General features: G+C 67.7%; 114 protein-coding genes, 2 tRNA genes and 1 other RNA gene (2 of these 117 running past the window's edge). 56 read left to right on the plus strand and 61 right to left on the minus strand.

The genetic code is table 11. The features are described 5' to 3' along the window. Both era and AC2D10_RS01455 read left to right on the plus strand, forming a co-directional pair. Nucleotides 1-376, plus strand: the 3' end of a protein-coding gene (era, locus tag AC2D10_RS01450) for a GTPase Era (RefSeq protein ID WP_484710008.1). The gene continues 521 nt to the left of window position 1, outside the view; 376 of the gene's 897 nt are visible here — the last part of the coding sequence; the start codon falls outside the window, past its left edge; the stop codon is at nt 374-376. A gap of 25 nt (nt 377-401) precedes the next feature. Further along, the gene (locus AC2D10_RS01455) at nt 402-1,343 is read left to right on the plus strand and encodes an NADP-dependent oxidoreductase (protein ID WP_484710009.1); all 942 of its coding nucleotides are present in this window, start codon (nt 402-404) and stop codon (nt 1,341-1,343) included. Between the two features lie 10 nt (nt 1,344-1,353). Here AC2D10_RS01455 and AC2D10_RS01460 read toward each other — a convergent pair whose 3' ends face one another. Further along, the gene (locus AC2D10_RS01460; RefSeq protein ID WP_484710010.1) at nt 1,354-2,001 is read right to left on the minus strand and encodes a hypothetical protein; all 648 of its coding nucleotides are present in this window, start codon (nt 1,999-2,001) and stop codon (nt 1,354-1,356) included. Between the two features lie 196 nt (nt 2,002-2,197). Between AC2D10_RS01460 and leuA the strand changes: the two genes are divergently transcribed. Beyond that, nucleotides 2,198-3,952: a 2-isopropylmalate synthase gene (gene leuA / locus AC2D10_RS01465; RefSeq protein WP_484710011.1), complete on the plus strand. Its 1,755-nt coding sequence runs from the start codon at nt 2,198-2,200 to the stop codon at nt 3,950-3,952. A gap of 65 nt (nt 3,953-4,017) precedes the next feature. On the opposite strand, the gene AC2D10_RS01470 is transcribed toward leuA, so the two are convergent. Continuing rightward, complete coding sequence (locus AC2D10_RS01470; RefSeq protein ID WP_484710012.1) at nt 4,018-4,716, minus strand: trimeric intracellular cation channel family protein; 699 nt, start codon at nt 4,714-4,716, stop codon at nt 4,018-4,020. A gap of 34 nt (nt 4,717-4,750) precedes the next feature. Here AC2D10_RS01470 and recO point away from each other — a divergent pair, with 34 nt between their 5' ends. Together recO and AC2D10_RS01480 are read left to right on the plus strand one after the other, a co-directional pair. Next, nucleotides 4,751-5,494, plus strand: coding sequence for a DNA repair protein RecO (gene recO, locus AC2D10_RS01475; protein WP_484710013.1), 744 nt, complete (start codon nt 4,751-4,753; stop codon nt 5,492-5,494). Beyond that, entirely contained in the window at nt 5,491-6,291 is an 801-nt protein-coding gene (locus AC2D10_RS01480) for an isoprenyl transferase (protein ID WP_484710014.1), read from the plus strand. The genes recO and AC2D10_RS01480 overlap by 4 nt, the downstream gene beginning before the upstream one ends. Here the strand turns inward: AC2D10_RS01480 and AC2D10_RS01485 are convergent. Continuing rightward, a complete protein-coding gene (locus AC2D10_RS01485) occupies nt 6,234-6,872 on the minus strand; it encodes a P-loop NTPase family protein (protein ID WP_484710015.1) in 639 nt (212 codons plus the stop codon). The two genes, AC2D10_RS01480 and AC2D10_RS01485, sit on opposite strands and share 58 nt — an antisense overlap. A gap of 320 nt (nt 6,873-7,192) precedes the next feature. Beyond that, on the minus strand, nt 7,193-7,489 hold the full coding sequence (locus AC2D10_RS01490) for a GIY-YIG nuclease family protein (protein WP_484710016.1): 297 nt from the start codon (nt 7,487-7,489) through the stop codon (nt 7,193-7,195). A gap of 132 nt (nt 7,490-7,621) precedes the next feature. On the opposite strand from AC2D10_RS01490, the gene AC2D10_RS01495 reads away from it, so the two are divergent. After that, nucleotides 7,622-8,308, plus strand: coding sequence for a DsbA family oxidoreductase (locus AC2D10_RS01495; protein WP_484710017.1), 687 nt, complete (start codon nt 7,622-7,624; stop codon nt 8,306-8,308). Between the two features lie 82 nt (nt 8,309-8,390). Here the strand turns inward: AC2D10_RS01495 and AC2D10_RS01500 are convergent, their stop codons facing one another. Then, nucleotides 8,391-8,885: a glutathione peroxidase gene (locus AC2D10_RS01500; RefSeq protein ID WP_484710018.1), complete on the minus strand. Its 495-nt coding sequence runs from the start codon at nt 8,883-8,885 to the stop codon at nt 8,391-8,393. Between the two features lie 59 nt (nt 8,886-8,944). On the opposite strand from AC2D10_RS01500, the gene dusB reads away from it, so the two are divergent. The 5 genes from dusB to AC2D10_RS01525 all read left to right on the plus strand — a co-directional run bounded on the left by dusB (nt 8,945) and on the right by AC2D10_RS01525 (nt 14,334). Further along, nucleotides 8,945-10,099 carry a tRNA dihydrouridine synthase DusB gene (gene dusB, locus AC2D10_RS01505; protein ID WP_484710019.1) on the plus strand — a complete coding sequence of 385 codons (1,155 nt, stop codon included), beginning with the start codon at nt 8,945-8,947 and terminating at the stop codon, nt 10,097-10,099. Next, on the plus strand, nt 10,089-11,492 hold the full coding sequence (locus AC2D10_RS01510; RefSeq protein ID WP_484710020.1) for a deoxyguanosinetriphosphate triphosphohydrolase: 1,404 nt from the start codon (nt 10,089-10,091) through the stop codon (nt 11,490-11,492). The genes dusB and AC2D10_RS01510 overlap by 11 nt, the downstream gene beginning before the upstream one ends. Continuing rightward, nucleotides 11,492-13,351, plus strand: coding sequence for a DNA primase (gene dnaG / locus AC2D10_RS01515; RefSeq protein ID WP_484710021.1), 1,860 nt, complete (start codon nt 11,492-11,494; stop codon nt 13,349-13,351). The genes AC2D10_RS01510 and dnaG overlap by 1 nt, the downstream gene beginning before the upstream one ends. A gap of 36 nt (nt 13,352-13,387) precedes the next feature. Beyond that, nucleotides 13,388-14,161, plus strand: coding sequence for an ATP-binding cassette domain-containing protein (locus AC2D10_RS01520; RefSeq protein WP_484710022.1), 774 nt, complete (start codon nt 13,388-13,390; stop codon nt 14,159-14,161). 97 nt (nt 14,162-14,258) lie between these two features. Further along, nucleotides 14,259-14,334: transfer RNA gene (locus tag AC2D10_RS01525), tRNA-Asn, on the plus strand. 97 nt (nt 14,335-14,431) lie between these two features. Here AC2D10_RS01525 and AC2D10_RS01530 read toward each other — a convergent pair. From AC2D10_RS01530 to AC2D10_RS01580, 11 genes are all read right to left on the minus strand, one after another. Next, nucleotides 14,432-15,349, minus strand: a complete 918-nt coding sequence (locus AC2D10_RS01530) for a DUF4238 domain-containing protein (protein WP_484710023.1) — start codon at nt 15,347-15,349, stop codon at nt 14,432-14,434. Nucleotides 15,350-15,426: 77 nt separating this feature from the next. Next, entirely contained in the window at nt 15,427-16,656 is a 1,230-nt protein-coding gene (locus tag AC2D10_RS01535; RefSeq protein WP_484710024.1) for a tyrosine-type recombinase/integrase, read from the minus strand. Between the two features lie 25 nt (nt 16,657-16,681). Further along, entirely contained in the window at nt 16,682-16,987 is a 306-nt protein-coding gene (locus tag AC2D10_RS01540) for a hypothetical protein (protein ID WP_484710025.1), read from the minus strand. Further along, complete coding sequence (locus AC2D10_RS01545) at nt 16,984-17,250, minus strand: hypothetical protein (protein WP_484710026.1); 267 nt, start codon at nt 17,248-17,250, stop codon at nt 16,984-16,986. Before AC2D10_RS01545 ends, AC2D10_RS01540 begins: the two co-directional genes overlap by 4 nt. A 14-nt stretch (nt 17,251-17,264) precedes the next feature. Beyond that, nucleotides 17,265-18,014, minus strand: coding sequence for a recombinase family protein (locus tag AC2D10_RS01550; RefSeq protein ID WP_484710027.1), 750 nt, complete (start codon nt 18,012-18,014; stop codon nt 17,265-17,267). Nucleotides 18,015-18,395: 381 nt separating this feature from the next. Continuing rightward, nucleotides 18,396-19,268 (minus strand): hypothetical protein, encoded by an 873-nt coding sequence (locus tag AC2D10_RS01555; RefSeq protein WP_484710028.1) that lies wholly within the window; start codon nt 19,266-19,268, stop codon nt 18,396-18,398. A 145-nt stretch (nt 19,269-19,413) separates the two neighbouring features. After that, the gene (locus tag AC2D10_RS01560) at nt 19,414-21,306 is read right to left on the minus strand and encodes an AAA family ATPase (RefSeq protein ID WP_484710029.1); all 1,893 of its coding nucleotides are present in this window, start codon (nt 21,304-21,306) and stop codon (nt 19,414-19,416) included. A 58-nt stretch (nt 21,307-21,364) separates the two neighbouring features. Continuing rightward, complete coding sequence (locus AC2D10_RS01565) at nt 21,365-21,604, minus strand: hypothetical protein (protein ID WP_484710030.1); 240 nt, start codon at nt 21,602-21,604, stop codon at nt 21,365-21,367. Nucleotides 21,605-22,344: 740 nt separating this feature from the next. Further along, entirely contained in the window at nt 22,345-22,917 is a 573-nt protein-coding gene (locus tag AC2D10_RS01570; protein ID WP_484710031.1) for a hypothetical protein, read from the minus strand. Nucleotides 22,918-22,927: 10 nt separating this feature from the next. Further along, the gene (locus AC2D10_RS01575) at nt 22,928-23,332 is read right to left on the minus strand and encodes a hypothetical protein (protein ID WP_484710032.1); all 405 of its coding nucleotides are present in this window, start codon (nt 23,330-23,332) and stop codon (nt 22,928-22,930) included. Then, nucleotides 23,329-23,556, minus strand: a complete 228-nt coding sequence (locus tag AC2D10_RS01580) for a hypothetical protein (protein ID WP_484710033.1) — start codon at nt 23,554-23,556, stop codon at nt 23,329-23,331. Before AC2D10_RS01580 ends, AC2D10_RS01575 begins: the two co-directional genes overlap by 4 nt. Before the next feature lie 170 nt (nt 23,557-23,726). Between AC2D10_RS01580 and AC2D10_RS01585 the strand changes: the two genes are divergently transcribed. From AC2D10_RS01585 to AC2D10_RS01595, 3 genes are all read left to right on the plus strand, one after another. Beyond that, nucleotides 23,727-23,924: a hypothetical protein gene (locus AC2D10_RS01585; protein ID WP_484710034.1), complete on the plus strand. Its 198-nt coding sequence runs from the start codon at nt 23,727-23,729 to the stop codon at nt 23,922-23,924. A gap of 154 nt (nt 23,925-24,078) precedes the next feature. After that, nucleotides 24,079-25,626, plus strand: coding sequence for an SIR2 family protein (locus tag AC2D10_RS01590; protein WP_484710035.1), 1,548 nt, complete (start codon nt 24,079-24,081; stop codon nt 25,624-25,626). Nucleotides 25,627-25,718: 92 nt separating this feature from the next. Continuing rightward, on the plus strand, nt 25,719-26,000 hold the full coding sequence (locus AC2D10_RS01595) for a DUF3892 domain-containing protein (RefSeq protein WP_484710036.1): 282 nt from the start codon (nt 25,719-25,721) through the stop codon (nt 25,998-26,000). Between the two features lie 100 nt (nt 26,001-26,100). On the opposite strand, the gene AC2D10_RS01600 is transcribed toward AC2D10_RS01595, so the two are convergent. Continuing rightward, nucleotides 26,101-26,358, minus strand: coding sequence for a hypothetical protein (locus tag AC2D10_RS01600; RefSeq protein ID WP_484710037.1), 258 nt, complete (start codon nt 26,356-26,358; stop codon nt 26,101-26,103). Nucleotides 26,359-26,764: 406 nt separating this feature from the next. Between AC2D10_RS01600 and AC2D10_RS01605 the strand changes: the two genes are divergently transcribed. The 3 genes from AC2D10_RS01605 to AC2D10_RS01615 are packed head-to-tail and all read left to right on the plus strand — an operon-like array spanning nt 26,765 to nt 27,923. Then, nucleotides 26,765-27,340 carry a helix-turn-helix domain-containing protein gene (locus AC2D10_RS01605; protein ID WP_484710038.1) on the plus strand — a complete coding sequence of 192 codons (576 nt, stop codon included), beginning with the start codon at nt 26,765-26,767 and terminating at the stop codon, nt 27,338-27,340. Beyond that, complete coding sequence (locus AC2D10_RS01610; protein WP_484710039.1) at nt 27,340-27,711, plus strand: hypothetical protein; 372 nt, start codon at nt 27,340-27,342, stop codon at nt 27,709-27,711. Before AC2D10_RS01605 ends, AC2D10_RS01610 begins: the two co-directional genes overlap by 1 nt. Next, on the plus strand, nt 27,708-27,923 hold the full coding sequence (locus tag AC2D10_RS01615; protein WP_484710042.1) for a hypothetical protein: 216 nt from the start codon (nt 27,708-27,710) through the stop codon (nt 27,921-27,923). Before AC2D10_RS01610 ends, AC2D10_RS01615 begins: the two co-directional genes overlap by 4 nt. A 99-nt stretch (nt 27,924-28,022) precedes the next feature. On the opposite strand, the gene AC2D10_RS01620 is transcribed toward AC2D10_RS01615, so the two are convergent. Both AC2D10_RS01620 and def read right to left on the minus strand, forming a co-directional pair. Then, a complete protein-coding gene (locus tag AC2D10_RS01620) occupies nt 28,023-28,538 on the minus strand; it encodes a septum formation family protein (RefSeq protein ID WP_484710043.1) in 516 nt (171 codons plus the stop codon). 139 nt (nt 28,539-28,677) lie between these two features. After that, entirely contained in the window at nt 28,678-29,244 is a 567-nt protein-coding gene (gene def / locus AC2D10_RS01625; RefSeq protein ID WP_484710045.1) for a peptide deformylase, read from the minus strand. A 61-nt stretch (nt 29,245-29,305) separates the two neighbouring features. Between def and AC2D10_RS01630 the strand changes: the two genes are divergently transcribed. After that, complete coding sequence (locus AC2D10_RS01630) at nt 29,306-30,283, plus strand: DMT family transporter (RefSeq protein WP_484710047.1); 978 nt, start codon at nt 29,306-29,308, stop codon at nt 30,281-30,283. 36 nt (nt 30,284-30,319) lie between these two features. Here the strand turns inward: AC2D10_RS01630 and pgl are convergent, their stop codons facing one another. From pgl to tkt, 6 genes are read right to left on the minus strand one after another with little or no spacing between them, the layout of a single operon-like run. Continuing rightward, nucleotides 30,320-31,099, minus strand: coding sequence for a 6-phosphogluconolactonase (pgl, locus tag AC2D10_RS01635; RefSeq protein ID WP_484711782.1), 780 nt, complete (start codon nt 31,097-31,099; stop codon nt 30,320-30,322). Between the two features lie 5 nt (nt 31,100-31,104). Next, on the minus strand, nt 31,105-32,040 hold the full coding sequence (locus tag AC2D10_RS01640; protein WP_484710048.1) for a glucose-6-phosphate dehydrogenase assembly protein OpcA: 936 nt from the start codon (nt 32,038-32,040) through the stop codon (nt 31,105-31,107). Further along, nucleotides 32,037-33,587 (minus strand): glucose-6-phosphate dehydrogenase, encoded by a 1,551-nt coding sequence (gene zwf / locus AC2D10_RS01645; protein WP_484710049.1) that lies wholly within the window; start codon nt 33,585-33,587, stop codon nt 32,037-32,039. The genes AC2D10_RS01640 and zwf overlap by 4 nt, the downstream gene beginning before the upstream one ends. Before the next feature lie 21 nt (nt 33,588-33,608). Beyond that, on the minus strand, nt 33,609-35,216 hold the full coding sequence (locus tag AC2D10_RS01650) for a glucose-6-phosphate isomerase (RefSeq protein WP_484710050.1): 1,608 nt from the start codon (nt 35,214-35,216) through the stop codon (nt 33,609-33,611). Beyond that, nucleotides 35,213-36,325: a transaldolase gene (gene tal / locus AC2D10_RS01655; protein ID WP_484710051.1), complete on the minus strand. Its 1,113-nt coding sequence runs from the start codon at nt 36,323-36,325 to the stop codon at nt 35,213-35,215. Before tal ends, AC2D10_RS01650 begins: the two co-directional genes overlap by 4 nt. Further along, on the minus strand, nt 36,322-38,433 hold the full coding sequence (tkt, locus tag AC2D10_RS01660; RefSeq protein WP_484711783.1) for a transketolase: 2,112 nt from the start codon (nt 38,431-38,433) through the stop codon (nt 36,322-36,324). The genes tal and tkt overlap by 4 nt, the downstream gene beginning before the upstream one ends. A gap of 221 nt (nt 38,434-38,654) precedes the next feature. Here tkt and AC2D10_RS01665 point away from each other — a divergent pair, with 221 nt between their 5' ends. After that, a complete protein-coding gene (locus AC2D10_RS01665; RefSeq protein ID WP_484710052.1) occupies nt 38,655-39,560 on the plus strand; it encodes a heme o synthase in 906 nt (301 codons plus the stop codon). Here the strand turns inward: AC2D10_RS01665 and AC2D10_RS01670 are convergent. Both AC2D10_RS01670 and AC2D10_RS01675 read right to left on the minus strand, forming a co-directional pair. After that, nucleotides 39,506-39,958 (minus strand): hypothetical protein, encoded by a 453-nt coding sequence (locus tag AC2D10_RS01670; RefSeq protein WP_484710054.1) that lies wholly within the window; start codon nt 39,956-39,958, stop codon nt 39,506-39,508. The two genes, AC2D10_RS01665 and AC2D10_RS01670, sit on opposite strands and share 55 nt — an antisense overlap. Nucleotides 39,959-40,038: 80 nt before the next feature. Further along, nucleotides 40,039-41,160, minus strand: a complete 1,122-nt coding sequence (locus AC2D10_RS01675; RefSeq protein ID WP_484710055.1) for a COX15/CtaA family protein — start codon at nt 41,158-41,160, stop codon at nt 40,039-40,041. A 233-nt stretch (nt 41,161-41,393) separates the two neighbouring features. On the opposite strand from AC2D10_RS01675, the gene sufB reads away from it, so the two are divergent. From sufB to AC2D10_RS01710, 7 genes are read left to right on the plus strand one after another with little or no spacing between them, the layout of a single operon-like run. Then, nucleotides 41,394-42,812 (plus strand): Fe-S cluster assembly protein SufB, encoded by a 1,419-nt coding sequence (gene sufB, locus AC2D10_RS01680; RefSeq protein WP_484710057.1) that lies wholly within the window; start codon nt 41,394-41,396, stop codon nt 42,810-42,812. Next, a complete protein-coding gene (gene sufD / locus AC2D10_RS01685; RefSeq protein ID WP_484710058.1) occupies nt 42,813-44,018 on the plus strand; it encodes a Fe-S cluster assembly protein SufD in 1,206 nt (401 codons plus the stop codon). Next, a complete protein-coding gene (locus AC2D10_RS01690; RefSeq protein ID WP_484710059.1) occupies nt 44,015-44,341 on the plus strand; it encodes a non-heme iron oxygenase ferredoxin subunit in 327 nt (108 codons plus the stop codon). Before sufD ends, AC2D10_RS01690 begins: the two co-directional genes overlap by 4 nt. Then, nucleotides 44,342-45,112 (plus strand): Fe-S cluster assembly ATPase SufC, encoded by a 771-nt coding sequence (gene sufC / locus AC2D10_RS01695; RefSeq protein WP_484710061.1) that lies wholly within the window; start codon nt 44,342-44,344, stop codon nt 45,110-45,112. Nucleotides 45,113-45,121: 9 nt separating this feature from the next. Further along, a complete protein-coding gene (locus AC2D10_RS01700) occupies nt 45,122-45,451 on the plus strand; it encodes a metal-sulfur cluster assembly factor (RefSeq protein WP_045280093.1) in 330 nt (109 codons plus the stop codon). Nucleotides 45,452-45,453: 2 nt separating this feature from the next. After that, nucleotides 45,454-46,608 carry a MalY/PatB family protein gene (locus AC2D10_RS01705; RefSeq protein WP_484710064.1) on the plus strand — a complete coding sequence of 385 codons (1,155 nt, stop codon included), beginning with the start codon at nt 45,454-45,456 and terminating at the stop codon, nt 46,606-46,608. Beyond that, on the plus strand, nt 46,605-47,975 hold the full coding sequence (locus AC2D10_RS01710) for an MFS transporter (protein ID WP_484710066.1): 1,371 nt from the start codon (nt 46,605-46,607) through the stop codon (nt 47,973-47,975). The genes AC2D10_RS01705 and AC2D10_RS01710 overlap by 4 nt, the downstream gene beginning before the upstream one ends. Here the strand turns inward: AC2D10_RS01710 and AC2D10_RS01715 are convergent. Beyond that, a complete protein-coding gene (locus AC2D10_RS01715) occupies nt 47,938-48,558 on the minus strand; it encodes a TetR family transcriptional regulator (RefSeq protein WP_484710067.1) in 621 nt (206 codons plus the stop codon). The two genes, AC2D10_RS01710 and AC2D10_RS01715, sit on opposite strands and share 38 nt — an antisense overlap. 63 nt (nt 48,559-48,621) lie before the next feature. On the opposite strand from AC2D10_RS01715, the gene AC2D10_RS01720 reads away from it, so the two are divergent. From AC2D10_RS01720 to AC2D10_RS01730, 3 genes are read left to right on the plus strand one after another with little or no spacing between them, the layout of a single operon-like run. After that, nucleotides 48,622-49,209, plus strand: coding sequence for a biotin transporter BioY (locus AC2D10_RS01720; protein ID WP_484710068.1), 588 nt, complete (start codon nt 48,622-48,624; stop codon nt 49,207-49,209). Continuing rightward, a complete protein-coding gene (locus AC2D10_RS01725) occupies nt 49,199-49,891 on the plus strand; it encodes an energy-coupling factor ABC transporter ATP-binding protein (protein WP_484710070.1) in 693 nt (230 codons plus the stop codon). Before AC2D10_RS01720 ends, AC2D10_RS01725 begins: the two co-directional genes overlap by 11 nt. Beyond that, nucleotides 49,888-50,481 (plus strand): energy-coupling factor transporter transmembrane component T family protein, encoded by a 594-nt coding sequence (locus AC2D10_RS01730; RefSeq protein ID WP_484710073.1) that lies wholly within the window; start codon nt 49,888-49,890, stop codon nt 50,479-50,481. The genes AC2D10_RS01725 and AC2D10_RS01730 overlap by 4 nt, the downstream gene beginning before the upstream one ends. Before the next feature lie 3 nt (nt 50,482-50,484). Here the strand turns inward: AC2D10_RS01730 and AC2D10_RS01735 are convergent, their stop codons facing one another. From AC2D10_RS01735 to AC2D10_RS01750, 4 genes are all read right to left on the minus strand, one after another. Beyond that, nucleotides 50,485-51,798: an acyltransferase family protein gene (locus tag AC2D10_RS01735; RefSeq protein ID WP_484710075.1), complete on the minus strand. Its 1,314-nt coding sequence runs from the start codon at nt 51,796-51,798 to the stop codon at nt 50,485-50,487. Between the two features lie 97 nt (nt 51,799-51,895). Further along, a complete protein-coding gene (locus AC2D10_RS01740; RefSeq protein ID WP_484710076.1) occupies nt 51,896-52,567 on the minus strand; it encodes a response regulator in 672 nt (223 codons plus the stop codon). A 10-nt stretch (nt 52,568-52,577) separates the two neighbouring features. Next, nucleotides 52,578-53,846 (minus strand): sensor histidine kinase, encoded by a 1,269-nt coding sequence (locus tag AC2D10_RS01745; RefSeq protein WP_484710078.1) that lies wholly within the window; start codon nt 53,844-53,846, stop codon nt 52,578-52,580. 4 nt (nt 53,847-53,850) lie between these two features. Continuing rightward, nucleotides 53,851-54,468: a DedA family protein gene (locus AC2D10_RS01750; RefSeq protein ID WP_484710080.1), complete on the minus strand. Its 618-nt coding sequence runs from the start codon at nt 54,466-54,468 to the stop codon at nt 53,851-53,853. Nucleotides 54,469-54,662: 194 nt separating this feature from the next. Between AC2D10_RS01750 and AC2D10_RS01755 the strand changes: the two genes are divergently transcribed. Together AC2D10_RS01755 and AC2D10_RS01760 are read left to right on the plus strand one after the other, a co-directional pair. Then, nucleotides 54,663-56,261, plus strand: a complete 1,599-nt coding sequence (locus AC2D10_RS01755; protein WP_484710083.1) for an ABC-F family ATP-binding cassette domain-containing protein — start codon at nt 54,663-54,665, stop codon at nt 56,259-56,261. Between the two features lie 30 nt (nt 56,262-56,291). Then, nucleotides 56,292-56,876 carry a pyridoxamine 5'-phosphate oxidase family protein gene (locus AC2D10_RS01760; RefSeq protein WP_484710085.1) on the plus strand — a complete coding sequence of 195 codons (585 nt, stop codon included), beginning with the start codon at nt 56,292-56,294 and terminating at the stop codon, nt 56,874-56,876. A gap of 22 nt (nt 56,877-56,898) precedes the next feature. On the opposite strand, the gene AC2D10_RS01765 is transcribed toward AC2D10_RS01760, so the two are convergent. The 4 genes from AC2D10_RS01765 to AC2D10_RS01780 are packed head-to-tail and all read right to left on the minus strand — an operon-like array spanning nt 56,899 to nt 58,903. Next, nucleotides 56,899-57,723, minus strand: a complete 825-nt coding sequence (locus AC2D10_RS01765) for an SURF1 family cytochrome oxidase biogenesis protein (protein WP_484710086.1) — start codon at nt 57,721-57,723, stop codon at nt 56,899-56,901. After that, nucleotides 57,720-57,914, minus strand: coding sequence for a hypothetical protein (locus AC2D10_RS01770; protein ID WP_484710089.1), 195 nt, complete (start codon nt 57,912-57,914; stop codon nt 57,720-57,722). The genes AC2D10_RS01765 and AC2D10_RS01770 overlap by 4 nt, the downstream gene beginning before the upstream one ends. Beyond that, complete coding sequence (locus AC2D10_RS01775; protein ID WP_484710091.1) at nt 57,911-58,261, minus strand: DUF3099 domain-containing protein; 351 nt, start codon at nt 58,259-58,261, stop codon at nt 57,911-57,913. Before AC2D10_RS01775 ends, AC2D10_RS01770 begins: the two co-directional genes overlap by 4 nt. A gap of 51 nt (nt 58,262-58,312) precedes the next feature. Next, nucleotides 58,313-58,903, minus strand: a complete 591-nt coding sequence (locus AC2D10_RS01780) for a DUF4190 domain-containing protein (protein ID WP_484710093.1) — start codon at nt 58,901-58,903, stop codon at nt 58,313-58,315. Between the two features lie 139 nt (nt 58,904-59,042). On the opposite strand from AC2D10_RS01780, the gene AC2D10_RS01785 reads away from it, so the two are divergent. Continuing rightward, entirely contained in the window at nt 59,043-59,753 is a 711-nt protein-coding gene (locus AC2D10_RS01785; protein WP_484710094.1) for a beta-ketoacyl-ACP reductase, read from the plus strand. Nucleotides 59,754-59,806: 53 nt separating this feature from the next. Here AC2D10_RS01785 and AC2D10_RS01790 read toward each other — a convergent pair whose 3' ends face one another. From AC2D10_RS01790 to AC2D10_RS01800, 3 genes are read right to left on the minus strand one after another with little or no spacing between them, the layout of a single operon-like run. Continuing rightward, entirely contained in the window at nt 59,807-60,505 is a 699-nt protein-coding gene (locus tag AC2D10_RS01790; protein ID WP_484710095.1) for an alpha/beta fold hydrolase, read from the minus strand. Nucleotides 60,506-60,558: 53 nt separating this feature from the next. Beyond that, nucleotides 60,559-61,194: a phosphoserine phosphatase SerB gene (serB, locus tag AC2D10_RS01795; protein ID WP_484710097.1), complete on the minus strand. Its 636-nt coding sequence runs from the start codon at nt 61,192-61,194 to the stop codon at nt 60,559-60,561. Between the two features lie 49 nt (nt 61,195-61,243). Beyond that, on the minus strand, nt 61,244-62,485 hold the full coding sequence (locus tag AC2D10_RS01800) for a glucose-1-phosphate adenylyltransferase (RefSeq protein ID WP_484710098.1): 1,242 nt from the start codon (nt 62,483-62,485) through the stop codon (nt 61,244-61,246). Between the two features lie 46 nt (nt 62,486-62,531). Here AC2D10_RS01800 and glgA point away from each other — a divergent pair, with 46 nt between their 5' ends. The 3 genes from glgA to AC2D10_RS01815 all read left to right on the plus strand — a co-directional run bounded on the left by glgA (nt 62,532) and on the right by AC2D10_RS01815 (nt 64,869). Further along, nucleotides 62,532-63,716, plus strand: a complete 1,185-nt coding sequence (gene glgA / locus AC2D10_RS01805; protein WP_484710099.1) for a glycogen synthase — start codon at nt 62,532-62,534, stop codon at nt 63,714-63,716. A 17-nt stretch (nt 63,717-63,733) separates the two neighbouring features. Then, on the plus strand, nt 63,734-64,519 hold the full coding sequence (locus tag AC2D10_RS01810; RefSeq protein ID WP_484710100.1) for an ABC transporter ATP-binding protein: 786 nt from the start codon (nt 63,734-63,736) through the stop codon (nt 64,517-64,519). 92 nt (nt 64,520-64,611) lie between these two features. After that, nucleotides 64,612-64,869 carry a type B 50S ribosomal protein L31 gene (locus AC2D10_RS01815; RefSeq protein WP_141871829.1) on the plus strand — a complete coding sequence of 86 codons (258 nt, stop codon included), beginning with the start codon at nt 64,612-64,614 and terminating at the stop codon, nt 64,867-64,869. Nucleotides 64,870-65,075: 206 nt separating this feature from the next. On the opposite strand, the gene AC2D10_RS01820 is transcribed toward AC2D10_RS01815, so the two are convergent. Together AC2D10_RS01820 and AC2D10_RS01825 are read right to left on the minus strand one after the other, a co-directional pair. Next, nucleotides 65,076-66,323 carry an alpha/beta fold hydrolase gene (locus AC2D10_RS01820; RefSeq protein WP_484710101.1) on the minus strand — a complete coding sequence of 416 codons (1,248 nt, stop codon included), beginning with the start codon at nt 66,321-66,323 and terminating at the stop codon, nt 65,076-65,078. A gap of 44 nt (nt 66,324-66,367) precedes the next feature. Beyond that, entirely contained in the window at nt 66,368-68,383 is a 2,016-nt protein-coding gene (locus tag AC2D10_RS01825) for a DUF262 domain-containing protein (protein WP_484710103.1), read from the minus strand. Nucleotides 68,384-68,559: 176 nt separating this feature from the next. On the opposite strand from AC2D10_RS01825, the gene AC2D10_RS01830 reads away from it, so the two are divergent. After that, nucleotides 68,560-69,333: a hypothetical protein gene (locus AC2D10_RS01830; RefSeq protein WP_484710104.1), complete on the plus strand. Its 774-nt coding sequence runs from the start codon at nt 68,560-68,562 to the stop codon at nt 69,331-69,333. 206 nt (nt 69,334-69,539) lie between these two features. Beyond that, complete coding sequence (locus tag AC2D10_RS01835) at nt 69,540-70,043, plus strand: DUF3145 domain-containing protein (protein WP_484710105.1); 504 nt, start codon at nt 69,540-69,542, stop codon at nt 70,041-70,043. A gap of 147 nt (nt 70,044-70,190) precedes the next feature. Here the strand turns inward: AC2D10_RS01835 and yczR are convergent, their stop codons facing one another. After that, on the minus strand, nt 70,191-71,594 hold the full coding sequence (gene yczR / locus AC2D10_RS01840) for a MocR-like transcription factor YczR (RefSeq protein ID WP_484710106.1): 1,404 nt from the start codon (nt 71,592-71,594) through the stop codon (nt 70,191-70,193). 95 nt (nt 71,595-71,689) lie between these two features. Here yczR and yczE point away from each other — a divergent pair, with 95 nt between their 5' ends. Beyond that, nucleotides 71,690-72,358 carry a membrane protein YczE gene (yczE, locus tag AC2D10_RS01845; protein WP_484710107.1) on the plus strand — a complete coding sequence of 223 codons (669 nt, stop codon included), beginning with the start codon at nt 71,690-71,692 and terminating at the stop codon, nt 72,356-72,358. 80 nt (nt 72,359-72,438) lie between these two features. Here yczE and AC2D10_RS01850 read toward each other — a convergent pair whose 3' ends face one another. The 6 genes from AC2D10_RS01850 to aceE form a co-directional block, all read right to left on the minus strand. Further along, complete coding sequence (locus AC2D10_RS01850) at nt 72,439-73,677, minus strand: beta-ketoacyl-[acyl-carrier-protein] synthase family protein (RefSeq protein WP_484710109.1); 1,239 nt, start codon at nt 73,675-73,677, stop codon at nt 72,439-72,441. Nucleotides 73,678-73,768: 91 nt separating this feature from the next. Beyond that, nucleotides 73,769-74,017, minus strand: coding sequence for an acyl carrier protein (locus AC2D10_RS01855; RefSeq protein ID WP_017202249.1), 249 nt, complete (start codon nt 74,015-74,017; stop codon nt 73,769-73,771). 68 nt (nt 74,018-74,085) lie between these two features. Further along, nucleotides 74,086-75,087, minus strand: coding sequence for a beta-ketoacyl-ACP synthase III (locus AC2D10_RS01860; protein ID WP_484710112.1), 1,002 nt, complete (start codon nt 75,085-75,087; stop codon nt 74,086-74,088). After that, on the minus strand, nt 75,084-76,004 hold the full coding sequence (locus AC2D10_RS01865; RefSeq protein WP_484710113.1) for an ACP S-malonyltransferase: 921 nt from the start codon (nt 76,002-76,004) through the stop codon (nt 75,084-75,086). Before AC2D10_RS01865 ends, AC2D10_RS01860 begins: the two co-directional genes overlap by 4 nt. A 95-nt stretch (nt 76,005-76,099) precedes the next feature. Further along, nucleotides 76,100-77,326, minus strand: a complete 1,227-nt coding sequence (locus AC2D10_RS01870; protein WP_484710115.1) for a PucR family transcriptional regulator — start codon at nt 77,324-77,326, stop codon at nt 76,100-76,102. Nucleotides 77,327-77,333: 7 nt separating this feature from the next. Further along, complete coding sequence (aceE, locus tag AC2D10_RS01875) at nt 77,334-80,060, minus strand: pyruvate dehydrogenase (acetyl-transferring), homodimeric type (protein ID WP_484710116.1); 2,727 nt, start codon at nt 80,058-80,060, stop codon at nt 77,334-77,336. 154 nt (nt 80,061-80,214) lie between these two features. Between aceE and AC2D10_RS01880 the strand changes: the two genes are divergently transcribed. The 3 genes from AC2D10_RS01880 to AC2D10_RS01890 all read left to right on the plus strand — a co-directional run bounded on the left by AC2D10_RS01880 (nt 80,215) and on the right by AC2D10_RS01890 (nt 81,880). Then, a tRNA-Val gene (locus AC2D10_RS01880) sits at nt 80,215-80,287 on the plus strand. A 442-nt stretch (nt 80,288-80,729) separates the two neighbouring features. Further along, on the plus strand, nt 80,730-80,879 hold the full coding sequence (locus AC2D10_RS01885) for a hypothetical protein (RefSeq protein WP_484710118.1): 150 nt from the start codon (nt 80,730-80,732) through the stop codon (nt 80,877-80,879). Nucleotides 80,880-80,929: 50 nt separating this feature from the next. Further along, nucleotides 80,930-81,880: an L-lactate dehydrogenase gene (locus tag AC2D10_RS01890; protein WP_484710120.1), complete on the plus strand. Its 951-nt coding sequence runs from the start codon at nt 80,930-80,932 to the stop codon at nt 81,878-81,880. 18 nt (nt 81,881-81,898) lie between these two features. Here the strand turns inward: AC2D10_RS01890 and AC2D10_RS01895 are convergent, their stop codons facing one another. Next, on the minus strand, nt 81,899-82,663 hold the full coding sequence (locus tag AC2D10_RS01895; RefSeq protein WP_484710121.1) for an SDR family oxidoreductase: 765 nt from the start codon (nt 82,661-82,663) through the stop codon (nt 81,899-81,901). 100 nt (nt 82,664-82,763) lie between these two features. On the opposite strand from AC2D10_RS01895, the gene AC2D10_RS01900 reads away from it, so the two are divergent. After that, nucleotides 82,764-83,600 carry a helix-turn-helix transcriptional regulator gene (locus AC2D10_RS01900; protein ID WP_484710123.1) on the plus strand — a complete coding sequence of 279 codons (837 nt, stop codon included), beginning with the start codon at nt 82,764-82,766 and terminating at the stop codon, nt 83,598-83,600. Nucleotides 83,601-83,608: 8 nt separating this feature from the next. On the opposite strand, the gene AC2D10_RS01905 is transcribed toward AC2D10_RS01900, so the two are convergent. Then, nucleotides 83,609-84,457: an aldo/keto reductase gene (locus AC2D10_RS01905; protein ID WP_484710124.1), complete on the minus strand. Its 849-nt coding sequence runs from the start codon at nt 84,455-84,457 to the stop codon at nt 83,609-83,611. Nucleotides 84,458-84,538: 81 nt separating this feature from the next. On the opposite strand from AC2D10_RS01905, the gene AC2D10_RS01910 reads away from it, so the two are divergent. From AC2D10_RS01910 to rnpB, 4 genes are all read left to right on the plus strand, one after another. Then, the gene (locus AC2D10_RS01910) at nt 84,539-84,922 is read left to right on the plus strand and encodes a YchJ family protein (RefSeq protein ID WP_484711784.1); all 384 of its coding nucleotides are present in this window, start codon (nt 84,539-84,541) and stop codon (nt 84,920-84,922) included. 35 nt (nt 84,923-84,957) lie between these two features. Continuing rightward, nucleotides 84,958-85,692 carry a zinc ribbon domain-containing protein gene (locus AC2D10_RS01915; protein ID WP_484710126.1) on the plus strand — a complete coding sequence of 245 codons (735 nt, stop codon included), beginning with the start codon at nt 84,958-84,960 and terminating at the stop codon, nt 85,690-85,692. Between the two features lie 22 nt (nt 85,693-85,714). Then, the gene (locus AC2D10_RS01920) at nt 85,715-87,409 is read left to right on the plus strand and encodes a bifunctional 3'-5' exonuclease/DNA polymerase (protein ID WP_484710127.1); all 1,695 of its coding nucleotides are present in this window, start codon (nt 85,715-85,717) and stop codon (nt 87,407-87,409) included. Between the two features lie 24 nt (nt 87,410-87,433). Continuing rightward, an RNA gene (gene rnpB, locus AC2D10_RS01925) (RNase P RNA component class A) lies at nt 87,434-87,790 on the plus strand. Between the two features lie 85 nt (nt 87,791-87,875). Here rnpB and ppgK read toward each other — a convergent pair. Further along, nucleotides 87,876-88,622: a polyphosphate--glucose phosphotransferase gene (gene ppgK, locus AC2D10_RS01930; protein WP_484710128.1), complete on the minus strand. Its 747-nt coding sequence runs from the start codon at nt 88,620-88,622 to the stop codon at nt 87,876-87,878. Between the two features lie 69 nt (nt 88,623-88,691). Here ppgK and AC2D10_RS01935 point away from each other — a divergent pair, with 69 nt between their 5' ends. From AC2D10_RS01935 to AC2D10_RS01950, 4 genes are read left to right on the plus strand one after another with little or no spacing between them, the layout of a single operon-like run. Beyond that, nucleotides 88,692-88,907 (plus strand): SPOR domain-containing protein, encoded by a 216-nt coding sequence (locus AC2D10_RS01935; protein WP_484710129.1) that lies wholly within the window; start codon nt 88,692-88,694, stop codon nt 88,905-88,907. Between the two features lie 2 nt (nt 88,908-88,909). Then, nucleotides 88,910-90,247: a glutamine synthetase family protein gene (locus AC2D10_RS01940; RefSeq protein WP_484710130.1), complete on the plus strand. Its 1,338-nt coding sequence runs from the start codon at nt 88,910-88,912 to the stop codon at nt 90,245-90,247. A gap of 9 nt (nt 90,248-90,256) precedes the next feature. Further along, nucleotides 90,257-93,232, plus strand: coding sequence for a bifunctional [glutamine synthetase] adenylyltransferase/[glutamine synthetase]-adenylyl-L-tyrosine phosphorylase (locus AC2D10_RS01945; protein ID WP_484710131.1), 2,976 nt, complete (start codon nt 90,257-90,259; stop codon nt 93,230-93,232). Between the two features lie 49 nt (nt 93,233-93,281). Beyond that, nucleotides 93,282-94,202 carry a diacylglycerol/lipid kinase family protein gene (locus AC2D10_RS01950; RefSeq protein ID WP_484710132.1) on the plus strand — a complete coding sequence of 307 codons (921 nt, stop codon included), beginning with the start codon at nt 93,282-93,284 and terminating at the stop codon, nt 94,200-94,202. 25 nt (nt 94,203-94,227) lie between these two features. On the opposite strand, the gene AC2D10_RS01955 is transcribed toward AC2D10_RS01950, so the two are convergent. Next, complete coding sequence (locus AC2D10_RS01955) at nt 94,228-95,370, minus strand: AI-2E family transporter (protein WP_484710133.1); 1,143 nt, start codon at nt 95,368-95,370, stop codon at nt 94,228-94,230. Between the two features lie 132 nt (nt 95,371-95,502). Here AC2D10_RS01955 and glsA point away from each other — a divergent pair, with 132 nt between their 5' ends. After that, the gene (glsA, locus tag AC2D10_RS01960; protein WP_484710134.1) at nt 95,503-96,441 is read left to right on the plus strand and encodes a glutaminase A; all 939 of its coding nucleotides are present in this window, start codon (nt 95,503-95,505) and stop codon (nt 96,439-96,441) included. A gap of 36 nt (nt 96,442-96,477) precedes the next feature. Here the strand turns inward: glsA and AC2D10_RS01965 are convergent, their stop codons facing one another. From AC2D10_RS01965 to glnA, 4 genes are all read right to left on the minus strand, one after another. Next, nucleotides 96,478-96,966, minus strand: coding sequence for a pyridoxamine 5'-phosphate oxidase family protein (locus AC2D10_RS01965; protein WP_484710135.1), 489 nt, complete (start codon nt 96,964-96,966; stop codon nt 96,478-96,480). A 106-nt stretch (nt 96,967-97,072) separates the two neighbouring features. Then, entirely contained in the window at nt 97,073-98,194 is a 1,122-nt protein-coding gene (locus AC2D10_RS01970; RefSeq protein WP_484710136.1) for an AI-2E family transporter, read from the minus strand. Nucleotides 98,195-98,263: 69 nt separating this feature from the next. Further along, nucleotides 98,264-98,521, minus strand: a complete 258-nt coding sequence (locus AC2D10_RS01975; protein WP_484710138.1) for a hypothetical protein — start codon at nt 98,519-98,521, stop codon at nt 98,264-98,266. A gap of 134 nt (nt 98,522-98,655) precedes the next feature. Beyond that, nucleotides 98,656-100,080: a type I glutamate--ammonia ligase gene (glnA, locus tag AC2D10_RS01980; protein ID WP_484710139.1), complete on the minus strand. Its 1,425-nt coding sequence runs from the start codon at nt 100,078-100,080 to the stop codon at nt 98,656-98,658. A 136-nt stretch (nt 100,081-100,216) separates the two neighbouring features. On the opposite strand from glnA, the gene AC2D10_RS01985 reads away from it, so the two are divergent. Further along, nucleotides 100,217-100,645, plus strand: coding sequence for an RDD family protein (locus AC2D10_RS01985; RefSeq protein WP_484710141.1), 429 nt, complete (start codon nt 100,217-100,219; stop codon nt 100,643-100,645). A 13-nt stretch (nt 100,646-100,658) separates the two neighbouring features. Here AC2D10_RS01985 and AC2D10_RS01990 read toward each other — a convergent pair whose 3' ends face one another. Further along, a complete protein-coding gene (locus tag AC2D10_RS01990) occupies nt 100,659-101,147 on the minus strand; it encodes an ATP-dependent zinc protease family protein (protein ID WP_484710142.1) in 489 nt (162 codons plus the stop codon). A gap of 17 nt (nt 101,148-101,164) precedes the next feature. On the opposite strand from AC2D10_RS01990, the gene AC2D10_RS01995 reads away from it, so the two are divergent. After that, nucleotides 101,165-102,352 carry a RimK family alpha-L-glutamate ligase gene (locus AC2D10_RS01995; protein WP_484710143.1) on the plus strand — a complete coding sequence of 396 codons (1,188 nt, stop codon included), beginning with the start codon at nt 101,165-101,167 and terminating at the stop codon, nt 102,350-102,352. 61 nt (nt 102,353-102,413) lie between these two features. Here the strand turns inward: AC2D10_RS01995 and AC2D10_RS02000 are convergent, their stop codons facing one another. Next, a complete protein-coding gene (locus tag AC2D10_RS02000; RefSeq protein ID WP_484710144.1) occupies nt 102,414-103,124 on the minus strand; it encodes a DUF4191 domain-containing protein in 711 nt (236 codons plus the stop codon). 162 nt (nt 103,125-103,286) lie between these two features. Between AC2D10_RS02000 and AC2D10_RS02005 the strand changes: the two genes are divergently transcribed. After that, a complete protein-coding gene (locus tag AC2D10_RS02005; RefSeq protein WP_484710146.1) occupies nt 103,287-104,792 on the plus strand; it encodes a hypothetical protein in 1,506 nt (501 codons plus the stop codon). 9 nt (nt 104,793-104,801) lie between these two features. Here the strand turns inward: AC2D10_RS02005 and sucB are convergent, their stop codons facing one another. From sucB to AC2D10_RS02020, 3 genes are all read right to left on the minus strand, one after another. Beyond that, on the minus strand, nt 104,802-106,583 hold the full coding sequence (gene sucB, locus AC2D10_RS02010; RefSeq protein WP_484710147.1) for a 2-oxoglutarate dehydrogenase, E2 component, dihydrolipoamide succinyltransferase: 1,782 nt from the start codon (nt 106,581-106,583) through the stop codon (nt 104,802-104,804). 67 nt (nt 106,584-106,650) lie between these two features. Then, nucleotides 106,651-108,024 (minus strand): dihydrolipoyl dehydrogenase, encoded by a 1,374-nt coding sequence (gene lpdA, locus AC2D10_RS02015; RefSeq protein ID WP_484710148.1) that lies wholly within the window; start codon nt 108,022-108,024, stop codon nt 106,651-106,653. 2 nt (nt 108,025-108,026) lie between these two features. Continuing rightward, nucleotides 108,027-109,502, minus strand: coding sequence for a leucyl aminopeptidase (locus tag AC2D10_RS02020; RefSeq protein ID WP_484710149.1), 1,476 nt, complete (start codon nt 109,500-109,502; stop codon nt 108,027-108,029). A gap of 113 nt (nt 109,503-109,615) precedes the next feature. Between AC2D10_RS02020 and AC2D10_RS02025 the strand changes: the two genes are divergently transcribed. Both AC2D10_RS02025 and AC2D10_RS02030 read left to right on the plus strand, forming a co-directional pair. After that, nucleotides 109,616-110,554, plus strand: a complete 939-nt coding sequence (locus AC2D10_RS02025; protein WP_484710152.1) for a proteasome assembly chaperone family protein — start codon at nt 109,616-109,618, stop codon at nt 110,552-110,554. A gap of 167 nt (nt 110,555-110,721) precedes the next feature. Further along, nucleotides 110,722-110,758, plus strand: partial view of an RNA polymerase sigma factor gene (locus tag AC2D10_RS02030; RefSeq protein WP_484710153.1) — the 5' portion only. Its footprint extends 1,214 nt past the window's final position; only the first 37 of its 1,251 coding nucleotides appear in the window; its start codon is at nt 110,722-110,724; the stop codon falls past the right edge of the window.

Consider the following 110,758-nt stretch of genomic DNA (forward strand, 5'->3'; position numbering starts at 1 on the left):
GGAGGGCCCCTCGCTCTACGCCGAGGGCATCACGACGGATGAGTCGCAGGAAGACCGGATCGCGGAGATGATCCGCGAGGCGGCGCTCGAGGGTGTGCGCGACGAGCTGCCCCACTCGATCGCCGTGATGATCGACGAGATCTCGGCGCGCGAGGGCACCGACCTGACCGACGTGCACGCGCAGATCGTCGTGGAACGCGACAGCCAGAAGGCCATCATCATCGGACACAAAGGCAAGCGTCTGCGCGATGTGGGCGCCCGAGCACGAGTCGGCATCGAAGAGCTCCTCGGGACCCGGGTGTTCCTCGCGCTGCACGTGAAGGTCGCCAAGGAGTGGCAGCGCGACCCCAAGCAGCTGGGCAAGCTCGGCTTCTGAGGCCGCGGACCGGAACGGGATCACCATGACGACGGCACGGCACTGGATCGCCCCGAACTGGGGGACACCGGATGGGTGGGAGTTCGCGGAGTACCAGGTCGCGCATCCCGGACCGGGCGAGGTGACGATCCGCGTGCGCGCCGCGGGGGTCAATCCTGCCGACGCCAAGCACGTGGCCGCACCACGTGAAGGGTTCGGGCTTCCGGTGGCGATCGGCTACGAGGTCTCGGGCGAGCTCGTCGCGATCGGCCCGGACACGCTGATCGGGTCCGGGCGTGCCGATGTCGGCGACGAGGTCATCGCCTTCCGCGTGTCAGGCGGCTACGCGACCGAGGTGACGGTGCCCGCCGAGAAGGTCTTCGCGAAGCCGACGACACTCACACACCCGGAGGCCGCCAATCTGCTGCTCGCGGGAACGACGGCGGCCGAGATGCTCGCTGTCACCGCGGCCGGGTCGGGAGAGACGATCCTGCTCCACGGAGCTTCGGGCGCGGTCGGGGTCAGCGTGCTGCAGCAGGCGCGGCTGCGGGGCATCCGCGTGATCGGCACAGCGAGCGAGGAGCGTTTCGACGAGGTGCGTCGGTTCGGGGGAGTCCCCGTCGGGTACGGCGCCGGACTGGCCGACCGGGTGCGCGATGCGGCAGATGCTCCGATCGCAGCCGCTCTCGACGCCGTGGGCACGGATGAAGCCGTCGACGTCTCGCTCGAGATGGTCGCCGATCCCGCACGGATCGTCACGATCGCCGCTTTCGCGCGGGCGAAGGGCGCCGGTATCCGAGCGATCGCCGGGGCGATGCCCGACAGCGCGCGGTTCCGTGACGCAGTGCGCGGTGAGCTCGTCGCGCTCGCCCAGGACGGCGTCCTGATCGTGCCGGTCGCGCGGACCTTCGCGCTCGACCAGGCCCCCGAAGCTCTCCGCTTCCTCGCGCAGGGCCACCCCGGCGGCAAGCTCGCGCTGATCCCCTGAGTCGGCGACCTCAGTCGACCTCGCGCACCGCCGAGTTCACCAGAACCACGTCGTCGCCGTACTCCGCGTCGACTGCGGCCTGGATGCTCCCGTCGTCCCACACGACCTGCAGCCAGACGTATCCGCTGTCGCTCCACACGCTCAGCGCGTCGGCACCGAATCGGGTGGCGAGGTCGTCCTGCACGCGGGTGAGCTCGGCCTCGGAGCTTGTGCCTTCCACGCCGCCGGTCGGATCCTCGGGCCTGACGGGATCGAACAGTGCCAGCAGCATCGGCGGGTCGGTCCGTGTGAACCGCTCGCCGTCGAACGTCGCGTACACCGCGTAGGCGCCCCAGGTGGTGTCGCCGCTCGTCTCGCTGCCGTCGACGCCGTCCCACGTCCACTCATCGACGGGAACGCCGCTGCACTGGGGAGGGTACGACTCCGCCACCGCGCCGACGCAGAGCTGCACGTCTCCGCCCACGTCGAGCACTGTGCCCGTGACGAGCACGCGTCCTTCCGGGGGTGCAGGGCGGACGTCTTCGACCCCGTCACCCGAGGACGCTCCGGTGCTCGTCGGTGCGGGGGATGCGCCGGGGCCCATCGTGCACGCGCTCAGCGCGAGGAGGCCGACGAGGGATGCCGCGGCGAAGATCAGGCGGCGCTGCGTTGTGCTCATGCTGAAGAGTGTCGAGCCCCGCGGGATCGTCTCACACCGCGCGCGGATCGGTCGCGGCATCCCTGCTAGCATGACGACATGCCTTTCGGCGGTCTGCTTCTTCTTAGCTGCCGCGACGAGTCCTAAGAGCTAGGGCCTTCCTCGTCGCGGCGCTTGTGTTGGCCCGTACATCTTGACGAAGAGAAGAAGCCCCATCATGCAGAACACCCAGCGCCCGTCCGCAATGCCGATTCACAAGTACCGGCCATTCCACGAGCATATCAACGTCCACCTGCCCGACCGCACGTGGCCCGACGCCCGCATCACCCAGGCTCCGCGCTGGTGCGCAGTCGACCTCCGCGACGGCAACCAGGCTCTCATCGACCCGATGTCGCCCGAGCGCAAGCGCGTGATGTTCGAGCTGCTCGTGAGCATGGGGTACAAGGAGATCGAGGTCGGCTTCCCGTCGGCGAGCCAGACGGACTTCGACTTCGTGCGTCAGCTGATCGAAGAGAACCTGATCCCTGACGACGTCACGATCCAGGTGCTGACGCAGGCGCGCGAGCACCTGATCAAGCGCACGTACGAGTCGATCGCGGGCGCCAAGCAGGCGATCGTGCATCTGTACAACTCCACGAGCGTGCTGCAGCGCGAGGTCGTGTTCCGCACCGACAAGCAGGGCATCATCGACATCGCGCTCGAGGGCGCGCGCCTGTGCCGCCAGTTCGAGAAGACCATCCCCGACACCAAGGTCTACTACGAGTACTCGCCCGAGAGTTACACGGGCACCGAGCTCGAGTTCGCCGTTGACATCTGCAACCAGGTGATCGAGGTCTTCGAGCCGACCCCCGACCGCAAGGTGATCATCAACCTGCCGGCGACTGTCGAGATGGCATCGCCCAACGTCTACGCCGACTCGATCGAATGGATGAGCCGTCATCTCGCGCACCGCGAGAACGTCATCCTGTCGCTGCATCCGCACAACGACCGCGGCACCGCGATCGCTGCCGCCGAGCTCGGCTACATGGCCGGTGCCGATCGCATCGAGGGCTGCCTGTTCGGCAACGGCGAGCGCACCGGCAACGTCGACATCGTCGCGCTGGGAATCAACCTGTTCACGCAGGGCATCGACCCGCAGATCGACTTCAGCGACATCGACCAGGTCAAGCGCACGGTCGAGTACTGCAACCAGCTGCCGGTCCCCGAGCGCAGCCCCTGGGCGGGAGACCTGGTCTTCACCGCCTTCAGCGGGTCGCACCAGGACGCCATCAAGAAGGGCTTCGAGGCCATGGCGGTCCGGGCCGAGGCCGACGGCGTCACGGTCGACGACATCGAATGGGCCGTTCCGTACCTGCCGATCGATCCGAAGGACCTCGGCCGTTCGTACGAAGCTGTGATCCGCGTGAACTCGCAGTCCGGCAAGGGCGGCGTCGCGTACCTGCTCAAGGCTGATCACGCGATCGACCTGCCCCGCAAGCTGCAGATCGAGTTCTCGGGCGTCGTGCAGGCCAAGACCGACGCCGAGGGCGGCGAGGTCACCAGTGAGCAGATCTGGTCGATCTTCAACGACGAGTACCTGCCCGCCGCCGACACCGCTGCCAAGTGGGGCCGCTTCGAGCTGCTCGCCACGCAGACCCGCAGCGACATGTCGGGCGACGTGGTGCTCGACGTGGTGCTGCGCGACGACGACCAGCAGGTGTCCGTGACCGGCAACGGCAACGGACCGGTGGCGGCGTTCGTCGAGGTGCTGCGCACACAGGGCTTCGACATCACGGTCTATGACTACGTCGAGCATGCACTCAGCGCCGGCGGCGACGCACAGGCGGCCGCCTACGTCGAGCTGCAGGTCGGCGACCAGCGCCTGTGGGGCGTCGGCATCGACGGAGACATCTCGACGGCGTCGCTCAAGGCGATCGTCTCGGGCGTCAACCGCTCCATCCGCACGCGTCAGCCCGAGCTCGCAGCCGTCTGACGTCCCGGCTCGCTGAGCCTGTCGATGCGGCGTCCGCCCGTCGACAGGCTCAGCGCCCGCGGTGATCAGATGTCGGCATTCGGCTTCACGATCGCAATCGCTCCGGTCTCGGCGGCGACCTTTCGGCGGTAGAGCCGACGCTGCTCCGGGAGCGACACGTCGAAGCTGACGGCCAGCACGCGGATGACGGCGGTGACGACGATGCCGATCACGGCCGCGAGCGGGATGGGCATGCCCAGCACGTTCGAGACGGCGATGAACGCACACCCGGCTCCGGCCGCGACGGCGTACAGCGATCCCACGTGCATGATCGAGGTGGGCAGGCCCATCAGCATGTCGCGGAGCACGCCACCGCCGACCGCCGCGCAGACACCGATGAAGACGGCCGGAACGGGCGGGATGCCGAAGGCGATCGCCTTGCTGGTGCCAAAGGCGCCGAACATGCCGATCACGACCGCGTCGAGCACGACGATCACCGTGTTGAGTCGGTTGAAGAGTCCGGCCAGCAGCATCCCGAGCAGCGCCGCTCCCGTCGCCGTCACCAGGTACCAGTTGCTCTGCAGCGTGGCGGGCGTCTGACCCAGCAGGATGTCGCGGATCAGACCGCCGCCCATGCCGATCATGATCCCGATGATGGCGACGCCCAACCAGTCCAGTCGCCGCTGCCCCTGGAACCCGGACGCGAACATCGCCCCCTGCACGCCGCCGAGGCCGACGCCGAGCAGGTCCGCCCAGAGCGGAATGGTGAAGAGCGGTTCGGTCACGCCTCTATTCTCGCGCACGGAGGATAATCGAACGGTGCCCACCTACCGAGACGAAGCAGTGATCCTGCGCACCCACAAGCTGGGTGAGGCAGATCGCATCGTCATCATGCTCTCGCGCCGCCACGGCAAGCTGCGCGCGGTGGCCAAGGGCGTGCGGCGCACGTCGTCGAAGTTCGGATCCCGCCTCGAGCCCTTCATGGTCGCCGACGTACAGCTCTACCAGGGGCGCTCGCTCGACATCGTGCAGCAGGCCGAGTCGCTCGGGGCGTACGGCTCCGAGATCGCGGCGCACTACGACCGCTTCACGGCGGCGAACGCCATGGTCGAGACGGCTGATCGGCTCAGCGACTCCGAGGCGACGTCAGATCAGTACCTGCTGCTCGTGGGCGGGCTTCGTGCGCTGTCGCGCGGAGAGCACGCGTCGCGCAGCATCCTCGATTCGTACCTTCTGCGGGTGATGGCGCTCTCGGGCTGGGCCCCGTCTCTCGAGGACTGCGCCCGCTGCGGTGCCCCCGGACCGCACACGGCTTTCGTCGCGCAGCTCGGCGGCGTCGTGTGTCACGCCGACGCCCCCGCCGGGAGCCCCCGTGTCGCCGAGAAGACCCTCGAACTGCTGCGATCGCTGCTGCGCGGGGACTGGGATGCGGTGGACGCGGCGTCGATCGCCGACGTCTCGGCGGCATCCGGTCTCGTCGGCGCCTATGCCCAATGGCACCTGGAGCGCGGCATCCGCTCGCTCGCCCATGTGACGGATGCGTCCGGAGAAGGAGCACGGTGAGCCCGAAGCCCTATACGCACAAAGACGCGGTGGCGTACCGCCCGCTCGACTGGACCGGCGTTCACCCGCCGGCGTTCCCGGCGGTGCCCGAGCACATCGCGATCGTCATGGACGGCAACGGCCGCTGGGCGAACCGCCGTGGCCTCAGCCGCGTCGAGGGTCACAAAGCGGGGGAGGAGGTCCTCCTCGACGTCGTCGCCGGCGCCATCCAGGCCGGGGTGAAGCACCTGTCGGTCTACGCGTTCTCGACCGAGAACTGGGCACGGTCGCCCGAAGAGGTGCGCTTCCTGATGGGCTACAACCGCGATGTGCTGCACCGTCGGCGCGACCAGCTCAACGAATGGGGCGTGCGCGTCCGCTGGGCGGGGCGCAAGCCACGCCTCTGGGGCAGCGTCATCAAAGAGCTCCAGTACGCCGAGCAGCTCACCCGCGACAACGACGTGCTCACGCTCACGATGTGCGTGAACTACGGCGGTCGCGTCGAGATCGTCGACGCCATGCGCGCGATCGCCGCCGAGGTCGCCGCCGGCCGGGTCAAGCCGCAGGCGATCAGCGAGAAGATGATCCGCCGTCACCTGTACGTTCCGGACATGCCCGACGTCGACCTGTTCCTGCGCAGCTCGGGCGAGCAGCGCACGTCGAACTTCCTGCTGTGGGAGTCGGCTTACGCCGAGATGGTCTTCCTCGACACGCTCTGGCCGGACTTCTCGCGTGAGGAGCTGTGGCGTGCGATCGCGATCTACCTGTCGCGCGACCGGCGCTTCGGCGGGGCGATCGACGTGCCGTCCGGCTCCTGAGCGAGCGAAGCGCGACGAAAGGCGGCCTGTGTCCGCAGCCACCGCTCGGTCTCGCGCGGATGACGGAGCCGCACGATCGTCAGGTGCGGGAAGCGGTGGAGGACCTCGGGCATCCGCTCGTCCCATTTGTGCAGGGTGAGCGTCTGCCAGGCGAGGATGTTCTCCTCGGGATCGCCGCGGAACATGCGCCAGATCGGCTTCTCGACGTTGCCGTTCCACATGCGTGTGCGCAGGATGCTGCGGCCGAGCGTCCGCCGCAGCAGGCGCGTGCGCACCACGCGGTACGGGTAGTCGAGCCAGATCGCCAGGTGCGCGCGCGCAGCGAGAATATCGTCGGTGCCCTTGCTGGTGTACTGCCACTCGGTGACCCAGCGGTCTTCGGCCGCGAACGCGCGCACATCGTCGAGGAACTCGGTGCGCGGCGTCCAGTCGGGACCGTGGAAGAGCCCGTCGATCTCGACGTGACGCAGGCTCCACATCGCGGCGACCCGGCGGGAGAGTGTCGTCTTGCCCGAACCGGTGACGCCGGCGACGAGAACGCGTTCCGGCTCGATCGGCAGCGGGTCGTCAGCGGTGAGCATCCGGAAATCCTATCTTCGGACACGCCCTTCGTCTCGTCGCTTCGCTCCTCGCTCAGGATGCGCCCTTCGTCTCGTCGCTTCGCTCCTCGCTCAGGATGCGCCGCGAGACGCGACGCCGAACTCGCACCCTGAGCGAGCGCAGCGAGACGAAGGGCGTGGCCGCGACGCCGAACTCGCACCCTGAGCGAGCGAAGCGAGACGAAGGGCGTGGCCGCGACGCCGAACTCGCACCCTGAGCGAGCGCAGCGAGACGAAGGGCGTGGCCGCGACGCCGAACTCGCACCCTGAGCGAGCGCAGCGAGACGAAGGGCGCTTCTCAGTCACTCGGCTTCCGGAGCTTCGCGCTGACGCTTGCTCCAGCCGGGCAGCTCCTCATACCGCTCCTCGATCAGAAGCATCTTCTTCGCGCGCGACCATCCGTGAATGCGTCGCTCCCACCCGTATGCCTCATCCATCCGAGTGAATTCCGAACTCCACACCAGCTCGACCGGCCTGCGTCGGCGCGTGTAGTCGCAGCCCTCCCCGAACTGGTGCTGTGCCAGGCGCCGTTCCAGGTCGCGTGTGCTCCCGGTGTAGAAGCTTCCATCTCGGCAGCGGAGAATGTACACGAACGGCATCCGGTGACCGTACCGCGGCCGACGGACGGAGCGGAGAGTTCTCCACAGGGCACTTCGACTCCGCAGGCAGCGGCCAGCATCCGAGAATCCTCTGACGGAATAGCGCAAAGGTGCATGCGGTTGGATGATGGTGTGAGCCAACCCATCTCGATCGACATCTGGTCCGACATCGCCTGCCCATGGTGCTACATCGGCAAGCGCAATCTGGAGAAGGGCCTCGAAGCCGTCTCCTCTGACGACGACGCCCCCGAGGTGACCGTCACGTTCCACTCCTTCGAGCTCTCGCCCGACACACCCGTCGACTTCGACGGCGACGAGATCGACTTCCTCGCCGGTCACAAGGGCATGCCCCGCGATCAGGTCGAGCAGATGCTCTCGAACGTCACCGGCGTCGCGAAGGACGCCGGCCTCGAGTACCGGTTCGACATGCTGCAGCACACCAACACGGTGAAGGCGCACGAGCTTCTGCACTACGCCAAGGCGGAGGGTCTGCAGCACGCCATGGAGGAGCGCCTGATGTCGGCGTACTTCACCGAGGGCAAGCACGTCGGCCGCATCGACGACCTCGTCGCCCTCGCCGCGGAGGTCGGGCTCGACCCCGACAAGACGCGCGACGCGCTCGTGACCGCGCGCTACCTGCCCGCCGTCCGTCAGGATCAGGACCAGGCGCGCTCCTACGGCATTCAGGGCGTGCCGTTCTTCGTGATCGACGGACAGTACGGCATCAGCGGCGCTCAGCCGCCCGCCGCATTCGAGAACGTGCTGCGCGACCTGTGGTCCAAGCGCGGCGAGGCTGCGGACGAGGCCGCCGCGGTCTGACGCACCTCGCACAGAACGCGTCCCCCCCTGCATCATGTGCGGGAGGGGACGCGTTCTGTCGTTCTGTCAGCGAGCAGGCTGCTCAGCGAGTCAGCGCCGACTCGATCGCATCGACGATCTCGGGGTCGTTCGGCTTCTGCTTCGGGCGGAAGCGCCGCACCTCACCGTCCGGGAGCACGAGGAACTTCTCGAAGTTCCACTCGACGCGTCCGGCCTTGCCCCCGGCATCCGGAGCCTCCTTCAGGGCCTTGTACAGGTCGGAGGCGTTCTTGCCGTTGACCTTGACCTTGTCGTTGACAGGGAAGCTGACGCCATAGGTCGTCGAACAGAACTCGAGGATCTCGTCGACCGAGCCGGGCTCCTGCCCGAAGAACTGGTTGCACGGGAAGCCGACGACCGAGAACCCGCGGTCGCTGTACAGGCGCTGCAACTCCTCGAGCTGCTCGTACTGCGGAGTGAGGCCGCACTTCGAGGCGACGTTGACGACCAGCACGACGTCGGCACCGAGGTCGTCGAGCGTCTGCTCGTGGCCCTGGGCATCGGTGAACGGAATCGAACGCAGCGAAGAGTCGGTCATATTCACAGCTTAGGTCGGTGCGGCGCCAGGGGCTCTGCGTCTGGGAGAATGGGGAAGACATGACTCTCGCCACCACCTCCGCTCGCCCCCTCCGCATCGGTCCGATCGATCTCGATGTGCCGGTCGTCCTCGCACCCATGGCCGGGATCACGAACACGGCTTTCCGGCGTCTGTGCCGCGAGTACGGCGCTGGCCTCTATGTGAGCGAGATGATCACCTCGCGCGCCCTCGTCGAGCGCAACGAGTCGACCATGCGCCTGATCCGTCACCACGAGTCCGAGACCCCGCGCTCCATTCAGCTCTACGGCGTCGATCCGAAGACGATCGCCGACGCGGTGCGTATCATCGTGGCCGAAGACCACGCCGACCACATCGACCTGAATTTCGGGTGCCCGGTGCCCAAGGTCACTCGCAAGGGTGGGGGAGCGGCGCTTCCGTGGAAGACGTCGCTGTTCTCCGAGATCGTGACCCAGGCGGTGAAGGCCGCAGGTCCCTTGCCGCTCACCATCAAGATGCGCAAGGGCATCGATCGCGACCACCTCACCTTCCTCGACGCCGGGCGCGCGGCCGAAGACGCCGGTGTGGCGGCCATCGCCCTGCACGCCCGTACGGCGAGCGAGTTCTACTCCGGTCACGCCGACTGGAACGCGATCGGCGAACTCAAGCAGGCGGTCACCAGCGTTCCGGTGCTCGGAAACGGCGACATCTGGTCGGCCGACGACGCGGTGCGGATGATGGATGAGACGGGCTGCGACGGCGTTGTCGTCGGTCGCGGCTGTCTCGGACGCCCGTGGCTGTTCGGCGAGCTCGCGACGGCGTTCGGCGCCGAAGCGCGTCCTGTCGACGCGACTCTCGGATTCGTCGCGAACGCCTTCCGTCGGCACGCGGAGCTGCTCGTCGACTTCTACGACAGTGAGGAGCGCGGCTGCCGCGACGTCCGCAAGCACGTCGCCTGGTACTTCAAGGGCTACCCGGTCGGCGGCGATATCCGCACCGGCCTCGCCACGTCGTCGAGCCTGGCCGAGATCGACGACCTCCTCGGTCGCCTCGATCACGATGCTCCGTACCCCGGGGCGGATGCCGAGGGCCAGCGCGGACGCTCGGGTCACCCCAAGCGCACGGCACTGCCCGAGAAGTGGCTCGAATCGCGCGACATCGCCGCGTCGGCCTCGGAGATGATGCGTGGAGCGGAGATCGAGAACAGTGGCGGCTGATCCTTCGACCGGCTCGGCGCGCACACGCGACGACGGCTACGACCCGCGGGACGCCGAGCGCTTCGTCGCCGAGAGCCACCGTTCGGAACGCAACGACTTCGCGCGCGACCGTGCGCGGGTGCTGCACTCGGCTGCGCTGCGCCGTCTGGCCGCGAAGACCCAGGTGCTCAGCCCCGCCAGCACCGCCGATTTCGCCCGCAACCGTCTGACGCATTCGCTCGAGGTGGCGCAGGTCGGTCGCGAGCTCGCCACGGCGCTCGGCGTCTCGGAAGACGTTGTCGACACGGCGTGCCTCAGCCACGACCTCGGGCACCCGCCGTTCGGCCACAACGGCGAGCGCGCTCTGAACGAGTGGGCATCGACGATCGGGGGCTTCGAGGGCAACGCGCAGTCCCTGCGCATCCTCACCCGGCTCGAGGCGAAGGTCCTCGACGCCGAGGAGCGCTCGGTCGGTCTCAACCTCACACGCGCCAGTCTCGACGCCACCTGCAAGTACCCGTGGACCGTCGACAGCCCGGTGCCGGATCCCGGCGGACGCCTGAAGTTCGGCGTGTACCCCGAAGACGAAGCGGTGTTCCGCTGGATGCGCGAAGGCGCTCCCGGGCGCCTCCGGTGCATCGAGGCGGAGGTCATGGACCTGTCGGATGACATCGCCTACTCCGTGCACGACTTCGAGGACGCGATCGTGAACGGCTACGTCGATGTCGCCCAACTCTCGGACCCGCGTCAGCACGAGGCCCTCCTCGGCCGCATCCAGCAGTGGGTCGGCTACGACTTCACGCGCGATGAACTGGCCGATGCCCTGTACCGGCTGGCCACCCAGTCGATGTGGCTCGCCTCGTTCGACCGCTCCCGTCGTGATCTCGCGCGACTCAAGAACCTCACCAGCGATCTGATCGGACGCTTCGCGCGGGCCGCCGTCTCGGCCACCCGAGAGGCCTACGCGGGTCCCGCACTGGTGCGCTACAACGCGCATGTGGTCGTCCCCCGCGTGATCGAGGTCGAGATCGCGGTGCTCAAGGGCATCATGGGACAGGCCATCGTCACGATCGACGCGCGCAAGGGCGTCTACAAGGAGCAGCGGCGCGTCCTCACCCGGCTCGCCGACGTGCTGTGGTCGACCGACGCGCTCTGGTCGGCCGGAGCCGACGTGCTCGAGCCCGCGTTCGCGGCCGACTTCCTCGACGCCGAGTCCGATGAGCAGCGTGCGCGCGTCATCGTCGACCAGATCGCGAGCCTGACGGACCAGAGTGCGATCGACTGGCATAACCGGCTGGTCGGCGAGATCGATCCGGCCGAGGTCGGCATCTGGACGCCGCGGCACGGGCGGCACCCTCGTCCGGCGGTTCGGAGCGGCGCCGAGAGGCAGGCCGTCGCCGAAGGGGTGGGCTGATGCCGCGCATCCGCCAGGCCGACGTCGATGAGGTCAAGGCGCGCACGAACATCGCCGACATCGTGGGGGAGCGCGTCGCGCTGAAGTCCGCCGGCGTGGGATCGCTGAAGGGGCTCTGCCCGTTCCACGACGAGAAGAGCCCGAGCTTCCACGTGCGGCAGCAGGTCGGCTACTACCACTGCTTCGGGTGCGGCGAGTCCGGCGACGTCTACTCGTTCCTGCGCGAGATGGACCACGTCAGCTTCACCGAAGCCGTCGAGCGGCTGGCCGGACGCATCGGGTTCACCCTGCACTACGAAGACGGGGGAGCAGCCCCCGAGACCAGCGGACGCAGCCGTCTGTACGCGGCCAACACGGCCGCCGCCGAGTTCTTCCGCGCGCAGCTGCTGTCGCCCGATGCCGAGGCCGGCCGCCGGTTCCTCGGAGAGCGCGGATTCGACGCGGGCGCCGCCGCCCACTTCGGCGTAGGCTTCGCGCCGCGCGGTTGGGACGGCATGCTCAAGGCCCTCACGGCGCAGGGCTTCACCCGCGATGAGCTCAGCACCGCCGGGCTCGTCTCGACCGGGCAGCGCGGGGTGTACGACCGGTTCCGCGGCCGCCTGGTGTGGCCGATCCGCGATGTGTCGGGGCAGACGATCGGCTTCGGGGCGCGCAAGCTCTTCGACGACGACCAGGGCCCGAAGTATCTGAACACCCCCGAGACGCCGATCTACAAGAAGTCCCAGGTGCTCTACGGACTCGACCTCGCCAAGCGCGACATCGCCCGCGGCGACCCGCGTCGCGTCGTCGTGGTCGAGGGATACACCGACGTGATGGCCTGTCACCTCGCCGGACTGACGACGGCGATCGCGACCTGCGGTACGGCGTTCGGGTCCGACCACATCACCGTGCTGCGTCGCGTGATGGGCGACGACAATGCCTCGGGCGAGGTCGTGTTCACGTTCGACGGCGATGAGGCAGGACAGAAGGCCGCGCTCCGCGCTTTCACCGAAGACGACCGGTTCAACGCACAGACGTTCGTGGCCGTCGCGCCCGAGGGTATGGACCCGTGCGACCTCCGGCTGCGGCGTGGCGACGCGGCCGTGCGAGGTCTGATGGACGCCAAGGTGCCGATGTTCGAATTCGCGATCGATCGCAAGCTCGCCGGCTTCGATCTCTCGACAGTCGAGGGGCGGGTCGGTGCGCTGCGTGCGGCCTCGCCGATCGTCGCCGAGATCCGCGACCGACTGCTGCGGCCCGGCTACGAGCGCGTGCTCGCCCGGCGCCTGGGCATGGACCCGACCGAGGTGCACACCGAGGTCGAGCGCTCCGCACGCGGCGGCGCATCCTCCGCACCGGCTCGTCGCGAGAACGCGCCGATCGATCCGGTGACCGGCGCTCCGGGCATCGCGCCCGTGACGATGGCGAGCCTGCCGCGGTCTGCGGACGTCGCGGTCGAGCGCGATGCGCTGATGGGGGCACTGCAGTACGGGCACCAGGCCGACCAGGAGCTGCTGAACCGCGCTCTCAGCTCGCCGTTCCGCACGCCCGGTCTCGACGCCGTCCGTGAGGCTGTGGCAGCGGCGCCGGACCGCACCCGAGCCGGCTGGGTCACCGAAGCGGTGAACAGTGTGCGCGAGCCGTACCGCTCGCTCGCGGGCGAACTGCTGATGACGCCGTTCCCCGCCCGCGATGAAGAGGGTGCCGTCGCGTCGACCACCGACCTCGCGCGTCGCCTGATCATGCGTCAGCTCGAGCGCGAGAAGCAGGAGCTTCTCGGAGCCGTGCAGCGCGTGCCCGCCGACTCGGACGGCGGCCGCGCCCTTCGCATGCGACTGCGCGACATCGACGTCGAGCGTCAGCGGTTCACCGAGTCGTAACACGCCTCGCCTGTCGCCGCACGGCAGGATGGACTCATGTCTCGACGGCCGGATTCCCTCAACGCGATCGAGTGCTCGGATCTGGTGATCGACCGCATCGGGCACGGCCTGCCGACGCGTGCCGTCGACGGCGTGACGTTCTCTCTCGCGCCGGGCAACCTGATCTGCGTGGCAGGGCCCACGGGTTCCGGCAAGTCCACGCTGGTCGCCGCTCTCGCCGGCTCCACCGATCCGTCCGTGAAGGTTACGGGCGGCAGCGCGTACGTCTGCGGGGTCGATGTGCGTCGGCCCGGGCGCAAGCACCGCATCCTGACCTACCGCACCGGCTTCGTGCCGCAGGGAGCCGGCGCCGACCTCCCGCCGCGTCTGACCGTGAACGAGGTCATCGCAGAGCCGATCCTCATGCGCGAGAAGCGGGTCAACTCGCAGGCGCTGTCGATCCGCGTGGCCACGCTCCTCGATGAGCTGCATCTGCCGCTCGGCACGGCCGCGAAGTTCCCGTACGAGCTGAGCGCCGGCATGCGGCAGCGCGTGGCGATCGCCCGGTCGTTCATCCTCGAGCCGCAGGTGCTGATCGCCGACGAGCCACTGGCAAACCTCGACCTCGAGGCGCGCCCCGTGGTCTTCGATGCGATCACGCGTCGGCGCAAGGAGCAGGGGATGGCCGCACTCCTGGTCACGAACGACGCGGCGTTCATCCGCGAGCTCAACGCCGAGACGCTCATGCTGCGCGGGGGCCATGTGGTCGCACGCGGGGTGGGCAAGGATCTGCTGTGGGCTCCCAACGCCGAGGCCGATTCCCAGCACTGATGGCGACACGCCCGGCACGCGGCAAACCGCGCCCGGTGTCACGAGCAGCGTGTGGAGTTTGCTAAGCTTGTCGAGTTGCCCGCACAGCGGTGCACATTCCTCGGTAGCTCAATTGGCAGAGCAGCCGGCTGTTAACCGGCAGGTTCTTGGTTCGAGTCCAAGCCGGGGAGCCAAGCAGAAGGCCCGGAATCACTGAGAAAGATCAGTGTCCGGGCCTTCTCCCTTTCAAATAGGATTCCGGCCGATCAGCGCGAATTCAGCGCGCTTGTTTCAGGCCAAGGGGTCGTCGAGTCCAAGCTCCTCGGTCATCTTCTCCAGGTGCATGTCGTCAGGATGGCTATACACGTGGCGATCCGCGTTGCCGAGCAAAACTCCAAACGCTACCGAAGCGCGGGCTTCGTGGAAGTCGACCACTTGGTCGCCAAAGTCCTTTAGGCGTAGCAGCGTCTCCATCGGATGCCAGTCGATCGCGAGGAGCAGATCGCGGTCAAGGGCGACAAACGATGCACGCGAGGTGAGGAAGTCCAAACCGCAGTACCGGGGGAGATCACCCGCCGGGAACGCGTCGATGAGTGCCACCGGATTGTCGCTCAGCAGGAAGTACGGTCTCGGCGTTTTCATCAGAATCCATCGCTGGTCAAAGAGATGTTTGCTGAGAGGGTTGAGGTGGTCTCGGAAGACCTGCGCATGGAAATTGGCTGGCGCTTGTTCGCCCTCTAACCACGCGCCGTAATACTTTCTGATGCTGTCCATGGGCAGCGAATCCGACGTAATGACGCCGTTTCGGAAGAGGTCGATCCCGAGCGGTAGTCGGTTGGGATCTAAAAGAGCTTGCTCGGCCACCTCCTGTGAGTGACGGCGGAAGCGCGGAGTGCGCAGAACGAGCGACGCCAGAAAATGCGCGAGATGAACCCTGTCCGGACCGGTGAGGGGCCAGACGGACTCCAGGTCGGTCGCGTTCCAAAGGCGCCCTAGCACCTTCGCTGCGCGATCATCCAACTCACCCATCACCACTCGCTCGTCGTAGTCGTACGACTTGTACAGGCCGTCGAGAACGTAGAAGTCCTTCTCGCGCGTGGCGGACTTCACGTGGATTCTCGACCGAGTCCACTTCTCCTGCGTCACATCGAATCGCTTCATGATGGAGCGCTCTGCCGCGAAACGGCGCAAGAAGAATTGCGGGATCACGTGGTGCCCCCTACTGGCTTGTCCTGTCACACCCTCGATCACATAGTGAGTCTCGCAGAGCCCTCCGACACCCGGAGCTAGACGGCCCGACGTGCATGCAGGGGAGTGATGTTGGCGTCGTCGGCATCCATGAAGGCGTCGAAAGCGCTCATGTCATAGTCGGGTTCTAGCAGGTGGCCGTACCGGTCCACTGTCGTTGCGTAGGATGCATGCCCCATCCACGCGCTAATCTCCTCCATCGAGTGGCGCTTCGTGGCGATGAGCACGCTGGCGTAGAAGTGCCGCAGATCGTGCCATGAGAACGCCTCCAGCCCCAGCGGCACCAATGCCTTCCGCTTGAAGTAGTAGCGCTTGAGCGACTCGATGTCGAAGGGCCGGTCGTAGTCGAGACCGCTCGGGTGCCCCTTCGTCCCAGGGTGGCGCCCCGGCCAAAGTTGGGCGCCCTGGTCGTGGGCGTAGGGATGCTGCGCGAGGTAGTTGGTTAGCTCGCCCCGGAGCGCCATCCCGATGGGCACGCGTCGTGCGCCCGCGTCGGTCTTGGTGCTCATAGTGCCCCACCCGTTCTCATCCCTTCGCGAGCGGTCGACCTGTCGTGCCACGGTGATGAACGGGGCAACCTGGCCCGCGTAGGTGACGTCTCCGATCGTCAGTGCCGCTAGTTCGCTGCCGCGCAGACCCGTGTGCGCGGCAGTTCGGAATATCAGTCCATAAGGAGCGAATTCGTCCAGCAGCCGGCCGATTGCCCGCACCTGGGCACGGTTGAGGTAGGCGCGCTTCTTGCGGCTCGACTTCGCGCGCACGATCGCCCTGCAGGGGTTGGTCGAGATGAGATCGAGTCGCAGCGCAAAATCGAACGTCTTCGACAACGTGACGAATGTGTTGTGGATCATGGACGCCGACAGCGGGCGTCCCGTCCGCGTACCTTTCTTCGCACGCATCGCGTTGTACCAAGCCTGCACTTCCATCGTTTTGATCGCGTTGATGGGTCGGCTGCCAAGGTCGGGGAAAATGTGCAGGCGATATGCGATGTCATCGTTACGCCGGGTGCTCGGCTTCAGATCAAGGGCGGTCGTCTCGACAAGCTGGTCGGCAACCTCGCGGAGCGTCTGTGCGCGCCGCGAGAACACATCCGTGCTGTTACCGCGGGCCTTCGCAGAGGACACATCAGCATCGAACGCCTTTGCCTCAGCCGCTGAACCCGGACCCTTGAACAGCGCGCGCTGCTGCACGTCGTTGTGGTCGCGGTAACGGACGGTATACGAGATCACTCTGCCGGTGACGCTCGACTTGTTCTTGTGGATGCTCATATCGTGCTCCTTGGTGAGGGCGTATTCAGAGGCTGGGGTGGGCGGCGGTGCGGTACTCGCCGGGCAGAGCACGCTCGACCCGTTCGGCTGCGCCGAGAGGGTCCAGCGGCCACGACTGGTCGCGGTCGGCTTGCCAGATGTAGCGACCCCAGGTGCGGATGCCGCCGCGGTGGCGCATGACCCGCGTGAGGAGGACCGGGCACTCGACCTCCAGCACGACGACATCGCCGGGCTGGAGGTGCCGAGCCTCAACGGGAAGCGTGGCCGGGCGCAGGTTGAATCCCGTACCGAGCGTCTTCCGTGTGGGGAACAGGCGGTGCACCGAGATCACTCCTCTGGAGCCTCGGGCACGGCGCGGGTGAAGGTCTTGTCGGTGCGAACAGGGCCGATGACCCAGGGGGAGCGCACCTGGTACGGCGACTGCACGACGAACCGGACGAGGTCGGGTGCCTTCGGAAAGACGGACGCCTTCTCGATGAATACCGGCGTGGAAGGCTCCTTCGTGAGGTGGTCGCGGCGGGCGTAGATCATGTCGCCCTCCGCGATGTCGCCTGCGGTGACGGTGTCGCCGGGTGTGAACTTCTGCTTCGGCATGCTTTTCTCCTCATTCATGCGGCGCGGGTGCGCTCGCGGTTGTCCTTGGTGGGGTCGATGATCTGGTTGGCCGGCACGGGCGGGCGTGACAGGATGCGGCTGACGACGGGGCTGGTCCATCGACCGCCGCGCTTGGTCGGATAGCCCTCTGTGGCGAGGACACCAGCGATGGTCGACATGGTGGTTCCGGCGGCGCGTAGCTCGTTCATCCGGGCGAGGGCGTCTTGCTCCTCGGGGACGGGATAGAGGCCACCATCGCGGGCGATGTAGCCGTAGGGTGCAGGACCGACCGAGCGACCGCCAGCAGCAGCCTTCGCCTTCCGCCCGTCGCGCATGCGCTTCACCACCATGCCGCGGTCGAGTTGCGCGAACACCCCAGCCATCTGTCGCATGGCCGTGCGCATCGGGTCGTCCGGATCGTCCTGCACGACCTCGCCCATGTCGACGGAATGCACCGCGCGGTTGTGCTTCCACACCTGAGCGAGGACCGCTTCCTGCACCGTGAGGGTGCGGGCGAGCCGGTCGAGCCGAGCTACAAGCAGCGCGTCCGCGTCACCGTCGTGGAGTCGGGCAAGCGCAGACATCAATCCGTCACGCTGGGCGGCATCAAGAGTGCCGGACACGCCTTCATCGCGGAACGTAGCGACGATGCAGAGGCCGTGCGCCTTGGCATAGGCGCGGCAGGCCTTCTCCTGCACGTCGAGTCCGAAGCCGTCCATCTGACCGACACTGGATACCCGCAGATAGAGGATGGCGTTCGTCATCTGGTTCTCCTTGATTTCGCGTGGTTGCCGCTGATTCCGTAGAACTGGCGGCGAGACGAAGACTGCTCCAGCGGTGGTGGTCCGGCAAACCGGACGGCGAGTCTCGTCCGCGGTACAAGATCGGCCTCGTGGCCTGCTTGGCGTAGGCGTGGTCGGAGGGGTCATCGCGCACCCGGAGGGCCTAGGGCGGGATATCACCACCAGGCGGTGCGCTCCTGTGTGGCTCCGTACCACCGCCCTGTTCCCTCGTGACGTGAGCGAACAGGCGTCGGGCGAAAAGCTCGGCTTCTAGCCAGAGGTCCGGGTCGTCCGCGACGATCAGGAGCCGTTCGATGCTGAGCCCCAAGGCCCGGCGACGGCGAACCTGGTCGAGCTTGTCGGTCATCGCTTCCGCCGCCGCGGGGCTTCGTTCATCGTGGCCTCGCTGCTCCGTGCCCGCCGAGCGCCTGCCCGCTGCTGGTTGAGTGCTCGCTCGGCTTCGCGCACACGTCGCACCTCGGCGTCGTCCCGGTCTTGCTGAGCGTTCATCGCGGCGATGTCGTCGCTCCGAGCAGGCGACACCGGCGCAACCTCACCGAGCGCGACGAGTTCGGCGGCGAGCATCTCTGCTCGGGTACGTTCGTCCGCAAGGCCCGCAACGCGTGGCTGCGCTCGGCGGACGTTGGCGCTGAGCGCCCGGTCGAAACGGTTCCCGTCATCCAGCCCGTGATCGCGGGGCACCAGCGGCGCATCATCGTCCTCGATGACCTGCGCATCCACGATGTTCGGGTCGTGGTCTATCGACACATCAACCAGGGCTTCGCCGACGAAGTCCATGAACGACTTCGGCTGCTCGACGCCGATCTGCAAGACGGTCTTCGCGTTGATCCCGGACCGGTCCAGAAGGTCTTGTGCAATCTGTGTGCGGGTCTTCACGTCGATGTCGGGGTTCGCCATCATCTCGACAAGCAGGTCCGCGGCGTACCCGGACGCCTGTTGGATGCGTTCGGCAGCCTTCGCCTTGGCCTGGCGCGTGGCCCCTCCGTGCATCACGCAGACCCGGAGTCCGCGCATCGCGTATCGCCCGCACTGCTGCCCGGTGTGCTTGCTCATCGCCGTGCACTGGCGCTTGGGCGACAGGTACATGTCCTGAATCGAACTCACCTTCGGGTCTACTTCACCTAGGGGTGCTCGACCTTTCGTCGATGCCCTATTCGTGGCGGGCTTCTTCGAGCTTTCGTCCTCGGGCATGTTGTCCTCGTTTTTCTTCCTCATGCTCTGCAACCTTTCTGTTCTGTCTTCTTCTCAGTGGTTTCGTGCGAACCGATACCGCGCCCGCCTATAAGAGGCGCGGGCGCGGTCGATCGGTAACAGCGCCCAGGCGTGGTGTGGGCGCGGTCAGGCGTGGTGGGCGCGCTACTCATTCGTCGCCCTCTTTCATGAGGCGCAGGACAGGCTTCGGGGCGTAGTGATGGCACGACTTCTGCCCCTGCTTCTCGACGCGGATGGTGCCGTTGGCGATACCCAACTTGATCGCGGCGTCGATCTGAGAGTTGCCGCCGTCGACCTCCTTGCGGATGTCGTTGGTGCCTGCGCCGGGGTGCTGGACGAGGTAGTCCTCGACCTGAGGAAGGAGCCGCTCGCCTCTGCTCTGCGCGCGGGTGATGGTGCCGGTAGAGAGGCGATTGGAGGCGGCATCGAACTCCAGTGAGACCTCCTCAGCGCCGACGCCGTTCCGACCCTCAGCGCGGAAGTAGCGCCGCCCGGTGTTGTCGCGGGTCAGTAGCCACCGGGCGTCAGCATCGTCATCCACCACGGTGGCGCCACGGCCATGCTCTGCGCCGACCTCGTGCTGCATGCGACCTGTGTGGACGGGCATGAGCGTGCCGAGTATGCCCGCACGCTCGATAATCTCGTCGATGGTGTCGAGAAACACCCGCACATCGTCGTTCGCGTTCTCGGAGCCGAAGCCACGCAGCGCTCGTCCGAACGGGTCGAGCACCCAGTAGACGATCTCGTGCTCGGTGAGCCACCGCACCGCCTGTTCGCGGTGGAACTCGTTCGCCAGAGAGAAGCCCTCACCGCGCAAGGACTCTAAGAACACTTGCTTGGTGCTGCGCAGACCGAGAGCGCCGTACATGTCGAGGGCGTCGTCTTCGGTGAGTTCGTAGTCGAAGATGCCGATGTTGCCGGGGAGTTCGAACACCTCGAACCGATCAAGGAAAGGCTCGCCATCCGCGAGCGAGCGCACGAGGTTGCCGGCCAGGGTTGTCTTGCCCGCCTTGAACTGGGCGGTCAACGTCGCCTTGTGCCCCTGCATCTGCAAGCCATGGACGATGGCCGGCTTGACCTCGCGCGGCTTCGAGAGCGCCTCACGCAATGACACGGACGCGAAGCCGGAGAAAGTCGCCTTGGCGACCTCGGCCGCGAGCAGCGCACGAGCCTCACGCTGCACGCGCATGCTCTCAGCGGCTTCCGCAATCCGGCTGTCCCGTTCTGCCTCGGCGTCTGGCTCCGCGACGCCTGCCTCTGCGATCTCGGCGCGCAGCATCTCGGGTGTGACGAGCACGAAGCCGTCGTCCGGTCCATAGCTTGCGACGACATCGGCAGCGTCCTTCCCCTCGACGGGATAGACGAGCTCGGGTTCGAGTCCCGTTACTCGGACGATCGACTCATAGACCTCCAGGCCGTGCTTCTGGCCGGGCTTCGAAGGCTTGTCGTCGTTGTCTGCGACGACGACGAGACTGCCCTTGAAGCCCCGCAGGTGCTCGGAGTGCGCGTCAGTCCACTTACCGGCCCCACCGCTGTTGCACGTGGCCACGGCCTCATAGGCGAGCTCCAGCGCTTGGACGTCTTTCTCGCCCTCGACGATCCAGATGTCGTCGCCCTCGGTACCGTGAGCGACCAGCTCGGCAACCGCAGGCAGGCGGTAGGGGATCGGCTCGGCGTCGCCGAGACCCATGACCCAACGCGCACCATCCCAGTGCTCTTGGAAGAAGCCCTTCGGGTCGGTTCGCTTGACCCGATACCGCTTGTGCCCGTCCTCATCTTCGTAGGTATACGTGGCGATGACGGAGCGCTTCGGGTCGAGGTCTCGCTTGTTGAAGCCCAGAGCGGCCACGATCTCGGCAAAGGTGCAGTTGGCGTGACAGGTTGCGACGACCTTGCCCTTATCGCCCCAAGCCACAGAAAGTGAGGCGTGGTCATCATCGTGGCTCGGGCACCGGGCCTTGTATTGCAGGTCGCCTTGGTAGGAGACCTCCTGCAATTTATTGAGCCACTTTTGGAGCAGTGGCGGTATTTCAGTGTTCACAGTGATTCCTTCGATGCGGAGCGCTGAGCCTTGGGACGCTCGTGAGAGGTCGGGTAGGTCAGTGCTCTGCGTCGACGGAACGCGCGGCGATGAAGTCTCGAATCTGACGGCCCGAGTGTCGGACCGCCGCTCCGGACAGACGCACGCAGCCGAGCCGTTTCGCCTGCCGGGCATCGATGATCTGTCTGGACGTTAGGGTGAGCAGCTCGGCCGTCTGCTCGGTGGTGTATAGCCGGTCGTCTTCGAGGACGAGCGTGCCAAAGGCGGATCGGCGAACATTGGAGTCGTGTGTAGTCATTGCGGTATCCCTGTTGGAAGGGAGCCGCGCGTTAACGTAAAAAAGCCCCGCGCAGCTCCGATGAATATCGGATGCCACACGAGACAAGTGGTCCTGAGTCGTTTACCGGTGCGCTTTCGCCATGGGCTCGGATTGACTCATCTGTAGATGGACGCGATCTACAGATCTCTTTGCCGACCCACGGCTCGCGCCGTCGTCGGTTGCCCTGCTGGGCTCAAATCGGTTACGTATAGGGTGCGTTGGATTCAGTTGTAGTGCCCCGTAGCTTCGGAAGCAAATCGAGTCTACCGCGTCAGCTGTCGTGCCCGCTGGCGCAGCTGGCGTTTGCTCGGCTCGCGCACCCATGCAAGGTTCGAAGCTCTGCAGTTTGCCGGATCACCGTCAAGATGCCGCACGACGCGGTGGCGGTAGAGCGGTCGAGGGATCGGCACGAACGCGCGGGCCACTAGCACTGACACGGGCACCCAGGGCTTTTCGATCTGGGTCGGCTTGCTGGCGTCCACGCAAAGCACGCCTTCGATGACCCGGGGCCTCAGACGCTGACCGTCTCTCTTGCGATAGATCCAACCACTCGCATCTGCGCACAGAGCCGGGAATCCCCCTATCGATCGGCGCTTTGGGTCAAGAGAGTAGCCTTCTCTCGTCGCACTAACGGGCCTGTTCATCCCAGCGACCTCCTTCATGGTGATTTCTTCGGAACGGCGACCCTGCAGACCTCGGTGTGCGGGGTCGTCGTGTTGTTAGCGGCGATTCTTCGGGACGATGGGGCGGTAGCTGCTGAAGGGCATCTTGGCAATGAGGCGCTGGGTCTCCCCATACGGATCCTGCATCTTCGGAATGTGACTCTCGGCTTCACGCATCGCCCGCGAGAGCTTCGGCAGCGCCGAGTGTCGTGCCTCGTTCTGCAAGGCGACGAATCGCTCGGCCAGGTCGCTCGCGCTCGCGCCGCGCTCCAGTTCCGTAACCAGGTTGCTGAGATTGGTCACGATCTCTTCAGTCGTGTCGATCAGGCCGGGTCGGCGGGTCCCCACCCCGATACCGGTCACGTCCTCGACGAAGTTCTCGACGCGGCCGAGCAGGTAAGTCTCCATCCCACGCACCCGATCGAAGGCGGCCTCGTCGATGGCCATCACTGCTTCGATCTCGGCCTGGCGGTTGCCGTACTGGGCTTCGCGTGCCCCGGCGCGTGGCCCATCGAGCGTGCCGGGGCCGATGGGGTTGACGATCGTGCCGCCGAGGTCGCGGGAGCGGACAGTATCGGCAGGCTGGTTCTCGGGCGTGGTGGAGTCGGTCACACGGATTGCAGTGCTCATAGTTGTTCCTTCAGTTGATGCGGCGGGTGCGGCGGGTCATATCGGCGAGGCGCTCTTGGGTCGATCGCTTGCGGTCTTGGGCTTCCAGTGCGACCTCGAACTGGTCGAGGGCACGGTCCAGCGCTGCCTCGACCCGGTTCTGGGTGGTGGTCAGCTGGGCCTGCACGTTGCGGAGCTTGATCTCCATGGCGCCAGTGCTCTTCGGGTAGGCGGGCAGTCCCGTAGCCTCGTCGAACTGCTTGTAGTTGTTGTCGACGGCGTACTTGGCAGGCATGATGGTGTTCCTTTCGGTCGGTTCTTTCATGGGCTTGAGCGGGTCGCCGTGCTCAGCGACGTACGCGTTGTACTCGTCCAGGTCGGCCTGGCTCAGGTGCGCGCGGGCGAGGTCGTCGGCGTTCAGTCGTGTACCCATCACGCGCCCCGGTTATAGCTGGTGGGCCGAAGCGCCGACGCCAGCGCCGGGTCAACGAGCGCATACGGCTGGATACCCGCGAGCAGCACCTGCCGCAGGAACGTGGCCTTGCTCACTCCGGACGCTTCCGCGAGTGCCGCGATGGCCGCTGCCACGTCGCGCGGCACGCTGGTGCGCACCTCGACGCTGTCCGGCAGCACCGTAGGTCGATGGTTCGGTCTGGTCATGTCCTCTCCCTATCGCGGCTAATCCCGCTCCTTAAGTCTCCCTCGTTTTGAATGGGTAGTTCGGTCCTGATCTGCGCTCTGAACTGGGAAAGTACCAACCCTGTGGGGAATGCGAGGGGTCGCCGATGGAGTAGACCTAGGTCGAGAACACCACCCGACCAGGAGGAACCATGACCCCGAACTACGACCACACATTCCACGACCGCAGCGAGTACCAAGGCGAAAGCGGTCCGCAATATCAGACACCCGACGGCCAGCCGCGAGCGCTGAGCGTGGCCGAGCGAGCACGCCTGATGCGCTCCGCCGGAATTAACGACAGTCTGCCGAACGGCACCGATCCCGAGGAACACGGCGAGCGTCTCGCCTGAACGCACCACCGCGCCCATGAGGATGGCGCGTACCCAACGAGAACGCCACCGGCTGGCAACTCCCGCCCGGTGGCGTTCTGTGTGTGGAGCGGGCCAGCGCTCCCCACTCGCGGGGCGCTCGGGTCGTTGTCGTGCCATGCACTAGATTCGTGCCATGGACGACATCCGCGAGTTTCTCGAGTCGCACCTTCGACCACTTGCGGGTCCCTACCTGTTCGTCGGAGCAGGCTTCGCTCGCCGATACGCCAACCTCCCAAGTTGGCGAGACCTCCTCGCTCGGTTCGCTGAGCCAACTGGATCACCGCTGGGATACTTCGAGACCGGCACGCTTCCGGAGGCAGCAACCAACCTGGCTGCCGCCTTCCGCGAAGTTTGGTGGAAGTCCGGCGACTACTCGAACTCACTTGCTGAATGGGGTGACAGAGTGTCGGGGTCGGTTGCGATGCCGCTCAAGGTCGAGATCGCGAAGTACCTGGACGATGCTCTCGACGGGTTCGAGCCGCCAGCCGACTTGGCGGACGAATACGCGCTCCTGGAGAATTCAACGATCGACGGAGTCATCACCACGAACTACGATCGGTTACTCCACCTCACCTTCCCGACTTATCGACAGTTCATCGGGCAAGACGGTCTGCTGTTTTCAGACACGCAAGGGATCGCTGAGATCTACGCGATACACGGCGCAACCGAGGAACCAGCTTCTCTCGTACTTACAGCCGAGGACTATGAAGCATACGAAGAGCGCAACGCTTATCTTGCGGCGAAACTTTTAACAATTTTTGTTGAGCACCCCATCCTCTTTATCGGATACAGCTTCAACGATCCCAACATCCATAACCTCCTCATTTCTTTGACCAAAGGGCTTCGAAATAAGACCGTTGAGAAACTTCAGGATCGACTCATCTTTGTTGAATACGAAGCGGGCGCAACACCGCGTGTCGAACGAACGCAAGTTTCGGTCAACAATCAGCTCATCCCCGTTATCCGTCTTCTAGTTCCGGACTGGCGCGATGTATTCGCGGCTCTGGGCGCAAGGGAGCACGCGCTACCTGCTCGAACGTTGCGTATCTTGAAACAGCAGGTATACGAGATCGTGCTGCAGAACGATCCGAAAGAGCGCCTCTACGCCTACCGCGACATCGACGATGAGTCCGCCGAGGACATATCAATCGTTTTCGGGGTTGGCGCGAAGGTGGCGACGGTAGGCATCGTCGGTCTGAGTCGTGCTGACGTCTGGAACGATGTGCTCGGGAATCCCGACGGCGGCTACCCGGCTGGCGAAGTTCTCGATCGGCTGATATCGCAGGTTCCAGCGGGGCATTATTATCCAGTCTTCAAGTACCTGCGCGAGTGCGAAGCGCTCGACGACGCAGGAAAGGTGCGCCCCGATGTCGAGGTGAAGCCGACGGTACGCAATCGTGCCGCGAATACGCACACTCGTATCAAGACGTCCCTCGACGGCGTCACCAGAAAGACCTTCACGGAGCTGTTGGAAGAGCATGACTGGAAGTGGATCCTGCAGAACGCCTTGAAGCTGCCGGCGTATACGCACGACGTCGATGGTTTGCGTCAGTTCCTGATCGAGAATCAGGACAAGGTCAGGGTCAACGCGTTTTGGCCGACGCAGTACGGCAAAGCCGTTGTTGCCTACGACTTCATGAAGTACGGCCTGGCTGTAACCACTGCACCGACCACGTCTTAGCCCGTGTCGGCGTACGCCTTCAGTCTCAATGTCGGTGGCGTGTGTCATGATGACCCCACGTCGCGACGGGCGCGACAAGACTGGGGACACAGATGTCAATTCAGATCACGCACGTTCGCTTCTCGGGCTACGAGAAGACGCATCAGAGTATCGTTCGCTACAAGTGGTTGAACACGGCTGACGGCGCGACAGGCGACAACGACAAGCCTTCTATGGTCGCGTTCGTCGAAGGCAAGGAAAACACCGTCGTCGTTGGCAGCGGGTCAAGCACCGTGCAGGTGGGTGCCGTACATCCCGACAACGGCCAGCCGTATCTCCGCACCTATGCTGACGGGCAGTGGAACAACAATCTTCTGAGCCTGCCCACGTTCTAGCAGAGCACGTCGCTCGGGTAGGCCGGGCCTCTCAACGGCAGAACGCCCCGACTCCGGTACGCCGGGACAGTCGGGGCGTTCTACGTGGGCAGGTGGTGGCTCAGTCCTCCCAGGGGAGCGGAGCGCCAACCGCGTAGGCGTCGAACATCCAGTCCCCGAGAAACTCCGCCACCATAATCTCGAACGCTGCGAGGGTTGGTCGATCCTCCATCTGCTTGTAGTACTCGCGCACAGCCGTGAAGGCTACGGCTGACGCCTCGGCTACGTCGTCGCTGTATTCGCCCTCGTCGGCGAGCGCTTGGTGTGCATCCATCTTGCGATGCGTTCCCGCTGTCCATTCTTCGGTGATAGTGCTCACGGTGTGTCCCTTCATCGGTGCCGCTCGGTGCGGCGTGGGACAACCATCGGACACGATTCAAAGCCGGTCAAAGAGGAGCGCGATTCAGCGCTCATTCAGCGCTTCTGTTCGGGAACGATCGCTCGCGACGGCTCCCGTCTATTGCCGACAGCCGCCCTCGAACCTGCGGAAACAAGCGGCAAACGGGGAGCATCCGCTGAGGCTCGGGAACAGGCGAGAGCCCCACCAACTGCCTGTTAACCGGCAGGTTCTTGGTTCGAGTCCAAGCCGGGGAGCCAAGACGAAGGCCCGAAATTCCGGGAGGCTGTGAAATCAGCTTCCCGGAATTCCGGGCCTTTCGCTGTGCAGCCCGCGAGCGCATCTCGTAGCATAGAATATGTCTTCAGGGTCATATTTGGAGGACTGCATGGGTAGCGCTTCGACGCTCGTACGGGCCGCGCGAAAGAGTCGCGGACTCACTCAGCGTGCCCTCGCTGAAAGGGTGCAGCTGGATCAAGGTCGTGTCTCACGCTTCGAGGGCGGGCGCGAAGCTGAGTACGGCACCGTCGAGCGACTCCTCGGTGCGACGGGCCATCGGCTCTATTCGGCACCGACACGACGCGATGACGTCGCTTCGATCGCCGCAGCCATCCGCGTACATCTTCGTGCAGGGGACACACACAGTGCCCTCCGCGAACTGATTCAGCTCAATGACAATCTCAGCGCTGAGCATGGACTCGTCCGCGGCGTGCTCGGGCTCGCTGAACCGGAGCCCACAGGAGACGCTGCCTGGGATGCCGCCCTCGCCGCGCTCGTCGACCTACGTCTCAGTGAGGAGCAACTCCCGACGCCGGAGTGGGTGGACGCGCCGAGCCGGCGCCTCTCGAGGCCACGCACTCTCGACGTCGATCCTGCCGACCCGATCCCCGCGGCGCACGACGTCCCGCCCCCGTTTCTGAACCGCGGAGTCCTCGTCTGGGCAGACACCCTCGCGAGCATCTGATGGGCGACTCGCTGACTCGCACTGACATCATCGATGGACTCCGCGATCTCGTCGCGGAGTTGCGCGCGGCAGGAGAGGTCGTCGGCATCCGCCTCGTCGGCGGCGCTGCGCTCGCGCTTCGCTACTTCGAGCGACGCACCACCGGAGACCTCGACTCGCTGCATGTGCATCCCGGGAGCGATGACGCGGTGCTCACCGCCGCCGCCAAGGTCGCCGACGCCCGGGGGTGGGCACACGGGTGGTTCAACTTCGCGTCGAACGCGCCGACTCCCTCCCAACGCTCGGCCGCCGCGAAGTGGCATGGGAGAGGATCTACGACCGCGACGGCATCGTCATCGAGGTCGCGTCGAAGGAAGCACTGCTGGCGATGAAGCTCCGCGCCAATCGCCCTGGTCGCGACGTCGATGACATTCGGCAGCTTCTCGCGCTCTGCGGTGTCTCGACGCTCGCAGGGGCGGACGCGCACTATGACGACTTCTACCCCGGCGACGGGCTCACTGACCGCGCGGTCGCGATCGTGGAGCGAATTCTGGCTGGCGGCCTTCCGGAGAGTGTGGCCTCACCAGGCCCCATCGAGTTCTGACCTCGACGCCGCACGTCTCACGTCTCACGCCTCACGGACTCTGCCGACGAAGAGGGCCCCACCGAGTCGGTGGGGCCTTCTGCTCTCGCTGCTCGCGGCTCAGCGCGCGGCGCCCGCGAGGGAGCCTTCGACCGGACCGGCGGGGTCGGAGATGACGCACTGCACGATGCGGTCGTTGTACTGGTCCCAGGTCTCCTGGGTGGGGGTGATCGGGTAGACGTCGAGGGTCGACTCGTCCCAGATCACTCCGACGAAGTTGGTGAACGCGTCGCCGATGCAGCCCTGGGTCGCGGTGTCGACGGCTGCGTCCGAGAACTCGCCGTCCTCCATCGTGATCTCGTGGTAGACCTCTTCGTCGTGCGACTCCTCGCACGGCACGACATCGGCGCTCTCGATGAGACCGCTGTCGCTCTTCATCTTGCAGTCGCCGACCTTGAGGGCGAAGATGTCGATGCTCGAGCTCTCGGTCACCTGGCCGGTGTCCTCATCGCGGTCGGCGTCGGCGGGGCCGCCGCCGAGCATGCTGCTGATCGTGCTGCAGCCGCTCAATGCGAGTGTGAGCGCGACTGCGGCACCGGCGAGTGCCAGAGCGCGACGCTTGCTGGTTTTCATCATGGATTGCCCCTCCAGAGACGGTGGTGAACAGGCATGACAGGTACCCGCCCCGCTCACGCTATCCGCCGGGGAGTCTGTGATGCAACTCGAAGAATGCTGTGTTTTCGCTGAACTCGCGTCACGAACCGCGAAGAGGTTGTCAGGCCTCGAGGTCGTCGACGCCCGGCATCCAGCTGGCGCCCGGACGCCCCCAGCCGCGCTTGCGGGCCACCTTCTGGACCGTCTTCCAGTCGCTGTCGGGCAGGCGATCCACGTAGAGGATCCCGTCGAGGTGATCGAACTCGTGCTGCATGATGCGCGCCCGCCATCCGTCGACCTCGATCACGACGGGGTCCCCCTCGAGGTCGGTCGCGGTGACACGCGCTCGCTCCGAGCGGCGTAGCGCGAAGCGTTCGCCGGGGAACGACAGGCAGCCCTCCGCCTCGAGGTCGGGGTCCGGGTCGCCGGGCTCGAGCGGTGTGATCCACAGCTCGGGGTTGATCAGCACACCGCGCCAGGGCTGGTCGTCGTCGTCGACGTAGGAGTACGTGTAGATGCGCAGCGGCACACCGACCTGTGGCGCGGCGAGACCGACGCCGGGAGCGGTGTCCATCGTCTCGAACATGTCGGCGACGAGTGTGCGGATGTCATCCGTGATCTCGTCGACGGCCGAGGCGGGGGAGTGGAGAACGGGGTCTCCCATGATGCGAATCGGAAGTACAGCCACGTCATAACCCTACTCTGCCGGGTGCGCCGGGTAGGGTCGTACTGTGAATGCAGGCGTGTGGATGACTGGGGCGGAAGATGTCGGCGAGCAGCTCGTCGGAGCGTTCCAGAACCCGGGGCTGCTGCTCGGAATCCCGCTGGCACTCGCCGGTGCCGTCTTCATGTCCCTGGGTGCGCAGTACCAGCACCGCGGCGTCGAGAAGGTCGAACGGCTGAGCGGCTCGAACGGCACCTCCGGCCTGACCGGAGCGCAGCTGAAGAGCCTCATCACTCGGCCGTCCTGGCTGCTGGGCACCCTGATGCTGGCGCTGGCCATCGTGTGCCAGCTCGCCGCACTCGTGCAGGCGCCGCTGATCGTGGTGCAGCCTCTCGGCGCGATCGCACTCGTCATTACAACTCTTCTGAACGCGCGGATCTCGGGTCACTCACCCACCAGGCGCTCGATCACCGCCATCGTGCTCTGCGTCGGCGGCATCTTCCTCTTCGTCTTCTTCGCGGCGATCTTCGCCACTGAGCAGGACATCACCGAGCGCGAGCTCTTCGTCATCCTCAGCATCCTGCTGGTCGTGATCATCATCCTCGGCGCCTGCTGGCTGATCCTGCGTTCCCGCATGCGGGCGCTGTTCTACGTGATCGGCGCCGGGATCCTCTACGGCTTCGTGGCGACGCTCGCCAAGGTCGTCATCAAGCGCATCGAGGCCGGCAACTTCGAGTGGATCACCGGCATCTGCGTGGTCGCTCTCATCGCCGCCGCCGCCGTCGGCGCGTACTTCGTGCAGACCGCGTACAGCTCCGGCCCGCCCGACCTCGTCATCGCCGGGCTCACCGTCGTCGACCCGCTGGTCGCGGTGCTCATCGGCATGGTCATCCTCGGTGAGGCCGCCGCGGCGCCGCCGTGGGTGCTGGTGATCTTCGGCGTCGCTGGCGGTATCGCGGTATGGGGTGTGGTCGAACTCGCCCGCTACCACCCGCAGGTGCTGAGCGACAGCCAAGACCTGGGTCTCGTTCGAGGAAGCGACGAGAAGCCGCAGCAGCAGTAGCGCGACCGGGCCCGCAGGCCCGGCCGCCCCACAGACTCAGTACGCCTGATCGATCAGATCGGGAGAGACTTCGGACGCCGCCGACTCGTCGACGAAGAACACCGTCCGCTTGCGCCCCTTGGCTCCGGCTGCCGGCACGTTCGCATAACTCGCCCCGGCGAGAGCCAGACCGAGAGCCGACGCCTTGTCTGCTCCGGTGAGGACCAGCCATACGCGCTTCGAGGAGTTCAGTACGGGACGGGTGAGCGTCACCCGCTCGGGCGGAGGCTTGGGGGAGTCGCGCACCGGCAGAGCCGCGGCATCCGTCACCGTGACCTCTTCGCGATCAGGGAAGAGTGAGGCGATATGTCCGTCAGGACCCACCCCCAGGAAGCACACCGCGAATGACGGCCACGGGTGCTCGTCGGTCCCGAAGCGCGCGAGCTCGGCCGCATAGGCGGCTGCCGCCTCATCGAGGCTCAGACCGCTGTCAGACGCCGCGACCTCGTGAACGTTCTCCTCGGGCACCGGGATGTGATCGAGCAACGCCTGACGGGACTGGCGTGCATTGCGGTCGGCGTCGTCGCGAGGCACGAATCGCTCATCGCCCCACCAGAAGTGCACGAGCGACCAGTCGATCTTCGCCGCTCGCGGATTCACGGCCGCCTCGCGCAGCACCGCCGCGCCCATGGATCCGCCGGTGAGAGCGATGTGGGCGATGCGGCCGTTGCGGGTGCGCGCACGCACCCGGGTCAGGAACCGATCGGCCACGCTGGTCGCGAGAGCCGCCGGGGTGGGTTCGACCACGACCCGCTTCTCTGCGGATGCTGCCTGCAACGAACTCACGCTCCTGTCTCGGGCGGACCCAGTTTCTCCCAGCCCTCGGTGATCACTCGACCGTACAGGACGTCGGGATCGAGGCGACGCAGCTCCTCCGCGAGGCACTCGCGCAGCGTACGCCGCGGCAGGTGCAGATCGTGGTTGGGCTGGCCGGGCTGCGTGAGCACCGCGTTGCCGGGCGTCGGACGCTCGAGCAGGATGTCGCCGTCGGCACGGGTGAGCCGCACCGACTTGATGCCCTCTCCCCACTGTTCGGGATCTTCGTAGGTCCACGAGACCGGCACCTGGAGGGCCATCTGCAGCCAGGCTGCCAGGAGCGCGGTCGAGGGCGATGCCGCGGCACCGCGCACCTCGACACCCGTGATCTCCTCGTAGGGAGGCTGGTCGAGCACCGCGGCGAGCTGTTCGCGCCAGTGGGTGAGGCGGGTCCACGCCAGATCGGTGTCGCCGGGCGCGTGGGTCTCGCCGAGCCGGGCCAGCCGGTCGCGCACATCCGACGCCGTGGCGGCATCGGTGATGCGGCGCTGAGCGATCTTGCCCAGGGGGGACTGCGACGGGGCGGCGGGGGCCTCTTCGGGCCACCAGGCGACGACGGGCGCGTCCGGCAGCAGGAGACCGGTGATCAGGCTCTCCTCGTTGCTGGCCGCATCGCCGAAGGCGCGGAGCACGACGACCTCGCTCGCGCCGGCGTCTCCGCCGACGCGGATCTGTGCGTCGACGCGCGACTCACCGTCGCCCGTGGTGAGCACGATGACGCGCATCGGGTGCTCGCGGGAGGCGTCGTTCGCCGCATCGATCGCCGCCTCGGCCACGCCGTTGCGAGCCGCGATGACGAGGGTGAGCACACGGCCGAGAGCGACGGCGCCGCCCTCCTCGCGCACCTTGACGAGCTGCTTGGCGACCTGACTGACGGTCGTGTCGGGAAGGTCGATGATCACGGTCGTCTCCAGACTCGTCCGTCGCGGGCCAACAGGTCGTCGGCCGAAGCCGGTCCCCACGAGCCGGGCGCGTACTGCTCCACCGGGCCGCCGACGGCCGCCCAGTACTTCTCCACAGGGTCGAGGATCTTCCAGGAGAGCTCGACCTCCTCGTGCCGCGGGAACAGCGGCGGGTCGCCCAGGAGGACGTCGAGGATGAGACGCTCGTAGGCCTCGGGGCTCGCCTCGGTGAAGGCGTGGCCGTAGCCGAAGTCCATCGTGACGTCGCGCACGTTCGAACCGCTGCCGGGGACCTTCGAGCCGAAGCGGATGGTCACGCCCTCGTCGGGCTGCACGCGGATCACGAGCGCGTTCTGTCCGAGCTCCGAGGCGTTGCCTCGACCGAACAGATGCTGCGGTGCGCGCTTGAAGACGACCGCGATCTCGGTCACACGGCGTCCGAGGCGCTTGCCTGTGCGCAGGTAGAACGGCACGCCCGCCCAGCGGCGGGTGTCGATCTCGAGCTTGATGGCCGCGTAGGTCTCGGTGGTCGACTCCGGGTTCATGCCCTCTTCGGCCAGGAACCCGGTGACCTCCTCGCCGCCCTGCCAGCCGCCGTCGTACTGACCGCGCGCCGTGGCGACCGAGAGATCCTCGGGCACGTGCACGGCAGCCAGCACCTTCTCCTTCTCGGCGCGCAGGTCGGCGGCCGACAGACTGATCGGCTCCTCCATGGCGGTGAGAGCGAGCAGTTGCAGCAGGTGGTTCTGGATGACGTCGCGGGCAGCGCCGATGCCGTCGTAGTACCCCGCACGCCCGCCCACGCCGATGTCCTCGGCCATCGTGATCTGCACGTGATCGACGTAGTTGCGGTTCCAGATCGGCTCGTACAGCTCGTTGGCGAAGCGCAGCGCCAGGATGTTCTGCACCGTCTCCTTGCCGAGGTAGTGGTCGATGCGGAAGATCGAGTCGGCCGGGAACGCCACCTCGAGCGCGGCGTTCAACGCCCGGGCGGACTCGAGGTCGTGCCCGAACGGCTTCTCGATGACCACGCGACGCCAGTGCTCGTCGTCGTCGCTGTTCTCGCCGACCAGACCGGAGTCCTTGAGCTGCTTTGCCACCAGGGGGAAGTCCTTCGGCGGGATCGACAGGTAGAACGCGTGATTGCCCATCGTGCCGCGTTCGACGTCGAGCTGCTCGATCGTCTCGCGCAGCTTCGCGAACGATTCCTCGTTGTCGAACTCGCCCGAGACGAAGCGGATGCCCTGCAGCAGCTGCTCCCAGGTCTCCTCACGGAACGGCGTGCGCGCGTGCTGCTTCACCGCGTCGTACACCACCTGGGCGAAGTCCTGGTCCTCCCAGTCCCGTCGGGCGAACCCGACCAGAGCGAACCCCGGGGGCAAGAGCCCCCGGTTGGCGAGGTCGTAGACCGCGGGCATGAGCTTCTTGCGTGACAGGTCTCCGGTGACGCCGAAGATCACGAGGGCGCTGGGCCCCGCGATCCGGTTGAGTCGGCGATCATCGGGGTCACGCAGCGGGTTGTGCCCGCGCGAGATGGGAACAGACATCGGTAGGGGATTCTCCTGCTGTTACTTCTGAGCGGCTTCGAAGAGGGTGAGCACGTCGGCGGACGAGTCCGTGATCGTGAGCGAGACGACCGGACGGCCGTGCTCCGCGAGAACCGCGGCGTCGCCGGCGGCCTGAGCCTCGATGAGCTGGCCGAAGGTGAAGGGCCGCTCTGGGATCTCGAGATCCACGTCCGTGCGCTCCAGGATCTGCAGGAACACGCCCTGGGCCGGTCCGCCCTTGTGGTACTGACCGGTGGAGTGGAGGAAGCGGGGTCCCCATCCGAACGTCGTCGGCCGGCCGGAGTCGGCAGCGACGAGTTCGCGCAGGCCCTGCAGCTGCGGGATGTCGAGGCGGTTCACGTACGCCTGGATCGACACGTAGCCGTCGTCCGCGAGCTGGGCCCAGAGCGCATCGAGCACGCCCTCGACGGTGCCCGAGACCGCGAGTGCGGCGTCGGAGACGCGCACCTCGACACCGTTCTCGACGAAGGCCGGGGTAGTGGGCTCGGGTCGTGCGTCGAGCAGACCGCGTGCGGCGATCTTGGCCGACTCCACATCCGGCTGGTCGAACGGGTTGATGGCGAGCAGGTGACCGGCGATCGCCGTCGCGTACTCCCACACGACCATCTGGCCGCCGAGGCTGCCGCTGACGAGGATCTCGCCCTCGTGGCGCTCGTGCAGGTGGAACTCGTTCGCGTCGTCGACGAGACGCACGATCTGCAGGTCCGCCGGCTTGGTGTCGAGCTCGGGCGAGACGGGCAGCAGGACGACGGGCAGGATGCCGGTGCCGTTCTTGCCTGTGGACTCGGCGATCAGCTGCTCGATCCAGTCCGGGAGGCCCTTGATGTGCGTGCCGTCGGTGATCAGACCCAGCTTGTCGCGGCGCGGGTTCGTCGCGGCGATCGCCGCGGCGAGGCGCAGGGCGGGGTTGTCGGCGGAGTCGATCGCGACCTCGAGGAGCGAGGCCTCTGCCTCGTTCAGCAGCTCGTCGATGTCGACGCCGGCGAGACCGGAGGGCACCAGCCCGAAGGCGGTGAGCGCCGAGTACCGGCCGCCCACGTTCGGGTCGGCGTTGAAGACGCGGTAGCCGGCCTCGCGCGCCGAGGCGTCGAGGGGGGATCCGGGATCGGTGACGACGACGATGCGTTCGGTCGGGTCGATGCCGAGGTCGCGGAACGCCGTCTCGAAGGTGCGGCGCTGCGAGTCGGTCTCGACCGTGGAGCCGGACTTCGACGAGACGACGAGCACGGTGTCGGCCAGCCCCTCGTCGAGCGCTGCCAGCACCTGGCCGGGAGCCGTGGAGTCGAGGATCGTCAGCGGCACGCCGGCTGTCTGCGCGATCACCTCGGGCGCGAGCGACGAGCCGCCCATGCCCGCGAGGGCGACGCGGTGCACGCCCTTGGCGGCGAGCTCCTGACGCAACGCGGTGATCTCGGCGACGAGCGGACGCGAGATCGAGACGGCCTCGATCCACCCGAGACGGACGGAGGCCTCGGCCTCGGCCTCGGCGCCCCACAGGGTGCTGTCTCCGCCGGTGAGGCGTGACGCGATGAGGTCGGCGACGAGGCGGGGGACCGTCTCGTCGATCGCCGCGCGGGCTGCGCCCGACGTGTGGATGGAGAACGTCATCGCTGTGCCTCCAGCGCCTCGGCCACCTGCGCGAGCAGATCGTGCCACGAGTCGATGAACTTCGAGACGCCCTCATCCTCGAGCACCTGAGTGACGTCGGTCAGGTCGATGCCGACGGCGGCCAGGTCGTCGAAGACCTGGTGGGCCTCGGCGTAGCCGCCCGTGATGGTGTCGCCCTCGATGACGCCGTGGTCGAACGTGGCCTCGAGCGTCTTCTCGGGCATCGTGTTCACGACGCCGTCCGCGACCAGCTCGGTCACGTAGAGCGTGTCCGGCAGCGCCGGGTCCTTCACGCCGGTCGACGCCCACAGCGGACGCTGCAGGTTGGCGCCGAGCTTGATGAGGTCCTGCGCGCGCTTCTCGCCGAACTTCTGCTCGAACAGCTCGTAGGCCAGTCGCGCGTTCGCGAGTCCCGCCTTGCTCTTGAGCGCCTCGGCCTCGGGGGTGCCGATGGCGGTGAGACGCTTGTCGGTCTCGGTGTCGACTCGCGACACGAAGAAGGAAGCGACCGAGTGGATGCTCGACAGGTCGAAGTCGGCGCTGTGCGCCCGCTCGAGGCCCGTCAGGTACGCGTCGATCACGTCGGCGTAGCGCTCCAGGCTGAAGATCAGCGTGACGTTGACGCTGATGCCCGTCGCGATCGCCTCGGTGATGGCGGGCAGGCCCGCCTTTGTCGCGGGGATCTTGACCAGCAGGTTGGGGCGATCGATCTTCGACCACAGCTGCTTGGCCGACGCCACGGTGCCCTCGGTGTCGTGAGCGAGATCGGGGGAGACCTCGATCGAGACGCGTCCGTCGACGTGACCGGACTTCTCCCACACGGGGCGGAAGATGTCGAGCGCGGCGGCGACGTCCTGCGTGGTGGCCGCGAACACCGCGTCCTCCGCGCTGGTGCCGGAGGCTGCGAGCTCGGAGAGCTGCGCGTCGTACGAGGTGTCGTTCTTGTCCGTGATCGCGTTCGCGAAGATCGTCGGGTTCGTGGTGACACCGACGATGTTGCGCGACTCGATCAGCTCCGCGAGGTTGCCGGAGCTGATCCGGGTGCGGGAGAGGTCGTCGAGCCAGATGCTGACGCCGGCGGCGGCGAGCTGTGCGGTGGGGGTGCTCATGCGTTCTCCTTGGTGCTGTGGGCGGCGATGGTCTCGCGAGCGGCCGCGATGACGGCCTCGGTGGTGATGCCGAACTTCTCGAACAGGGTCTTGTAGTCGGCGGAGGCGCCGAAGTGGTCGATGCCGACCGAGCGACCGCGGTCGCCGACGATGCCGCGCCAGGTGAGCACGGAACCGGCCTCGACCGAGACGCGGGCGGTGACGGAGGCGGGGAGCACGCTCTCGCGGTACGCCTCGTCCTGCTCGTCGAACCACTCCAGCGACGGAGCGGAGACGACGCGGACGCCGACTCCCTCCTCGGCCAGCGCCGCGCGGGCCGCGACGGCCAGCTGCACTTCGGAGCCGGTGGCGACGATGATGACGTCGGGCGTTCCCTCGGGAGCCTCGGCGAGCACGTACGCGCCCTTCGCGGTGAGCGACGCCGACGCGAAAGTCTCACCCGAGGCTTCGCCGTCGCCGCGCTCGAACACCGGAATGTTCTGACGGGTCAGGGCGATGCCGGCCGGGCCCTCCTGGCGGCGCAGGATCTCGAGCCATGCCTCTGCGGTCTCGTTCGCGTCGGCGGGGCGGACCACGGCGAGGTTCGGGATCGCACGCAGCGTCGCGAGCTGCTCGATCGGCTGATGCGTGGGACCGTCCTCACCGAGGGCGACGGAGTCGTGCGTCCACACGAACACGCTCGGCACGTTCATCAGTGCCGCGAGACGCACGGCGGGGCGCATGTAGTCGCTGAAGATCAGGAAGGTGCCGCCGAAGGCGCGGGTCTTGCCGTGCAGCACGATCCCGTTGACGATCGCGCCCATGGCGTGCTCGCGGATGCCGAAGTGCAGCACGCGGCCGTACGGGTTGCCCGACCACTCATGAGTCGACCACTCGGCCGGGATGAACGACGGGGCTTCCTTGATCGTCGTGAGGTTCGACTCGGCCAGGTCGGCCGATCCGCCCCAGAGCTCGGGCAGCTGTGCGGCGAGGGCGTTGATGACCTGGCCGGATGCGGCGCGGGTCGACACCTCCTTGCCGCCTTCGAACACGGGCAGTGCAGACGAGATGTCGGCGGGGAGCTCGCCGGCCTCGAGGCGGTCGAGAAGCGTCTTGCGCTCGGGGTTGGCCTCGGCCCAGGCGTCGAACGCCTTCTGCCACTCGGCACGGGCGTCGGCGGCGCGGGCGGCGAGTCCGCGGGTGTGCGCGATCACGTCGTCGGCCACGTCGAAGGACGTCTCGGGGTCGAAGCCGAGGACCTTCTTCGTGGCGGCGAGCTCGTCGGCACCGAGAGCGGATCCGTGGATCTTGCCGCTGTTCTGCTTGCCAGGCGACGGCCATCCGATGATGGTCCGGAGGATGATGAGCGAGGGCTTCGAGGTCTCGCCCTTGGCGGCCTCGATCGCGGCGAACAGCTCGGCGACGTCCTCGACGTACTCGCCGGTCTTCTTCCAGTCGACGGTCTGGACCTGCCAGCCGTAGGCCTCGTAACGCTTCGCGACGTCTTCGGTGAAGGCGACGTTGGTGTCGTCCTCGATCGAGATCTGGTTGGAGTCGTAGATCGCGATCAGGTTGCCGAGCTGCTGGTGGCCGGCGAGCGAGGATGCCTCGCTGGTGACGCCCTCCTGCAGGTCGCCGTCCCCGGCGATCGCGTAGACGTAGTGGTCGAACGGGCTCGTGCCCGGGGCTGCCTCGGGGTCGAACAGACCGCGCTCGTAGCGGGCGGCGTAGGCGAAGCCCACGGCGGAGGCGAGTCCCTGGCCCAGCGGGCCCGTGGTGATCTCGACGCCCTTCGTGTGGCCGTACTCCGGGTGGCCGGGAGTGAGCGAGCCCCAAGTGCGCAGCGCCTTCAGGTCGTCGAGCTCGAGGCCGAAGCCGCCGAGGTACAGCTGCACGTACTGGGTGAGGGAGGAGTGCCCGACCGACAGGACGAAACGGTCGCGGCCGAGCCAGTCGGTGTCGGTCGGGTCGTGACGCAGAACGCGCTGATACAGCAGGTAGGCAGCGGGAGCGAGGCTCATCGCGGTGCCGGGGTGGCCGTTGCCGACCTTCTCCACGGCGTCCGCCGCAAGAATCCGCGCGGTGTCCACCGCGCGCCGATCGATCTCATCCCACTGCAATTCCGACACGTTCATGCCCTTTCCGACAGTTCTGAGGGCGCCCGTATTCCCTGGCGCATCCGCAACATCACGGAGAAGCTGTGCACAGCGCCGGGCGCGCGAGTGATTTTCAGCATAGCGGGGAGGCCCCTCGCTGCCCGCTCTCTTACGGCGGAAGTCACGCCGCTGCCGTGCCATAGACTGGAAGGGCTGTCACGCCGCGCCTGGAGGAGGGGATCGAGATCTCGACGATGTCTGATCAGACCGTGAGGAAGCGATCTCTCGGTCGTACCGTGAAGGCCTACGTCGCCCTCACGAAGCCGCGCGTGCTCGAGCTTCTGCTGGTCTCGACGGTGCCGGTGATGTTCCTCGCCCATGGTGGTCTGCCGGACCTCTGGCTGGTCCTCGCGACCGTGATCGGCGGATCTCTCAGCGCCGGATCGGCCGCCGCGTTCAACATGTATCTCGATCGCGACATCGACGCGCACATGCACCGCACCGAGAACCGGCCGCTCGTCACGGGAGAGATCTCTCCCCGCGGAGCCCTGATCTTCTCCTGGACGCTCGCCGTGGTCTCGACGGTGTGGCTGCTGGCCACCACCAACTGGCTCGCCGCGGCGCTGTCGGCCGGTGCGATCTTCTTCTACGTCGTGATCTACACGATGATCCTCAAGCGCCGCACCGAGCAGAACATCGTCTGGGGCGGGATCGCCGGCTGCTTCCCGGTCCTGATCGGCTGGGCGGCCGTCACCGGCTCGCTCGACTGGCCCGCGTTCATCCTGTTCCTGCTGATCTTCCTCTGGACGCCGCCGCACTACTGGCCGCTGTCGATGAAGTACCGCGACGACTACAGCGACGTCGACGTGCCCATGCTCGGCGTCACCCGCAACGCGTCGCAGGTCGGCCTCCAGGTCATTCTGTACGCCTGGGCGACCGTGGCCTGCTCGCTCCTGCTGGTGCCGATCGCGAACATGGGCATCGTCTACACCGTCTCCGCGCTGGTCTTCGGCGGGTGGTTCATCTATGAGTCGCACCGTCTGTACAACCGTGCGGTTAGGGGGAACGAGGCGCGGCCCATGCGTGTGTTCCACGCCTCGATCACCTACTTGACGCTGATCTTCGTGGCCGTCGCGGTCGATCCGCTGCTTCCGTTCTGATCCTCATCGGTGTCGCCGAGCGGCGCCTGATCGGTGGTCGTGTCGACGTCGTCTGTCGCTGCGTCGCTCGTGACCGCATCCGTCTCTGACGGGCTCTCGTGCGCCGCCCAGTCGATCGATTCGACGACGGCAGGGGCCGGCGCGGGGATCAGAGCCTGCACGGCCGTGAGCCCGAGCGCGAGAAGGAAGCCGATGATGCCGGCGCCGAGCAGCACGGCGCCGACGACCACGAGTGACTGGCCGACGTAGACCTCCACGCCGGTCGCTGTCCCGTCGGTCAACGTGGTCGTCATCGTCGCCAGCTGACCCGAGATGAGCCAGCTGCCGACGGCGGTCGCGGCCAGGGACAGGACGAGGAGGAGCCAGAAGCCGATGCTGCGTGTGAGTGACTTGTTCATGTCGCCCACGATCACGCACGCGTCGATGAGCAGCTGATGCGCGCGCTATGGATCGACTGTGCGCACACCCGCGACGCGGGTCACTCCTTCTCGGCGACGGCCCGCTTCAGATGCAGTACGACCACGGTGTAGGCGGCGGCCGACAGCGAGGCGAGCACCATGTGGATGCCGACGAGCAGCGGAGGCAGACCGTCGCGCGCCTGCCAGATGCCGACGCCCACCTGCACGGCGATCGCGACGACGAGGACGGTGAGCCAGGCGCGCGGCTCGAGCCGCAGCGCCCATGCCGCCACCGTGAGCACCAGGACCAGCGCCGCGAGGATGTAGCCCGGCCAGGAGTGCACATGTGCGAGCACCGTCGCGTCGAAGCCCTCGCGGAACACGTCCGGGTCGCCGGAGTGCGGGCCGGAGCCGGTCGTGAGCACACCGAACAGGATCGTCACCGCGAGCGCGAGCCCGGCGAGGTGGGTGAGAGCGGCGAACCAGACGGGCACGGCGCGCTCGCGCGGACCGGGAGCCGCGTACAGGCGGACGAGGAAGGCCGCCGTGACGCACACCAGCAGCAGCGACGAGGTGTAGTGGAACCCGACGATGAACGGGTTGAGCCCGGTGAGCACGGTGATGCCGCCCACGAGAGCCTGCGCGACGACCCCGATGAGGACGATCCAGGCGAGCGTCACGAGGTCTCGGCGTGCAGGCGTGGTGCGCACCGACCGGACGGCCGCGGCGATCACGGCGATCAGCAGGACGGCGGAAGCGACCGGGAAGGCCGGGACGTCGAACGGCGTGGCGATCGCGTAGGCGACGGCTGCGGCGACGATTCCGCCCACCGCGAACCAGAGCGCTGACACGAGCGAGCGCCGACCGCTGATCGTGTGCAGGACGAGCAGGACGACCGCGAGGGCGATGATCCCGACGACGCCGGTCATCAGGCGATTGCCGAACTCGATGAAGCCGTGGATGCCCTCGACCTCGAGCGTCGGCACGAGCGATCCCGGCGTGCACAGCGGCCATTCCGAGCATCCGAGGCCTGATCCGGTGAGGCGCACGGCGCCGCCGGTGCCGATGATGATGGTCTCGCTGAGGAACGAGAGCCAGGCGAAGATCCGCAGCGCACGGCTCCAGGAGGCGTGGTGGGCACCCTCGACGCGCGCACCACGGCGCTCGGAGTCGAGGGAGGCGGGGATCGTCGTCTCGTGCATGGGTCCTCCGGACCACCGAAGAGAGGGCGGACACGGCCCGCTCACCAGGCGGAACCTGTAGAATCGGATTGTTGTGATGAGCGCTTACCGCGCTGCAGCATCGTCAACAGTTTAGGCGCGATGGAAGCGCCGGAGATGTGGGCCCACCAGCGGCACCCGCTCCCCGCAGACTCGACGGGGGATCAGGTGTGTCGGGGCGGATGACACCGTTGAGGTCCTAAAAGGAGAGTGTGATGTCGGATGTGCTGATCGACCGCCCGGAGCTGGACAGCCTGGGGGTGTACGAATTCGGATGGCATGACGCCGACGCGGCGGGTGCCATCGCGAAACGCGGGATCTCGGAAGAGGTCGTCCGCGGTATCTCCGCGCTCAAGAACGAACCCGAGTGGATGCTGAAGACCCGTCTCAAGGGATACCAGCTCTTCGGGCGCAAGCCGATGCCGACCTGGGGTGCGGACCTCAGCGAGATCGACTTCGACAACATCAAGTACTTCGTGCGCTCCACCGAGAAGCAGGCGCAGTCCTGGGAGGACCTCCCCGCCGAGATCCGCGAGACGTACGAGCGCCTCGGCATTCCCGAGGCCGAGCGTCAGCGTCTCGTCTCCGGCGTCGCCGCGCAGTACGAGTCCGAGGTCGTCTACCACCAGATCCGCGAGGACCTGGAGGAGCAGGGCGTCATCTTCATGGACACCGACACGGCACTGCGCGAGCACCCTGAGATCTTCCAGGAGTACTTCGGCACCGTCATCCCTCCCGGGGACAACAAGTTCGCGGCGCTGAACACGGCTGTCTGGTCAGGCGGATCGTTCGTGTACGTGCCCAAGGGCGTGCACGTCGAGATCCCGCTGCAGGCGTACTTCCGCATCAACACCGAGAACATGGGTCAGTTCGAGCGGACCCTGATCATCGCCGACGAGGACAGCTACATCCACTACATCGAGGGCTGCACCGCTCCGATCTACAAGTCGGACTCGCTGCACTCGGCCGTCGTCGAGATCATCGTCAAGAAGAACGCCCGCGTGCGCTACACGACGATCCAGAACTGGTCGAACAACGTCTACAACCTCGTCACCAAGCGTGCGGTCGCCCACGAGGGCGCCACCATGGAGTGGGTCGACGGCAACATCGGCTCCAAGGTCACGATGAAGTACCCGTCCATCTACCTCATGGGTGAGCACGCCAAGGGCGAGACCCTCTCCGTCGCGTTCGCGGGTCCCGGCCAGCATCAGGACGCCGGCGCGAAGATGATCCACATGGCGCCCTACACGCAGTCGTCGATCATCTCGAAGTCGATCGCCCGTGGTGGCGGTCGTGCGGGCTACCGCGGCGAGGTCCGCGTCGACGCCAACGCGCATCACTCCGCGAACACCGTGCGGTGCGACGCGCTGCTGGTCGACACGAAGTCGCGCTCCGACACCTATCCGGCCATCGACATCCGCGTCGACGACGTGCAGCTCGGTCACGAGGCCACGGTCTCGAAGGTCAGCGAGGAGCAGCTCTTCTACCTGCAGTCGCGCGGCATGCCCGAGGACGAGGCGATGGCCATGATCGTGCGCGGCTTCATCGAGCCGATCGCGCGGGAACTGCCGATGGAATACGCCATGGAGTTGAACAAGCTCATCGAGATGGGCATGGAAGGATCGGTCGGCTAGATGGCGGCCCAGGCTACGGCGTCTGCAGAGACGCAGGATACGAACGCGCACATCGACCCGGCCGCCCAGGTGGCCGGCGCGGGGTTCACCCCCGTGCAGACCCGCTCGGAGCGACCGCACTCCTTCGAGCCGGCGGACTTCGGCGCCCCCACCGGGCGCGAGGTCAACTGGAAGCACACCCCCGTCGCCCAGATGTCGGCCCTGTTCCAGGTCGCGACGACCGAGCCCGGCGTGCGCTACGACGTGCGCTCCGGGGAGCAGTACATCGCGGCTCCGCTCGTGGCGGGTACGTCGCCTCGTGGCGAGGTGTTCCTCGCGGAGGACGTCACCGCCGCGGTGGCATGGCAGGGCGCGACTGACGGTCTGCACATCCGTTTCCCCCGTGAAGAGGAAGTGGCCGAGCCCGTCTTCCTCGCGATCGAGGGACTCGGCGCCGAGCGTCGCGCGGACGCGCACATCGTGATCGAGGCGATGGAGCACAGCGTCGCGACCGTCGTGCTGCAGCACACCGGCAGCGCCCAGTACGCCCAGAACGTCGAGATCATCGCGCGTCCGGGGTCGAAGCTCACCGTGATCAGCCTCCAGCAGTGGCAGGACGACGCGGTGCACGCCGCAGCTCACCAGGCCCGCGTGGACGCCGACGCGACTCTCACGCATTTCGTCGTCAGCTTCGGCGGCGGCGTCGTGCGGGTCAACCCGACCGTCGAGCTCGCCGGAGCAGGGTCTGAGGGCTACCTCTACGGCCTGTCGTACGCCGACGCCGGGCAGCACCTCGAGAGCCAGGTCTACCTGCACCACAAGGGGCCGCGGACCAAGGGCGACGTGCTCTACAAGGGTGCGCTGCAGGGCAAGGGCGCGCACAGCGTCTGGATCGGCGACGTGCTGATCGGACCGGATGCCACCGGCACCGACTCGTACGAGGCCAACCGCAACCTGGTGCTCACCGAGGGTGCACGCGCCGACTCGATCCCGAACCTCGAGATCCAGACGGGCGAGATCCTGGGCGCCGGGCACGCGAGTGCGACCGGACGCTTCGACGACGAGCAGCTGTTCTACCTGCAGGCACGGGGGATCTCCGAGGAAGAGGCCCGCCGCCTCGTGGTGCTCGGATTCCTCACCGACATCGTGCAGCGCCTCGGCATCCCGGCGCTCGAGACCGAACTGCTCGACGCGATCGAGGCCGAGCTCGCGGCGGTGAACGCATGACCGCCGAACGCGTCTGCGGCGTCGCGGACCTCGAGCAGGACATGCCGCTGCGTGTCGACCCGGGTGGCGTGCCCATCACCGTCATCAAGGACGGCGATGGCGTCATCCACGCCATCGGCGACACGTGCACGCACGGCGAGATCTCGCTGTCCGAGGGCTTCGTCGAGGGTGACACGGTGGAGTGCTGGGCTCATGGCTCGGCGTTCTCCATGCTCACCGGCGTGCCCCAGAACCTCCCCGCTTACGAGCCCGTCCCGGTCTACGTCGTCGAGATCGACGGCGATGACGTGCTCATCGACCCGACCGTGATTAAGGAAGTCTGAATGTCTGTTCTCGAGATCCGCGACCTCTACGTGACGGTCGAGACCGAGTCGGGGGCCACCCCGATCCTCAACGGAATCACCCTCACCATGAACGCCGGTGAGACCCACGCGATCATGGGCCCGAACGGGTCCGGCAAGTCGACGCTGGCGTACACGATCGCCGGTCACCCGAAGTACACCGTCACGAGCGGTTCGATCACGTTCGACGGGCAGGACGTGCTGGCGATGACGGTCGACGAGCGCGCCCGCGCCGGACTCTTCCTGGCGATGCAGTACCCGGTCGAGATCCCCGGCGTCACGGTGACGAACTTCCTGCGCACCGCCAAGACGGCGCTCGACGGCGAGGCCCCCGCGATCCGCGGCTGGACCAAGGACGTCAAGGCCGCCATGTCGAACCTGCGCATGGACCCGAAGTTCGCGCAGCGCAACGTCAACGAGGGCTTCTCGGGTGGCGAGAAGAAGCGCCACGAGATCCTGCAGCTCGAGGTGCTCAAGCCGAAGTTCGCGATCCTCGACGAGACCGACTCCGGTCTTGACGTCGATGCGCTGAAGATCGTCTCGGAAGGTGTCAACCGCGCCAAGGAGACCACCGGCCTCGGCGTGCTGCTCATCACGCACTACACCCGCATCCTCCGCTACATCCGCCCCGACCACGTGCACGTCGTCGTCGCCGGCAAGATCGTGGAAGAGGGCGGACCCGAACTCGCTGACCGGCTCGAGGACGAGGGATACGACCGTTTCCTCGACCCCGCAGCCCCCATCGAGGCGTAGGCTGACCGCATGACCGCGACGCTCACCGACCAGAAGTACGACGAGGTCACCGAGGCTCTGAAGGACGTGATGGATCCCGAGCTCGGGATCAACGTCGTCGACCTCGGCCTCATCTACGATCTCGCCTGGGATGACGAGAACGACGCCCTCGTCATCCACATGACGCTCACCAGTGCCGGCTGCCCGCTGACCGACGTGCTGGAGGACCAGACCGCTCAGGCGCTGGACAGCGTCGTCGACCGGTTCCGCATCAACTGGGTGTGGATGCCGCCGTGGGGACCCGAGAAGATCACCGATGACGGGCGCGACATGATGCGCGCGCTCGGCTTCGCGATCTGAGGATGCAGCGGGTCACAGCGCTGACGCTGGACGAACTCCGCGAACGCACGAGCGAGAAGTGGCGGGAGTACCCCGCTGACGTGCTGCCGCTGTTCGTGGCAGAGACCGACTTCCCGCTCGCCCCCGCGATCACGGAGGCGCTTCAGCGTGCCGTCCTGACGGGGGACACCGGCTACATCGCCTCGCGGACCCCGCTCGCCGAGTCGTATGCCGCCTTCGCGCGTCGGCGGTTCGGCTGGGAGGTCGATCCGGTGCGCACCCGGAGCACCGCGGACGTGAGCATGGGAATCGTCGAGATCCTGCGCCGCGTCACGGCCCCAGGAGACCGCGTGGTCGTCACACCGCCCGTGTATCCGCCGTTCTACGACCTGGTGACGGAGGCCGGGGCCGAGGTCGAGCGCGTGCCGTTGCGCGACACCGGCGCCGCGTGGGAACTCGACCTCAAGGGCATCCGCGCCGCATTCAGCGAGGGCGCCCGCGCGATCCTGCTCTGCAACCCGCACAATCCGACCGGAACCGTACACTCGCGGGAATCCCTCGCGGCTCTGGCGGACATGGCGGTGGAGTTCGGTGCGACCGTCGTGTCCGACGAGATCCACGCCCCGCTCGTGCAGTCCGGCATCGCCTTCACCCCGTTCCTCGCGGTCGACGAGAACGCGCGGCGCGCGGGCTATGCCGTCGTCAGCGCCAGCAAGGCGTTCAACCTCGCGGGGCTCAAGTGCGCTCTCATGGTCACCGCTCATGAGGAGACATCGGCAGTCGTGCGGGCGCTCCCGATCGAGGTCGTGTGGCGTACGGGTCAGTTCGGCCTTCTGGCGGCAGTCGCGGCGTTCTCCGAGGCGAGCGATCCCTGGCTCGACGGATTGCTGCACACCCTCGACGAGAATCGTCGTCTGCTCGCCGATCTGCTCGCACAACACCTTCCGGAAGCCCGCTACCGCGTGCCCGACGCGGGATACCTGGCGTGGATCGACCTGAACGACCTCGGCTGGGGTGACAACCCCGCCCGTCGCATCCTGCGCGAGGGCAAGGTGGCGCTGCACTACGGCCCCGCTTTCGGCGCAGAGGGAAGTGGCTTCGTACGGCTGAACTTCGGCACGAGCCCCGAGATCATCACTGAAGCCGTCGAGCGCATCGCCGCGCTCGTGCAGAGATGACGGGCGAGGCAGCCCCGGCCGGCATCTGGGATCGCCATCGCATCTGGGTGACGCTGGGCGCGGTCGCCCTGATCTTCTTCGCGGCGATCGAGTCGCTGGCGGTCACCACCGTGATGCCGGTGGTGAGCGCTGCACTCGACGGCGAGGCGCTGTACGCGGTGGCGTTCGCCGGCACGCTCGCGACAAGCGTGATCGGCATGGTCGCGGCGGGGGCCTGGTCAGATGCCCGGGGTCCGCGCGGCGCGCTGTACGCGGCCGTCTCGCTCTTCCTGATCGGCCTGGTGATCTCCGGTATTTCGGTCACCATGCACCAGTTCCTGATCGGTCGACTGGTGCAGGGGCTCGGAACGGGCGGTCAGACCGTCGCGCTCTACGTGGTCGTGGCGCGACTGTATCCGCCGCATCTGCACGGTCGCGTGTTCGCGGCGTTCGCGGCCGCCTGGGTCGTGCCGTCGATGGTCGGACCGTTCCTCGCCGGCGCGGTGGCGGAGTACCTGCACTGGCGCTGGGCCTTCCTGGGCGTTGCGATCCTGACCGCTGCCGCGTTCGTGATGATCGTCACGCGTCTGCGCGGAGTGGATCTGGGCCGCGGTGTGCCCGCCGATCGTCGGGTCGTGGTGACGCGGCTGCTGCTCGCAGTGGCCGTCGCGGTGCTCGCCGTGCTGATCGGCTTCACCGCGGAGCTGCCTCCGGCACGAAGCTGGGGTGTGTCTGCAGTCGCTCTCGTCATGATCGCGATCGTCGTACGGCCCTTGCTGCCCCGCGGCACCCTGCGCGCCCGGCGGGGTCTGCCCAGCGTCGTGCTCATCCGCGGTGTCGTCGCGGGCGCTTTCTTCACCGCGGAGGCGTATCTTCCGTATCTGCTGATCGAGCGTTTCGGGTTCTCCGTCACCTGGGCGGGGCTCGCGCTGATGCTGGCGGCGTTCGCGTGGGCGGGGGCCTCGGCGCTGCAGGGACGATACGGCGAGCGCCTCGGGAACTTCCGGATCAGCGCGATCAGTCTGTCACTGCTGCTCGTCGCACTCGTGTGTGTGCTGCTGGCCTCAGCGTGGGGCATCTCGCCGTTGCTCGTGATCTTCGGCTGGGCATTCGCGGGCGGCGGGATGGGGCTGCTCTATCCGCGGCTGACGGTGCTCACCCTCGCGTACTCGAACACCGCCGAACAGGGATTCAACTCCTCGGCGCTCTCGATCTCGGACTCGAGTGGAGCCGCAGTCGCCATCGCCCTCGCAGGTCTCGCCGTCGCCAGTCTCGGCGGGGGAGCCGGGGCGTTCAGCATCGTGTTCCTGTTCTGCCTCGGACTGGTGCTGCTCGCTGCCGTCCCGGGATTCAGGCTCGGTCACGGGGCCGAGCACTCGGCGCGCTGACTCCATCCGCGAGCGCGCCCGTAGGGTCGCCCGGCAGCACGCCGGTCAGCGCGGCCACGCCCAGGTCGAAGACGCGGTCGAGTCCGGCGGTCACGTCGGCGTCATCGGGACCGCCGACCGCACCGTGGCTGGCGGCGTGCATCCGCTGCTGGACGAGTGTCGCGTGTCCGAGGATGAAGTGCAGCAGAGCCACGCCCCGGTCCTCGGGTGCCTCGGCGCCTTGGGCGCGGAGGGCGTCGGTCAGGGCCGTCTGGGCAGACGAGGATCCGAGCCTCAGAGCGTAGGTGCTGAGGACCAGCTCGGCGCCGTCCCTGCAGGCGAAGAGCGCCTCCCGGATGCCTCGTGCGGTCTGCAGCACCGAGGCACCTTCGCGTGGGATTCCGGAAGTGATGCGGTCTGCCAGCTCTGCGAGGAGCTCCTGCTTGCTGGAGAAGTGCCAGTAGAGCGCGCTCGGCTGCACGTCGAGTCGAGCGGCGATCCTCCGCATCGATAGATCGGGCAACCCCACCTCGTCGAGCAGGTCGAGGGCCACGCGGGCGACGCCGGCACGGTCGTGGCGGGCGGAGTTGTGCGCGGGGGTCATGCTCTCACTATAGTGAACACCGTTCAGGTGAACGGTGTTCAGGAGTGACGGGAGAGGACGACCATGGAGCAGAATCACGGGGAGATCGGGAGGGAGCTGGCCCGGGTCGCAGTCTTCGCCGCCCTCATCATCGTGCTCGGGACCGTCACGGTGCCGTTGCCGGGCGGAGTGCCGATCACGGCGCAGACGCTCGGAGTCATGCTCGCCGGTGCGGTGCTCGGTGCACGACGGGGGCCTCTCGCCGTGCTGCTCGTGCTGGTACTCGCCGCTGTCGGCCTGCCCGTGCTCGCCGGGGGCCGCGGCGGCATCGGGGTGTTCGTCGGACCGACGGCGGGCTACCTGCTCGGATGGGTGGTCGGGGCGCTCGTGATCGGTCTGATCGTGCATCGGCGTCGGATCACGGCGCTGGGTGTCGCGCTCGGCTCGGTGGTCGGCGGCATCCTCGTGGTGTACCTCTTCGGCATCCCCGTGCAGGCGGCGGTGCTCGGCATCGATCTGGGTGCGACCGCGCTGTCGAGTCTCGCCTTCCTGCCCGGCGACCTGCTCAAGGCCGGCGCGGCGACGGCCCTCACCCTCGCGCTGCATCGCGCGTACCCGCAGGCGTTCGGCATCCGCACCCCTCGCGCGGCGGCAGCGACTCGTGTCGGATGACACCGCCACGGCATCCATCGTTCTCGACGGAGTCGCCGTCGCATTCGATAACCGGACCGTCCTCAGTGACGTGACCACGAGCCTCACCGCGCACCGGATCTCCGTGATCGGCGCCAACGGCTCGGGGAAGTCCACCTTCGCGCGGCTGCTCAACGGCCTGGCGGTCGCGTCATCGGGAAGGGTCACTGTGCGCGGGCTCGACCCGGTGCGCGACCGCACGGCGTTGCGCAAACGCGTGGGATTCGTCTTCACCGATCCGTCGGCGCAGATCCTCATGCCCACACCCGCCGAGGATCTCGCGCTGTCGCTTCGCGGTCGGTCCCGTGCCGAGATCGCCGATCGTGTCACCGCGACGCTCCGCACGTACGGGCTCTCCGAGCATGCCGATGCGTCGTGCTCGTCGCTGTCGGGCGGACAGAAGCAGATGCTCGCGCTGGCGTCGGTACTCATCACCGAGCCCGACCTGATCGTCGCGGACGAGCCGACGACGCTTCTCGACCTGCGCAACGCGCGACGGATCGGCGACCTGCTGCTCGCTCAGGCGGCGCAGCTCGTGCTCGTCACCCACGACCTCGAGCTGGCGTCGCGGTGCGACGTCACCGTGCTGTTCGAGCACGGACGCCTGGTCGCGGTGGGCCCACCCGCCGACGTGATCTCGCACTACCGGCGTCGCTGCGCGTGATCCACCTGTATCGGCCGGGCCGCAGCCTGGTGCATCGCGCGCCGGCTGCCGCGAAGCTCGGAGTGCTGGCGTTCCTGGCGCTGATGTCCTCGATCGTCCCCCTCGGCGCGTGGGGCGTCGGGGTTGCGCTTCTCGGAGTGTGTGCGCTGTTCGGCGTCGCGGGCTTCGGTGCAGCTGTCGTCGGCGGGGAGTTGTGGCGGATGCGCTGGCTGGTGCTCGTCCTCGCGGCGGCGCTGTGGATCTTCGTCTCGCCGCTGACGGCCTGGATCAACACCGGCCGGGTCGTGACCATCCTGCTTCTGGCGAGCCTGCTCACGCTCACCACCCGCATGAGCGACCTGCTGGCCGTGCTTCACCGGCTGCTGCGCCCGGTGCGGCGCCTCGGGGTCGACGCCGACGCCGTCGCCATGACGCTCTCGCTCACGCTCACGATGATCCCCGTCGTCGCGGGCTTCGCCGATCGCGTACGGGAGGCGCAGCGAGCGCGGGGGGTTCGACTCGGCGTGCGGACCGCGGTGCCGTTGCTGGTGATGACGCTGCGCCACGGTGATGAGGTCGGCGACGCTCTGGCGGCGCGCGGGATCGGCTGATCGTCACGCAGACACACCGACGAGCAGCGGGCGCGGGTCTGAAGTGCGGGCGGGTGTGGTGAGGCGCAGTGCCGCCACCATGAGACTCAGCGCGATGATCGCCGTCGCCACCGTCGTGCCCTGCCAGAGCAGCAGCACGAGCCCGACCAGCGCGAGGAGCACGCTGACGCCCACGCGTCGCCGGGAACCGGCATCGACGCTGCCTCGATGGTTCTCGAAGCGCGACGTGGCGAGCGCAGCGACCGCTGTCAGCGCGAGCGCCGTCGCGAGCCAGAGCGGACGCGACGCCCACCACTCGACGCCGCCGAGCGAGGGAAGATCGACACCGACGGACAGGGAGAACACCGCGCTCGCGCCCGCCATCGACAGCAGCACCGGCATGTGCCACAGGTAGATGCTCATGGCACGCGGCGTGACGAACGCTGTGAGAGCTGCCGCGGCGCGGCCTCTGCTCATGCGGTCGATGCGATCGCGCAGCAGCGAGAACAGGCTCGTGTGGACGACGCCGACGAGGATCAGTGCGGTGGTGGGCGGGTTGATGTTCGCGATCAGGTCGGGCGAGTGGATGCCGCTGACGAAGCTCGCGATGAGGATTGCCAGCGCAGCGAGTCCGGCGAGAGCTCGAGTGCGGCGCGACAGCGCGTCGATGCTGCCGTCGGCGAGGAAGAACCCCAGCTGCTGCAACGCCATCCAGACGAAGGCGAGGTTGAGGAAGCCGAGCGCGTCGACTCCGCTCACGGCGCGGAGGGTGTCGACGCCGACCGCTGCCGCGACGAGAGCGCCGATGGCGATGTAGGGCGCACGATCGTGCGCGGCGGCCAGCGCGGGCAGCAGCGCCTGACACATCAGGAACACCGCCAGGAACCACAGCGGCTGGCCGTAGCGGAAACCGGCGACGACGATGAGGTCGGAGGGGACTCCGACCACGGTGAGGACCGCGAGAGCCACTGCGACCACGCCGATCGTCACCACTGCCGGACGCACGAGGCGGTGCAGACGCGCGGCGATGAATGCCACGGCGTCGCCGCCGCGCACCCGCGATCGGCGGTAGGCGATCAGGCCGGAGAAGCCGCCGATGACGAAGAACAGCGGCATCACCTGCAGGACCCAGCTCAGGGGCGCGATCCACCCGCTGCCGTCACTCGCGTTGGCGAACACCGGGCCGGACTCGGTGACCGTGACGCCGACCATGATCGCGTGCAGCAGGACGACCCCGACCACACAGAGTGCGCGGACGAGGTCGATGCCGGTGTCGCGGATTCCGCGTGGGGGTGGTGATGACGGGGTGGCGGTGAGCGGTGCCGAGGCGATGGCCATGAGTCCTCCTGGGAACGGTGTCCCCGGAGACTATGGACGCGGTGTCGGCGAGAGCATCACCCTCGGGTGCTGTCCTGACCCCCTACCGCGGAGGGAGTCAGGATGAGGGCTCGACGAGCCCGGTGTCGTACGCGAGGATCACGGCGTGAACGCGGTCGCGCAGACTCAGCTTCGCGAGCACTTTTCCGACGTGGGTCTTGACGGTCTGCTCGGCGATGAACAGGTCGGCCGCGATCTCGGTGTTCGAACGCCCGCGGCCGATCAGCACCAGGACCTCGCGCTCGCGATCGGTCAGGTCGGCCAGAGCTGTCACCGACCGGGCAGCGGGGCGACGTCTGCCCGCGAACTGCTCGATCATGCGTCGCGTGACACTGGGCGCGAGGAGGGCGTCGCCGGCCGCCACGACGCGGACGGCGTGCACGAGCTCCTCGGGCAGAGCGTCTTTGAGCAGGAAACCGCTCGCCCCGGCCGCCAGGGCGTCGTAGACGTAGTCGTCGATGTCGAAGGTCGTCAGCATCAGGATCCGCGGCACGTGAGCCGCCGGGTAGGAGGGACCGAGGATCCGGCGGGTGGCCTCTATGCCGTCCAGCTCCGGCATCCGCACGTCCATCAGGATCACGTCCGGGTCGAGCCGGGCCGCGAGCGCGATCGCCTCGGCACCGTTGGCTGCCTGCCCGGCGACCCGGATGCCGTCGTGCGCGCCGAGCAGCGCGGCGAACCCCGCCCGCACCATGGCCTGATCGTCGGCGATGAGGACGCTGATCGTCACGAGTTCTCCTTCATGGGGTGGTGTCGACCGGCGCATCGGCGTCGGAGCGGGACAGGGAAGCGGTCGCCGACCGGGGGAGCGTCGCCTCGACTGTCCACGTCCCGTCTCGGTCGGGGCCTGCGCGGAGGCTTCCGCCGAGGAGCTCGGCGCGTTCGCGCATTCCGCGCAAGCCGTATCCGCCGGGGGACTCCGCCGGTGCTTCTGATGAGGCCGCGTTGTGGACGCGGATCCGGATCGCTGTCTCGTCGGCCTGCACGCGGACGCTGACGACGGCGCCGGGGGAGTGCCGCACGGCGTTGCTCAGCGCCTCCTGAACGATTCGGAAGACGGCGATCTGCACGGTCGGGTCGGCGGTCGCCGCCGCGTCGCCGCCCTCGATGGCGAGGCCCACGGAGACGCCGGCGCGGCGGATGCTGTCGACCAGTCCCGGGAGATCGGCGATGCCCTGCTGGGGAGCGAGCTCCGCCGTCTGGTCCTCCGTGCGCAGCACGCCGAGCATCCGACGCATCTCGGCGAGGGAGGTGCGGGCGGTGGCGGCGATGTCGTCGAACTCGGATGCCGCGACGTCGCCGATCTCGGGGAGCCGGTATCGGGCAGTCGACGCCTGCACCTGGATGACCGACATGCTGTGGGCGACGACGTCATGGAGCTCCCGCGCGATGCGCGTGCGTTCTTCCACCAGTGCGCGTCTCGACTCCTCGAGCGCGCTGTGCTCGCGCTCTCGCGTCAGTTCGGCACCGAGCCGCAGACGCCCTGCCGCGAGTGTCGCGATCAGGTACATCGCCACGGCGACGGATGACGTCACGATCAGGTCGGCCGTGGCGCTCGCGGACGAGGCCGCATCCGCGACCATGTCGGGGCGGAGCAACGGGGCGATCAGAGATGCGATCACGCCGATGATCAGCGTGTAGGCACCGAGGCGCGCCCCGTGCAGGAACGAGACGACGCCGACGACCAGCACGAATGCGAGCAGTGCCGGCACCGACCAGGGCCACGGGCCGGCGATCGCGCGCTCCGCGTCCACGAGCAGGGGCAGGGCGAACGCGGCGGTGCAGAAGGCGGCCATCGCAGTCCGAGGCCACGAGATCGCCAGCAGTGGGGCACCGCACACGGCGACGCCGAGCACGAGCGAGAGCGGCAGCGGCGTGCCCGACAGCGAGGTCTGGAGTGGAACGAGCGTCGCGAACAGCGCGATCGATGCCGCGCCCAGGGCCGCGAGAGCGAGCGGGCGGCGGTGAAGCCAGGAGGGCCGCGGAGAGCGCGGGCGGCGACGAGCCATGATGTCATCCTGCCAGTTCGAGTGCGGGGAGACGGCGACGTCGAACGGCGGCGATGCGGTCGATCACGATGCCGATGACGAGCGCGATCACCACGCCCAGGCCGGCGCTCACGAGCGGCTGGTCTGTGAGCCACGAGCCCGCGACCAGCCCGATTGTGATGCTGAACGCACTCCAGCTGAGGCCTCCGATCAGGCTCAGCGGCAGGAAGCGGCGCCACGGGAATCCCAGTGCTCCCGCCGACACGTTCACCGCGACACGTCCGACCGGGATGTACCGAGCGCCGAGCACGAGAACGGCGGGCCGCGACTCGAGCGCCCGCTGAGCCGAGGCGAACACGGCGCTCACCCGAGGCCTGCGCATCCAGGCGAAGCGCTCCGTACCCACCCGACGCCCGATGAGGAAGGCGATGTTGTCACCGATCGTCGCACCGAGCGCCGCCACGATGCCGAGCAGCACCAGGTTCGCGCCGCCCGTGGACGTCGCGACCGCCGCCGCTGCCACCAGCACCGTCTCGCTCGGCACCGGCGGGAAGAACCCGTCCAGCACGGTCGTGGCGAACAGCACCAGGTAGAGCCAGGGCGATGACACCGCCTGCATGATCAGCTCGTTGATGACGTCCATCCTTGAACGCTAGAGAAGCGGCGCGCTCACGGCGTCACCCTCCGGTATCGACCGCGTCACTCCCTGGAGTGATCTTGCGTCGTGTCCCGATGACGCCTTCGCGACGGCAGGCGGTCGGCTCCCAGCCTGGGACGCTTATACTGGGAGGCTGGCCCCTCGGCCGACTCCCACCCCCGAAGAACGGACATCCCGCTGTGCTTGCCGTGCACGACCTCGAGATCCGCGTAGGCGCTCGCCTGCTGATGGAGAACGTCTCGTTCCGCGTCGCCGATGGCGACAAGATCGGACTGGTCGGCCGCAACGGCGCCGGGAAGACCACATTGACCAAGGTGCTGGCGGGTGACGTGCTGCCCTCCGGGGGTACCGTGACGCGTTCCGGAGAGCTCGGCTACCTGCCGCAGGACCCGCGCTCGGGAAACCCCGAGGACCTCGCCCGCACGCGCATCCTCGACGCCCGCGGACTGGGCCAGCTGAACCTGGGCATGGCCGAGGCGTCGCTCGCGATGGGATCGGATGATCCCGCGATCGCGGCGAAGGCCATGAAGCGCTACGGGCAGCTGACCGAGCAGTTCGAGGCACAGGGCGGTTATGCTGCCGAAGCGCAGGCCGCGTCGATCGCGAACAACCTGTCATTGCCGGACCGCATTCTCGACCAGCCGCTGTCGACGCTCTCGGGTGGTCAGCGTCGTCGTATCGAGCTGGCGCGCATCCTGTTCTCGGACGCGCAGACCATGATCCTCGACGAGCCCACGAACCACCTCGACGCCGACAGCGTCGTCTGGCTGCGCGAGTTCCTGAAGGGCTACAAGGGTGGGCTGATCGTGATCAGTCACGACGTGGAGCTCGTCGGAGACACCGTGAACCGCGTGTTCTACCTCGATGCGAACCGTCAGGTCATCGACGCGTACAACATGAACTGGAAGAACTACCTCCGTCAGCGGGTGGCCGACGAGGAGCGCCGCAAGAAGGAGCGCGTCAACGTCGAGAAGAAGGCGACCACGCTGCAGCTGCAGGCGGCGCGCTTCGGAGCCAAGGCGTCGAAGGCCGCTGCCGCGCACCAGATGGTGGCGCGCGCCGAGAAGATGCTCGCAGGACTCGATGACGTGCGTCAGGAAGAGCGCGTCGCGAAGCTCCGGTTCCCGAAGCCCGCCCCCTGCGGCAAGACGCCGCTCATGGCGACGGGCCTGTCGAAGTCGTACGGGTCGCTCGAGATCTTCACCGACGTGGACCTGGCGATCGATCGCGGCTCGAAGGTCGTGATCCTCGGGCTCAACGGTGCGGGAAAGACCACCTTGCTGCGGATGCTCGCCGGCGTCGACATCCCGGACACCGGTCAGCTCGAGCCCGGCCACGGGCTCAAGGTGGGCTATTACGCACAGGAGCACGAGAACCTCGACGTGACCCGTTCGGTGCTCCAGAACATGGTCTCCGCCGCTCCTCACATCACCGAGACCGAGGCCCGCAAGGTGCTCGGCTCGTTCCTGTTCACGGGCGATGACGTGCTGAAGCCGGCGGGCGTGCTCTCCGGCGGCGAGAAGACCCGGTTGTCCCTCGCCACCCTCGTGGTGTCGTCGGCGAACCTGCTGCTCCTCGACGAGCCCACCAACAACCTGGACCCGGCCTCCCGCGAAGAGATCCTCGGTGCCCTGGCGCACTACGAGGGCGCCGTCGTCCTGGTCTCCCACGACCCCGGCGCGGTGCAGTCGCTCAACCCCGAGCGCGTGCTGATCCTGCCGGACGGCGTCGAGGACATCTGGAGCCAGGACTACCAGGACCTCATCGAACTCGCCTGATCGTCGAGGGGGCGTGGCATAGTCGAAGACGTGACCGACGCCCTTTCCGGACCCTCTTCCGCTTCTCTCGACGACTGGCTGCGGGGCCGGCACGCGCTCACCGGCACGACGCCGGAATGGGACATCGACTCGCTGCCGAGCGAGCCGACCGTGCTGTTCCGTGAGTGGATCATGCGAGCGGACGCTGACGGCGTGCCCGAGCCGCAGACCGCGACGCTCGCGACGGTCGACGCCGACGGAGTCCCCGACGCACGCACGCTCATCCTCAAAGGTGTCGACGAGCGCGGATGGGCATTCGCCGGCACGCGCTCTTCCCGCAAGGCGGCGCAGCTCGGCGATTCTCCCGCGGCCGCGCTCAACTTCTGGTGGCAACCTCAGGTGCGCGCGGTGCGCGTGCGGGGCCGCGTGGAGGAGGCCAGTACCGCGGAGAGCGCAGCCGATCTCGCGGCACGCTCGGCTTCGGCACGCGCGGCGATCGCCCCGGGCGACTGGGCACGCTGGAGGATCGTGCCCCACCGCATCGAGTTCTGGCAGGGGTCGCGGTCACGTCGTCACACGCGCGTCGTGTACGAACCGACCGGAGACGGCTGGACGCACACGGTGGTCCTGGACTGACACCGGCCGGGTGCAGGCTGGGTCAGCGCGCGTCGACCGGTGCGTCGAGGAGTCCGTCTTCGATGTCGGCATCCCTGTCGCGGCGTCGCGGCGGCTTCACGGGTGCGACGATGCCTTCGACGTCTTCGCGATGCTTCACGATCTCGGTGCGGATGATGTAGCCGATGAAGATGAAGCCCATCAGCGCGAAGAGGATCCACTGGATGGCGTACGACAGGTGCGGCCCGGGGTCATCGGTGGGCGACGTGAACCCGCCCAAAGCGTTCTCGGGAGCCGGATCCTCGGCGATCAGCTGTCCGTAGGCGCTGGTGATCACATCGCCGTCGACGAGCGCGGCGATGGTGGGCAGGTTGATCGTCGGGACCTGACCTTCCGGGGCCCCACGCCCGGATGCCGGAACCGGCTCCCCTGGACGCAGACGCACCGTGACCTCGACCTCGCCGGAGGGCGGACGAGCGACGGAATCCGGAGACTCGCCCTCGCCCGGCGGAACCCAGCCGCGGTCCACGATGAACACCCGCCCGTCGACGTCTCGGAACGGCACAAGCACCTCGAAGGCGCTCGTGCCGCCGTGTGGACGGTTGCGCACCAGCAGCTGCTCGTCGAGCAGGTACTCGCCGCGCAGCAGCACCGGGTGCCATTCGTCCCCGGGCTCCAGGGTGTCGTCCGCGCCGATGAGCTCGGCGAGGGGAACAGGATCGGCGTCGTAGTTCTGCTCGACGAGCGCGATCTGCTCGGCGCGTGATTCGTTGCGATCGAACTGCCACTGCGAGAGGAACACGCATCCGGCCGCGAAGCCGATGGCGATGAGCACGTAGACGGACCACCGCGTCAGGCGGCGGTTCATGCGGGCACACCGTCTCGGGTCACGACGGGGAAGTCACGGGCGGCGAGGTAGTCGTGGAGGAATGCGACGTGCTCCTCGCACGCCAGCCACACCTTCTCCCGATCCACGGTGTGGATACGCGGGTTGCGCCACACGACATGCTGCGTCGCCTCGCGCCGACACCCGGCTCGCGAGCATTCGAGTTCTGTCACGCCTCATCCCGCCGGGTCTCTGTGATCCGGAACACCTGCGGTCCGCTTTCCTCGATCACTTCGGGGGCGGGACGTGGTGCCTCGACCTGCAGAGTCGGCGATTCGGCGTCGGCCTCCGTGATGTCGCCACCGGAGTTGGCGAAGACGACGGCGATGTAGGGGAGCACCGCTGCCGCGATCGCGAACACCCACGTGTACCAGCCGTAGGGCTGGATCAGCACCATCAGGAAGAAGCAGGCGATGCGGATCGTCATCGTGATGGCGTAGCGGCGCACACGGTGGTCGCTCTCGGCCTGAGGAGACTCCGGCAGAGAGGTGACGGCGGGTACGGCGCGATTTCTCTTCACGATGGTTCCAGCCTACGCCGGAACTGCTCGCTCGGGGCGCGCTACGAGCGCTCAGCTGTTGATGAGGAAGGGGATCGTGAAGGCCCCGAAGAAGACGAAGCTGACGACGGTCACGATCACCCCGAGGGCCGCGAAGCCGAGCATGATGTAGCCGATGATCAGACCCGCGAACGCGACGCCACGACCACCGATTCCCGGGTTCGCCCTGGTCTGCTTGAGCGCCATGTGCCCGGTGATCACGGCCGCCACCGCAGCCAGGATCGGGAAGACCAGCCAGCTGAAGACGACGCTTGCGATGGCGCAGACGAGCGAGGTGATGGCGAGCCCGCTGGTGGGGCGCGCGACCGGGTACGAGGGGGTGCCGTACGCCGCGTAGGCGCCCGGCTGCTGCGCTGAGTATCCCGGAGGCGTCGCAGGGTTGCCGTAGGCGGGCTGCATCGGAGCCCCCTGAGCAGGCGGCGTCGGAGGTGCCGGAGGGCTGTAGGCGGCGGGAGCCGACGGCGGCGCGGGCTGGCCGTACGCCGGAGCGGCGCCCGGATAGGCCTGAGCGGGGGCCGGGGGCGCATACGGCGGCGCGGGCGGAGCTGGCGGCGGATTCCCTGCCGGTTCGCCTGCGGGCGGGGAGTAGCTGTTGTCGCTCACGCGGATGCCTTTCGTCTCGTTCAGAGTTCCAGTACGGCCCGCTCCTGTCAAACGTCGCTCTCGGGAACGGGAAATGTCGTCCTCGCTAGGATCGAGATGGTTCTGCCCGGAGTCATCGGCCACATCAGGAGAGATACACATGAGTGCTCAGCGCGTCGTCCTCGTCACCGGAGGGAACCGCGGCATCGGTCGCGCGATCGCGGAGCGCTTCGTGCGAGACGGGTACCGGGTCGCCGTGACGGCGCGCAGCGGGGAAGGCCCGGAGGGAACACTCACGGTGCGAGCGGACGTGACGGATGCCGCCGCGCTCGACGCCGCGTTCACCGAGGTCGAGCAGCAGCTCGGTCCGGTCGAGATCGTGGTCGCGAACGCCGGCATCACGAAGGACACCCTGCTGATGCGCATGAGCGAAGACGACTTCGACAGCGTCGTCGCGACGAACCTCGGCGGAACCTTCCGCGTCGTGAAGCGCGCGTCGAAGGGTATGCTGCGGGCGCGCTTCGGTCGCGTCATCCTGATCTCGAGCGTCGTGGGCCTTTACGGCTCCGCCGGGCAGGTGAACTACTCGGCATCCAAGAGCGCACTCGTGGGGTTCGCGCGGTCGCTCACGCGTGAGCTCGGTGCGCGCGGCATCACGGCCAACGTGGTCGCCCCGGGCTTCATCGAGACGGACATGACCGCTGAGCTGCCGGAAGAGACGCAGAAGCAGTACAAGGCGAGCATTCCCGCGGCGCGGTTCGCGACGCCCGACGAGGTCGCCGGCGTCGTCACGTGGCTCGCGGGCGACGACGCGGGGTACATCTCCGGCGCTGTCATCCCGGTCGACGGTGGCCTCGGCATGGGCCACTGACCCACCCTGCCCCTGGCCTGGGCCGTACGGCCGCTCGTCACCATGCCCCGTCGTCAGACGCGATCCACCGCCGCGGCGATGAGCTCGCCCAGGCGCTCCGGCACGGTGAACTGCGGCCAGTGCGCTGACCCGATGCGCACGACCTCGGCGTCGGCGATCGCGCGATATTCGGCGCCGTACGGACCCCAGCCATCGATCTGGGCGTCGAAGGATGCCTGATCGAGATCGCCCATCAGAAGAGTCACGGGCACGCCATAGCGCGCGTCGTCGGACAGTGCGATCAGGTCGGTCGGCACGTGCGCGGGCACGCTTCGCGTGAGCAGTGCCGTGCGCGCTCGGGTGTCGTCGTCGATGTCGTGCACATCTTCGTCGGGGAACGACTCCCATCCGGGGAACGGGACGACTCCGTCACGCACCTCGAACTCACTGATCTCCGTCCCCTGCGGCGGCGGCACGGAGTCGACGAAGACGACTCTTGCGACGCGATCGGCTCGAGCGTCGGCCACGCCCCAGGCGACGTTGCCGCCCCCGCTGTGACCGACGATCACGCAGGGCTCGGCGAGCGCGTCGACCATCTGCACCGCGGCATCCACCCAGTCGGCGATGCCGATCTCGGCCGATGCCGATGCATCGACGCCGACGCCGGGCATCGTGAGGGGATGAACGCGATGCCCTGCTCGTCGAAGCGCGGGGAGCACGTCGTCCCAGCTGGACGCGTCGAGCCAGAGACCGGGGATGAGGATGATATCCATGTGCTGACGCTACGCCGTCCCACTGACATCCGTCCCGACCTGTCGGTCCTCGATCAGGGGAGCAGTGCGATCACCTCGGAGAGGTCGTGCGGGCCGATCACCAGGCTTGCGGCGGCACGGACAGCGGGCTTGGCGTTGAATGCGAGCCCGAGGCCTGCTGCCCCCATCATCTGCAGATCGTTCGCGCCGTCGCCGATCGCGATCGTCGCCGTGTGCGGGACGCCGAGGTCGTCGGCCCACTCCCGCAGTGTGGCGGCTTTGGCGGCCGCATCGACGATCTCGCCGTCCACCTCGCCGACCAGCGCGCCGTCAGCGACGATCAGCCGGTTCGCACGCCATCGATCCACCCCCAGCTCGGGGGCGATGTGGTCGAGGATCTCGTGGAAACCGCCCGAGACGACGCCGACCACACCACCGCGCTCATGCACGGCCGCCGTCAGAGCACGCGCGCCCTCTGTCGGCCGGATGCGCCCGCGCACACGAGCGAACGCCTCGACCGGGACTCCCTGCAGCGCCGCGACGCGGGACCTCAGGCTCGCCGCGAAGTCGACCTCGCCGCGCATCGCCGCTTCGGTCGCCGCCTGCACCTCGGCGCGGCGGCCGGCCTCGTCGGCGAGCAGCTCGATCACCTCATCCTGGATGAGCGTGGAATCGGCATCGAGGACGACGAGGAAGCGCGCAGTGGTCACCCGCACGAGCCTAGCGACCAGGTCGGCGTGCCGACGACGTGTGAACCGCTCAGCGCTCGATGAAGATGCCCTTGCCGACCACGGTGATGCCGGATTCGGTGACGGTGAACCCGCGCGCGAGGTCGCGCTCGCGATCGACGCCCACCGTCGCGCCGTCGGCCAGAACGACGTTCTTGTCGAGGATCGCTCGGTGCACCCGTGACCCAGACCCGATCTGCACGTGGTCGAAGACCACGGAGTCGGTGATCGTCGAGCCCCCGCCGGCGAGCGTCCACGGTCCGACCACGCTGCGCTCAAGATGTGTGCCCGAGAGCACCGATCCGAGTGAGACGATCGAGTCGATCGCGTTGCCGATGCGGCCGACCGAGTCGCGCACGAACTTCGCGGGCGGTGAGTTGACCGCCTGTGAGTGGATCGGCCACTCCATGTTGTAGAGGTTGAAGATCGGGAGCGTCGAGATCAGGTCGCGATGCGCGTCGAAGAACGAGTCGATCGTGCCGACGTCGCGCCAGTACGAGCGGTCGCGGGGAGAGGACCCCGGCACGTCGTTCTGCTTCATGTCGTAGTAGCCGGCCTCGCCTCGATCGACGAAGTACGGAACGATGTCGCCGCCCATGTCGTGGCCGGAGGTCGGAGACTCCCCGTCCGCCTCGACGGCCGCGATCAGCGCGTCGGTGTCGAAGATGTAGTTGCCCATGGACGCCAGCACCTCGTGCGGTGCGTCATCGAGTCCGGTGGGGTCGGCGGGCTTCTCGAGGAACTGCTTGATCAGGCCGGTGCTGGGGTCGGCATCGATGACACCGAACTGCGACGCCAGCGAGATGGGCTGCCGGATGCCGGCGACCGTGGCTTTTGCGCCGGAGGCGATGTGTGCGTCGAGCATCTGCCGGAAGTCCATGCGGTAGACGTGGTCCGCGCCGATCACCACGACGATGTCGGGCTTCTCGTCGTTGATCAGGTTCAGGCTCTGCAGGATGGCGTCGGCCGAGCCCGAGAACCACCGCTTGCCCAGTCGTTGCTGCGCGGGCACCGAGGCGACGTACGAGTCCAGCAGCGCCGACATGCGCCACGTCTGCGAGATGTGGCGGTCGAGGCTGTGCGACTTGTACTGCGTGAGCACGACGACCTGACGCAGACCGGAGTTGATGAGATTGGAGATCGCGAAATCGATCAAGCGGTACTGCCCGCCGAAGGGGACTGCGGGTTTCGCCCTGTCCGCCGTGAGCGGCATGAGGCGCTTGCCCTCGCCCCCGGCGAGGATGATCCCGAAAACCTTCTTTGGAGCCGACATGGCTCCACCCTAGATGCCATTCCGCTCGCTGTACTAGCGTTCAGACATGCGAGTCGAAATGATCACCAAGGAGTATCCGCCGGAGATCTATGGCGGTGCCGGTGTCCATGTCGCCGAGCTCGTCACAGCGCTCCGTACGAGCATCGAGGTGCAGGTCCGCGCCTTCGGCGCGCCGCGCGACGAGGAGGGAACCGCCTCCTACCAGGCGCCCGCGAGCCTCGCCTCAGCGAACGGCGCGCTGCAGACGCTCGGCACCGACCTCGAGATCGTCGCCGCGATCTCCTCGGCCGACATCGTGCACAGCCACACCTGGTACGCGAACTTCGCCGGGCACCTGGCGTCCCAGCTGCACGGCATCCCTCATGTGCTCACCGCGCACAGCCTGGAGCCGCTGCGGCCCTGGAAGGCCGAGCAGCTCGGTGGCGGATACGCGGTGTCGAGCGGCATCGAGAAGCTCGCCTACGAGAACGCCGCCGCCGTCATCGCGGTCAGCGCGGGCATGCGCGCCGACATCCTGCGCAGTTACCCGCAGGTCGACCCGGAGCGCGTGCGCGTCATCCACAACGGCATCGACGTCGAACGATGGCGTCCCGTGCAGGATGCCGCGTTCCTCGAGTCGATCGGCATGGACGCGTCCCGCCCCTCTGTCGTCTTCGTCGGCCGTATCACCCGCCAGAAGGGTCTGCCGTACCTGCTGCAGGCCGCGCGACTGCTGCCTCCCGAGGTGCAGCTCGTGCTGTGCGCCGGCGCCCCCGACACCCCCGAGATCCTCGCCGAGGTGCAGGAGGGCGTGCGCCTTCTGCAGCAGACCAGGGACGGCGTGATCTGGATCGATCGGATGCTGCCGCGCGACGAGCTCTCGGCCATCCTGACGGCCGCCACGACGTTCGTGTGCCCGTCGGTGTACGAGCCTCTCGGCATCGTCAACCTGGAAGCCATGGCCTGCGGCGCCGCGGTCGTGGGAACGGCCACCGGCGGCATCCCCGAGGTGGTCGCCGACGGCGTCACCGGACGGCTGGTCCCGATCGACCAGGTGCAGGACGGCACCGGCACCCCTGTCGACCCGGACCGCTACGTCGCCGATCTGGCCGCGGTGCTGACCGAGGTGTCGTCCGATCCCGAGCGCGCGCGGCAGTACGGCGAGGCCGGTCGCGAGCGGGCACGCGAGGACTTCAGCTGGGCTGCGATCGCCGACACGACCCGCGCGCTGTACGCGGAGCTCAGCGCCTGAGCCGATAGGCTGGCGGTATGTCGAGCGCCCTGGAATTCACCGACGTCGTCGTGCGCCGCGAGGGGCGCAACATCATCGATCACGTGACCTGGCAGGTCGCAGACGATCAGCGCTGGGTGATCCTCGGCCCGAACGGTGCAGGCAAGACGACGGTGCTGCAGCTGGCCGACACGCTGATGCACCCGACGTCGGGAACCATCACGGTCCTCGGCGAGACACTCGGTCGCACGGATGTGTTCGAGCTGCGTCCGCGGATCGGATTCGCGTCATCCGCCATGGCCAAGCGCATCCCCCGCGACGAGACCGTGTTGAACACCGTGCTGACCGCCGCGTTCTCGGTGCTCGGCCGCTGGAACGAGGACTACGAGGACATCGACGAGCGTCGCGCGATGCGTGTGTTGGGGGAGTGGCGCCTGGACCACCTCGCCGAGCGCACGTTCGGAACGCTGAGCGACGGTGAGCAGAAGCGCGTGCAGATCGCGCGTGCTGTGATGACCGACCCGGAGCTGCTGCTGCTCGACGAGCCGACCGCTTCGCTCGACCTGGGCTCCCGCGAGGAGCTGCTCGCGCTGCTCACCGGGTACGCGTCGTCGCCGACGACTCCCGCGATGCTGATGGTGACGCATCATGTCGAGGAGATCCCGCTCGGATTCACGCACGTGCTGCTGCTGCGCGAGGGCCGTGTGGTCGCCGCCGGTCCGATCGAGCAGACGCTGACGGCCGAGAATCTGACTGAGTCGTTCGGCATGCCGATCGTGCTCTCGAGCGACGCCGGTCGCTACGCTGCGCGCGCGGCGCTCTGAGACGAGTTCTGCTAGACTCGACCCTTGGTGCTCTCTGCGCCACAGACTTCCCTCGTCCCTGGCACAATCCAGGGCAGCAACTAAGGAATCCCATGAAGACTGACATTCACCCCGAGTACCGGGCCATCGTTTTCCGCGACCTCGGTTCGGGCGAGACGTTCCTCACCCGCTCCACCGTGACCAGCGACAAGACCATCGAGCTGGACGGTGTCGAGTACCCGGTCATCGACGTCGAGATCTCGTCGGCGTCGCACCCGTTCTACACGGGTAAGCAGCGCATCATGGACTCGGCCGGTCGTGTCGAGAAGTTCAACCAGCGCTTCAAGGGCTTCGGCGGCTCCTCCAACTGAGGTCCGTCACCAGAAGGCCCCGCACTCTTCGGCGTGCGGGGCCTTCTGTCGTTGAACGGGCACTGCCAGGTGTCGCTTATGGCCGCTACGCGGGCGCGGGAGCGGCCCTTCGCGACCCGTGCGCGCGAGCAGGGGTCGCAGATGGCCGCTACGCGGGCGCGGATGCGGCCATCTGCGACACTCGCGAGCGCGAGGAGGGCGCGAGATCAGCGGATGCGGCGCTGCTGCGCAAGCTCGATGAGGCGGCCGAGCACCGGGCCGGAGCGGAGTCCGTTGTGCTCGTGCTCGCTCGTGATCCACAGCTGCACGTTCGGCAGCAGCTCAGCGGTCTCGAGCGCGAACTCGAGCGGAACATACACGTCGTTCACGTAGACCGCAGAGGCGCCGATGGCTCCGGATGACGCGATCGCGGCCCCGTCGTAGATTTGCGGCCATGCGAAGTCCGCGAGCTCGAGAGCGACGTCGCGCCACGGCTGAAACGCGGGCACCGTCTCGGTCCACTCGCGCCGCACGTGCTCGCCGGTGAACAGTGTGACGTCGTCGCGGAAGTCCGCGGGCTCTGTGCGCTCGGCCGACCAGCGCGTGGCGTGCCCGTCGGCGTAGCTGGACTCGTGGAACGCGAAGTACAGCGGATTCCGGCCACCGTACGGCATCGCGTTCGCGAGGTCGTAGCGGAATGCGTTCGAGCGCGGATCGCGCTCGAGCAGCGACCACACCGTCTGCCAGCCGTCGTTCACGCCGAGGGCCGAGCCCATCGACCGCAGCCGTGACGGCGACACGATCTCGCCATCGGGCAGGACGATGTCACCGGCGGCCGCTCGGTCGACGAGGCGCCGCATGACGTCGCGGTGCTCGGGGAAGCGACGGTAGTAGCGCTCGGAGGCGGCGCGCATCTTGTCGTAGCAGAGCGCGTAGACGTCGTCGGGGTGTCGTCCGACCGCACTGAGGCCGCCGGTGATGAAGACGTCGGTGAGAGATGCGCTGTCGGTCGAGAGGTACGCCAGCGTGGTGAAGCCGCCGAAGGACTGGCCCAGCACGCTCCACGCCGACGCTCCCAGGTGCTCGCGCACCGCTTCGCAGTCGCGCACGATCGCGTCGGCGCGCAGGTGCGTGAGGTGTTCGGCGACCGCCGCGGACCCACGTGCGAGATCGTCGTCTCCGACCGGCGTCGACCGTCCGGTCCCTCGCTGGTCCAGCAGGACGACGCGGTAGTGCGCCAGCGCCTCGTCGAGCCACCCGGGGGCGGCGGGGCCGTGGAACGGTCGGGGCGCCTCGTGCCCGGGGCCACCCTGCAGGAACACGAGGTACGGGAGGGACTCACCGCCCTCGCGCGACACCACCGCAGCGAAGATGTCGATCGTGCGGGAGTCGGACGGATCACCCCACACCAGGGGAACGGTGAGCGTGTGCTCTTCGACGGTCAGATCCAGAAGGTGACGGACAACGGTGCTCACCCGTCGAGCCTAGCGCCGCGGCATCCGCTCGTCGAAGGGCTGGATCACATCACGTTGCCGATGTAGGAGTACTTGACGAAGACCTCGGCAGCGATGCCCGATTCGTCGAGCACGCCCTGCACCGCGTTCATCATGTAGTTCGAGTCCCAGCCCATGTAGAGGAAGTGCCCGTCGTCGAGCGCATCCCACTGGCCCTTCCACGCCATGTCCGTGTAGATCGGACCGCCGTGGGCCGCGCAGTAGCGCAGCGCGGCGTCGGTCGTGTCGGTCCAGGCGCGCCGGAACACACGGTTGAACAGGGCGCGGACGTCGAAGACCTCCCAGCGCTCACCGCGGTACTCGACGTAGTCGAACTCACGCTCCCACCCCGCCGGCCAGCCACGACGGCGCACGGCGTCGAGGATCGGGGTGAGGCCGTCGTCGTCGATCTCGGGCAGCGCGGGTCGCGCCCAGATCTGCAGCAGATCTCGGGTCAGGCGCACGGTGCGCCGCGTGATCGCCGACGTGTCCCAGACAAGCGTGTCCTCGAGCTCCCGCGTCGCGGCGAGGGCGCTGCGCGCGTACGCCTCGGCCCGCTTGACGGGGTAGGAGGCACCGAACACGCGCTCCGTCAGTCCGGACTCGAGCAGCGTGAGGTTGCCGAGCGTCGGCGCCAGCGCCCGATGGCTGTTCTGCTCGTCGTCGCTGTACTCGCTCCAGGGCCGCTCGCCGTCGCCCGACCAGGTGTCAGCGGGCACGGCGGGCACGATGTGTTCCACGTCGTAGTCCGTCGGGTCATCGACGCCCTGCAGCCGACCGAGCACGTACGCGGCGTGGGGGAGAGCGCTGTACTTGAGCACGGCGCTCACGCGCTCGTCGGAGGGCGTGATGCGCGCGAATGCCCGGGCCAGGGCGTCGCGCCCGTCGCGACGTGCGCGGCAGAGACGCGCGATCAGCCGTTCGTTCGGCAACCCCACCAGCGTGCGACGGAGGAAGAGCGCCTGAATCCACTCCAGCGTCTCGATCAGCTCAGCGCGGGGCACCAGGCCGCGCGCGTGATCGCTGTACACGCGCAGGATGAGCGGGTACGCCGAACGGCCGAAGGTGTTCACATGGCGCAGCTGGTGCGCGATCTCGGTGTCGGTCTCCTGAGTGGGGTCGAGGAGGATGCCGTAGATCTGGGCATAGTGGCGCCAGGTCTCGGCGTGTGCCTGCAGGTCGTCGACGTCGACGTGCGGGAACGACTGGCGGAACGCACTGTAGACACCGTGTTCGCCGTTCGCGGCCACCTCGCGCCCCGTGGTCATCACGAGGAAGTGCCGCCAGAAGGCGCCGATCGCCTCGCCCGTGTGCTGCTCGATGGGCAGCCAGTACTGCGCCTCGACGTCGAGCTGCTCTCGGTGCGTGAGCCCCATCAGGATGTAGTTGTGGATGAGCTCGTGGTCGCGCAGGGGCTCGCCCGTGGAGTTGAGGCTCTCGAAGATCTGCTGCGCGTTGGCCTGAGCGCCGAGGGTGATCGACACATGCTCCAGCTTCTGCAGCCCGCGCCAGATGGACGGGGCCTCATCGGCGTGGATCTGGCTGCGGAAGAAGGCGTAGTTGTCGTCGAAGCGGGACTCGCGATCGGCGTCGTCGCGTCGGTCGAGCACCACGGACTCGTACAGGTCGGCCCAGGCGTCGTGCGGACGCAGCTTGGTGCGGGACGGTTCGTCCTGACGCACCAGCACGCGCTCGAGTTCGACGGCGAGCGCCGGGTCGGCCTCCTTGACCGCGTGGTGCAGCGATGCCACCAGGAGCATGAGCGTCGTGATGCGCTGCTGCCCGTCGATGAGGATCAGGTCGTGCTCGGTGGTGTGCCCGTCGGCGCCGGTGTCGTGCGCAGACAGGATGGAGCCGATGAAGTGCCGATGCGCGTCGTCCTCTCGCGCCACCGCACGGACGTCCGAGAGCAGCCGCTCGCATCCACCGATGTCCCAGCGGTACTGACGCTGGTACACGGGGACCACGATGGTGGTGGAACCGGCCGCAAGCCACTCGATCGTGTTGACTGCTGTCGCCTCGACGTTGGTGGCGGTGCTCATGCTGGTGTCTCGTCCTCCCGTGTCGCCGGGCGCCGAGGACTCGCCGGGCGCCCGATTCAGTCTATTCGGATATTCACGGCGCCCCTCCGAGGAGCGCCCGGGGCTCGCTGTTAGGCTTGCCTTATCAGGGCCTGTTAAAACGTGCTGGCCCCCGATGAAAGGACATGACGTAGATCATGGGTTATATCAAGTCCGCAGCGCTCGAGGAAAAGGGCTTCGTCGTCCTCGACAGCTACAACCAGGAGCTCGACCCCAAAGAGTGGCTCGACATCGAGTACAACGACTGGAAGTCGTCGGGTGACACGCGCTTCGCTCCGCTCGCGAGCGCATTCGGAGACATCGAGTGCAACGGCTTCTGGAACCACAAGCCGCCGCGCACCGACAAGGACGGCGTGTGGATCGACTCGCAGGTCGAGAAGGCCCCGAATCTGACCCGTCGCGCGCAGGAGCCGGGCGCCAATGTCGGGCGATGCCGCGTCATCGAGCTGCAGCCGACGCCGTACGGCGAGTGCCTCTACAACCTGCACCAGGATGACAACAACCGTCTGAACCCCGACGGCACAGGCTGGGTCGTGCGTGGGTTCTTCAACCTCACAGACGACAAGGACAGCTACTTCGTGCTGCGCGAGAACCGCACCGACCCGAGCATCGAGTACCGCCTCGCTCTGCCGGCCGGAGCGCAGCTGATCGTCGACACCCAGCGTCTGTGGCACGCGGCCACCCACAACGGCACCGACCCGCGCTACTGCCTGATCACGTCGTGGACCTCGGGTCCCGAGCTCGACGCTTACATCGAGAAGTACAACGGCACCGACGACGTGCCCAACGTCGAGGTCCCGCAGGACGTCCTCGAGGCCGGCTATGCCGAGCAGGCCCGCAAGGATGCCGCGCGCGCGGCCTACTACGCGGCCAAGGGTCAGCAGGTCAAGCAGGCGATGAGCGAGGCCTGAGCACTCGTACTAGCAGCTCCTCGGCGGCTGATCGAGCCTGTCGCAGCTCAGAAGGCCCCGGTCACGATGACCGGGGCCTTCTCCGTGGAATGACACGCTTGTGATTTCGGGTGGACTGGGCGAGAATGGGCCCATAACCGCATATTGTCGCCACACTTCGTGGTTCAGGTCGTTGGGGAAGACGCACCTGATGAAACGGAGAGATCATGGCGACGGCTTACGCACGCGGAGTGGTGTACATCCACTCGGCACCACGCGCGCTCTGCCCGCACCTCGAATGGGCGGTCGGACGCGCTATCGGTCGCGCAGTGAACTTCGACTGGGCTGACCAACCCGTGCTCGACGGCGCGCGACGCGCCGAATTCTACTGGGACGGCCCGGTCGGCACCGGCGCTGCTCTCGCGACCGCGATCCGCGGCTGGGAGCATCTGCGCTTCGAGGTCACGGAAGATCCCATGCCCGGAAGCGACGGCGGGCGTTGGCTGCACACGCCCGATCTCGGCATCCACTTCGCACAGACCGACACCGCCGGCAACATCGTCATAGGCGAGGACCGGATCCGCTACGCGATGGAGATCGCCGCCGGCAACGCGCTCGAGCTGCAGCGCGAACTCGATATCGCCCTCGGGTCCGCCTGGGACGAGGAGCTCGAGCCCTTCCGCCACGCCAGCGACGATGCTCGTGTCGTCTGGCTCCACAAGGTCGGCTGAGGTCGACCCCGAGACCTGGAGGGGGAGGCCGAGTATCGGACGCCGGTGACATGTCCCGGACCCTGAGAAACGTATCCCGCTCCCTGTGACGAGAACCCCGCCTCCGATTCGGAGACGGGGTTCTCGCCGTCCCACGCGGGGTGAACCTCAGATCACCGCCGCGTGCGACGCTTCGGCGAAGCGAGCCGACGCACCGTCGCGCACGTCCTGCCACGCGAGACGCAGACGCTGCATCGCGTCGGACGTGCGCTCGGGCGGATGGGTGATCGGGATGCGCAGGTAGCGCTCGAGCACGCCGCCGGTCGAGAAGCGCGGCCCCGGTGGGGCGATCAACTGACGATCACGCGCGGCGAGCGAGAGCCGTGTCGAGATCGGCGCGCCCAGGTCGATCCAGGCCGACAGGCCGCCGGGCGTGGTCGGCATGTGCAGGTCTCCGATCCTCGCGAGCCCGGCTGTCACCGCCTCTCGCCCGGCGTGCAGTCGTGCACGCACATGGGCGGTCAGCGCCGGCATCTCGTCGAGCAGCTCGACCGCGATGCACTGGTCGAGCAGAGCGGTTCCCAGCTCGAACGACGGACGGACGGCGAGCAGCTGCGCGATGAGTGACCGCTCAGCGCGGATCCAGCCCAGGCGCAGCCCGCCCCAGGCGATCTTCGACATCGAGCCCACCGTGACCACCGCCGGGCTGAAGGCGGACATCGGCAGCGGAGCCCAGCCGCGGTCGATGTCGAGTTCGGTCGTCGTCTCGTCGGCGATCAGGTGGGTACCGGTGTTGCGTGCCGTGGCGGCCACCCGCGCCCGGTCCTCATCGCTCATGCTGGCGCCCGTCGGGTTGTGGAAGTCGGGGATCAGATAGGCGACCAGGGGGCGGGAGCGCAGCAGCAGATCCGTGAGGTGCGGTGCGTCCCAGCCGGCGACGCCCACCGGAGTGGGCAGCAGCCGGTATCCGTTGCGATGGAGCGCATCGAGCGCGTGGGGGAACGTCGGCTGCTCGACGACTGCGCGTTCACCGCGTCGCCCCAGGGTCGCCAGGATCAGGTTCACCGCATTCAGCGCACCCGAGGTGATGATGATCTCGTCAGCGGTGGTGGGCACGCCGCGCTCGGTGAACCGCTGGGCCACCGCGTCGCGCAGCTCCGGCAGGCCGCGCAGCGAATAGCCGCTCGTGCTGCGGAGCGCCGCGAGACGGGGAAGCGAGCGGACGGTGGCATCGTAGAGGCCGGGTGTCGAGTCCATCGACGCGATCGACAGGTCGATCGCCGACTCGTCCTCGGCGTCGAACGGCGCGTCATCGGCGTGCGGCAGCGCGACACGCGTGCCGCCGCCGTGCAGCCGAGTCACGTAGCCGTCGCGCTCGAGCAGACTGTAGGCGCGGGTGATGGTTGAACGGGAGCGGCGCAACTCCAGCGCGAGGGCGCGCTCGCTGGGCAAACGCTCACCGACGGTCAATCGGCCGTCGAGGATGAGCGCGCGGATCTGCCCCGCGAGGGCTGCGGCGGTCGATCCCGCGGCGTTCTGCACTCCGAGCTGCTCCACCAGGCGTGAGGTCATGAGTCCAGCATGCCGCAAAGTGGACTGGTTTCTGCAGACCACTTTCCACAGAGTGGACTCGCGATCCGGTCACCCGCTCCCCGCACCATAGAAGGATGGCACTCCGTTCCGTCTTCCTTCCCGTCGCTGCCACGAGCAGGCGCGACCTCGTCGAGCGCCTGGTGCAGCTGCTCGTGGGGCTGTTCCTGTACGGCGTCGCCCTCGGACTCATGGTGCGCGGAGGAATCGGCGTGGCCCCGTGGGACGTGCTGGCCCTCGGCGTGGCCGGACAGTCCGGCATCGGCTACGGCACCGTGACCGTCCTGGTGTCGATCGTCGTTCTACTGCTCTGGATCCCGCTGCGTCAGCGCGTGGGCGTCGGGACGCTGCTGAACGCCCTTCTGGTCGGCCCGAGCGCTGACATCGCGCTGGCCGTGATCCCGGTGCCGACCTCGATCTGGTTCGGCGCACCGATGTTCGTCCTCGGCCTGGTGCTCCTCGCGTTCGCGACCGGGCTCTACATCGCGGCCGCCTTCGGTCCGGGTCCCCGCGACGGACTGATGACGGGCCTGGTGCGCATCACCGGATGGCGCGTCTGGATCGTCCGCACGCTCATCGAGGGCAGCGTGCTGCTCGTCGGCTTCCTGCTCGGTGGACCGGTCGGTGTGGGCACCGTGCTCTTCGCGCTGGGAGTCGGCCCTCTGATCGGCTGGTTCCTACCGAGCATCACCCGGCGCCGCGAGCAGCGCTCACGCCGACTCGCTCCGGCGGTTGCGGCGGTCTGAGACGCCGCCGACGAACGTGCTCGCGCACGAGAAAGGCCCCGGGATCGCTCCCGGGGCCTTTCTCATGCATGACCTCGTGGTCAGTCGGCGCTCGCGATGGCGAGGACGGCGTTGTGCCCTCCGAAGCCGAACGAGTTGCTGATCGCGATCTGCGGACCGTCGCCGAGCGGCATCGGCTCGCCCGACAGACGGAACGGCACCGCGGGGTCGGGTTCGGTCATGTTGATCGTCGGCGGGGCGACCCGATCGCGCAGCGCGAGGAGTGTGAAGATCGCCTCGATGGCTCCCGTGCCCCCGAGGAGGTGGCCGGTCGACGCCTTGGTGGCAGACACCGGGATCTCGGAGAGTCGGTCGCCGAACACGCGCTGCAGCGCGACGTACTCGTTCGGGTCGCCGACGGGGGTGGACGTCGCATGCGCATTGATGTGCGTGACCTGGTCGGCCGTGACGCCGGCTTCCTCCAGGGCATGCGTGACCGCGCGGGCGGCACCGGTGCCCTCGGGGTCGTTGCCGGTGATGTGGTAGGCATCGGCGGTCACGCCGCCACCCAGCACATAGCCGTAGATCTTGGCGCCGCGCGCCTTCGCGTGCTCTTCGGTCTCGAGGATGAGGGCGGCTGCGCCTTCACCCATGACGAAGCCGTCACGGTCGATCGCGCCGGGACGCGAGGCGTGGGCGGGGTCGTCGTTCCGGCGTGAGAGCGCCTGGGCCGAGGCGAACGACGCCATCGTGATGGGGTGGATGGCGGATTCCGTACCACCGGCGATCACGACGTCCGCGAGACCGTCCTGCAGGTGATGGAAGGCGTGGATGATCGACTCGGTGCTCGATGCGCAGGCGCTGACCACGGTCTGCGCATAGGCACGGGCGTGGAACTGGAGCGACAGGTTGCCGGCTGCGGCGTTCGGCATGAGCATCGGCACGGTCAGCGGCATCACGCGCCGCGGGCCCTTCTCGCGCAGGGTGTCCCAGGCGTCGAGCAGAGTCCAGAGACCGCCGATGCCGGTGGCGAAGTCGACGCCGAGGCGTTCCGGAGCCACATCGGGGGATCCGGCATCGGCCCAGGCCTCGCGCGCGGCGATCAGGGCGAACTGCGAGGACGGATCGAGACGCTTCGCCTCGTGGCGGGGCAGGACCTCTTCGGGTCGCACCATCGCCTCGGCCGCGAACGTGACGGGAAGCTCGTACTGCTTCACCCAGTCGTGCTCGAGCGTGCGAGTGCCGGACATGCCTGCGAGCAGGTTGGTCCAGTTCTCCGGAGCGGTGCCGCCGATGGCGGACGTGGCGCCGATGCCGGTGACGACGATGCGCTTGGTCATGTGTGGTTCCTTGTCGGACGGGGTGCAGCGTGGTTCGGGCAGAGCGGAGGATGCCACGCCCCGCGATCGCGGGGGTGGCATCCTGCCGGGATTACTCCTGGCCCGCGACGATGAAGTTGACGGCGTCGCCGACAGTCTTGAGGTTCTTGACCTCGTCGTCGGGGATGGTGACGCCGAACTTCTCCTCGGCGTTGACGACGATGGTCATCATCGAGATGGAGTCGATGTCGAGGTCGTCGGTGAACGACTTCTCGAGGGCGACCTCGGAAGCGTTGATGCCGGTCTCGTCGGTGATCAGCTCTGCGAGGCCTGCGAGGACCTCATCGTTGGTGAAAGCCATGTGGTCTTCCTCTTTCTAACGGGTTGTTTTCGGAACCGTGGAACAGTCTAGGGAAAGTCAGCGCATTCTCAGGGGAGGACGACGACCTGAGCGGCGAACACGAGGCCGGCACCGAAGCCGATCTGCAGCGCGAGACCGCCCGAGAGCTCGGGGTGCTCGGCCATCAGGCGGTGGCTGGCGAGGGGAATCGAGGCGGCGGACGTGTTGCCGGTGGTCTCGATGTCACGCGCGATCACTGTCGTCTCCGGCAGCTTCAGCTGCTTGGCGAACTCGTCGATGATGCGCATGTTCGCCTGATGCGGGATGAACGCGGCGATGTCGGACGGCTCGACGCCCGCGCGGTCGAGAGCCTCGCGAGCGACCTTGGCCATCTCCCAGACAGCCCAGCGGAAGACGGTCTGACCCTCCTGGCGGAGCGTGGGCCACGGCACCTCGCCGTCGCGGAACTCGGTGAGTGTGCCGTTCATGCCGACTGCTTCTGCCTTCGACCCGTCGGATCCCCATACGGCTGGGGAAATGCCCGGCGTGTCGCTCGGCCCGATCACGGCCGCACCGGCGCCGTCACCGAGCAGGAATGAGATGCTGCGGTCGGCCGGATCGACGATGTCGGAGAGCTTTTCGGCGCCGATCACCAGCGCGTAGCGGGCCGCACCTGCACGGATCAGCGCATCGGCCTGAGCGACCGCATACGAATAGCCGGCGCACGCGGCGTTGATGTCGTAGGCCGCAGCGGGGTTGGCCCCCACGCGGTCCGCGACGATCGCCGACACCGAGGGGGACTGCTTGGGGTTGCTGATCGTCGCGACGATCACGAGGTCCACCTGGTCGGCGGGGATGCCCGACTTCTCGATGGCCTCGGCGCCCGCCGCGGCGGCCAGGTCGATCGCGCTCGTGCCCTTGTCGGCGCGCACGCGGGTGATGATGCCCGTGCGCTGACGGATCCACTCGTCGCTGGAGTCGATCGGCCCGATCAGGTCGTCGTTGGGCACGGCGTTCTCACCACGGGCGGCGCCGTAGGAGTAGATGCGCGTGTAGGCAGGGCCCGTGACCTGGGTCAGGGTGGCGCTCATGCGGCTTCTCCGTTCAGCAGCGCGACGGCTGCATCGAGATCTTCTGGTGTCTTCACGGCGACCGTCGGTACTCCGCGCAGCCCGCGCTTGGCGAGGCCGGTGAGGGCGCCCGCGGGCGCGAGCTCGATGAGCCCGGTGATGCCGTGCTCGGCGAACGAGGCCATACAGCGATCCCAGCGGACCGGCGAGGAGACCTGGTCGACGAGGTAGGTGAGCGCCTGCGCGCCGTCGGAGACCACCGAGCCGTCTCGGTTGGTCCACAGGGTGATCTGCGGGTCGCTGGGGGTGACCGTCGCGACGGCGGTCTTCAGCGCGTCGACGGCTGAGGCCATGTACGAGGTGTGGAAGGCGCCCGCGACCTGCAGCGGGACGACGCGGGTGCCTTTGAGCGGCTCCTCGGCGAATGCGGCCAGGGCGGGGAGGGCACCGGCCACGACCAGCTGACCTCCGCCGTTGTAGTTGGCGGGAGACAGTCCGAGCTCAGACAGGCGCGCGATGATCGCATCCTCGTCGCCGCCCAGCACAGCGCTCATACCCGTGGGCGTGTGCGCGGCCGCGTCGGCCATCGCACGACCGCGGATTCCCACCAGCCGCATTCCGGTCTCGGCGTCGATGACACCGCTGCGCACCAGCGCGGCGATCTCGCCCACCGAGTGCCCGGCGATGCCGTCGGCCGAACGTCCGGCGCGCGCCTCGAGGGCGTCGGCGGCGATCAGCGATGCGGCGACGATGAGCGGCTGCGCGATGCGCGTGTCGCGGATCGTGTCGGCGTCCGACACCGTGCCGTGCTCGCGCAGATCGACCTCGGCGGCGTCGGAGTACGCGGCGAGGCGTTCAGCCACACCGTCGAGCTCCAGCCACGGGGAGAGGAAACCAGGGGTCTGCGAGCCCTGACCAGGGCAGACGACGACAATCACCAGACCAGTCTGTCAACGAATGCCTCAGAATGGTGGATGATCCATCACAAGATTGCAGGAAAGCCTTGTGAGTGGCGCACAGGGGCGCCGACGCGTCAGCGCGGGGGACGACGCAGGTTCGTGCGTCGGCGTGCCTGCTCGGTGACGCCGATGCTGCCGAGGATCAGCGCGGTCTGCAGGATCAGAGCCTCGCGGGGGCCCGTGGCATCCCAGCCGATGACCTCGCTGACCCGCTTCAGCCGGTACCGCACCGTGTTCGGGTGCACGAAGAGTTCGCGTGCTGTGGCTTCAAGCGAGCGACCGTTGTCGAGGTAACTCCACAGTGTCGTCACCAGATCCGTCGAATGCGCCTGGAGAGGGCGGAAGATGCGCTCGATGAGTGTCTGCTTGGCGAGCGGATCGCCGGCGAGGGCGCGCTCGGGCAGCAGATCGTCGGCCTCGACGGGACGCGGCGCGCTGCGCCAGGCGCGGGCGACCGCGAACCCGGCGAGGGCGGCGCGGGCGCTCTGGCTCGCATCGACCAGTGCGACGACGGCCGGTCCCAAGACCACATAGCCCGGTCCGAATGACGGCTCGAGGCGCGCGGCGATCTCCTGGAATCCCAGCTCGTCCTCGACCTCTTCGTCGTCCTGGCCCGCCACCCGCGCGCGTCCGAGCACGAGCACCAGCCGAGAGCCCTGCACGCCGATGAGCACGTCGACGGCGAGCTTGCGGGCGGTGCGGCGCACGAGGTCGACGTCGAACTGCGGGGGAGTCGTACCCACCAGCACCGCGACCTCGCCGTGTCCGTGCCAGCCCAGCGCTGCGATTCGGCTCGGCAGCTCTTCGTCGGCTTCACCGGTCAGGATCGAGTCGACGACGAGCGCCTCGAGACGGGCGTCCCAGAGACCGCGAGCCTCAGCGGCGCGTGCGTACACGTCGGCGGCCGCGAAGGCCACGTCGCGCGAGTACAGCAGGATCGCCTCACGGAGATCGTTGCCCTTGCCGGCGACGCGCTCCTCGGTGACCTCCACGGTCACGCGGATCAGCTGCAGTGTCTGCTGCAGGCTTACACTGCGCAGCAGCTCCCGCGGAGCCGCGGCGAAGATGTCGGCAGCGATCCAGGGAGTCGAGGTCGGATCCTCGTACCACTGAATAAAGGAGGTGATGCCGGCCTGCGCCACCAGCCCGACCGCGGAGCGGCGGGCTGGTGGCATGTCGGCGTACCACGGGAGCGTGTCTTCCAGACGTTTGATCGTCACCGAGGCGATGTCACCGGAGATCCGGCGCAGCCAGGTGAGGGTCGCGGTCTTGTCCGTGCCGCTGGAAGACGAAGCTGTCACCGAGGGCTCAGCTTTCGCCGCCCGCGTTTCCGCTGGTCCCGGCGTTCACATCGTGCAGACGGTACTTCTGGATCGCCTGCGCCGCGAGCGAGCGGTCGACGACGCCGTCCTCGGCGAGTGACTGCAGCGTGCGGACGACGACCGAGGGGCCGTCGATCTTGAAGAAACGACGAGCTGCGGCACGCGTGTCGGAGAAGCCGAAGCCGTCCGCGCCGAGCGTGGCGAAGCGCTGAGGCACCCACGGGCGGATCTGGTCCTGCACGGCGTGCATGAAGTCGCTCACGGCCACGACGGGACCTTCTGCGCCCTGCAGCTTCTGGGTGAGGTAGGCCGTGTGCGGCTCCTCCTCCGGGTACAGGAAGTTGTGCTCGTCGGCGGCGAGGCCGTCGCGGCGCAGTTCGGTCCACGAGGTGACCGACCAGACATCGGCGATCACACCCCAGTCGTTCTTCAGCAGCTGCTGCGCCTCGAGGGCCCACGGCACTCCGACGCCCGACGCGAAGAGCTGGGCACGCGGCCCGTCACCCTCGCCGACCGAGATGCGGTGGATGCCGCGGACGATGCCGTCGACGTCGACATCTTCCGGCTCCTTCGGCTGCACGAGCGGCTCGTTGTAGACGGTGATGTAGTACATCACGTTCGGGTCCTCGTGGTTCCCGCCGTACATGCGCTCGAGACCGGTGCGCATGATGTGCGCGATCTCGTAGCCGTACGCCGGGTCGTACGAGACCGTCGCCGGGTTCGTCGAGGCCAGCAGGTGCGAGTGACCGTCGGCGTGCTGCAGCCCCTCACCCGTCAGCGTCGTGCGGCCGGCGGTGGCACCGATGATGAAACCGCGCGCCATCTGGTCGCCCGCGGCCCACTGGGCGTCACCCGTGCGCTGGAAGCCGAACATCGAGTAGAAGAGGTAGATCGGGATCAGCGGCTCACCGTGCGTGGCGTACGACGTGCCCGTCGCGGTGAACGCCGCGAGGGCGCCCGCCTCGTTGATGCCGACGTGCATGATCTGACCCTGCGGGCTCTCCTTGTAGGCGAGCAGCAGCTCCCGGTCGACCGACGTGTAGTGCTGGCCGTTCGGGTTGTAGATCTTCGCCGTCGGGAAGTAAGCGTCCATGCCGAAGGTGCGCGCCTCGTCCGGAATGATCGGCACGATGCGGTGACCGAAGTCCTTCGAGCGGAGCAGATCCTTCAGCAGACGGACGAACGCCATCGTCGTGGCGATCTCCTGCGTGCCGGAGCCCTTCTTGGGCAGGGCGTACGCCGTGTCATCCGGCAGCGAGAGTCCGACGTGGGTCGAACGGCGCTCGGGAAGGAAGCCGCCGAGGGCCTGACGGCGCTCGAGCATGTACTGGATCGTCTCGTCCTGGGGTCCCGGGTTGTAGTACGGGGGCAGGTACGGGTTCTCCTCGAGCTGGGAGTCCGTGATCGGGATGTGCATCGCGTCGCGGAACGTCTTGAGGTTGTCCAGCGTCATCTTCTTCATCTGGTGGGTCGCGTTGCGGCCCTCGAACTGCGGACCCAGGCCGTAGCCCTTGACGGTCTTGGCGAGGATGACGGTGGGCTTGCCCTTGTGCTCGGTCGCGGCCTTGAACGCGGCATAGACCTTGCGGTAATCGTGGCCACCGCGCTTGAGGTTCCAGATGTCGTCGTCGGAGTAGTCCTTGACCAGCGCTGCGGCGCGCTCGTCGCGGCCGAAGAAGTGCTCGCGGATGTAGGCGCCAGACTCGGCCTTATAGGTCTGGTAGTCGCCGTCGGGGGTGACGTTCATGAGGTTCAGCAGTGCGCCCTCGGTGTCGCGGGCGAGCAGGTCGTCCCACTCGCGGCCCCAGACGACCTTGATGACGTTCCAACCTGCGCCGCGGAAGAACGACTCGAGCTCCTGGACGATCTTGCCGTTTCCGCGGACGGGACCGTCGAGGCGCTGTAGGTTGCAGTTGACGATGAAGGTCAGGTTGTCGAGGCCTTCGTTCGCGGCAACCTGCAGCTGACCGCGGCTCTCGACCTCGTCCATCTCGCCGTCGCCGAGGAAAGCCCAGACGTGTGAGGCGGAGGTGTCCTTGATGCCGCGGTTCTCGATGTACTTGTTCGCCATCGCCTGGTAGATCGCGTTGATCGGGCCGAGACCCATCGACACGGTCGGGAACTGCCAGTACTCCGGCATCAGACGCGGGTGCGGGTACGAGGGGATGCCGTTCGGGGCGTGCGACTTCTCCTGGCGGAAGCCGTCGAGCTGGTCCTCGGTCAGGCGTCCTTCGAGGTAGGAACGGGCGTAGGTGCCGGGGGAGGCGTGACCCTGGATGAAGATCTGGTCGGCCCCGCCGGGGTTGTCCGCGCCCTTGAAGAAGTGGTTGAAGCCGACCTCATAGAGAGCTGCCGACGACGCGTAGGTCGAGATGTGACCGCCGACGCCGATGCCGGGGCGCTGCGCACGGTGCACCGTGATGGCCGCGTTCCAGCGGATCCACGCACGATACCGGCGCTCGACCTCTTCGTCGCCGGGGAACTCGGGCTCGTTCTCGGAAGCGATCGTGTTGATGTAGTCCGTGGTGGGGACCATCGGTACTCCGAGGTGCAGTTCCTTCGAGCGCTTGAGAAGGCTGAGCATGATCTCGCGGCCACGGCCGTGACCCTTGGCATCGACCAGCTCGTCGAGCGACTGCTGCCACTCGCCGGTCTCTTCCGGATCGCTGTCGAGGGGGCCCTGGGAGTACGGATCCTGATCGTGAACGGTCACGGGTGGAGCCTTTCGTCAAGCTGGCAGGTCATGCCAAGGAAACGGGAAGCGACACGGGCAGCCTTGTCGGCTGTGCACAACGCGCGCCGGGTTCAGCCTATCCCTGTTCGACGACGGCGTCGCGCATCGGTCGGTGGATAGACTGAGTGCACCAGGGCCTTTAGCTCAGCTGGTAGAGCGCCACGTTTACACCGTGGATGTCGTCGGTTCGATCCCGGCAGGGCCCACATCAGGGACGACGTCTCGGTCTCCGTCTGCACGAACCACATACAATCCATTCGTGCGAATGAGTGCTGATTGCTGTGCATTCATGGCAGCTGCTTGTCATCACAGGTACGATTGCTAGAGCGTCGAGCAATCCATGAGGCATCGGTTCTGATCAGGAGCCGGTGTGCGGGCTGTCAGCCTCGGCGCGCAGCCTTCATCACGAGGCGACGAAAGGGTACGGGGTCGCGCGATCGATTCCCGTGCGGAAACTGGGAAGCCGCGCGCAGCGCAGGTCAGGGATGGGATCCGATCTGCGGGCAGCACCCTGAGCGAAGTTGGTAACGAGTGCATGACGACGTCGAGCGTTCCCTCAGGGCGCAGATGCTGCGCGAAGCAGCGGCAGAATTCCGACGCGCCGCTGAGACGGAGAGCGATCCTCAACTGAGCATCCTCGCCGCGTGCATGCTGGAACAGCGCGCTGAGCGTATCGCCGACGGCGAGGACGACCACTCCGACGTGCCGGTCGACATCGGCGTGAAGCCGGAGGCGTCGGAATCGACCGCGCACGATTCCGATCCGTCCGCGGCGGAACCCGAGTCCCGCGCCGGCTGACTTGGCTCGGGGCCTCGCTTCTTCTCCATCAGCACTGCGAGACTGGGCCCATGGAGATCATCGAGAACTCGAAGCTCACGGTCGTCGGTGCAGGAAGTGTCGGCTCCAGCGTCGCCTACGCAGCGTTGATCCGCGGATCCGCTCGCCACGTCGCCCTCTACGACATCGCCACCGAGAAGGTGGAGGCCGAGGTGCTCGACCTCGCTCACGGGACACAGTTCACCGGCTCCAGCGACATCATCGGCGGAAGCGACATCTCGGTCGTCGCCGGGTCGCACGTCGTCGTGATCACGGCGGGTGCCAAGCAGCGCCCCGGGCAGACGCGCATCGAACTCGCCGAGGTCAACGCCGGCATCATCCGCAGCATGATGCCGCAGCTGTTGGACGTCGCCCCGAACGCGGTCTATGTCATCGTGACGAACCCCTGCGACGTGCTCACGGTCATCGCGCAGCAGGAGACCGGGCTTCCGGTCGAGCGCATCTTCGCCTCCGGCACCGTGCTCGACACCTCGCGCCTGCGCTGGAAGCTGGGGGAGCGGGCCGGAGTGTCGACCGCCAGCGTGCACGCCCACATCGTCGGAGAGCACGGCGACACCGAGTTCCCGCTGTGGTCGCGAGCGACGATCGGCACGGTCCCGATCCTGGAGTGGGAGGCACCCGGGCACCCGCGGATCACAAGAGAAGAACTCGACGAGATCGCGATCGATGTGCGCGACGCCGCCTACAAGGTGATCCAGGGCAAGGGCGCCACGAACTACGCGATCGGCCTGTCGAGCGCGCGCATCGTCGAGGCCATCCTCAGTGACGAGCATGCCGTGATGCCGGTGAGCACGGTGCTGCACGACTTCCACGGCATCGACGGGGTCGCGCTTTCGGTGCCGTCCATCGTCAGCGCCCGGGGAGCGGTTCCGATCCGCAACACCGCGTTCTCCGACGAGGAGCTTGCGCTGCTGCGTCGGTCAGCGGACGCGCTGACCGACGCCGCCGCATCGCTTCGCTGAGCAACGCGGTCGCAGCGCCTACCGGCCGTGCGGGTCGGTGCGGTTGAGCGTCGCGACAACCTGGTCGTAGTCACCGCGTGCCTCGCCGTAGCGGAGGAACTTGACGCGCTCGACCTGGATCTCCGTCGCGTTCGGCTGCGACTCGAGCAGCGCCATCACCTCATCGACGAAATCGCTGAGCGGCATCGCCGCGTCGTTGCTCGCGTGACCGGGCATGAGGTCCGTCTGCACCGCTGGCGGCTCCAGCTCCAGTACCTGCACCGAGGTGTCGGCGAGCTGCAGGCGCAGGGACTCGCTGAGCATGTGGACGGCGGCCTTGCTGGCGTTGTAGCTGGGCGTCACCTTCAACGGCGCGAAGGCGAGCCCCGACGACACGGTCATGATCGTGGAGTCGGGGGTGGCGCGCAGGTGCTCGATGAACGCGGCGATCAGTCGGATCGGGCCGAGCACGTTCGTGGTGATCGTGTGCTCCGCACTCTCGAGGAAGCCGTCTGGACGCGTCCAGTCCTCAGCGCGCATCATGCCGGCCATGGCGATCACGACGTTCAGCCGGGGATGATCGGCCAACACCTGATCGGCGGCGCTTCGGATGCTGTCCGGATCAGTGGTGTCGATCTGCACGGTGTACAGCGCCGGGTCGGACGCCGCGATCTCGTGCAGCAGCTCGCGGCGTCGGCCGCCCACGATGACCGTGTTGCCGGACTCGCGCAGTCGGCGGGCCAGAGCGAGCCCGATGCCGCTGGTCGCTCCGGGAATGAAGATGGTGTTTCCGCTGATGTTCATGCCTCCACCCTGCGACACTCGTCGGCGGCTCTCCAGGGACACCTCATCCAGGGACGCGCACTCCCTGGATCGCTCGCACGGAACAGGCGATACTTCAGGAGTGGATCGAGATGCGCTGGCCGAGTTCCTGCTGCGACGCCGTGAGGCGCTGACGCCTGCGGATGTCGGGCTGAGTGCGGGCTCGCGCCGCCGCACGATCGGCCTGCGCCGTGAAGAGGTCGCTCAGCTCGCGGCGATGTCGACCGACTACTACACGCGGCTGGAGCAGCGCCGCGGGCCACAGCCGAGCGTGCAGATCCTCTCCTCGCTGGCGCGGGCTCTGCGGCTCTCGTCGGATGAGCGTGACTACCTGCATCGCGTCTGCGGCTACGCGGCTCCCGACCGCTCCGTGTTCACCGACTACGTGCGCCCCGGCATGCAGCGGGTGCTCGACCGATTGCATGACACGCCGGCGTTCGTCGTGTCCGCGCTCGACGAAGTGCTCGTGCAGAACGATGCGGCGCGGGCGCTCCTCGGAGACGCCAGCCACCTGACAGGCCTCGATCGCAGCGGGATCTACCGCTGGTTCGCGCGACCCGACACCGAGCGCGCGCGTTACCCCGAGGCCGATCACGCGCGGCAGAGCCGCGCCATGGTCGCCGCCCTGCGTGCCGCCCACGGCGCCTGGGGCGCGCGTTCGCGTGCCGGCGAGATCGTGGCCGAGCTCACCGCCCTCAGCGCGGAGTTCGGCGAACTCTGGAAGATCCACGAGGTGCAGCGACGTTTCGAGCACCACAAGGTGCTGATCCATCCGGAGCTCGGCGAGATCGAGGTCGACTGTCAGGCGATGTTCACCGAGGATGAGTCACAGGCGCTCGTGGTGCTCACGGCGGCTCCCGGGAGCGAGGCCGAGAGCAAGCTCGAACTCCTGCGCGTGATCGGCACCCAGACCGTCTGAGCCTGCGCTCAGGACTCCTCGTGCGTGGCGGGATCCGCGTCGAACAGCCGTCCGTCGGCGCGACCGAGCGCCGTGATCGCGGCGACCTCCGCGTCATCCAGCACGATCTCGGCCGCGGCCAGATTGCTGGTCTGATGCGCGAGCGACGAGGCCTTGGGGATCGAGACGGTGCCGCGGGCGACATGCCAGGCGAGCACGGTCTGGGCCGTGCTGATGCCGTGGGCGTCGGCGACCTCGCCGATCACGGTTTCCTCGAGCAGCTCCTTGGCTCGGCCGAGCGGGCTCCACGCCTCGGTGAGGATGCCGTGTTCGCGGTGGTACGCGAGCTGCTCCTCCTGCGGGAAGTAGGGGTGCATCTCGATCTGATTGACGACGGGACGGACTCCGGTCTCGCGCTCGATGCGCTCCAGATGCTCTGGAAGGAAGTTCGACACGCCGATCTGACGCACGACGCCCCGCTGCTGAGCGTCGACGAGAGCCGCCCATGCCTGCACGTACTCGTCCTGGCTGGGGTTGGGCCAGTGGATCAGGTGCAGGTCGGTGATGTCGAGTCCAAGGCGCGAACGGCTCTCCTCGATGCTGGTGCGTGCCTTCTCGGCGGCGTGGTGACGGCCGGGGAGCTTCGTCGTCACGATGATCTCAGCGCGGTCGACGTCGGCTGCGGCGACACCGCGTCCGACGGAGCCCTCGTTCTCGTAATTGAACGCCGAATCGACCAGGCGGTATCCCGCGTCGATCGCGCCGGCGACGGCATCCGCACCGGCGTCTCCGTTGAGAGCGTAGGTGCCCAGGCCGATGGCCGGGAGCGTGAAGCCGTTGTGAGCGGTGAACTGGGGGACGACGGGCTGAGCGGTCACGTGTTCTCCTTGTCGACGAGGGCTCCAGCGTACGCTGGAGGGGTGACGAGGTCCGAGGGGGTTGCGGCAGATGTCGCCGGCATGCGAGATGCAGATCGGTGCCCCTGCGGCTCGGGTGACGTCTTCGGCGGATGCTGCGCGCCACTGCTGCGCGGAGCGGCGGCGCCGACCGCCGAACGCCTCATGCGCTCCCGCTACACCGCGTTCGCCATCGGCCACGCTCCCTACCTTCTGGCCACCTGGCACTCCTCATCGCGTCCGGAGCAGCTCGAGGTCGACGCCGATCTCGAGTGGCGACGACTGGTGATCCTCGACAGGGACGCCGGGGGACCGTTCGACACCCGGGGGATCGTGGAGTTCGAAGCGTTCTGGCGTCAGGGAGACGAACGCGGTTCGCTGCACGAGCGCAGCCGGTTCGTGCGCGAAGACCGTCGATGGTTCTACGTCGACGGCGAGATCCCGTGAGGGTCGGTGTGCAGCGCAGACGGTAGATTGGGACGGTGAACTCCAGCCCCGAGAACCAGCGCTTCCTGCTCGACATCGCCGACCTCGATCGACGCATCGCGCAGGCGGAGCGCGCGCGCACCCAGCCCTCGCAGGCCGCGCGCATCTCCGAGCTGGTGGCCATCCGTCAGTCGCAGCTGCGCGAGTTGACCGTGCTCGCGGGCACCCGTGACGACGTGCGCACCGAGCTCACGCGGCTCGAGTCCGACGTCACGCTCGTCGAGCAGCGCCGGTCACGCGATGCCGAGCGTCTCGCGCTGGCCACGAACGCCAAGGATGCGCAGGCCCTCGAGCACGAACTGGCCAGTCTCGCCCGCCGCCAGAGCAACCTGGAAGACACGCAGCTCGAGCTCATGGGCCGCATGGAGGAGGCGGACTCCGCCGTCGCCGCGCAGCAGGCGCTGATCGACACCACGACCGCTGAGGGATCGGCGCTGACCGCTCAGGCCAAGGCCGACGTCGCAGCAGCGAGCGAGCTCGGCACGCAGCTGGCGCGCGACCGCGCGGCCATCGCGGCCCGGATTCCCGAAGACCTTCTCGCCGAGTACGCCCGCCGTGCTGCGAACAGCCCGGGCGCTGCTCTGCTGACGCGCGGCACCTGCGAAGGCTGCCGGATCGAGCTTCCGCGCACCGACCTGAGTCAGATCCGCAACGCACCCGATGACGCCGTGATGTTCTGCCCCGAGTGCGGGTGCATCCTGGTACGCACCGACGAGTCCGGCCTGGCGTGACCGGACCCTCCTCTCTGCGCGCATGACGCCGCCGCCCGCCGAGCGGCGCATCGCGCTCGTGGCGAGCGGCGCGGGCGGATACACCGCGGTCGAGTTCGACGAGGCCGACGACGAGGTCCGTCGCGATGTGCTGACCTCCGATGAGTTCGCCGCGTGGGTGTCGGCGGCAGATGGGGCCGAGCAGACGCGGTGGATCATCCGCAGCGCACGGGAGGTCTATGCCGCCCTGCTCCGCGAGGGCGTGCGACTCAACCGCACGCACGACCTGTCGCTGTGCCACGCGATCCTGCGCGACACCGATACAGTGGCGCGGCCACTGGCACCCTCGCCCGCCTGGGTGCGACGAGAGCCGACCGACGATGCGCCGTCCCTGTTCGACGCGCTGCACGACGATTCAGGCGACGACCCCGTCTCTGAGGTGCTCGACCAGTACCGCGCTCAGCGCCGGGTACTCGCGGGTGCTCGCGACGGGCGCCTCGCGCTGCTGTGCGCCGCCGAATCGGCCGGCGGGCTCATCGCCGAGGAGATGCGGGTCGCCGGGCTTCCCTGGGATGAACGCGTGCACGACACCATCCTGACCCAGGCGTTGGGCACACGGCCTGTTGCCGGCGGTCTCCCGAGCCACATGGCTCAGCTCGGACAGCAGGTGCGCGACATCCTCGGCGACGACTCGCTGCACCTCGACAGTCAGCCCAAGCTGCTGCGCGCGCTACACCGGGTCGGTGTGGCCGTGGAGTCGACGAGCAAGTGGGAGCTGGCGCAGCATCAGCATCCGGTCGTCGCGACGCTGCTCGCATACAAGAAGATGTCGCGGCTGCTGCGCGCCAACGGATGGGCCTGGCTCGCGGAGTGGGTGCACGACGGCCGCTTCCGACCGGTGTACATCCCGGGCGGCGTGGTGACGGGGCGATGGGCCTCGTCCGGCGGTGGCGCGCTGCAGCTTCCGCGCAGCCTGCGTCCGGCCGTGCGCGCGGATTCCGGGTGGACGCTCGTCGTCGCCGACGTCGCTCAGCTGGAGCCGCGCATGCTCGCCGCCATGGCATCGGACAAGGCGATGGCGCGGGCGGCGCAAGGGAGAGATCTGTACGCCGGAGTCGTCGAGACGGGCGCGGTCGGCACACGGGAAGAGGCGAAGTACGCCGTGCTGGGTGCGATGTACGGAGCGACGACGGGTGACAGCGGCCGTCTCGTCCCGCGGCTGCGCAAGGTGTATCCACGGGCGATGGCGCTGGTCGACGCCGCGGCACGCACGGGCGAGGACGGCGGAATCGTCTCGACCTGGCTCGGACGCTCGTCGCCTCGCCCGTCGGCGGAATGGTCGCGCCTGCAGTCCGAGGCGACCGGCGCCGACGCGGACCCGGCCGTGGTCGCGCTCGCGCGACGCCGCGCACGCGACTGGGGCCGGTTCACGCGCAACTTCGTCGTGCAGGGTACCGCTGCCGAATGGTCGCTGATCTGGCTGGCCGAGATCCGCCACCGCCTGCAGCAGATCCCCGAGACCTTCGCCGAGGCGACGGCCTCGGGGCCGTTCGCGCGTGAACCGCACCTCGCCTTCTTCCTGCACGACGAGGTCATCCTGCATGTGCCCGAGCAGCACGCCGAGGCGGCGGCCGACGCCGTGCGAGAAGCGGCCGCGGTCGCGACCCGGCGGCTGTTCGGCGGCTTCCCGATCGACGTCCCCCTGGATCTGCGCATCGTGATGTCGGCCGAGAAGTAGCCGCGCGTACACTGGAGATGCGAATGGGTCGACTGGACGGTCGCGTGGCGGGCAACCGCACCGAGGAACGTCCGGGCTCCACAGGGCAGGGCGGTGGGTAACACCCACCCGGAGCAATCCGCGAGACAGTGCCACAGAGAGTAGACCGCCCCTCACGGGGTAAGGGTGAAAGGGTGGTGTAAGAGACCACCGGGGGCCATGGTGACATGGCCCGCCAGGTAAACCTCGCCCGGAGCAAGGTCAGACAGAGGATGTTGACGCGGCTCGCCGAGTCCTCGGGTAGACCGCTGGAGCGGCACGGCAACGTGTCGCCGAGAGAGATGGCCGTCGAAGGGGCGAAGAACCCCGGAACAGAACCCGGCGTACAGGTCGGCCCATTCGCCTCAGACACGAGAAGGCCCCGCTGATTCAGCGGGGCCTTCTTCTGCGTCAGGGAAGGTGTCGGCGCCCTGAGCCCGTCGAGATGTCAGTCGCCGGCGAGCGAGGCGGCACCGATGATGCCGGAGTTGTTGCGGTGGATCGCCGGGACGATCGGGGTCTTGAGCTCCAGCAGCGGGAGGAAGTCGCCGGCGTTCTTGGAGACGCCTCCGCCGACGACGAACAGGTCGGGGCTGAAGAGGAACTCGATGTGCGAGTAGAACGCCTGCAGACGCTCGGCCCACTCCGGCCAGCTGAGGTTCTCGCGCTCGCGCGCCGAGGTGGCCGCCCACTGCTCGACCGACTCGTACTCGCCGTAGTTCAGGTGCCCGAGTTCGGTGTTCGGCAGCAGCACGCCGTCGTAGAGGAACGCCGAGCCGATGCCCGTGCCCAGCGTGGTCAGCAGCGTGAGGCCGCGCACGTCGCGTGCGGCGCCGTGCCGAGCCTCGGCGACACCGGCTGCATCGGCGTCGTTCACGAAGACGATGTTGCGTCCGAGGCCGTCACGGAAGAACCGTTCGGCGTCGAAGTCCATCCACTGCTTCGAGACGTTGGCCGCGGAGAGCGTCTTGCCGCGCTTCACGATCGCGGGGAAGGCGACGCCGAGCGGAAGCGTCGAGTCGTGCACGTCGAGCGTCTTCAGCACGGTCTGCACGGCCACCAGCACGTCTTGCGGTGCGGCGCCCTTGGGAGTGGGGACGCGTACGCGATCCGACTCCATCGTGCCGTGCGCCAGGTCGACGATTCCTGCTTTGATTCCCGTGCCGCCGATGTCGACGCCGATCGCTTTTGCCATGGGCGATAGCTTAGCGACCGCCGCGTACGCCAGTAGGATCGGAGTCATCACGTGAAGGAGGGACAGATCATGTCTGACGGTGACGACAAGTACTGGTACAACCTCGAGACGGGTCAGGTCGAACTCGGCATGATCTCGCCGTCGCCGGACCGCGTCGGTCCCTTCGACACGCAGGCAGAAGCCGCCCGCGCTCCCGAGGTCCTCAAGGAGCGCTCGCGCGCCTGGGCCGAAGAGGAAGCCGCGGAGCAGGGTTGGGATTCCACCAAGGGTCGGGGCGCAGAGTAGGTATGGACAAGCAGAGGGATTTCGTCCTCCGGACGATCGAAGAGCGCGGCGTCAAGTTCGTGCGTCTGTGGTTCACGGACGTGATCGGCACGCTCAAGTCGGTCGCCATCGCGCCCGCCGAGGTCGAGGGGGCGTTCGCCGAGGGGATCGGCTTCGACGGCTCCGCCATCGAGGGGCTCACGCGCAGTTACGAATCGGACCTGCTCGCGCAGCCCGACCCCACCACCTTCCAGACGCTGCCGTGGCGCGGCGAGATCGATCCCACCGCGCGCATGTTCTGCGATCTCACGACGCCGGACGGACAACCTGCGGTCGCCGATCCGCGGCACGTGCTCAAGCGCACGCTCGCGAAGGCGGCGGATGCGGGGTTCACGTTCTACACGCACCCCGAGATCGAGTTCTACCTGCTCAAGTCGTCGTCGTACGGCCCTGAGGGCCCGGTGCCGGTGGACTCGGCCGGCTACTTCGACAACGTGCCCGGCGGCACGGCGCACGACTTCCGTCGTCGCTCGGTCCGCATGCTCGAGGACCTCGGCATCTCGGTCGAGTTCAGTCACCACGAGGGCGGACCCGGCCAGAACGAGATCGACCTCCGCTACGCGGATGCGCTGACGACGGCCGACAACGTGATGACGTTCCGCACGGTCATCAAGGAGGTCGCGATCGAACAGGGCGTGTACGCCACGTTCATGCCCAAGCCGCTCAGCGGTCACCCCGGCAGCGGGATGCACACGCACATGTCGCTGTTCGAAGGCGACCAGAACGCGTTCTACGAAGAGGGCGCCAAGTACCAGCTCTCCAAAACCGGGCGTCACTTCATCGCCGGTCTGCTGCGTCACGCCAACGAGATCTCTGCGGTCACGAACCAGTTCGTGAATTCGTACAAGCGCCTCTGGGGTGGCGATGAAGCGCCCAGCTTCGTGACCTGGGGTCACAACAACCGTTCGGCCCTCGTGCGTGTGCCGATGTACAAGCCGAACAAGGGCCAGTCGTCGCGCGTCGAGTACCGCGCCCTGGACTCGGCCGCCAACCCGTACCTCGCCTACGCGCTGATGCTGGCCGCCGGTCTCAAGGGCATCGAGGAGGGCTACGAGCTCCCGCCCGAGGCCGAGGACAACGTGTGGTCGCTCAGTGACGCGGAGCGCCGTGCACTCGGCTACTCCTCGCTGCCGGCGAGCCTCGATCACGCGCTCGAGTACATGGAGGAATCCGAACTCGTCGCCGAGACGCTCGGCGAGCAGGTGTTCAACTACGTGCTGCTCAACAAGCGCAAGGAGTGGGAGGCCTACCGCGGACAGGTCACGCCGCTGGAGCTGAAGAACAACCTCGAGCTGCTCTGAGGCGCGTGCATGGCGCGTCCGGATGACTCCGTCTCGCTCTCGGCCCTCGCTCGGCTCGGATTCTCCGAGCTGAGCGAGGCTGCCGCATCCCTCACCGAACTCGCGGAGATCCTCGGATCCTCGCGTGCCGAGGTCCTGGACGCCGCCGGCGTCGCCGACCCCGACGCCGCCGTGCGCGGTCTGCTGCGCGTGGCCCGTCGCGACCCGGCACCCGTGAAGGCGCTGCTCGACGGCGCCGTGACGCGTCATCGCGCGTGGCGGGTGTTCGGAGCATCCGAAGGACTCGCCGACTTCTTCCTGCGTCACCCGGACGAGCTCCATGCGCTCGCAGAGCCCATCGACGCGCTTCCCGGGGCCGACGACCTGCGCGCGGCTCTGCTTACCTCGGTGGGCGCCGAATCCGGGTTCGCGTCGTCCGGCGACGATGAGACCGTCGTCGCTCTGCGCGTGGCCTACCGGTCGAGCCTCGCGCTCATCGCCGCGTTCGATCTGACGCATCCCGACCCGGTGGCGATCGTCGGCGATGTCGCCGCCGCTCTGGCAGATGTCGCCGGCGCGGCGTTGGAGGCGGCACTGGCCGTCGCTCGCACGCGGCTGCGCGGCACGTACCCGGAGCACGAGATCGCCGCGACCCGTCTCGCCATCATCGGCATGGGAAAGTCCGGCGCTCGCGAGCTCAACTACGTCAGCGACGTCGACGTGATCTTCGTGGGCGGCACGGCCGACGAAGAGGTGGTGAGCGACGCCCGCGCGATCGACATCGCCACGCGGCTCGCGCGGGAGACCATGCGCGGCCTCAGCGGCATCGAGGTCGAGCCCCCGCTCTGGGAGGTCGACGCCGCCCTGCGCCCCGAAGGCAAGCAGGGCGCTCTGGTGCGTTCCCTCACATCGCATCTGGCGTATTACGACCGCTGGGCCAAGAGCTGGGAGTTCCAGGCTCTCCTCAAAGCGCGCCCGCTCGCGGGTGACGAGGGTCTCGGCGCCGAGTACATCGCTGCAGTGCAGCCGAAGATCTGGTCGAGCGCCGCGCGCCAGGATTTCGTCGACAGCGTGCAGCGCATGCGCCAGCGGGTCATGGAGCACATCGACCCGGAGGAGGCGCCGTACCAGATCAAGCTCGGCTCGGGCGGGCTGCGCGACATCGAGTTCACGGTGCAGCTCCTGCAGCTCGTGCACGGACTCACGGACGAGTCCCTGCGCACTCGCGGAACGATCGAGAGCCTCGACGCCCTGGTCGAGGGCGGCTACATCGGCCGTGCCGAAGCGGGGGCGTTCGCGCGCGATTACTGCATTCTCCGCGTCATGGAGCACCGGCTTCAGCTGCGCGAACTGAGCCGTACGCACCTGATGCCGCGGACACCGAACGGCCTGCGCGTGCTCGCGCGCAGCACAGGGCTCGCCGAGACCGGCGAGGGCATCTGGGCGCGGTGGGAGAGCGTGCGCCGCGAGGTGCGCGACATCCACACGCGACTCTTCTACCGTCCGCTGCTCAGCGCCGTCGCCGCGCTCCCGGAGGAGGAGCGCACCCTTTCGGCCGCTCAAGCCCACGACCGTCTCACGGCGATCGGCTTCCGTGATCCTGCCGGCGCTCTGCGGCACATCGGCGCGCTCACGACCGGGCTGAGCCGCAAAGCGACGATCCAGCGCCACCTGATGCCGATCATGGTGCGCTGGTTCGCCGACGGCAGCGATCCCGACTACGGACTCATCGCCTTCCGACGCATCAGCGAGCGGCTGGGGGACACCCCGTGGTTCCTCCGGATGCTGCGCGACTCGTCCGGCGCCGCCGAGAGCCTGACCCGCATCCTGTCGTCATCGCGGTACATCGGCGAGCTGATGGAGTGGATCCCCGAGTCGGTCGCGTGGCTCGACCGCCTCGACCAGCTGCGGCCTCGCGGGGCGGCAGCCCTGGACGAGGAGGCGCGAGCCATCCAGACCCGTCACGAGGCCGTGGACGACGCGCTGCGGGCCGTGCGCGCCAACCGCCGCCGCGAGCTGCTGCGCACCGCGATGGGCGCGGTGCTGGACGTTCTGACGATCGAAGAGATCGCGACGGCACTCACGGAGATCACCGAGACGACGATCCAGGCCGCACTGCGAGCCGTCTTCCGCGAGGTCGTCCCGCCCGAGGACGAGGCCCTCGACTTCGCGGTGATAGCGATGGGACGGTTCGGCGGTGCCGAGCTCGGCTTCGGCTCCGATGCCGACATCCTCTACGTCTACGACGCGAACGGCGTGGAGCCGCAGCGCGCGCAGGCACTCGCGACGAAAATCGTGACCCGGCTGCGCGAGCTCCTGACCGACCACCGTGTGCCGCTCGACCTCGACGCCGATCTGCGGCCGGAGGGCCGCAGCGGACCGGTCGTCCGCTCGATCGAGGCGTATACGACCTATTACCGGCGCTGGTCGCTCTCGTGGGAGGCGCAGGCGCTGCTGCGCGGCCGTGGCGCGGCGGGGAGTGCGAAGCTGATCGCGAAGTTCGTCGAGCTCGCCGACTCCGTCCGCTATCCCGAGACCGTAGATCAGCAGGGTCTCCGCGAGATCAAGCGGATCAAGGCACGGGTCGAGGGGGAGCGGCTGCCGCAGGGCGCGGATCCCCGCCGCCACCTCAAGCTCGGCCCTGGCACGCTCAGCGACGTGGAGTGGCTGGTCCAGCTGCTCCAGCTGCAGCACGCCCACGCGATCCCGGCGTTGCGGACGACGTCGACGATCGCCGCGCTCGACGCCGCGGTCGAAGCCGGGCTCGTGCCTGCCGAGGCAGGGGAGCGGCTCAGCGAGGCCTGGCGCCTCTCGAGCCGGCTCCGATCGGCCATCACCATCCTCTCCGGCCAGACCAGCGACGTCCTGCCGGCGGACCGTCGCCAGCTCGACGCGATCGCCCGCCTGCTCGGATACCCCGATCGGTCGGCGACGGAGCTCGAAGAGGACTATCTCGGGGTGACCAGACGGGCCCGAAAAGCGTTCGAGCACCTCTTCTACGGGTAGCCGCGCCCCTCAAGTTGCCATATCGGCGGCCGTCGCGCATGCTGACGATATGACCCACGCACGCATTGGTATCGTCTGGAACCCCTCGAAAGTCGAGCAGGAGGTTCTGCAGAGTGCTGTGAGTGGCGTGTTCGACGAAAGCGTCGACATCCGCTGGTGGGAGACCACGCCTGAGGACCCGGGTCGCGGCATGGCAGCCGAAGCACTCGCGGACGGTCGCGAGATCGTCATCGCGGTCGGTGGAGACGGCACCGTCCGGGCCATCGCGGAGTCGCTCGCCGGCTCCGACGCAGCACTCGGGATCGTTCCGCAGGGCACCGGGAACCTGCTCGCGCGCAACCTCGACGTGCCGATCAACAACATGACGGCAGCGCTCGAGCGCGTGCGCGACGGCGAGCCCCGACGCATCGATCTCGGCTGGGTCGCGTACGACGGGACGGAGCACGCCTTCGCGGTGATGGTCGGGTTCGGCGTGGACGCGCAGATGCTCGTCGAGACCGATGACGACCTCAAGTCGAAGGCCGGCTGGCTGGCCTACGTCGAGGCGATGGGCCGGGCTCTCGCCGGCACCGAGATGACCGACATCACGGTCAGCGTCGACGGCGAGAACCCTGTGGCCGTGCGCGGCCACACCATGCTGATCGGCAACTGCGGAATGGTGCAGGGCGGCATCCGTCTGCTCCCCGACGCGGTTCTCGACGACGGCAAGCTCGACGTGCTGATGGTGAGTGCCGACGGGGCGCTGCAGTGGCTCGACACGTTCCGCTCGTTCGTCTGGGACAACGGCATCCGTCGGTTCTTTGCGGGCGGAGATGAGGCCGTCAGCACCGACTCGGCTCGTCATCTGCCGGTCGAGACCATCTCGGTCGAGCTCGAGACGCCGCTGGTCTTCGAGATCGACGGCGAGGAGATGGGCGAGGTGTCGTCGTTCGACGTACGAGTGCAGGCGGGCGCGCTACTCGTGCGCTGACGACACGCCGACCCGTCGTGATCGATCAGATCGTCGCGATGGGGGAGGTCGTCTTCCGGTCCTGAGCGGGGAAGACGACCTTCTGCACGATGATGATGATGCTGGCCGCGACCGGGATCGCCACCAGCGCTCCGAGGATGCCGCCGAGCGCGCCGCCGGCGACTGCGGCGATCACCACGAGCGCGCCGGGCACGGCCACGGCCTTGCTCATGATGCGCGGCGAGAGCACGTACGCCTCGATCTGCATGTAGACGAGGTAATAGCCGAACGCGATGATCGCGGTGATCGGGCTGGCGATCAGGCAGATGAGGCCGTTGATGATCGAGGCGCTGAGCGTTCCGACCAGCGGGATCATCGATCCGATGAAGGCGATCAGGGCGAGCAGCGCCGGCACGGGCGCTCCGATGATGGTGAGCAGGATCAGGCTCAGCACGCCGTTGATGAGAGCGAGGCTGGCCTGTCCCATCACATAGCGTCCGACAGCGCTGGAGACGTCGTCCAGCAGACCGCTGAACGTGTCGCGCTGGTAGGCGGGCACGAAGCGCGTCGCGACACGCTTCATGCTCCGCAGCGACGCCATGAAGTAGAGCGTCAGGATCAGCACGATCGTGACGCCGGTGAGCCCGCCCGCGATCCCGGCGCCGACAGCGAAGACGCCGCCGCCGATGTTGGCGAGGTTTCCCGGATCCTGGAGGAATGCCAGCACGCCGTTCGCGGCGTCCTGGAAGGTGGATCCGAACTGGTTGTCGAGATCCTTGAACCACGCCGACGCCATGATGTCCTTGACCATCTGCGGGCCGTCGTCGATCAGGTTCGTGATCTGCTCGACGAGCAGCGGCACAACCGCGAGGATGACCCCCGCGAAGGCGAGCAGCACGGCGGCGACGACGATCGTGACCGCTGCGGGACGCGGCAGCTTGCGTTCGATGAACGAGACGATCGGATCGAGGCCCAGCGAGAGGAACAGCGCGACGCCGATGTACACCAGCACGGTAGCCAACTGATCGACGATCCCGCCGATCATCAGGGCGACGAGGACTCCCAGTGCACCCAGCAGACCGAGCTTGAAGGGGTTGGTGCGAGCGAGCGCCGCCACCGAGGGCGAGGACTTCGCCGGAGCGACCGGGCCCGGGTGGGCGGCGGTCGCATTCGCGGTCTTGCGGCGCATGGTGCCCTCATTCTGTTGATCCGACCTCTCAGTTGACCACCGACCGAGAGGCGGTCGAGGAAGCCACGCCGACGGGTCGCCCTCGATCCGTCACCGGCGACGGCCGACAAGCCTGCATGACAGAGTGAGGGCATGAGTCGCACACCCGAACCCCGCGCCTACGACATCGAGGATCTGAGGGCGCGCGCGCTCCGCGAGCATGGCGGTCGGGTGGACGACAGCATCCCCGAGCTCGCCGAGGCCGACTCGGATCTGCTGGGGATGGCGATCGTCACAATCGCCGGCGACCGGGTGGTCAGCGCGCAGGCCGACGTGGAGTTCAGCGTGCAGTCTGCCGTGAAGCCGTTCCTGTTCGCCCTCGCCCTGCAGGACACCGACGGCGGAGCGCTCGACCTCGTCGGGATCGAGCCGACGGGCGAGGCCTTCGACGCGATCAAGCTCGAGAGCGGCACAGGACGACCGCCGAACCCCATGGTCAACGCCGGCGCCCTCCTCACGGCTTCCCTCGTCGACGGCGCCGATGTCGCGGAGCGCGACGAGAGGATCCAGCGCGGTCTGTCAGCCTTCGCGGGTCGTGCCGTGCGCATCGATGAAGCGATCGCACGAAACGAGCACCTCCTGGGCGACCGGAATCACGCGCTCGCTCACCTGATGCGTGCGGAGGGCACCCTCAAGGTCGCCGCTGACGACGCCGTCGCGGTGTACGCCCGGGCGTGCGCCACACTCGTCAGCGCTGTCGACCTGGCCGTGATGGGAGCGACTCTCGCGAACGGCGGCACGAACCCGGTGACCGGGACCCGCGTCGTGTCCGCGCGGATCGCCCGCGATGTCATCTCGGTGATGGCCACCTGCGGGGTCTACGACGGCTCGGGACGCTGGATGCAGTATGTGGGAGTTCCGGCGAAGTCGAGCGTCTCCGGCGCGATCGTTCTCGCCGCCCCCGGTCTGCTCGGTGCTGCCGTGGTGAGTCCGCCGCTCGACGAGTTCGGCACGAGCGTCCGCGGGCACGTCGCCAGCGCTGCCCTGAGCGCCGAGCTCGGCCTGCACGCGTTCGAGACGTCCGCACGCTGACCGAAGCGAGCCCGGTCCCCGGCGACGACCTGTCGATCAGCCGTTCGGCAGATCGACCTTCTCGTTGTCGGCGTCGTACTGCTGGCCGGTGATCTTCGACTTGACGAAGCTGAAGATCGAGGCGATCTTCCCGCCGGGGCTGTCCCAGTACTCCGCCGACTCGGCCGAGAACTTGAGCAGGCCCACTGTGGGGTCGTCGGGTCCGTCGGGGAACCAGGCTTCGACCATCGGGTTCCAGAGCTCGCGCACCTTCTCACGGTCCTCGACAAGACCAGCCGTGCCCGAGAGCGACACCCACGAATCGTTGGAGCTGAGCGAGACGCCGACGCGGTCGTCGCGGGCGATGTCGACGATGAACGAGGCGCTCTTGGATACGAGGAACCACAGGTCCCCGTCGAACTCGGACTCCTGGACGGTGAGCGGATGCGCCACGAGCTTGCCGTCGGCGTTGCGCGACGTGAACATCGCGAACCGGAAGTCCTTGATCAGCTCCGCGACCTTCTGGGTGGGAGTGGTGTCAGTCATTCGAGTGGTCCCTTTCGCGTTGCGGTGGGTGATGGTCACTCATCATTACGCGACACGCGCCGCAGGCCCAGGGGCTTGCGGCGCGTGATCGGGCGAGATAGCCGCGTCAGACCGTCTCGTCGCGCTTCTGTCGGAAGGGGCGTGCCGGGGTGTGCGGCCCGTCCCACACGGTGATGATGCCCCAGGCGACGGCGGCGAGGGGAACCGAGAGCACGGCGCCGACGATGCCGCCGAGGATCGTACCGGCGGTCAGCGCGAGCAGAATGACCAGAGCGTGGAGCTTGAGCGACCGGGCCATCACGACCGGCTGCAGGAAGTTGCCCTCCAGCTGATTGACGAGCACCACGATGCCGATCACGATCAACGCTGCCACCGGCCCGTGGGTGACGAGCGCGACCAGAGCCGCGAGGATTCCCGCTGCGGTCGCGCCGACGAGCGGGATGAACGCGGTCAGGAAGACGATGACGGCGAGAGGCAGCGCGAGCGGGATCTGCAGGATCGCCAGGCCGATACCGATGCCGAGCGCGTCGGCGGCGGCGATGATCGATGTCCCGCGGACGTAGCCGCCGAACACCTCGACCGACTTGTCGCCGATGCGGCGCGCACGGGCGTAGCTCTCTCCCGAGAACGGACGGAGAAGGAACTCCCAGATGCGGGGGCCGTCCTTCAGGAAGAAGAAGAGCACCACGATCATGAGCAGAAGGCCCGTGAAGAAGCTCGCGGTCGCCGAGACGCCCGCCAGGGCTCCCTGACCGAAGGCACTGCTGGTGAGGAACTGTCCTGCGGTGGCCCAGACGTCGTCGAGGTCGATCGTGTCGATGTCGAAGGGCAGCGTGCCGAGCCAGGCCGTGACCTGCGTGACGCCGTCGGTGGCCGACTCGACCAGATCGTCCCACTGCGTGCGCACGGTCAGGACGATGACCCAGACGACGGCGCCGAGGATCGCGAGGATGCTGATCAGGGCGATCCACGTCGCCAGGATCGACGGCACGCCGCGCCGCCGCATCAGACTGACGACGGGGTGGATGGCGCAGGCGAGGATCAGCGCGATCGTCACCGGGATGAACACCAGCGACAGCTGGGTGATGACGAGGACGCCTACCGAGACCAGCGCGAGGACAGCGAGCGTCTGCAGGCTCCGTGTGGCGACGATCCCGAAGCCTCGGGACCAGAGTCCCTTCTCGGGCGGCGGAGCATCCTGAGGGCGTCCGAAAATCGGGAACATCATCCTGCACTCCTCCACACGCGGCCGGTCACGTCACGTCACCCTATCAACCGACTGAGACTGTTCGAGGTCTCAGCCGTGGTGGCGTGCGACGATCCGAACGACGAGCTCCTGCCAGTCGTCGAGGTCGGTCCGGTGTCCGCGCCGGGAGATGAACGCGTATCCGTCCTGAGCTGAACTCAGCACGCCCAGGTGCTGGCGACGGTGTGAGCCGTCTCGCCGCACCCACAGCACCCACGCCTCGCCGAGGGGACGCAGGGTGGCCCACGTGGCGCCCCTCGGAGAGTCGAGCTTGCCCAGCTCGATCGCATCTCCGTAGGGGGGTTCCATCCGGGCACTCTTCCAGCGCCTGCGGGGGCTCGGCAAGGGGGAGAACTGCCCGTCGAACGGGAAGAGCCCCCGGAGCGGGTGCTCTGGGGGCTCTTCCTGATGCTGCGGATTCCGGAGAACCTTGCGAACTCGAGTCAGACGCCGAAGTACAGCTCGAACTCGAACGGGTGCGGACGCTGCGCCATCGGCAGGATCTCGTTCTCGTACTTGTAAGAGATCCAGGTCTCGATGAGCTCCTGCGTGAACACGCCGCCCTCGAGGAGGAACTGGTGGTCGGCGGCGAGTGCATCGAGCGAGTCGAGCAGCGAGTTCGGCACCTGCGGGATGCCCTTGGCTTCCTCGGGAGGAAGCTCGTAGAGGTCCTTGTCGACCGGCTCATGCGGCTCGGTGCGGTTCTTGATGCCGTCGAGCCCGGCCATCAGCTGAGCAGCGAAAGCGAGGTACGGGTTGCCCGAGGCGTCCGGTGCGCGGAACTCGATGCGCTTGGCCTTGGGGTTGGAGCCCGTGATCGGGATGCGGATCGCGGCGGAGCGGTTGCCGGCCGAGTAGACCAGGTTGACCGGAGCCTCGAAGCCCTTGACCAGACGGTGGTAGCTGTTCAGCGTCGGGTTGGTGAAGGCGAGAATCGCCGGAGCGTGCGCCAGGATGCCGCCGATGTACCAGCGCGCGATGTCGCTGAGCTGACCGTAGCCGGCCTCGTCGTAGAACAGCGGCTTGCCGTCGCTCCACAGCGACTGGTGCGTGTGCATGCCGGAGCCGTTGTCGCCGTAGAGCGGCTTGGGCATGAAGGTCGCGACCTTGCCCCACTCGTTGGCGGTGTTCTTGACGATGTACTTGAACTTGAGGATGTCGTCCGCCGCGTGGACCATCGTGTCGAAGCGGTAGTTGATCTCCTGCTGGCCTGCGGTGCCCACCTCGTGGTGCGAGCGCTCCAGGATGAAGCCCGCGTCGATCAGCTTCAGCGTGATGTCGTCACGCAGGTCAGCGGTCTTGTCGACCGGGCTGACGGGGAAGTAGCCGCCCTTGTACGGGGTCTTGTTGGCGAGGTTTCCGCCTTCCTCCTCGCGGCCGGTGTTCCAGGCGGCCTCTTCGGAGTCGACTTTGTAGAAGCTCTCACCGGCGGTGACGGAGTAGCGCACGTCATCGAAGATGTAGAACTCGGCCTCGGGTGCGAAGAACGCGGTGTCGGCGATGCCGGTGGAGGCGAGATACTTCTCTGCCTTCTTGGCGACCTGACGCGGATCCTTCGAGTAGATCTCGCCGGTGCGGGGGTTGTAGATGTCGAAGATCATGACGAGCGTGCTCGCCTCGCGGAACGGGTCCATGTAGGCCGTCGTCACGTCGGGGATGAGCTGCATGTCGGACTCGTGGATGCTTGCGAATCCACGGATCGACGAGCCGTCGAACAGCTGGCCTTCGGTGAAGAACGCCTCGTCCACGGTCGATGCAGGAATGTTGAAGTGCTGCTGGACACCAGGGAGATCGGTGAAACGGATGTCAAGGAACTTGACGTCGTTCTCCTTGATGTAGCTCAGCACCTCGGACGAATCTTTGAACATGTACGACTCCTGTGTAGCGGAACGATGGCTTCACGGCCATTCTGCACAGTACGGCTGAGGGATTTCTCCGCGGTGTCCGCTTTGTTTCGAGCTTGTTACGCGATCACGGCCCGCGGCGGCATCGTAGGCTGGTCCGGTGACGGATGCGGCGAACAGATACCCCGGTGAGCGACTCGGCCTTCCGGAGTCCGGTTCGCGAAGCGTCGGTCGCATCGGCCGGCGGATCGGCGCGCTGCTGATCGACTACACCGCCGCGACGATCATCGCCACCGGGTTTCTCGGTTTCGACCAGTTCGCGCTGCCGAGCGAGGCGGGGCTGACGCAGTTCGCACCGCTGTTGGTGTTCGCCGTGCTGCAGATCGTGTTCATCCCTCTGGTCGGGGGCAGCCCCGGCCATCGCATCCTCGGGATGCGTCTCGTCCGGATCGACGGCGCGTGGGTCGGGCTGTGGCGCCCGATCGTGCGCACGGTTCTGCTGCTGCTGGTCATTCCCGCGGTGGTCTGGGATCCCGACCAGCGGGCGCTGCATGACAAGGCCGTCGGCACGGTCCTGATCCGCACCTGACCTCGGTCGAGGCTCAGTCCCTGCCGCGGTTGCGCCGGCGGGCCTCGCGAGGGGCGCGACCGCCCAGGAACGACCGGGCCGGATCGACGGTGTATCCATGCCGAAGGGCCTCACGTCCGATCAGCATGCGAAAGCCCATCTCGTCGCGGTTGTTGAGTGTGACCTCCGCGAGCACCTCGCGGTCGACGAGCCGGATCAGCAGCTGCACGACGATGCGCTGCTGCGCGTGACCGGAAGAGCTGCGTACGGCGCGGCGATCGTGAATGGGCGACTCGACGACGACGGCGTCTTCCTGGCTGTCCTGCCAGGGCTTCACGCGGAACCGCACCCACGGCTCGCCGTCCTGCTCGAACTCGACGACGTCGAACGCATGGAGCGAGGAGGTGCGCGCGCCCGTGTCGATCTTCGCCTTGATCCAGTCCACGTTGAGATCGGGGAGCGCCACCCATTCTCGCCACCCCGTAAGAGTGTTTGAATGGGATGTCTTAGTCACTCGATACATCCTGGCAGGAAAACTCCGTGAAGATCGCTGTCCTCTCCCGTGCGCCCCAGGCGTACTCCACCCAGCGACTGCGGGCGGCGGCGCTGCAGCGCGGTCACACGGTGAAGGTCCTGAACACACTGCGCTTCGCGATCGACCTCACCGCCGACGAGCCCGACCTGCACTACCGGGGGCGCCAGCTCAGCGACTACGACGCCATCCTGCCGCGCATCGGCAACTCGATCACGTACTTCGGCACCGCCGTGGTGCGCCAGTTCGAGCAGATGGACGTGTACACCCCGAACACGGCGAACGGCATCTCGAGCGCGCGTGACAAACTGCGCGCCAACCAGATCCTGTCGCGCCACAACATCGCGATGCCGCCGACCGCGTTCGTGCGCAACCGCGCCGATGTGCGTCCGGCGATCGAACGCGTGGGCGGTGCTCCGGTCGTCATCAAGCTGCTCGAGGGAACGCAGGGCATCGGGGTGATCCTCGCGCCGCAGGTCAAGGTCGCCGAGGCGATCATCGAGACCCTGCATTCGACCAAGCAGAACGTGCTGATCCAGAAGTTCATCTCCGAGAGCCGCGGACGCGACATCCGAGCCCTCGTGGTCGGCGACCGTGTCGTCGCGGCGATGCGCCGCTCGGCCGCGGGCGATGAGTTCCGGTCGAACGTGCACCGCGGCGGCTCCGTCGAGTCCATCGAACTCGACCCCGTGTACGAGCGCGCAGCGGTGCGTTCCGCGCAGATCATGGGACTGCGGGTCGCGGGGGTCGACATGCTCGAGGGCGATGAGGGTCCTCTGGTCATGGAGGTCAACTCCTCGCCGGGTCTGCAGGGTATCGAGACCGCTACCAAGCTCGACGTCGCCGGCGCGATCATCGACTACGTCGCCAACCAGGTCGCGTTCCCCGAGATCGACGTGCGCCAGCGACTCACCGTCTCCACCGGTTACGGTGTTGCCGAGCTCATGGTGCACGGCGCCGTCGATCTCGTCGGGAAGACGCTCGGCGAGGCCGGACTCTGGGAGCGCGACATCACGGTCCTCACTCTGCACCGCGGTGTGAGCGTGATCCCGAACCCGCGCAAGCACGTGGTCCTCGAGGCGGAAGACCGTCTGTTCTGCTTCGGCAAGCTCGACGAGATGCGCTCGATGGTGCCCGAGCGGCGCCGGCGCCGTGCCAAGGTGCGACGCCTTCCGCGCCAGCCGCTGTCGGAGTGATGACGAGAAGAGCGGCCGTCCCGATGTCGGGACGGCCGCCCTTCTGTGCGGAGGATGCGGGTCAGCGCGGACGCTGAGCGCGGACCTTGGTCGGGTCGATGCCCTTGGGGATCGGCAGCGAAGAGAGCGACTGCGACACCGATTCGATGCGACGGATGACCGCGCCCATGGTCGCCTTGTCGATCACCTTCGGAAGCTTCTTGATGGTCTTCGACAGCTCGGCGATCGTGACCTCGTCGTCGCCGTGCCCGACGTACAGGACCGTCACCGGAACGCCATGCGCCACGCGCTGCACCTTGCTGCGTTCCTCGTTGACGAGGCGGGTGAGTCGCCCGCGTGCGCCTTCGCCGATGATGACGACGCCACCGCGTCCGACGGTGCGGTAGACGGCTTCCTGCGTCTTGGGGTTGATGCCGACGGGCGTCTCGGACGCCTGCCACCGGCGACCGAGGCTCGTGCTGAGCACGTGACCGGTCGCGCCGGGCATTCCGTCGATCTTGGAGTACATCGCCGACGTCGACAGACGAGTCATGAGGAACATGGCGCCGAGGACACCCAGCATGAGGCCGGTGATGCCCCACAGGACAAGGGTCCAGACCTGGAACGGCGGGATCAGGTAGCCGGCGACGAGGCCCAGCAGTACACCGCCGATGAGGATGCCGATCTGCGCCCACGGAAGCCAGGCATACGCCTCGCGTGTGAACCGGAAGAGGGACTTGATCTGGGAGAAGAACCCAGGACGCTTCTCGGGTTCGGGAGCACGTTTTGCCATAGGGATCAGCCTACCGATTCCTGAGCGTCCGGATGGCGTCGTTCGCGCGGAGCGGAGAATGGTGCGCGTCACTCACCCTGCACGGATACGCGTGTGACCGGTTCTCGTCCCCAGGTGCCCGGATCGGTGCCCTGGGCTGTGGGGATCGGCTGTGATGAGGGCATGACAGGAACAGTGCCCACCGAGCGGAACGCTGGAGTGCTCTCAGGAGTCCACCGGGTGATCCGCGTGCTCGATCCGTCGGAGGGGCCGTTCGCTGGGGCGTTGGTCACCGACGGGGATCGGGTGGCGGTGTGCATCGACGTTGCGGAGCTCAGCGGATGGGAGGGATGGCGCCTCGCGGGTTCTGAACACGTGATGGCGCCCACCGATATCGTGCGCCGTGGGGACGGACACGATGTGCTCCTGCCGTGGTGCACCGAGCGGGTGACGGCGTTCCTCGCCAGGCGCCGTGTCGGCGGTGAGCGGCTGACGCCGGGGGAGTGCGGCACGCTGCTGGTGAGCCTTCTGCGGGCGCTTTCAGAGCTGGGGGAGCTGGAGCGCACGGATGAGGTGCGGGGAACATGGTGGCTCACAGACGATGGCCGGCCTGTCCTGGTCATCGGCACGGGCGACATGGCGCGGGTGGGCGTCATGTCGCTCGTGGAGCAATTGTCGGACGAGAACGTCGAGCGGACGCTGGGGCGTCTGCTGGGCGCAGTGCGGGCTGGATTGGAGAAGAACATCGCGCAGCAGCCGTCGGTGCCGGCGCTGCAGCTTCTGCGCTGGGAGCAGGAGGTGCTCGAGATCGCCGCGCCGCGCGCTCTTCGCCGAGAGATAGGGGCGTCCGAGCCCGCGCCGGGGGCTGTCGGAGCGGCGCAGATGCGCGCGGGGGCGGCCACAGCTGTCGGGGGCGACGTGGTCCGTCCGCGATCCCGTGTGCGTGGGAGGGACAGGAGCAGGCGAGTGCGGAGTCCGGCCGTCTGGTTCGCGCTCGTCAGTGCGGGAGGTCAGGCGGTCGCTCGGCTCCGTGAGAGGCGCCATCAGCGTACGCGGACCTTGGCTACGGCGATCAGCACCTCGTCGGCTGCCACGCTCCGTCCGAAGGCGAATCGGCGACGCTCGCTGGTGATCGCCGGAGCAGCGGCGGCGGCGGTGCTGACCGCCGGACTGCTCTGGCCCTCGGGCAACGAAGATCAGGCTGAGGGCAGCGACACGGGCGCTGGCGCCACCGAAGGACCGGTGTCGACGGCTGCTGACACCCACGTGGCGCCCGAAGAAAGAGACGCCGGTGCTGCAGATGAGCCGACGCCATCGCAGACATCTGTACCTGGTGCGAAGCCGGGATCGGAACCGTCAGACCCTGCGACGGCAGCGGTCGATCTCTGGACTCAGATCGCGAAGTGCGGGGCCGGTGGGGATCAGGAGTGTTCCGCGGCGGTCGAGCCGGGGTCTGCGGGAGTGGTGGAGGCTGTCGCATCGACGGGGGTCGGTCAGCCAGTTTTCGCGCTCATCGACGAGTACGGCGGTGTGGCGGTGGTGCGGGCTGATCTGTCGGATCCCGCTGCGAAACCCGGCGACTCCGGCGAAGCTGATGTGGAGCCGCGGGCCCGCATCGTGGTGCTCGCTCGCCTCGACGAGAAATGGCTGGTCCGCGACGTCTATGACGTCGCGGACCAGCCGGAATGATGCGGTGTGTCAGGCGCCGAGCTGCGCGGCGAACTGCGCCGACTCGAGGCGTGACTTCACAGCTCCGAGGAAGCGAGCGGCATCTGCCCCGTCGATGATGCGGTGGTCGTACGAAAGAGCCAGGTACACGTACGAACGGACCGCGATGGCGTCGGTGGCTCCGACCTTCACCAGACCGGGCCGCTTGACGACGATTCCGGTGCCGAGGATGGCGGACTGCGGCAGGAACACGACGGGCGTGTCGAACAGCGCGCCACGCGAACCCGTGTTGGTCAGCGTGAACGTGCCGCCCGCGAGCTCGTCGGGCTTCAGCTTGTTGTCGCGCGTGCGGGCCGCGAGATCCGCGATCTCATGGGCGATCTCGGCGATGTTCTTCGACGCCGCGTCGCGCAGGACCGGGGTGAGCAGCCCACGCTCGGTGTCGACGGCGATCGAGAGGTTCTCGGTTGCCGGGTACACGATCTTGTCGCCGTCGACCGTGGAGTTGACGATCGGGAAGGCACGCAGTGCTTCAGCCGCAGCCAGGGCGAAGAACGGCAGGAACGACAGCTTGTCGCCGGTCTTCTCGAGGAAGGACGCCTTGACGCTGTCGCGGTACTCGGCCAGCGCGGTGACGTCGACCTCGACCACGGTCGTGAGCTGCGCCGTCTGCTGCATCGAGGCCACGGCACGCTCGGCCAGGACCTTGCGCAGTCGAGACATCGGCTGCGTGGTGCCGCGCAGGGGCGAGACCTGGAGCGGTGCGGGAGCTGCAGGCGCGGAAGCAGTTGCGGCCGGAGCCGCTGCGGCAGACTCGGCTGCCTTCAGCACGTCCTCCTTGCGGATACGGCCTCCGACTCCGGTGCCGGTGACGGACGCGAGGTCGACGTTCTGCTGCGCGGCGAGTCGGCGGACCAGCGGCGTCACATACAGGTTGTCGTTCTCCGCGGCCGGCGCCTGCGCTGCCGGGGCGGCGGGCGCGGACGCGGCAGGTGCGGGAGCGGCGGGCGCCGGGGCGGCGGGCGCCGGAGCTGCAGGTGCTTCAGCGGCGGGCGCCGCTGAAGGTGCCGGGCCGGCGGGCGCAGGAGCTGCCGGTGCCGGAGCGGCGGGCGCGGGAGCCGCAGGTGCTTCAGCGGCGGGCGCCTCGGCTGCCGGCGCGGCGGCGGGAGCTGCACCGGATCCGACGCGGGCGAGGACCGCGCCGACGGCGACGGTCTCGTCTTCTGCGGCGACGATCTCCTGGAGCACACCGGCGACGGGCGACGGGATCTCTGTGTCGACCTTGTCCGTTGAGATCTCGAGCAGGGCCTCGTCGACCTCGATCGTGTCGCCGACCTGCTTGAGCCAACGTGTGACGGTGCCCTCGGTGACGCTCTCGCCGAGTTCGGGCAGAACGATGTCGGTGGCGTCGCCAGCGGGAGCTTCGGCGGCGGGTGCGGCCTCGGCAGGCGCCGCTTCAGCGGCCGGGGCCTGCTCAGCGGCCGGGGCCTGCTCAGCGGGCGCGGCTTCGGCCGGAGCGGCTTCTGCGGTCGGTGCTTCGGCGGCAGGCGCCTCGTCGGCGGGGGCCGCGGCGCTGCCGTCACCGATGCGCGCGAGCAGCGCGCCGACCTCGACGGTCTCGTCCTCGGCCACGAGGATCTCCTCGATGACCCCGCTGACGGGGGAGGGGATCTCGGTGTCGACCTTGTCGGTCGAGATCTCGAGCAGGCCCTCGTCAGCCTGAACGGTGTCTCCCACCTGCTTGAGCCAGCGGGTGACCGTACCCTCGGTGACGCTCTCTCCGAGAGCGGGGAGGACCACGGATGTGCTCATGACTGAGTCTCCTTCAAGAAGTTGTATGACGCTTGTCTAGCTTAGTGACTCGGGCACCGGTTGGTGCTCAGAGGGCGTGCAGGGGCTTTCCGGCCAGCGCGAGGAACGCTTCACCCAGGGCCTCGCTCTGGGTCGGATGCGCGTGGATGAGAGGAGCGATGTCCTCCGGGTGGGCTTCCCAGGCGACGGCGAGCTGTCCTTCGGAGATGAGCTCACCCACGCGATCGCCGAGGAGATGAACACCGATGACCGGGCCGTCCTTGAGCCGGACGACTTTCACCATCCCGCTCGTCCCGATGATCTCGCTCTTGCCGTTTCCGGCGAGGTTGTACTCGTAGGCGACCACCGCATCGGCGCCGTGCTCGGTGACGGCGGCGGCCTCGGTCACCCCGACGGAGGCCACCTCGGGGCTCGAATAGGTGACCTTCGGGATCTGCGAGTCGGGGACGGAGACGGGACTGAGCCCGGCGATCCGCTCGGCGACGGCGATGCCCTGCTGGAATCCTCGGTGCGCGAGCTGCAGTCCCGGAACGATGTCCCCGACGGCCCAGACATGCGGAGCAGCGGTGCGAAGATCCTGGTCGACGGTCACATATCCGCGATCGAGCTCGACTCCCGCTTCTTCGAAACCGAGATCAGCGGTGACCGGGCCACGCCCGACGGCGACGAGCAGATAGTCCGCGGAGAACTCCTTGCCGTCCTCGAGGGTGACGGTGACAGACGTGTCATCCTGCACCGCCGTCTGGAACCGCACACCGAGGGAGTACTGGATGCCCCGACGACGGAAGGCCCGCTCGAGTCCCTTGCTCATGGCGACGTCCTCGTTGGGAACGAGATGCGGCAGCGCTTCGATCACGGTGACTTCGGAGCCGAAGGACCGCCACACACTGGCGAACTCGACACCGATGACGCCGCCGCCGAGGATGAGAACGCGCTCGGGGATCTCGTCGAGTTCCAGAGCGTGTTCGCTCGTGAGGATGCGGCCACCGATCTCCAGGCCCGGAAGCGTGCGGCTGTACGAACCCGTCGCCAGCACCACATCGGTGCCGACGTACACGTCGTCGCCCACGCTCACCGTCCGGTCCGGGTTCAACCGCCCGGCGCCCGGGACCGTCGTGATCCCGCGCGCCTTGACGAGGCCCTCGAGGCCCTTGTACTTCTTCGACACGATGCCCTCGCGATACGCGCGCACACCGGCGGGATCGACGGCGGTCAGGGTCGCGGTCACGCCGACCGACGACGCCGTGCGCACGTGATCGGCGACCTCGGCAGCATGCAGTAGGGCCTTCGTCGGGATGCAGCCGCGGTGCAGGCACGTGCCGCCGACCTTGTCCTTCTCGATCAGGGCGACGGATCTGCCGAGCTCGCTCGCTCGCAGCGCCGCGGCGTACCCGCCGCTTCCTCCGCCCAGGACGACGATGTCGAAGGAGTGTGTGGTCATGGTCATGCCTCCGGGTGGGATGCGTTCTCGGCGAAGGCGACGATCGATCGGACCATCGCCCCCGTGGGGCCCTTCTCGGTGGAGCCGTACGGCGCTCCGCCGTTCTCGCCGGATCCGGCGATGTCGAGGTGCACCCAGGGGATGCGGGGCGCGTCGTCGGCGTCCGACACGCGGCCGACGAAGCGCCGCAGGAAGAGACCGGCGAACGAGGCGCCCCCGGCGCGGTCACTCATGTTCGCGTTGATGAGATCGGCGATCGTCGACTCGAGCGTGTCTTCCATGTACTCAGGAAGCGGCATCTGCCAGACGGGTTCGTCGACCGAGCGGGCCGCGTCGAGGAACGTCGCGACGGTGTCGTCGTCGCCCATGACGCCGGTGTGCCGGTGTCCGAGCGCCATCACGATCGCGCCGGTCAGCGTGGCCACGTCGATGATGACGTCGGGCTTCTCGCGGCTTGCGGCGACGAGTCCGTCGGCCATCACCAGGCGGCCCTCGGCGTCGGTGTTCAACACCTCGACGGTGGTGCCGTCGAGCATCCGCAGCACATCGCCGGGGCGTGTCGCGCGACCGGACGGCATGTTGTCGGCGATGCACAGCCAGGCGGTCACCCGCACCGGCAGACGGAGTTCGGCGATCGCTCTCAGCGCAGCCAGACTGGTGGCGGCGCCCGCCATGTCGAACTTCATGCCGACCATCGACGCGGCAGGCTTCAGCGAGAGCCCGCCGGTGTCGAATGTGATGCCTTTGCCGACGAGCGCGATGTGGCGCGCGGCATCTGCGGGGGAGTAGTCGAGTCGCACGAGGCGCGGCGGGCGGTCGGATCCCTGACCGACGCCGAGGATTCCACCGAAGCCCTGTTCGGCGAGGGCGGCCTCGTCGAGGATCTCGACGGTGACGTCGAGGTCGGCGACAGCCTGTGCGGCACTCTCGGCGAGCTGAGCCGGGCTCTGCCATTCGGCGGGTACGTGAACCAGATCCTTGACGAGCGCGACCGCCTCGCCGATCGTCTGAGCGCGGCGGAGCACCTCATCGTCGAGGTCGGCGTGCAGCGTGACGGCGGTGGCGCGTTTCTTGCCCTTGTCGGAGCGGTAGCCGTCGAAGCGGTGTCCCCCCAGCACGGCGCCCTCGGCAGCGGCGGCGGCGAACGCCTCGAGGCCCGGGGCGAGGGCGATGGCGAGGTGCGCGTGTCCGGTGAAGGAGCGCACCGCCGTGCCGACCGCGTTGCGCACGGCCAGAGCATCGGCGTCCGAGCCCGTGCCCACGACGGCGAGCGGCAGACGCGAGATCTCGGGCGCGTGGACACGCACGAACGATGACGCGGATCCCGTGAACCCGACTCCAGCGAGGATGTCGGCAAGGCCCGGGTAGGCGTCCAGCGACGACGACGATTTCGCGATGTCGGAGACGACGAGCACTGCGGCATCGGCAGCGCTTCCGGGGAATTGATCGGTGGTGTGCGAGAGCACGGGAAGCGTCATACCTCCATCCTAGGGATCGTCATGACGCGGCGGGTGCGGCCGCGACCGGGCGTGTTCGCTCTCAGCATGACGCCGCCAACCCGCGCTCGTGAAGCGCCTCGTAGCATGGAGGGATGCCCCCCTCCGGTGAGATCCATGAACGAGTCGCGAATGCCCCGGCCGTCCCGCGCGGACTGCCGCTGGTGGTGCTGCTGACCGGCTTCACCGATGCCGGGAACGCGGTGTCGCGGCTGATCGAGCACCTCCGTGAAACCGCTTCGCCGCAGCCGCTCGCGGTGTTCGACAACGATGTGCTCCTCGACTATCGCGCCCGTCGGCCCGTGATCTCGTTCGATCAGGATCACCTGACCGAGTTCCGTCCGCAGAAGCTCGAGCTCTCGCTGGCCACCGATGCCCTCGGGCAGCCCTTCCTGCTGCTGTCGGGATATGAGCCCGACTTCGCGTGGAACGCCTTCGCGCGCACGGTCCTCGATCTTGCCGCGGAGTTCGAGTCCGACGGCCTCAACTGGGTGCACTCCATCGCGATGCCCGTGCCGCACACTCGCCCGATCGGCACGACCGTCAGCGGCAATCGCCGCGACCTCATCGTCGCGCATTCCGTCTGGCGTCCGCGGACGCAGGTCCCTGCCACCGCCGGCCACCTGTTGGAGTTCCGGTTCGCAGAACGCGGCGACCGCGCCGTCGGCTTCGTCCTTCTGGTTCCGCACTACCTCGCCGAGACCGAGAACCCCGATGCCGTGATCACCGCCGCGCAGCGTCTGATGGCGTCGACCGGACTGGTGCTCATGCTCGACGAGGTGCAGGAGCGCCGCGCCGACTACATCACCCGTGTCGATGATCAGGTGCTGGGCAACGACGAACTGCAGCAGATGGTTCAGAACCTCGAGCGCCGATACGACGCCTACATGGCGGGCCGCAACCCTGACGACGACTCGTACGACGAGGGGGGTTTCAGCGAAAGGGACCTCCCGAGTGCCGACGAGCTCGCGGCCGAGCTCGAGCGATATCTTGCATCGCGGCCGTCGGACGAGGACAAGCCCGGACGCGGCTGAATCTCATTCCGCCGAACTTCGTCGGAATGACGACGCATCGCCACACGTGTGCGATACTAGGAGTTCGACCCGTTGTCAATCAGTCCTTCCCGGACTGGACTTGACAAGGGTCTTACTAGTGTCCGAAATGTCCCGGGGCGGTGCTGCCGCTCCGTGAAAGGCGAAACGTGACTCCTGCCACGACAAACAAATCCCGGACGACGA

Source organism: Microbacterium sp. PI-SA-G (assembly GCF_057215335.1).

Bases quoted from the DNA above. Each gene is read 5' to 3' on its own strand.
- AC2D10_RS01940 (WP_484710130.1), top strand. From the start codon at position 88,910: ATGGACAAGCAGAGGGATTTCGTCCTCCGGACGATCGAAGAGCGCGGC.
- AC2D10_RS01815 (WP_141871829.1), top strand. From the start codon at position 64,612: ATGAAGACTGACATTCACCCCGAGTACCGGGCCATCGTTTTCCGCGAC.
- AC2D10_RS01745 (WP_484710078.1), bottom strand. From the start codon at position 53,846: ATGGCTCGTCGCCGCCCGCGCTCTCCGCGGCCCTCCTGGCTTCACCGC.
- AC2D10_RS01545 (WP_484710026.1), bottom strand. From the start codon at position 17,250: ATGCCGAAGCAGAAGTTCACACCCGGCGACACCGTCACCGCAGGCGAC.
- AC2D10_RS01630 (WP_484710047.1), top strand. From the start codon at position 29,306: ATGACTGGGGCGGAAGATGTCGGCGAGCAGCTCGTCGGAGCGTTCCAG.
- AC2D10_RS01580 (WP_484710033.1), bottom strand. From the start codon at position 23,556: ATGACCAGACCGAACCATCGACCTACGGTGCTGCCGGACAGCGTCGAG.
- AC2D10_RS01965 (WP_484710135.1), bottom strand. From the start codon at position 96,966: ATGACTGACACCACTCCCACCCAGAAGGTCGCGGAGCTGATCAAGGAC.
- AC2D10_RS01715 (WP_484710067.1), bottom strand. From the start codon at position 48,558: ATGACCCCCGCGCACAACTCCGCCCGCCACGACCGTGCCGGCGTCGCC.
- AC2D10_RS01710 (WP_484710066.1), top strand. From the start codon at position 46,605: ATGACGGGCGAGGCAGCCCCGGCCGGCATCTGGGATCGCCATCGCATC.
- AC2D10_RS01810 (WP_484710100.1), top strand. From the start codon at position 63,734: ATGTCGAGCGCCCTGGAATTCACCGACGTCGTCGTGCGCCGCGAGGGG.
- AC2D10_RS01675 (WP_484710055.1), bottom strand. From the start codon at position 41,160: ATGCACGAGACGACGATCCCCGCCTCCCTCGACTCCGAGCGCCGTGGT.
- AC2D10_RS01535 (WP_484710024.1), bottom strand. From the start codon at position 16,656: ATGAGCATCCACAAGAACAAGTCGAGCGTCACCGGCAGAGTGATCTCG.
- AC2D10_RS01945 (WP_484710131.1), top strand. From the start codon at position 90,257: ATGGCGCGTCCGGATGACTCCGTCTCGCTCTCGGCCCTCGCTCGGCTC.
- yczE (WP_484710107.1), top strand. From the start codon at position 71,690: ATGGCACTCCGTTCCGTCTTCCTTCCCGTCGCTGCCACGAGCAGGCGC.
- AC2D10_RS01790 (WP_484710095.1), bottom strand. From the start codon at position 60,505: ATGGATATCATCCTCATCCCCGGTCTCTGGCTCGACGCGTCCAGCTGG.
- AC2D10_RS01895 (WP_484710121.1), bottom strand. From the start codon at position 82,663: ATGAACATCAGCGGAAACACCATCTTCATTCCCGGAGCGACCAGCGGC.
- ppgK (WP_484710128.1), bottom strand. From the start codon at position 88,622: ATGGCAAAAGCGATCGGCGTCGACATCGGCGGCACGGGAATCAAAGCA.
- AC2D10_RS02025 (WP_484710152.1), top strand. From the start codon at position 109,616: ATGCCCCCCTCCGGTGAGATCCATGAACGAGTCGCGAATGCCCCGGCC.
- AC2D10_RS01590 (WP_484710035.1), top strand. From the start codon at position 24,079: ATGGACGACATCCGCGAGTTTCTCGAGTCGCACCTTCGACCACTTGCG.
- AC2D10_RS01585 (WP_484710034.1), top strand. From the start codon at position 23,727: ATGACCCCGAACTACGACCACACATTCCACGACCGCAGCGAGTACCAA.
- tal (WP_484710051.1), bottom strand. From the start codon at position 36,325: ATGAGCACCCCCACCGCACAGCTCGCCGCCGCCGGCGTCAGCATCTGG.
- AC2D10_RS01950 (WP_484710132.1), top strand. From the start codon at position 93,282: ATGACCCACGCACGCATTGGTATCGTCTGGAACCCCTCGAAAGTCGAG.
- AC2D10_RS01750 (WP_484710080.1), bottom strand. From the start codon at position 54,468: ATGGACGTCATCAACGAGCTGATCATGCAGGCGGTGTCATCGCCCTGG.
- AC2D10_RS01565 (WP_484710030.1), bottom strand. From the start codon at position 21,604: ATGACTACACACGACTCCAATGTTCGCCGATCCGCCTTTGGCACGCTC.
- glnA (WP_484710139.1), bottom strand. From the start codon at position 100,080: ATGTTCAAAGATTCGTCCGAGGTGCTGAGCTACATCAAGGAGAACGAC.
- AC2D10_RS02020 (WP_484710149.1), bottom strand. From the start codon at position 109,502: ATGACGCTTCCCGTGCTCTCGCACACCACCGATCAATTCCCCGGAAGC.
- AC2D10_RS01975 (WP_484710138.1), bottom strand. From the start codon at position 98,521: ATGGAACCCCCCTACGGAGATGCGATCGAGCTGGGCAAGCTCGACTCT.
- dusB (WP_484710019.1), top strand. From the start codon at position 8,945: ATGACTCTCGCCACCACCTCCGCTCGCCCCCTCCGCATCGGTCCGATC.
- AC2D10_RS01610 (WP_484710039.1), top strand. From the start codon at position 27,340: ATGGGCGACTCGCTGACTCGCACTGACATCATCGATGGACTCCGCGAT.
- AC2D10_RS01825 (WP_484710103.1), bottom strand. From the start codon at position 68,383: ATGAGCACCGCCACCAACGTCGAGGCGACAGCAGTCAACACGATCGAG.
- AC2D10_RS01885 (WP_484710118.1), top strand. From the start codon at position 80,730: ATGCTGGAACAGCGCGCTGAGCGTATCGCCGACGGCGAGGACGACCAC.
- AC2D10_RS01690 (WP_484710059.1), top strand. From the start codon at position 44,015: ATGACCGCCGAACGCGTCTGCGGCGTCGCGGACCTCGAGCAGGACATG.
- sufC (WP_484710061.1), top strand. From the start codon at position 44,342: ATGTCTGTTCTCGAGATCCGCGACCTCTACGTGACGGTCGAGACCGAG.
- AC2D10_RS01920 (WP_484710127.1), top strand. From the start codon at position 85,715: ATGACGCCGCCGCCCGCCGAGCGGCGCATCGCGCTCGTGGCGAGCGGC.
- sufD (WP_484710058.1), top strand. From the start codon at position 42,813: ATGGCGGCCCAGGCTACGGCGTCTGCAGAGACGCAGGATACGAACGCG.
- AC2D10_RS01785 (WP_484710094.1), top strand. From the start codon at position 59,043: ATGAGTGCTCAGCGCGTCGTCCTCGTCACCGGAGGGAACCGCGGCATC.
- AC2D10_RS01520 (WP_484710022.1), top strand. From the start codon at position 13,388: ATGTCTCGACGGCCGGATTCCCTCAACGCGATCGAGTGCTCGGATCTG.
- AC2D10_RS01800 (WP_484710098.1), bottom strand. From the start codon at position 62,485: ATGTCGGCTCCAAAGAAGGTTTTCGGGATCATCCTCGCCGGGGGCGAG.
- AC2D10_RS02000 (WP_484710144.1), bottom strand. From the start codon at position 103,124: ATGGCAAAACGTGCTCCCGAACCCGAGAAGCGTCCTGGGTTCTTCTCC.
- AC2D10_RS01620 (WP_484710043.1), bottom strand. From the start codon at position 28,538: ATGATGAAAACCAGCAAGCGTCGCGCTCTGGCACTCGCCGGTGCCGCA.
- AC2D10_RS01830 (WP_484710104.1), top strand. From the start codon at position 68,560: ATGGGTTATATCAAGTCCGCAGCGCTCGAGGAAAAGGGCTTCGTCGTC.
- AC2D10_RS01490 (WP_484710016.1), bottom strand. From the start codon at position 7,489: ATGCCGTTCGTGTACATTCTCCGCTGCCGAGATGGAAGCTTCTACACC.
- AC2D10_RS01700 (WP_045280093.1), top strand. From the start codon at position 45,122: ATGACCGCGACGCTCACCGACCAGAAGTACGACGAGGTCACCGAGGCT.
- AC2D10_RS02005 (WP_484710146.1), top strand. From the start codon at position 103,287: ATGACAGGAACAGTGCCCACCGAGCGGAACGCTGGAGTGCTCTCAGGA.
- AC2D10_RS01855 (WP_017202249.1), bottom strand. From the start codon at position 74,017: ATGGCTTTCACCAACGATGAGGTCCTCGCAGGCCTCGCAGAGCTGATC.
- glsA (WP_484710134.1), top strand. From the start codon at position 95,503: ATGAGTCGCACACCCGAACCCCGCGCCTACGACATCGAGGATCTGAGG.
- AC2D10_RS01605 (WP_484710038.1), top strand. From the start codon at position 26,765: ATGGGTAGCGCTTCGACGCTCGTACGGGCCGCGCGAAAGAGTCGCGGA.
- AC2D10_RS01650 (WP_484710050.1), bottom strand. From the start codon at position 35,216: ATGACGTTCTCCATCCACACGTCGGGCGCAGCCCGCGCGGCGATCGAC.
- AC2D10_RS01615 (WP_484710042.1), top strand. From the start codon at position 27,708: ATGAAGCTCCGCGCCAATCGCCCTGGTCGCGACGTCGATGACATTCGG.
- AC2D10_RS01705 (WP_484710064.1), top strand. From the start codon at position 45,454: ATGCAGCGGGTCACAGCGCTGACGCTGGACGAACTCCGCGAACGCACG.
- AC2D10_RS01765 (WP_484710086.1), bottom strand. From the start codon at position 57,723: ATGAACCGCCGCCTGACGCGGTGGTCCGTCTACGTGCTCATCGCCATC.
- AC2D10_RS01665 (WP_484710052.1), top strand. From the start codon at position 38,655: ATGTCTGATCAGACCGTGAGGAAGCGATCTCTCGGTCGTACCGTGAAG.
- AC2D10_RS01935 (WP_484710129.1), top strand. From the start codon at position 88,692: ATGTCTGACGGTGACGACAAGTACTGGTACAACCTCGAGACGGGTCAG.
- zwf (WP_484710049.1), bottom strand. From the start codon at position 33,587: ATGTCTGTTCCCATCTCGCGCGGGCACAACCCGCTGCGTGACCCCGAT.
- AC2D10_RS01890 (WP_484710120.1), top strand. From the start codon at position 80,930: ATGGAGATCATCGAGAACTCGAAGCTCACGGTCGTCGGTGCAGGAAGT.
- sufB (WP_484710057.1), top strand. From the start codon at position 41,394: ATGTCGGATGTGCTGATCGACCGCCCGGAGCTGGACAGCCTGGGGGTG.
- AC2D10_RS01570 (WP_484710031.1), bottom strand. From the start codon at position 22,917: ATGAGCACTGCAATCCGTGTGACCGACTCCACCACGCCCGAGAACCAG.
- AC2D10_RS01910 (WP_484711784.1), top strand. From the start codon at position 84,539: ATGCGAGATGCAGATCGGTGCCCCTGCGGCTCGGGTGACGTCTTCGGC.
- glgA (WP_484710099.1), top strand. From the start codon at position 62,532: ATGCGAGTCGAAATGATCACCAAGGAGTATCCGCCGGAGATCTATGGC.
- AC2D10_RS01735 (WP_484710075.1), bottom strand. From the start codon at position 51,798: ATGGCCATCGCCTCGGCACCGCTCACCGCCACCCCGTCATCACCACCC.
- AC2D10_RS01970 (WP_484710136.1), bottom strand. From the start codon at position 98,194: ATGATGTTCCCGATTTTCGGACGCCCTCAGGATGCTCCGCCGCCCGAG.
- dnaG (WP_484710021.1), top strand. From the start codon at position 11,492: ATGCCGCGCATCCGCCAGGCCGACGTCGATGAGGTCAAGGCGCGCACG.
- yczR (WP_484710106.1), bottom strand. From the start codon at position 71,594: ATGACCTCACGCCTGGTGGAGCAGCTCGGAGTGCAGAACGCCGCGGGA.
- AC2D10_RS01850 (WP_484710109.1), bottom strand. From the start codon at position 73,677: ATGACCAAGCGCATCGTCGTCACCGGCATCGGCGCCACGTCCGCCATC.
- AC2D10_RS01595 (WP_484710036.1), top strand. From the start codon at position 25,719: ATGTCAATTCAGATCACGCACGTTCGCTTCTCGGGCTACGAGAAGACG.
- AC2D10_RS01835 (WP_484710105.1), top strand. From the start codon at position 69,540: ATGGCGACGGCTTACGCACGCGGAGTGGTGTACATCCACTCGGCACCA.
- lpdA (WP_484710148.1), bottom strand. From the start codon at position 108,024: ATGACCACACACTCCTTCGACATCGTCGTCCTGGGCGGAGGAAGCGGC.
- AC2D10_RS01720 (WP_484710068.1), top strand. From the start codon at position 48,622: ATGGAGCAGAATCACGGGGAGATCGGGAGGGAGCTGGCCCGGGTCGCA.
- AC2D10_RS01670 (WP_484710054.1), bottom strand. From the start codon at position 39,958: ATGAACAAGTCACTCACACGCAGCATCGGCTTCTGGCTCCTCCTCGTC.
- AC2D10_RS01460 (WP_484710010.1), bottom strand. From the start codon at position 2,001: ATGAGCACAACGCAGCGCCGCCTGATCTTCGCCGCGGCATCCCTCGTC.
- AC2D10_RS01955 (WP_484710133.1), bottom strand. From the start codon at position 95,370: ATGCGCCGCAAGACCGCGAATGCGACCGCCGCCCACCCGGGCCCGGTC.
- AC2D10_RS01555 (WP_484710028.1), bottom strand. From the start codon at position 19,268: ATGAGGAAGAAAAACGAGGACAACATGCCCGAGGACGAAAGCTCGAAG.
- AC2D10_RS01485 (WP_484710015.1), bottom strand. From the start codon at position 6,872: ATGCTCACCGCTGACGACCCGCTGCCGATCGAGCCGGAACGCGTTCTC.
- leuA (WP_484710011.1), top strand. From the start codon at position 2,198: ATGCAGAACACCCAGCGCCCGTCCGCAATGCCGATTCACAAGTACCGG.
- AC2D10_RS01990 (WP_484710142.1), bottom strand. From the start codon at position 101,147: ATGTATCGAGTGACTAAGACATCCCATTCAAACACTCTTACGGGGTGG.
- AC2D10_RS01500 (WP_484710018.1), bottom strand. From the start codon at position 8,885: ATGACCGACTCTTCGCTGCGTTCGATTCCGTTCACCGATGCCCAGGGC.
- AC2D10_RS01860 (WP_484710112.1), bottom strand. From the start codon at position 75,087: ATGAGCGCCACCCTGACCCAGGTCACGGGCCCTGCCTACACGCGCATC.
- AC2D10_RS01550 (WP_484710027.1), bottom strand. From the start codon at position 18,014: ATGACGAACGCCATCCTCTATCTGCGGGTATCCAGTGTCGGTCAGATG.
- sucB (WP_484710147.1), bottom strand. From the start codon at position 106,583: ATGAGCACATCCGTGGTCCTCCCCGCTCTCGGAGAGAGCGTCACCGAG.
- AC2D10_RS01455 (WP_484710009.1), top strand. From the start codon at position 402: ATGACGACGGCACGGCACTGGATCGCCCCGAACTGGGGGACACCGGAT.